A 115,343-nucleotide genomic window follows, 5' to 3' on the forward strand; every position below is an offset into this window, starting at 1 on the left:
CGCCGGCGTCGATCAGCGACAGGATGCGCGCCTTCGCCGCCTTCGACACCACCGGCCCGACGTCCGTGCCGGCTTCGGCGCCCGCGTTGACCTTCAGCGCCTTCGCCTTTTCGACCAGAGCGGGCAGCCAGTCACGCGCGCGGCCGACCAGCACGACGACCGAGGTCGCCATGCAGCGCTGGCCCGCCGCGCCGAACCCCGCGCCGACCAGTGCGTTGATCGCCTGCTCGCGATGCGCATCGGGCAGCACGACTGCATGGTTCTTCGCGCCCATCATCGACTGCACGCGCTTGCCGTGCTGGCTGCCGAGGTTGTACACGTGCGTGCCGACGCGCGTCGAGCCGACGAACGAAATCGCCTTGATGTCCGGATGCGTGCAGAGACGGTCGACCACGGTCTTGCCGCCGTGCACGACGTTCAGCACGCCCTGCGGCACGCCGGCCTCGATCGCGAGCTCGACGAGCTGCATCGTCGACAGCGGGTCCTGTTCGGACGGCTTCAGCACGAACGTGTTGCCGCACACGATCGCCATCGGGAACATCCACAGCGGGATCATCGCGGGGAAGTTGAATGGCGTGATGCCCGCGCACACGCCGATCGGCTGGCGCAGCGTGTAGGTGTCGACGCCGCCCGCGACGTTCTCCGCGAACTCGCCTTGCTGCAGCGTGCCGATCGAGCACGCGTGCTCGACCACTTCGAGGCCGCGGAAGATGTCGCCCTGCGCGTCGGGCAGCGTCTTGCCTTGCTCGGCCGTCAGCGTGTGCGCGATCCGTTCGAGATTGCGGCGCACCAGGTCCTGGAATTTCAGCATGATGCGCAGCCGCGCGCCGATCGGCGTCGTCTTCCAGGTCTGGAACGCGCGCTGCGCGGACGCGATCGCGGCATCGACCTCGTCGAGCGTCGCGTACGGCACGCGGCCGATCACTTCCTGCGTCGCGGGGTTGACGACGTCGCCCCATTCGGCGCTTTGCGAATCGACGAACGCGCCGTCGATCAGCAGCTTGGCGGTGGGCAGGGCGAGGGTGGTCTGGGGAACTGCGGCGTTCATGGAATTCTCCGGGAAACGATGATGCGAGGAAAAACGGTGGCCCGCGTCCGTCGCGCGTGCAGCCGCGGCCGACGACAGGTCAGACAGGAATCGGGTCGATGCGGGCGGTGCTTCGGTGCGCTCACGCGCGCGCCGGACGCATCAGCGCGGTACACGCGAGGGCGAACACGCCGAAGCCGACGAGGTATGCGATCACGTAGTGCGGCTGGCCGCCGCCGGCCTTGAGCAGCGACGTCGCGATCATCGGCGCGAAGCCGCCGCCGATCACGCCGGCGAGCTGCACCGACAGCGAGATGCCGCTGTAGCGGAGTTCCGCCGGGAACTGCTGCGCGAACAGCAGCGCCTCCGGCGCATAAAGAATCGGGAACACGACGCCGAGGCCGAGCACGATCGCCCACCATGCGGTCGACGTCTGCTGCGTGCCGAGCATCATGAAGAACGGCGCGGCGAACGCGCACATCAGCACGAGGCCGATCGCGAACATCCGGCGCTGGCCGATGCGGTCGCTCAGATGCCCGCACAGCGGCATCGTGACGAGCGACAGCGCCGCGCCGGCCGTGATCGCGTGCAGCATCTCGGCCTTCGGCAGATGCAGCTGCTGCGTCGCATACGCGAGGGCGAACGTGACGACCATGTAGAACCAGGTGTTCTCGGCGGCGCGCGCGCCGACGATCGTCAGCACTTCGCGCGGATGGCGGCGCAGCGCGGCCGTCACCGGCGACTTCTCGGCCTTGCCCTGGCGCTGGATCTTCTCGAAGTCCGGCGACTCCGGCACCTTCGCGCGGATGAACCAGCCGAGGCCGACCAGCGCGATGCTCGCGAGGAACGGCACGCGCCAGCCCCACGACAGCATGTCGGCGTCCGGCAGCGCGGCCACTGCGGCCATCGCGACCGACGACAGGATCAGCCCGAGCCCGACGCCCGTCTGCGGCAGGCTGCCGAACAGCCCCTTGCGGCCCTTCGGCGCATGCTCGACGGCCATCAGCACCGCGCCGCCCCATTCGCCGCCAACGGCCATGCCCTGCAGGAAGCGCATCGCGATCAGCAGCGCGGCGGCCCAGTAGCCGATGCTGTCGTACGACGGGATCAGCCCGATGATCATGCTCGGCACGCCCATCAGCAGCAGCGTGATCATCAGCATCGACTTGCGCCCGATGCGGTCGCCGAAGTGGCCGAACACGATGCCGCCCATCGGCCGGCCGATGAAGCCGACCGCGAACGTGCCGAACGCGGCGAGCGTGCCGACGACCGGGTCCAGCGACGGAAAGAAGATGCGGTTGAATACGAGCGCGGCGGCGGTGCCGTAGAGGAAGAAGTCGTACCACTCGATCGTCGTGCCGGCCATGCTGGCCCAGCCGGCCAGCAGGTAGTGCCGCGCGGTGCGCTCGGGCGCCGGCGTCGCGACGGTTGCATGCTCATCGAGGGTGGATCGGGTCTGCATGGTGTCTCCGTATTGGATGCCCGCGGCTCATGGTCCGCAGGTCACGGTCGAGTATAGTTATGCGCTGATCCATGATGTACCGACAAGAAAACCGGTTGGATGTGCATTTCTGCATATCGACGGCCGGCCTGGAGACACCCGCCGATGCGACATACCCCCGAGCCGGTTTCCGGCAACCTGAACTGGGACGACCTGCGCTTCTTCCTCGAAGTCGCGCGCACGCAACGTGCGAGCGGCGCGGCGAAGCGGCTCGGTGTGGACTACACGACCGTCGCGCGGCGCATTCGCGCGCTCGAGGCCGCGATGGGCACGCTGCTGTTCGACAAGTCGCGCTCCGGAGGCTTCACGCTGACGGCCGAGGGGCAGCGGCTCGTCGCGTATGCGGACGCGATGGAGACGACCGTGCAATCCGCGTGCGATGTGGTCGCGAACACCGGCGGCGCGCTGTCGGGCCACGTGCGGATCGGCTCGACCGAAGGGTTCGGCTGCTTCTTTCTTGCGCCGCAGCTCGCGCGGTTTCGCGTCGCGCATCCGCATGTGACGGTCGACCTGCTGCCGGTCCCGCATTTCGTCAACCTGCCGAAGCGCGAAGCCGATCTGGCGATCACGCTCGAGCGGCCCGAACGCGGGCCTTACGTGGTCACGAAGCTGTGCGACTACCAGTTGCGGCTCTATGCGACGCGCGACTATCTGGCGAGCCATGCGCCGATCACCTGCACCGACGATCTCGCACGGCATGCGTTCGTCAGCTACGTCGACGATCTCGCGTTCAGCAGCGAGCTGTTGTACCTGGAGCGTGCGGTGCCCGGCGCGACGGCCGGGTTGCGCACGACGAGCGTGATTGCACAGGTGTTCGCCGCGCTGCAGGGCGGCGCGCTCGCGATCCTGCCGTGCTTCATGGCGGCCACGCAGCCGGCGCTGGTGCCGGTGCTGCCGGACGACGTGGTGGTCACGCGGTGCTTCTGGCTGACCTGTCGCGAGGATCTGCGCAAGCTGCGGCGGGTGACGGCGCTATGGGATTACCTGCGCGCGGCGGCGGACGCGAACCGGGCGCTGCTGATGGGGGAGTCGGGGGCGTTGCGCTTTGTCGGGGAACGCGCGGACGGCACGCCGTGAGCGAAGCGGCACGGCACGGGCGGTCCGTCCCGTGTCGATCGATGGATTTCGCGCCGCGCACCGGTTTGACATAGTGGCTTCGCGGGGCGGGCGCACACGTGGCGCCCCGCGTCCCGCATGTCCTGTCATCCGGAGGTGTGCAATGAAGAAGAAAACAGCAATCCTGATCGTCGCGGCGAACGCCGATCCGACGGGGCTCGCGGTCGGGCAGATCATCACCGGCAGCGGCAGCATGGGGCGCGTCAGCATGAAGATCACGAGCGTCAGGCAACAGACCGCCTTTGCCGACCAGCCGTTCGTGCTCGAAGTCGCGACACGCGAGCCGACATGGTTCGACGACGCCAATCCGATCACGACGATCAGCTACAACAACGAACGCAACCGGGCCGAAGTGACGACCTGCACGTTCACGTCGTGACCGGCATCCGGGCGCGCGTGGGCGTCAACCCGGACAACCCAGCCGGTCCGCGAGTTCGTTCAGGTCCCTGACGTCGAAGTCCCACGCGTCATCCGCTTGCAGGTCCGTCGTCTGGCCGGGCCCGTGTTCGGTCGGCCGCAGCACGAACGCGGTCGCCAGCCCGAGTTGCCGCGCGGCGGCGAGGTCGCCGTTGTGCGCGGCGACCAGGCACAGCTCGGCCGGCGCGACGCCGAGAATCTCGACCGCATCGGTATAGACCTTCGGCGACGGCTTGTACGCGTGCGCGACTTCCGCGCCGAGAATCGCGTCCCACGGCAGGCCGCCGTGCTTCGCGACGTCGACCATCAGCCGGATGTTGCCGTTCGACAGCGGCGCGATCACGTAGCGCTGCTTCAGCCGCTGCAGCCCCGCGACCGAATCGGGCCACGGATCGAGCCGGTGCCACGCGAGGTTGAGCGCGTCGATCTCGTCATCGGATGTGCCGTCGATGCCGTAGCGGTCGAGGGTGCGCACGAGGTTCTCGCGATGCAGCACGTCGAGCCGCACGTAGCGGCGGCGCCCGCTGCGGATTTCCTCCATCGACGGCGAATATTCGCGGCGCCACGCGTCGGCGAATTCGAACGGGTCGAGATCCGGCGCATGGCGCGCCAGGAACGCGGCGGCTTCGCGCGCGACGCCGTTTCTCCAGTCGACGATCGTTCCGAACACGTCGAAAACGAGCGCCTTGATGTCGGCAGGGTTCGTCATGGTGATCCCGTGAAGGTCGATCGATGAGGGTACGCATCGCCGTGCCGCCGGAGTGCGCGGCGCCGGTTCGATCGACATTGAATCACGGATACGGAAAGGCGGTTTGGCAGGTCGTCATGCGGAACCACCGGGCAGCGTGGCGCGCGACTTGCTTCCCGACGTCAATGCCGCTTCCTGATCCGCACCTGCACCTTCCCGTCGCGAATCGGCATCACGTCCGGGCTGTCGTCGCCGACTTCGCTTGCAATCAGGTCGTTCAGGCGGCCGTTCATCGCGATCAGCAGCTCGCCGTGCTGCTTCCTGTCCATCGCGAGATTGCGCATCTCGCCCGGGTCGCTCGCGATGTCGAACAGCTCGACGTCGTTGCGCGCGAACAGATCCTCCATCGTGGTCGGCCGGTTGAATTCGAGCGGCGAGAAATAGCGCGTGAACCGGTAGCGGCCGTCGAAGACGCTGCGGATCGTGCCGCGCAACCGGAAATCCGGCTGCTGCGCGAGCGCGCGGCGCAGCAGCTCATCCTCCGGCACGCCTTTTTGCCGCAGCGTGGCGAGTTCCTTCAGCATCCATTCGCTGTCGTAGTACAGCAGCATCGCGTAGTTGAACAGCGTCGCGTCGCGCGCCGCGTCGCATCGCGCGCCGCGCCGTTTCGCGTCGGCCGGCTTCGCGAGCCAGCGCGTGAGGTCGTGCCCCTTCAGCGCGCTGCCGCGAATCGCCGCGAGCCGCGCGTCGTCGAGGCCGGTGAGCCCGAGCAGCGTCGGCGCGATGTCGATGTGCGAGGACAGCGCATCGCACTGCATGCCGCCCGGATACGCGGGATGGCGGATCACGAGCGGCACGTGGTTCTGCGGCTGGTACGCGGCCGCGCCCTTGCCGACGAGCTGGTGCGCGCCGACGTGGTCGCCGTGGTCGGCCGTCATCACGACGATCGTGCGTTGGTCGAGGCCGAGCGCCTGCAGCGATTGCAGCAGGCGCACGACGTGCGTGTCGCAATCGCGAATGCAGTTGAAGTAGTTGTCCTGATAGATGCGTACGCGTTCGTCGGTGAACGGGTAGCGCCCGACGAGGTTCGCATGCGCGGCGTTGAACATCCCGTGCGCGGGCGGTCGCCCCGGCTCGTCGTACGGCTGCCGCCGCGACGCCGCGAGCGGCACGTCGCGCCATGACGTGCGGTACAGCGCGTCGTTCGGCGGCGGCGCGTTGCCGAGCATCGGGTGGTTCGCATCCTGCACGGTCGAGCCGTTCGTATCGGTGTTCACGAACATCGCGTCGTGCGGGTTCACGAGATTCACCGCGAGGAACCACGGCTTGCCTTCCTTCGCGAGGCGCGGCGCATGGTTGCGCATCCAGCTCACCGCGGCCTCGGCCGTGATCCCGTCGTACTGGTAGCCGCCGCGCACCATGCCGATCAGGTCGCCCACGCCGAAATAGTCGTCGAAGCCGTACGCGCGGATCGTGCGGTTGTAGTCGGCCACGGGCGCCGTGTACGGGCTTGCGGTTTCGTGCATCGACGCGCTCAGGTGCCACTTGCCGAGATACGCGGCGTAGTAGCCGGCCTCGCGCAGCATGTGGCCGACGGTGCGTATGTCGGGCGACATGTCCTTTTGCCAGGGCACGCCCGCGTTGTCGAGCACGCCGGTGTGCTGGATGTGCTGGCCCGTATAGATCGTCGAGCGCGACGGCGAGCACACGCATGCGGCGATCTGGTGGTGCATGAACGTGACGCCGTCGCGGCGCAGCGCTTCGCGGCCGGGCACCGGAAACGGCCAGCGGTCGAAGTGGCGCTCCTGGTCGGTCAGGATGAACAGGATGTTGTAGCCGGCGGGCGGTGTCGCGGGTGCGGTTGCGGCGCCGTGGAAGGCCGGCGCCGGATCGACGGCCGCCACGTTCGCCGGGCCGGCCGCCGGCGCGGGCGGCGGGTTCGCGGCTCCGGCCCGCGCATCGGCGCCGAGGCCGGCCGACGCGACGGCCGCACTGGCCAGCTTGAGGAACCGGCGTCGCGCGGTGGGTTCGGTGGCGGGGGTGTGCTGATCGTCTTTCACGTCGGCGGTCTCCTGGTCATGCCGGCTCGTGCCGGGGGTTTTCATGCAGACGACTATGCGGCAGGATCGCGTATCGATCGATGAAAGATCGGGGTCGATCAATAACCTGCCGAACATGAATGACGGAGACGCCGATGACGCTCGATTCCCGCGGCCCGGCCGGCCGCGCGCGGCCGGACCCGCTTGCACCGCCCGGTGCGCCGGCCCACGAGCAGCGCATTGCACAGGCGCTGCGCCGGCTGCGCGTGCGCGACATGGAAACTCTCGACACGCTCGGCCGCACGCGCAGCTTCGCGCGCACGGCCGAGGCTGCGTCGATCACGCAGCCTGCGCTGTCGAAATGGCTGCGCGAGCTCGAGGCGTCGCTCGGCCTGCCGTTGTTCGAGCGCACGTCGCGGCGCGTCGCGCCGACGGCATACGGCGATGCGCTGCTCGAATGCATCGGCCGCGTGCTGACCGACGTGCGCGGCGTCGCGCCCGCGTTCGACGCGTTGCGAACCGGCGCCGGCCGCCCGGTGTCGATCGGCCTGTTGCCGAACATGGCGCCGCAACTGATTCCGGGCGCGCTCGCGTGGCTCAGGGAAGCCGGCCGCCCCGTGCAGCTCAACGTGCGGGAGGACACGCTCGACCGGATGCTCGCGCAGGCGCGGCGCCACGAGCTCGACCTGCTCGTGTGCCGGCTCGATGCGTCGGCGCTCGGCGCGGGGCTCGCCGTCGCGCCGCTGTACCGCGACGACATGATCGTCGTGTGCGGGCCGCGCCATCCGTTGCTCGGGCGCGCGCGGATCGGGTGGCGCGACGCGGCCGCGTTTCCGTGGATCGCGCCGCCGTTCGGTTCTCCCGCGCGCACGGCGCTCGACGCCGAGTTCGCGAGGGCGGGCCTGGCGCCGCCGTCGGTGCTGATGGAGTCGGTGTCGTGGCAGACCAACCGCGCGGTCGCCGGGCAGTCGCCGTGCCTGTTCGTACAGTCGGCCCGCGGGTTCGACTCGGCCGCGCGGGCCGGCGAGCGCGTCGCCCGGCTGCCGCTGAAGCTGTCGACGATGCCCGACACGGTCGGCGCGCTGTATGCGGCGCCGGCGAGCGTATCGGTTGCCGCCGCGATCGACGCGCTGAAGGCCGCGACGCGCACGCATCCCAGCGCGGACGACCTCCCCGGAACGGAGCCGGGCGCGGACGCAGTCTGACGGTTCGTTGCCGGAGCAAGCGCGCGTGGCCTTCGTGCATTGCAGCAACGTTTCGGCGAATCGATCGCCAACCGAGCGTAACCCCTGATGAAAGGCGGTGCGCCGATCGTCACGGATTGGTGTTAAATATATTTTGGTGCGCGTTCCGGCGCGTGCCCATGGGGACGCCTCGGGTTCACGTAAACCCGGAGCGATAAACGGCACGCAGGACCGCTAACGAATCGGGCGCATCAGACCCGATCGAACTGACGGCAGGATTCAATTTGAATACCGAACCGCAAAGTTCTCGATACAGTCTCGGCCTCGCAGCGGAAGTCCTCGCGTCCGAGCAAAGCGTACTGAGGCTGATCACGCGCAACACACCGTTGCCGGAACTGCTCGTCGAGGTTTGCCGGCGCGCCGAGGCGCTGCTCGGCGAAGGCGCGTCGTGCACGATCCTGCTGCTCGACGCGGACGGCATGCATGTGCACGTCGGCGCCGCGCCGTCGCTGCCCGCGCAGTACAGCGCCGCGATCGAAGGCGCGTCGATCGGCCCCGCCGCGGGCTCGTGCGGCACCGCGATGTACGAGCGCCGGATGATCGCCGTCGAAGACATCGAAACCGATCCATTGTGGGCCGACTATCGTGCGTTCGCGCTGCCGCTCGGCCTGCGCGCGTGCTGGTCGGTGCCGTTCCTGGACGACACGGGCGCCGTGCTCGGCGCGTTCGCCGTCTATCACCGCGCGCCGCGGCGGCCCAGCGACGCGGAAACCGACCTGCTGCGCGATATCGGCAACAGCGTCGGCCTCGCGGTGCACCAGGATTCGATTGCGCGGCAACTCGTGCACAGCGAGGAGCATCACCGCCTGGTCGTCAACAGCCTGAACGAAGGGATTCTCGTCATATCGCCCGACGGCGTGGTGATCGCGAGCAATCCGAGCGCGAACCGGATGATGCGCGTGAAGGGCGAACTCGTCGGGCGCCGGCTGTCGAGCGTGATCCTGTACAAGCTGCGCGAGGACGGCACGCCGATCGCGCCCGACGAATGGCCGAGCCGGCTCGCATTCACCACGGCCACGCCGCTGCTCGACTACTCGGTCGGCTTCGGGCTCGCGGACGGCGACATCATCTGGGTGCGCGGCAACGCGGTGCCGATCGTGAAGCCGGGCGAGACGCGGCCCGAGTCGGTGCTCGTGTCGTTTCACGACATCGGCCCCGTGCGCGAAGCGCAGCAGCAATTGCGCTACCTGGCGACGCGCGACGCGCTTACGGGCCTCTACAACCGGCGCTGGCTTTCCGAGCGGATGCGCGAGCTGTTCGGCGCGCGCGATGCGGCGGCCGGGCCCGCGCGCGTCGCGATCCTGTTCATCGATCTCGTCGGGTTCAAGAAGGTCAACGACACGGCCGGCCACGACGCCGGCGACGCGCTGCTGCGCAGCGTCGCGGCGCGCCTCGCGGCCTGCGCGGGCGGGCGCCACGCGCTCACGCGCGTCGGCGGCGACGAGTTCGTGATCCTCGTCGACCAATGCGACGATCCCGACGAACTGTCCGCGCTCGCGCGCGAGGTGATCGACACGATCGCGAAGCCGTTCGCGATCGCGAACAACGAGTACTGGCTCGGCGTGTCGATCGGGATCAGCGTCGCGCCGCGCGACGGCGACGATGCGGTCACGCTGATGCGCAACGCCGACTCCGCGATGTACGACGCGAAGCAGCGCGGCCGCAATCACTTCACGTTCTTCACCGCGCAACTGAATCTGCGCCTGCAGCGCCGCTTCGCGATCGAGCAGTCGCTGCGCCGCGCGATTGCGTCGGGCGCGCTACGGCTCGCCTACCAGCCCGTCGTCGACGCGCGCAGCGGCCGCACCGTCGGCGCCGAAGCGCTGCTGCGCTGGACGAGCCCCGAGCTGGGGCCGATGTCGCCGACGGAATTCATCCCGGTCGCGGAAGATACGGGGCTGATCGTGGCGATCGGCCAGTGGGTGCTGGAGACGGCCTGCCGGCAGGCCGCCGAATGGCGGCGCACGATCGCGCCCGACCTGATGCTCGCGGTCAACCTGTCGCCGCGGCAGTTCCACGAGGGCCTCGTCGAGTCGGTCGGCCGCTGCCTCGCGCAGACGCAGCTCGACCCGGGCGCGCTGGAGCTGGAGATTACCGAAGGATTGCTGATGAACGACACGGACACCGTGCTGCCGATGCTCGAGGCGCTCACGGACATGAACGTGCGGATCTCGGTCGACGATTTCGGCACCGGCTATTCGTCGCTTGCGTACCTGAAGCGGTTTCCGCTGCATAACCTGAAGGTCGACCGTTCGTTCGTGTCGGGCGTGCCCGATCATCGCGACTCGGTCGCGATCACGCAGGCCGTCGTCGCGATGGCGCATTCGCTCGGGATGAAGGTCACCGCGGAAGGCGTCGAAACCCAGGCGCAGTCGCGGTTCCTGCAGCAGATCGGCTGCGACATGCAGCAGGGCTACCTGTTCGGCCGGCCGCTCGATCCGACCGACTACGCGCGCCGGCTCGTCACCGTGTAGGCGTTCAAGCGAAACCGCCGCCGGGCGGACGCGCAGGCGGCGCATCGATCTCGACGCGATTCTTGCCGTCGTGCTTCGCGCGATACAGCGCGCGATCGGCCGCCTCGATCAACGACGTCGTCGGCACGCCGGGAGCCGGCACGATGCTCGCGCCGCCGATGCTGATCGTCACGTAGCGGCCCGTCGACGAGTGCGCGTGTTCGAGCCGCAGCGCCTCGATCGCGAGGCGGATCTTCTCGCCGAGCAGCCGCGCGGCGCCCGGCGACGTCGCCGGCATCACGACCGCGAACTCCTCGCCGCCGAAACGCGCGGCGAGATCGCCGGACTGCCCGAGACAGCGCTCGATGGTCGACGCGACCTGCTTGAGCACGCTGTCGCCCGATACGTGGCCGTACGTGTCGTTGTACAGCTTGAAGTTGTCGACGTCGATCATCAGCAGCGACAGCTCGCTGCGCTCGCGCGTGCCGCGCCGCCATTCGGCGGCCAGGTATTCGTCGAGATAGCGCCGGTTCGACAGCCCGGTCAGGCCGTCCGAATGCGTGAGGCGCCGCAGTTCGAGATTGGCCTCCAGCAGTTGCTGCTGCGATTGCCGCAGCGCGCGATAGGCCTCGTCGCGCTGCAGCAGGCTCATGTATGAGCGCGAGTGATAGCGGATCCGCGCGACCAGCTCGATGCGGTCGGGCAGTTTCACGAGGTAGTCGTTCGCGCCGGCCGCGAACGCGGCGCTCTTGACCACCGGCTCTTCCTGCGTCGACAGCACGATGATCGGCACGTCGCGCATCGCCGGATTCGCGCGGTATGCCTTCACGAGGCTCAGCCCGTCGGTGCCGGGCATCACGAGATCCTGCAGGATCACCGTCGGCCGCGTCTCGATCGCGGTCGCCAGCGCGTCGTCCGAGCGCGGGCAGTAGTGGAAGTCGATGCCGTCCTCGTCGACGAGCGCGCGCCTCACGGCTTCCGCGACGATCGTTTGATCGTCCACCAGCAGGACCATCGCGGGCGCGTCGGCGTGCGGCGCGGGTCCGGCGTCGAACGCCGCATGCAGGCCGCCGGGCGGGCGGGAGAGGTCGCTAGTCATGATGGATGCCGGGTTGCGCCATGGCCGCGACGGGTGTGACGGGATTTCATCGGGCTCAGATCCGCGCGAGTGCCGCCAGTTCGCCGGCGATGCGCTCGAGCGGCAGGATCGCGCGTGCCGCGCCGAGCGTCGCGGCCGCTTTCGGCATTCCGTAGACGGCGCTGGTCGCCTCGTCCTGCGCGATCGTGTGGTAGCCCTTCATGCGCAGTGCCTTCAGGCCGATCGCGCCGTCGCGTCCCATGCCGGTCAGCAGCACGCCGATCACGCGGCCCGGCCAGTGCTCGGTCAGACTGTTGAAGAACACGTCGACCGACGGCCGGTACGGCGTGGCGGCCGGTTCGCGCGTGTACTCCAGCGTGCCGGCGCGCGTGATGCGCAGGTGATCGTCGGTCGCCGCGAGCAGCGCGACACCCGGCTGCGGGCGGTCGCCCTCGCGCGCGACGCGCACGGTCAGCGGCGTCTGGCCGTCGAGCCATTGCGCCATCCCTTCGGCGAACGCGCGATCGACGTGCTGAACGATCACGATCGGCGCGCCGAAGTCGGCCGGCAGGCTGCCGAGGATCGACGCGAGCGCGCCGGGGCCGCCGGCGGACGCGCCGATCGCGATCAGCGGGCCGCCGCTCGCGCGTGTGGTCGTGCCGGCCGTGCGGACGCCGCCGGGCGCGTCGAGCAGCCGGCCGATCTGGTCGATTTTCGCGAGCAGGAGGCGGGCCGTGTCGCCGGCCGCGCCTTCGCCGAGGCGGGGCGTGTCGACCGCGTCGAGCGCGCCGGCGCCCATCGCTTCGAACACGCGCCATGCGTTCGCACCGATGCAGCCCGTCACGATCAGGATCGCGCACGGGCGGCCGGAGCGCATGATCCGCCGCGTCGCCTCGATCCCGTCGCACTTCGGCATGATCAGGTCCATCAGCACGACGTCGGGCGGTTGCGCGGCGCACAGTTCGACGGCCCGCGCGCCGTCGGTCGCAACCCACAGCACCCGATGCTCGGGCCGGCGCGCGATCGCACGGCGCATCGCCTCGACGGCAAGCGGGAGGTCGTTGACGATGCCGATGTTCACAAGCGGGATACTCCGGTCGGTTCGTAGTGTTGGAGGTGGGCCGGGTTCATGGAAGGCCGTGCCGGGTCGGCGCCGCCAAACGGCATCGGCGGGCGGACGGCACGGAATGCTCTTCAATTGGCAACGCCCCGCATGCTGTCATGCGGCGCGAGCGGCGGCAATCGAAAAAATTGCGCATTGCGTCGTTCTGACCCTTTCCTCTAGGGAGGGGCTGCAATTTTTGCCGTCCGCGCGGCGGAAAGACGACGGGCGCGAGGGCCCGGGGAGACCGAATCGACAGCTCGGGAGCGGGCACGCGTTGTTCTACCGCAAGTGTGCGGCCGATGCCGACGCGGAGCGCGGGCGGCGCGACGCCGCAGCACGCGGAAGACGCGCCCTCGTCGTCAATGGGTGCGCGCGTACCCCTCGATCAGCGCGCGCATCATCCCTTCGACGGTCGCGTCGAGCAGGTCGGCTTCCCGCTCGGATTCCTCGACGAGCGCGGCGTACGCGGTCGCGAGCGTCACGCGGTCGACTTCATGGCGTTGTTCCATCAGCGTCACCATCCCGTCCTTCGCCAGATGAGCGGAGAACGCGCGGCTGCCGATGGTCTGGAATACGTCAATCATGGCGGCTCTCCTGAACGTTGCCGATGCCTTCCAGTGTAGTCGGCGTACCGGCGCTCCGCCATGCGCGACGGGAGCGGGGCGCGCGGCGCGGGCCGTTCCGGGTCGGCACCGCCGCGACACCGCCGCAACACCGCCACAAGACCGCGGACCCACGGCCGTCCCATCGTCGTACCGGTTTCAACGTTTACCCGAAGCGTCAAATTGTCGACTTTTTATCGATAAAGTCTCGTGCTAGATTTTGCGACCTGAATCCGGTCGAAACCGGGCGGGGCGGCGCGTCTGCACGGCGTCGCGCATCCATCACAAGGAGGAGCAATGCTGGTGCTGATTGGGGTGCCGATCGTCGTGATCGGTTTCGCGCTGCGCTTCAACGCGCTGCTGGTGGTCACGATCGCGGGCCTCGCGACGGGGCTGGCGGGCGGGATGAATCTTGTCGACATCGTCAGCGCATTCGGCAAGGCGTTCACCGACAACCGCTACATGGGGCTGATCTGGCTGACGCTGCCGGTGATCGCGCTGCTCGAGCGCAACGGCCTGAAGGAGCAGGCGAAGCGGATGATCTCGCGCGTGCAGGCGGCCACCACCGGCCGCGTGCTGATGCTGTATTTCGTGCTGCGCCAGGCGACCGCCGCGCTCGGCCTCACGTCGCTCGGCGGGCACGCGCAGATGGTGCGGCCGCTGATCGCGCCGATGGCCGAGGCCGCCGCCGTCAGCCAGCACGGGGAGCTGCCGGAATCGGTGCGCCAGCAGATCCGCGCGCACGCATCGGCCGCCGACAACGTCGCCGTGTTCTTCGGCGAGGACATCTTTATCGCGATCCAGTCGATCCTGCTGATCAAGGGCTTTCTCGAACAGAACGGGATCGCGATCGAGCCGCTGCACCTGTCGGTCTGGGCGATCCCGACCGCGATCGCCGCGCTGCTGATCCACTGCACGCGGCTCGCGCTGCTCGACCGCCGGCTGTCGCGCGGCTTCGGCGCCTTGGGGCGGGAGGGCGCGCGATGATCGGCCTCGAACCGCTGTATACACTCGCCGGGCTGATGTTCGCGGCGTTCGCGTGCTTCAACCTGACGGATCGCACGAACCCGCGTCGCGTCGTCAATTTCGCGTTCTGGGCGATCTACGCGCTCACGTTCCTGTTCGGCGCGCTGCTGCCGCACTTCGTGATGGGCTGCCTCGCGATCGCGCTCGCGCTGATCGCGGGCTCGGGCAAGCTCGGACGCGGCAAGTCGGACGAAGCCGGCGACGCGGCGGCCGCGCGGCGCGACGCGAAGGCGCTGCGCTTCGGCAACAGGCTGTTCCTGCCGGCGCTGCTGATTCCCGTCGTCACGCTGATCGGCACGTTCGCGCTGAAGCGCGTGCCGTTCGTCGATCCGAAGAGCGTCACGCTGATCTCGCTCGTGCTCGGCACGCTCGTCACGTTCGCCGTCGCGCTCGCGATGCTGCGCGATTCACCGGTGCACGCGGTGAAGGAGGCGCGCCACACGATGGACGCGGTCGGCTGGGCCGCGATTCTGCCGCAGATGCTCGCGGCGCTCGGCGCGCTGTTCGCGGTCGGGGGCGTCGGCGGCGTGGTGTCCGGGCTCGTCAAGGACTGGGTGCCGATCGACTCGCCGTTCGCCGTCGTCGCCGCCTACACGGTCGGCATGGCGCTGTTCACGATGATCATGGGCAACGGGTTCGCCGCGTTCCCCGTGATGACGGCCGGCATCGGCCTGCCGCTGATCGTCCATCAATTTCACGGCAACCCGGCGATCCTCGGCGCGATCGGGATGCTGAGCGGCTTCTGCGGTACGCTGATGACGCCGATGGCCGCGAACTTCAACATCGTGCCCGCGGCGCTGCTCGAACTGAAGGACAAGAACGGCGTGATCAAGGCGCAGTGGCCGACCGCCGTGCTGCTGCTGGCCGTGAACACGCTGCTGATGTACGCGTTCGTATTCCGCTTCTGACGAGATGCCCATGACCGACCGACTGACTCCCGAACTCGCATCGAAATTCGCGTCGCTCGCGCTCGCGCACCTGACTCGCGAATATCCGAACAAGCTCACGCATTCGCTCGAAGGCCCGCACGACGTGCAGGGGCCGCGCGCGCTGCACCCGATCTTCTACGGCAGCTACGACTGGCATTCGTGCGTGCACGGCTACTGGCTCGTGCTGCGCGTGCTCGAACGCTATCCGGCGCTGCCGGAAGCCGAGCGGATCATCGCCGTCGTCGACGCGCATTTCACCGACGCGAACGTCGCTGGCGAACGCGCTTACCTCGCGCTGCCGCACAACAGCGGCTTCGAGCGGCCTTACGGATGGGCGTGGCTGCTCGCGCTCGCCGCGCAACTGGAGCGGCTCGCGTTGAAGGGCGTGGTGCCGCAGGCTGCACGCTGGGCGAAGACGATGGCGCCGCTCACGGACCTGTTCGTCGCGCGCTTCGAAACCTTCCTGCCGAAGGCGACCTATCCGCTGCGCGTCGGCACGCACTTCAACACCGCGTTCGCGCTCGCGCTCACGCTCGACTTCGCGCGCGCGACGCAGCGCGACGGGCTCGCGGCGCTGATCGTCGATACGGCGAAACGCTGGCACCTCAACGATGTCGCGTGCCAGGCGTGGGAGCCGTCGGGCGACGAATTCCTGTCGCCCGCGCTGATGGAGGCGGAACTGATGCGGCGCACGCTGCCGGCCGCCGAATTCGACGGCTGGTTCGCGCGTTTCCTGCCCGAGCTCGCGCGCGGCGAGCCGGCGACGCTGTTCGTGCCGGCAACGGTCAGCGACCGCAGCGACGGCAAGATCGCGCATCTGGACGGGTTGAACCTGAGTCGTGCATGGTGCCAGCGCTCGCTTGCCGGCGCGCTGCCGGAAGGGGATGCGCGGCGCGCGAAGCTGCTCGACGCGGCCGACCGGCATCTCGCGAGCGCGCTCGCGCACGTGGCCGGCGACTACATGGGCGAGCACTGGCTCGCGACGTTCGCGCTGCTGGCGCTCGACGCGTAGTCGCTTCGACGGGAATCGTCGCGACGGCTTTGCATCCGGCGCAACACCACTTTCCATCGGCCGGGCGGCGCGACCCGGCGGCAAATCGATACACTGCCGTACCGGTGGCACGGGCCCCGGCAATCAGGCCCGACGAAGGAGACGGCACAAGATGGACACCCAACGCGCAGCGGTCGTCACGTACCGCGGCAATGCGATCGAGAACACGCACGTCGCCGATGTGGCGGTGGTGGATGCGGGCGGCAAGCTGCTGTTCAGGCTCGGCGATCCGTTCCGGCCGACGCTCGCGCGCTCGGCGGCGAAGCCGGCCCAGGCGCTGGCCGTGATCGAGACGGGCGCGCCGGAGCGGTTCGGTTTCGACGATGCGGACATCGCGTTGATGTGCGCGTCGCACAGCAGCGAGGAGCGGCACATCGCGCGCACGCGGGCGATGCTGGCGAAGGTCGACGCGCACGAGTCGGATTTGCGCTGCGGCGGCCATGCGCCGCTGTCGGACGCGGTGTACCGTTCGTGGATCAAGCGCGACTACACGCCGACCGGCGTCTGCAGCAACTGCTCGGGCAAGCACGTCGGGATGCTGGGCGGCGCGCGGGCGATCGGCGCCGCGATCGCCGACTACCATCTGCCGGAGCATCCGATGCAGGTGCGCGTGAAGCAGGTAGTCGCCGAAGCGTGCGGCCTGCGCGACGACGAGGTCGACTGGGCGATCGACGGCTGCAACCTGCCGACGCCGGCGTTCCCGCTCGACCGCCTCGCGCGTCTTTACGCGTCCCTGGCCGACGGCGCGGATACGCTGGACGCCCGCGGCGCGGCGACCACCGATCGCGTGCGCGCGCTGGCGCGCATTCATCATGCGATGACGGCCCATCCGGAGCTGGTCGCCGGCGAAGGGCGCTACTGCACGGTGCTGATGGATGCGTTCGAAGGGCAGGTCGTCGGCAAGCTCGGCGCGGATGCGTGCTACGGGATCGGCGTACGCGCGTCGGCGCGCACGCGGGAACTCGGCGCCAACGGCGCGCTCGGCATCTCGGTGAAGATCGCGGACGGCAATATCGACGTGCTGTACATGATGGTCAGCGAACTGCTCGAACGGTTGCGGATCGGCACGGACGCGCAGCGCGCGCGGCTCGCCGCATTCCACCGGCCGCGGATGCTGAACACGCAGGGCGTCGAGATCGGGCACGCGACGTTCCCGTTCGAATTGCAGCCTGCGTGAAGGCAGGCAACGCATCGACACGTCGATGCCGGATGCGGGCGTTGCGTACGATGCCGGCGGCCTCGGTGCCTGCCTACTGACCGGGCGCGACCGCGGCCGCTCGCGCGGCTGCCCGCGCAGCCGCTACGCGCCCGCGTCGCGAATCTTCATCAGTTCGACCTCCGACAGCTCGCCGATATGCGCGAGATGGTCCGCGAGAAACTCCTTCAGCACGCGCAGCTTCGCCGAGCTGCGCCGGTTCGCCAGATACGCGATGTAGATGTGCTCGCCCGTCAGCTTGTTGTGCAGCCGATAGCGCGGCAGCACGGCTTCGAGCCGGCCGCTCGCGAGCAGATCGCGCACCAGCCAGATCTCGAACTCGGCGATGCCGAGCCCCGCGCAGGTCGCCTCCAGCAGCAGCTCCGAATGATCGGTGACGAGGTTGCCGGCCGGCAGCACGCTGTGCCGCGCGTCGCCGCGCACGAGTTCCCAGCGCGGATCTCCTTCCGGATGCACATAGCGCAGGCAGTTGTGATGCAGCAGGTCGTCCGGCGTCGCGGGCCGCCCGCAGCGGTCGAGATAGCCGGGCGTCGCGCACAGGATGCTGTCGTTGCGCGACAGACGGTGGACGACCAGGTTGTCCAGATAGTTCTCGCCTTCGTGGATGTCGAGATCGTAACCGCCGGCGACGAGGTCGTTGTGGTTGTCGGTGAGCCGCACGTCGAGCTGGATCGTCGGGTAACGCGCGAGAAACGGCGCGACCAGCGGCGCGAGGTGGCGGCGGCCGAACGCGACCGGCGCGGTGAGCTTCAGCGGGCCGCTCGGCTGCGCATTGAGCTCGGCGACGACGCGCAGCGTGTCGTCGAGATCGGCGATCAGCGTGGCCGCGCGTTCCAGGTAGATGTGGCCAGCTTCCGTCAGTGTCACGCTATGCGTCGAGCGATGCAGCAGCGCGACGCCCAACGCCTCTTCGATCGCCGTGATCTTGCGCGCGACGGTGGACGTCGACACGTGCATCTCCTTCGCGACCGCGGAAAAGCTCCCCATTTCGACTACCCGCACGAACGCGCGCATCGCGCCCAGGTGATCGAGGCCGGTGTCTCTCGCCATGCTTTTCATTCGTCTCTCATTGTTGCGTCCCACGCAAAACCGCTTTCGATAATACATAAGCGAGCTTCTTTATGCAAAGGCATAGAATGCGATCCCGTCGTCCCGGGAAGCGGCGAGCGCAGCCGGTTTCCGATGGCGGCACGGGACAATTCTGGAGGGGACACCATGACGGCAAACGGCTTTCGCGTCGAAGCGGATCTTTTAGGGAAACGAAGTATTCCGAATGAGGTGTACTACGGCGTCCACACGCTGCGCGCCAAGGAGAACTTCGACATTTCGGGGCGCACGATCGCGTCGCTGCCGTACTTCGTCATGGCGCTCGCGGCCGTGAAGGAAGCCGCCGCCGACGCGAACTGCGAGCTCGGGCTCCTGCCGGCCGCGTATCGCGACGCGATCGCCGCGGCGTGCGTGGAGATCCGCGAAGGCCGGCTGCACGACCAGTTCGTGGTCGACATCATCCAGGGCGGGGCCGGCACGTCGACCAACATGAACGCGAACGAGGTGATCTGCAATCGCGCGCTCGAAATCATGGGGCATGCCCGCGGCCAGTACGAATACCTGCATCCGAACGAACACGTCAATCTCGCGCAGAGCACCAACGACGTCTATCCGACCGCCATCCGGATCGCGACCTGCTTCGCGGTCGAGCATCTGCTCGAGGCGATGGCGCGCTTGCGCGATGCGTTCGCCGAGAAGGCCGACGCGTTCTCGGACCTGCTGAAGCTCGGCCGCACGCAGTTGCAGGACGCCGTGCCGATGACGCTCGGCCAGGAATTCTCGACCTACGCGGTGATGGTGACGGAAGACATCGCGCGCCTGCAGGAAGCCGGCTGGCTGATGCGCGAGATCAATCTCGGCGCGACCGCGATCGGCACCGGCATCACCGCGCATCCGCAATACGCGGCGAAGGCGCTGGCCGCGCTGCGGCACATCACCGGCCTGGACCTGAGCACCGCGCCGAACCTGATCGAAGCGACGCAGGACTGCGGCGCGTTCGTGCAGATTTCCGGCGTGCTCAAGCGCATCGCGGTCAAGCTGTCGAAAATCTGCAACGACCTGCGGTTGCTGTCGAGCGGCCCGCGCGCCGGGTTCGGCGAGATCAACCTGCCGCCGGTGCAGGCCGGCTCGTCGATCATGCCGGGCAAGGTGAACCCGGTGATTCCGGAGGTCGTGAACCAGGTCGCATTCGAAGTGTTCGGCAATGACCTGACGGTGACGTTCGCCGCCGAGGCCGGACAGCTTCAGCTCAACGCGTTCGAGCCGGTGATCGCGAGCGCGCTGTTCCGCAGCTTCAGCCACCTGACGGCCGCCTGCACGACGCTCGCGACCCGCTGCGTGAGCGGGATCACCGCGAACCCCGAGCGGCTGCGCGACACGATGGAGCGGTCGGTCGCGCTCGCGACCGCGCTGAACCCGTACATCGGCTACAAGCGCGCGACGGCCGTGGCCGCCGAGGCGCACGCGAGCGGCAAGTCAATTCGCGAAGTCGTGCTCGATCGCGCGCTGATGACCGCCGCGCAACTGGACGAAGCGCTGCAGCCCGAAGCGCTGATCCGTCCGCGCGCGTACTGATTCCGGCCGCGCGGCGCCGGCGCATGCCGCCGGCGGCCCGCGCGCGCCCGTTACCGCAGCGCCCCGTCGACGGGCGCAATACATCAAGAAACGGAGACACACCATGAAGCACGTCAGCGAGCGCCCGGCCGACACGGCCGGCGGCGCGGATCCCCGTCATGCCGATCGCGACGCGATGTTCGCGTCGCACGAAGCCGGCTATGCGAAACAGTTGAAGCCGCGCCACGTGCAGATGATCGCGATGGGCGGTGCGATCGGCACCGGCCTCTTTCTCGGCGCGGGCGGCCGCCTGCAGAGCGCGGGGCCCGCGCTGGCGGTCGTGTATCTCGTGTGCGGCGTATTCGCATTCCTGATCATGCGCGCGCTCGGCGAGCTCGTGATGCACCGGCCGACCAGCGGCGCGTTCGTGTCGTACGCACGGGAATTCATGGGCGAGCGCGCATCGTTCGTCGCGGGCTGGATGTACTACCTGAACTGGGCGACCACCGGCATCGTCGACATCACCGCGGTCGCGATCTACATGAAGTACTGGGCCGCGTTCTCGGACGTGCCGCAGTGGGTGTTCGCGCTCGGCGCGCTCGGCATCGTGTCGGTGATGAACATGATCGGCGTGAAGGTGTTCGGCGAGATGGAGTTCTGGTTCTCGATCGTGAAGGTCGGCACGCTCGCGCTGTTCCTCGGGGTGGGCGCCGTGTTTCTCGCGAGCGGCCATCCGGTCGCCGGCCAGATGCCGGGGCTGCACCTGATCGCGGATCACGGCGGGATCTTTCCGCACGGCATCCTGCCCGCGGTGCTGATCGTGCAGGGCGTCGTGTTCGCGTATGCGAGCATCGAGCTCGTCGGCGTCGCGGCGGGCGAGACCGCCGATGCGCGCAAGGTGCTGCCGAAGGCGATCAACAGCGTGATGTGGCGCATCGCGCTGTTCTACGTGGGCTCGGTCGTGCTGCTGACGATGCTGCTGCCGTGGACCGCGTACAGCGCGCACGAAAGCCCGTTCGTGACGTTCTTCGGCAAGCTCGGCGTGCCGTACGTCGGCACGGTGATGAACGTCGTGGTGCTGACCGCCGCGCTGTCGAGCCTGAACTCCGGCCTCTATTCGACCGGGCGCGTGCTGCGTTCGCTCGCGATGGGCGGCTCGGCGCCGCGCTTCGTGTCGCGGATGAACGCGCGCGGCGTGCCGTACGGCGGGATCCTCGTCACGGTCGCGGTCAACGCGATCGGCGTGCCGCTGAACTACATCGTGCCGGCGCAGGCGTTCGAGATCGTGCTGAACATGGCGTCGCTCGGGATCATCACGACCTGGGGCTTCATCGTGATGTGCCAGATCCTGTTCCGCCGCGCGGTCAATCGCGGCGAGCTGAGCCCGGTGTCGTTCCGGATGCCCGGCGCGCCGTTCACGTCGTGGCTCACGCTCGGGTTTCTCGTCAGCGTGCTGGTGCTGATGGCGTTCGATTACCCGGGCGGCACGTGGACCGTCGGGATGATTCCGCTGGTCGTGCTCGCGCTGGTGATCGGCTGGAAGCTGGCGAAGCGCGGCGCCGCGCGAGAGCGGGCAAGCGCCGCACCGGCCATCGCCGATCCGGCGAGCAACGTCTGACGATGTCCGACGATGCGCACGGGCGGGTCGACCGCCCGCCGCGCTCAGTTCAATCCGACGCGCGCGCCGACCCAGCGGCCGAAGTCGCCGGCCATCGGCGCCGTGAGTTCGTGGCCGGCGTCGTAGAGCCGCGTGTCGTGCGCGACGCCGAGCGCCGTCAGCTTCGCGTCGGCCGTATTGGCCCACGCGAGCGGCAGCTTGTCGTCGAAGCGGCCGTGCATCACCAGCGCGTGCAGCCGGCTCAATGCGTCGCGCGACGCGATCAGCGGATCGATCTCGGGCAGGATGCGCCCGCACAGCACCGCGAATGCGGCGACGTCGGCCGGCGACGTGAGCGCGACGCTCGCGCTCATGATGCCGCCCTGGCTGAAACCGGCGATCACGGCGGGCAAGCCGGGCGCGCCGGCGTCGGCGTCCGGCGCACGCAACGCACGCAGCAGCGCGATCAGTTGCACGCGGCTCGCCTCCGCGCGGGCCGCGTCGATTTCCGGGCCGTTCGGGCCGAAACGCACCGGAAACCACGCGTACTGGTTGGGGCCGAACGTCAGCGGGCCGCGCACGAAGGCGATTTCGATGCGCGGATCGATCGTGTCGACCAGGTTCAGCAGATTGGTTTCGTTGCCGCCGACGCCGTGCAGCAGCAACAGGCGGCCCGCGGGGCGGCCGGCGGCCGGGCGCAGCCGGTACTGGAGGCCGGATTCGGAGTCGGTGGTCAGCGGCAGGACGTCGGTCATTGCGTGGGTCCGGTAGGGGAATGATCCGACAGTCTAGATCGCGCGGACGGCGCGGTGAATCGCCGGATGGCGATTGATTGTTTCCTGTATGGAATGAATGCCGCGCCCGCAGTGTGGGATATCGGGGTCGGTTACTTGTGTCATGTACGAGGAAATTTGCCGGTAGGCGACGGGTTATGGTCAATATGCCGGCCGGGTGACTCGTCATCGCAACCCATAGTTGATAAAATAGATACGTTTTGTAGATACATGGGGTTGGGAGATGGAGACTGCCAAGATTTTCAAGCATGGTGGATCGCAGGCCGTCCGCTTGCCGAAGGATTTCCGATTCGATACAACGGAGGTCCGGATTCGTCGGCACGGCGCGTCGGTCATTCTCGAACCGGTGCCGCAAGACTGGGCATGGTTGACACCGTTGATCGGCCCGGTTGACGCCGATTTCGAGGCCGCCGCGGCAACCGAGCCTGCCGCTCAAGAGCGTCCAGGGCTGGACGTGTTTGAATGAAGTTTCTGCTGGATACCAACGCGGTAATCGCGATTCTGAAAGGCGAACAGGCCATGCTGGCCCGACTGCGTAGCCATCAACCTGCGGATTTCGGAATTCCCGCGATCGTCGCGCATGAACTCTATTACGGGGCGTACAAGAGTCAGAGAGCGGCAGCGAATCTGGCACGCGTCGAGGGGCTTCAGTTCGAGGTCGTGTCGTTCGATGCGGAAGATGCGCAGCATGCCGGCGAAATCCGTGCGCAACTGGCCGCGGTAGGAACACCGATCGGGCCATACGATGCATTGATCGCAGGACAGGCGCGAGCGCGACGCCTGGTGCTTGTCACGCACAACACGCGTGAGTTTGAGCGGGTCCCGGAGCTACAGGTCGAGGATTGGCTCGCGGCGGCGTGCGAAAACTGACCGCAGTGCAAGTCGTGTGGCAATCGGCGCGGATGGCAATCGCGAGCGGCCGGGCTCGCAGGGGCGGTATCGCGCTCGATCCGTGAGCGGCGACGACCGGGCCGGTGAGACGCCGCGCGTCATTGAATTCGCTATCGTGCGTAAAAGGTTGCATGAGGGGCTGCATGACCGCTCCGCTTCGCAAGATAATGCGCAAACGTTTTACCGGTATTCGACCGGATTGAATTACCGGATCGTGAATAGAAGAATAAATATCCGGATTCGTTTGTTGTACGCTGCCGGGCAGCCCAGGCGGGCCATACAGGCTGGAGATTAACGGCCGATCCAGGAAAAACTTTAGGATTTTCTCCCCGCAATTGACCATTGCGATTTCCTCAATGACCGATTGATTTTCAGTCATCGGACAGTCATACACCATCCCCGATAATTCGCCGCTCACATTCTTTCAATAGACCAAAGGGCGATCGAAGCCGGATCGCCGCCGGGGAGCTGTACTCATGACCATCCGTCATCGCATTACGCTGCTAGTCGTCCTGACGTTTTTCGCGCTGTCCGCGATCGGCGTGTACGCCGTGTACCAGACGCGCAAGAGCGCATCCGAGGTGCGTCAGGTTACCCAGGGAATCGTGCCGAGCGCGCTCGCGTCGGCGGATCTCGTCGCCGACGTGAAGAACATCCAGATCGCGACGATGACGCTGGTGTACGCACCCGACGCGAACACCGCCGCGCAGGCGCGCGACGAGCTGAAGGCGAAACAGGCCGCACTGCGCGCGGCGCTCGACGCGCAGGCGAAGTCGGCGGTCGGGCAGGCGCAGCAAGGCCTCGTCGCGCAGGCGAAAGACAGCGCCGCGAACTACTTCGCGGCGATCGACGACACCGTGAAGATGAAGGCCGACGGCAAGCCGGAGATGGCGCAGGCGTACCTGTTCGCGAACGTCGCGCAGTATCGCGACGAACTCGAAAGCATCGTCGACACGCTGCGCGTCGAGAAGAACCGCCAGAAGGACGACGCGATCCGCGCGCTGAACGGCATGCTGTCGACCACGGCGACCGCGATCGCGGCTGTCGCGGGCACGGTGGTCGTGCTGCTGACCGCGCTCGGCTTCGTGCTGTACCGCCAGATCGCGCGCCCGCTGATCGGGATGCAGACGGCGATGAGCGAGATCGCGACGAGCCAGGACTTCACGCGCCGCGTGCCGGTGGGTCGGATGGACGAGATCGGTCATTCGATCGTCGCGTTCAACGGGATGATCGAGAAGATCCAGGAGAACGCCGCGCAACTGAAGCAGAAGACGGCCGACATCCAGGCGATGCTGCAGAACATGCAGCAAGGGATCCTGACCGTCGTCGAAGGCGGCGTCGTGCATGCGGAGTATTCGGCTTACCTCGAGACCATCTTCGAGACGAGCGACATCGCCGGACGCGACCTGATGGCGCTCGTGTTCGACGCTTCGAGCATCGGCGCCGACGCGCGCTCTCAGGTCGAGGCGGCCGTGCATGCGTGCCTCGGCGAGGACAGCATGAACTTCGCGTTCAACGAGCACCTGCTCGTCAACGAAGTCGCGAAGCGGATGCCGGACGGCCGCGAGAAGTGGCTCGACCTGAGCTGGTCGGCGATCACCGACGAGACCGACACGGTCGTGCGGCTGATGCTGTGCGTGCGCGACGTGACCGAGATCCGCGAGCTGACCGCGCAGGCCGGCGAGCAGCAGCGCCGCCTCGAGATGATCGGCGAGATTTTGTCGATCAGCCAGGACAAGTTCCATGACTTCGTGCACAGCGCGAAGGGCTTCCTCAGCGAGAACGAGCGGATGATCCGCCAGCACGAACGCGCGGATCACTCGATCGTCGCGGCGCTGTTCCGCAACATGCACACGATCAAGGGCAATGCGCGCACCTACAGCCTTCAGCACCTGACCAACATCGTGCATGAAGCGGAGCAGGCGTACGAATCGCTGCGCCGCGCGGACAGCGGCCCCGAGTGGAACCGCGATGCGCTGATGGACGACCTGGCCCGCGTGCGCGAGGCGGTCGATCACTACGCGACGATCAACGCGGTCACGCTCGGCCGCCACGGCGAGCCGGCGGGGCCGGGCGGCGGCGACTACCTGATGGTCGAGCGCGCGCATATCAGCGAGAGCCTGCGCATGCTCGACGGCGCCGATCCGGCGAACGCGGGCGACTGGCTCGCGGCGCGCGACTCGGTGCGCCGCCTGCTGAGCCAGTTCGGCACCCAGGGCATCGGCGACGCGCTGGGCGGCGTGATCGAATCGCTGCCGTCGCTCGCGGCCGAACTCGGCAAGCCGGCGCCCGTCGTGCATATCGACAGCAACGGCCATCGCGTGCGCAGCGAGATCGGCGCGACGCTGAAGAACGTGTTCATGCACCTGCTGCGCAACGCGATCGACCACGGGATCGAAACGTCCGACGAGCGTCGCGCGGCCGGCAAGCCGCCGGCCGGCAAGATCGACATCGCGGTCGACGTCGACGACGGCGCGCTGCGTTTCGTGCTTGGCGAAGACGGTCGCGGCCTCGCGCTCGACCGGATTCGCGGGATCGCGCGCGAGCGTGGGTGGATCGACGCCGGCAACGAAGCCGCGCTGACCGACGAAGCGGTGGCCGAACTGATCTTCCGTCCGGGCTTCTCGACCGCGCGTGCCGTGACCGAAGTGTCCGGGCGCGGCGTCGGGATGGACGCGGTGCGCAACTTCCTGAAGCGCGACGGCGGCGACATTGCGTTGCGCTTCACCGACGATCGCGTCGGCTCGCCGTATCGCGCGTTCGAGACGATCGTGTCGCTGCCGGCGCGCTTCGCGGCGGACGGCGCCGCGCACCACGCCGAGCCGCACGCGCGCGCCGGCATCGCGAACGTCGACGTGACGGAGTGATCGTGCAAGCGTGGATGATTCCGATCGGCGCCGCGCTGGCGGGCGGCCTGGTGGTCGCGGCAATCGCCGCGATCGTGTGTCGCGTCATGCGAGCGCGGCTCGTTGCCGCGTTCACGCGCGAAGCGGATGCGTTGCGCGACGCGCTCGGCGCGGCCGATGCGCGTGCCGACGAAGCCGCCGCCGCGCAGGCCGACGCGGCGCAGGCAGGGGCGCGCCGCGAGACGGAGCTCGAGGAAACGCTCGCCCGCGAGTCGGCCGGCGCCGGCGAGCAGCGCGACGCGCTGCAGGCGCTCGCGGCCGAGCGCGCGGCACTGTCGCAGCAGGCGACGAAGCTCGCCGACGAAGCGGCGCGGCTGCGCGGGCTGGCCGGCACGTTCGAGCGCTGGCACGAGCAGATGATCTCGCTGACCACGCAGAACCAGGACATGCGCGCGAAGAACCAGGAGTTGTCGGCGATCGTCGCGCACGTGTCGATCGTGTCGCTGAACGCGTCGATCGAGGCTGCGCGCGCGGGCGCGGCCGGCCGTGGCTTCTCGATCGTCGCGAGCGAGGTGCGCGGGCTCGCCGCGCGCTCGCAGCAACTGTCGAACAGCTATCGCGACAGCCTGAACCGCAACGATCTCGTGACGGCCGCGACGTTCCAGGACATCCAGGCCGGCGGCAAGATGATCACGGCCGCGCTGGCGACGCTCGAAACACTCGCCGGGCAACTGCATGCGCGGCTCGAAGGAGCGGCGGCGTGATCAGCACGCAGGCCCGGGCCGGTTTCGAGCGGATCTTCTTCGACGCGGCGCGCACGCGGCTCACGTCCGGCGGCGCCTGCGAGATCCGGCCGGCAGCGGGCGATGCGAGCGGCGCGTTGCACGATCCGTCGCGCATGAAGTCGCGCACGACGCCGACAGTGTCCGAGCACGTCGCAGTGCTGACGATCTCGGCCCTGCATTTCCGGCTGCTGCTCGCGCTGCGCTTTCGCGACGATGCGCCGACGCGCCGTCATTTCGCCGCGGCCGCATCTGGCGCGAGCGCGCAGCGGCCGTTACCCGAGGCGTTCATGGAAGTCGCGAACCTGTGTTGCGGCGCGATCAACCAGGCGCTGACCGCGCCGTTCCCCGATCTCGGGATGTCGACGCCTTACCTGCTGAGCGGCGCGAGCATCGACTATCTGCCGGCGCTGAATCCCGATCACGTGGCCGCGTACGACGTGACGCTCGACGGCGACGTGCGGATCGGCGCGACGCTGTGCGTGTGCGCGAACGCGCCGGTCGATTTCCACGTGCCGGAAGGGGCGAGCGTGGACACGGGCGGCGAGCTCGAACTGTTTTGACCGATTCCGAGGACTTCACGAGATGACCGTAGACCAACCCGTCAGCAAGGTGCTCGTGCTCGACGACAGCCCGGCGCATGCGGCGACGATCAAGCGCTTCTGCGACGAGCACAACCTGGTCGGCCTGACCGTGCGGCGCAACCGGCTGCTGAAGGTGCTGCGCTCGAACATCGATCTCGGCGCGATCCTGCTTGCCGAGGACTACGGCGGCTCGCCGGCCGAGAGCGCGATCGTCGCGACGCAGATCGACGCGTTGCGGCCCGAGCTGCCGATCATCCTGCGCCGTGCGTCGGACGCGTCGCGCGACGGGCTGCCCGAAGCGCTCGCGCGCGTCGCGTGCGCGGCCTACGTCGCGGACGACATGACGCCGCTCGAGCGCGCGATCGGTGAATACCTGTTTGGCCGCGACTATCCGAACGCGCTCGTGCGCGGCATCTCGGAGATCACCGAGGCGCGGCTCGACAGTCTGTTCCCGGGCATGACGATCGAGCGCGACACGCCGTGCATCGTGCGCGACCAGATCATCTTCGGCGAAGTGTTCAGCCTGATCGCGCTCGAAAGCGCGTGGTGCCGCGGCTACATGCTGCTGCAGACGAGCGAGCAGCCGCTGCTCGACATGATCGGCGGCACGCGCGACGACGGCCGCGCGCCCGATTTCCGCGACGTGAACAGCCTGCTCGGCGAGCTGACCAACCTCGTGTGGGGCGCGTTCAAGAACCGCTATCTCGGCGACGCGGAGGCGCTCGCGCGCCATCCGGTGCAGGTGCCGCTCGTCGTCAATCACAAGCAGAAGTTCATTTCGTTCGGCGGCGACTGTCCGCAGCTCTGTTTCAAGTACCGGATGGCTGACCCCGTATCGGGGCGGTCGGTGCAGCTCGATCAGCGTTTCGTGTTCAGCCTGAGCTGGTCGCCGGAGGATTTCCGCGAATCGGTGCAGGACGTGGGGCCGATGGTCGAATCGGGCGAACTCGAACTGTTTTGAATGTTGAAGTCAGTCACAACGAAAGAGGAACACGGCATGGCAAAGATTCTGGTGGTCGACGATTCGGGCACGGTGCGCGATGAAGTCGCGGGCTTCCTGCGCAATCACGGGCTCGACGTCGCGACGGCGGTGGACGGCAAGGACGGGCTCGCGAAGCTCAAGGCGACGCCCGGCGTGCGCCTCGTGATCAGCGACGTGAACATGCCGAACATGGACGGCCTGACGATGGTCGAGAAGATCCGCGGCGAACTGGCGAACGCTTCGGTCAACATCGTGATGCTGACGACCGAAAGCAGCCCGGCGATGAAGGAGCGCGGCAAGGCGGCCGGCGTGAAGGGCTGGATCGTGAAGCCGTTCAAGGGCGATGCGGTGCTGGATGCGCTGAAGAAGCTCGCGGGCTGACGGTGGGTCGGAGAGCGCGGCGACGGGAGCATCCTGTCCTATGGGGTTGTATCGAGAGAATCGTCAGGGCCGGTGTACATTCGATGAATTGTATTTACATCGAGTCTTTCGCGCGTGCCGGCCAAGATGAGTCGGACGTTGTTGGGCGACGAGGCATAGGCACGAATCGAGTTCGTATTACCGGGCAAGGAAGGCAGTCGGGGGCGAACGGCGGCGAACAGTCGTTGGTTTGTCGAAGCCGTTTCCTGGATCGATCGAACGGGCTGCCTGTGACACGATTTTCCGAAGGACGTCGGCCGATGGCAAATGGTGTACTTGCGCTTCTTGTGGTGGCGTCGTCAAGGTGTGTGGGAACGCATGCCGTGTGCAGTATCTGACGAGCCGGAGATCAAATGTATTAGCTCGGACAGCACCTGACGGGTGGTCGGGCCGGTACGCCAGTGTTTGTGCCTTGCAGTACGGGAACTAGCGTTCACGCGGCGCGGGCTTTCGACCGAGGCGCACGCGGGCCACGTAGTGTCCCGATGGATCGAGCGTCCACAGCAAGGCGCGAAGGCGTCGTAGCCACGACAACACCGTCGCTCGCGTGACGTGCATTTCGGCGGCGACCGAGTCGAGCGGCTGTCGATGCGCTAGATAAGGTAGGAATTCAAACAACTTCTCCTTGTTTTTCAGATTTTGAATTGACGTGCCGTGAAGACGCGTGAAGGGCCGGTTGCAAGCGTCACAGCAAAATGTGGGAATGGGGTGGCTGCTGCTGCTGCGATAAACGAGCCACGTGTTGTCGCTAGCGCACCTCGGACAAGATGGCGGGGCGGGATCATCGGACAGGATCTGCCTAATGGCGCGCGTGAGAAACGCTGTCAACTCGGGATCGTTCGTGCCGCGAAGCGACGCATCAGTCGCTTCCGTTCCGAAGCGGTGCCGAAAATGCCGGGCCACCTGATCCAGGCTGATTGACCACTGCGCCATGAGCTCAGTGATCTGATTGAGCGGACCACCCAATTCCTGTTCGCGAGTGAGCCGAATTTCCGCGTCGAGGCGATCGAGTTCGCTCTGCAGTTCTGCTACTGTCTTCGTCATCTCATTTTTCCAACTGGGCGCTGAATATCGGGCCTTCCCTCGCTGTCCAGCATGTCTGCACCTGTGTATCCACGCGTGCCAGGTAGCAAGATGTCCGTTGCTATCCACCACTCTCGGTTTCTTCCCACTGCGCCAGAAGCTCGGCTGGAATTGCCGTGACGACCTCGGCGTAAGGCTTGCCGACGAACCGCTCCGCACGTTTGAGCAACACAGGAATCGGGCTGCTGGGTTCGTGTGTCTCGAACCACGTTCGCGCCGTGCGAATCAGAGCGAGCGCGGCCTGACGGTCCGCCGGTGCGGATCTCGGTTGGGCCGTTATGCACGCGGTGGCGCTAACCGGTCCGTCATTCGGCGGTTCGAGCGGCGCTGACGCATCACTTCCTGATGATTCGCTGGAGGCCGATGAGGGATCATCGGATTCTTCCAACTGCTCGACCGCGTTCGCCGACGCGGGCGCATTCAACCTGCCGAGGAGCCGCGTGAGCGACGACAGCTCCGGCAGTTGCCCGTCGAGATGCACGGCGCACCATGCATCGATTGCAGCGAGGTGCGTCATCGCATCGTCGAAACCTGCCATCACTTCGGGCTGTTGCGCGCGCACATCGTGCAACTGCTGCGTAACGGACTCGGGCGCGAGAGCATCGGCGGGGCGGGGATGTGCAAACGCACGCTCGACATCGCGCACCTGCAGTCGCGCGAGCGTCGACTTCGAAAGCACGATCTCGCGCACGTCGGCAAGCAGTCCGTCCGGATCGGCGAGCGCCTGTATCGCATTCATCCGCATTTCACGTGCCGCGTCGCGCCCACCGTCGACATCGGGCTGTGGATGCACCTGGTCGGGAAACGCATCGAGCCAGGCGGCCAGCAATCCTGTGCCATCTGCAAGACCTGCGGCACCGGCGAGCCGCGTGCGGCTTCGCGTGTACAACACAGCGACTCGAATATCCTTCGTGCGCAGCATGAGCCGCTGGCAGTCGCGTTCGATCTCGCTCCAGTTGACGGGATCGGGTGCACCGACGAACGCGCCGTACTGCACGTCCTGTCTGGGTGCGGCACCCGCGAACAGCACGACGAAATCGTGGTCGTATTCGAGGTCCGGGCCGCAGGCCATGGAATCGCTGACGGGTGCGAGCCAGTCGTGATGCGGTGTGTCCTTCGCGGTACCTTTACCGGATATGGGCTGTCGGGGTGACTGCTTTTTGCTCATGGTCGATTGTCGGATTCAGTCGTGTGCTGTTCGAAATGTCGCACGTAACGCTCGGGCTCGAACCGCATGCCGGTAATTGGCCGGTCGGGTCTCGGGCGCCCCAGCCATCCGGACCATCCCATGCGTTGCCGGCCGCCCATCACGGCCGACGGCGCGCTTTCGGGTTTGATGCGCAGTTCGAGCTCCCATTCCAGTTCGTAGCCGACAAACGCACGCACCCATTCGACGAGACGCGGCAGATCCTCGCCCTGCGGCGTGAAACGCAAATACGCGTCGAGATCGATGGGGCCGATTACGATGCGGAACCGGTGCTGGCGGTCCGGCGCCACGCGGCCGAGCATCGCGGCTTGTCCCATCGTCGCGGCGCGGCCTGGCCGGCCCATGCGTCCCTGATCGGCTGGGTCGATTGCGATCCAGTGGAATACATTCTCCTCGATCGCGACCGGCACGCCGAAGTAGTGTTCGAGTGTGGCGCGCAGTCCGTCCGCGTTGCGCGACTCGCGGACGAGATGCGCGGACGCCGCCAGTCGCGCGTGCGAGGGCAACGGGCGCCGCCCGATTTCGGCGGTGTCGTGGCCCGTGAGGTTGGCGATGTAGAACGAAAACCGCTCGTCGTTTTTCCGGTCGAGGCCGGCTGTCGACTGTGCCGATGCCCACGCGCGATAGAACAGCGTCAGGAACCGGTGATGGAAAATGTCGAAGAAGTCGACCGTCGTCGAGTCGCGGCGGCCCTCCTCACGTTCGCGTGCCCATTCGGTCACATGGATCGGCAGTGGCCCATTCGGCCCGAGCATGCCGAGACCGAAGAGCCGCACCTTGAGTCGTCCTGCCGCTTCCTGGACGCTGGCGATTTCGCGCGGCGCGAAAGCGAGACTTGGTTGTTGTCCGAGCCGGAACGGCTCCGCCTGCGGTCGGCGGGCGGTGCCGATCGGGTCGACCGCGGGGTTCGCGCCGATACGCCGCAACAGCGACAGGAACCCGAAGCGCCACGGCTCCATTTGGAGACTTTCTAGCAGGTCGGGCGAAAGCGTGCTGTCGCGCACGAGCGCCGGCAGGGTCGCGCGTTTCATCACAGCACTCCGCGTGTCCCGGTGCGCACGGGCCAGCGTGCGATACGGCCGCGCTGCATCGAATGCAATTCGGTCTGCGTGAAGCTGTTGATCGACACGTGGCGTGCCAGCCAGTGCTCGAGAATCGTACCGAATAGATAGGGGCTCACGCCGGAGAAACCGGCCTCGTCGACCGTTACCGCACACTCGATGCCACGCCCGAACGTCATCGGGCCCGTGTTCGGCAGCTTGCGTGTTACCGGACGCGTGTTGACGCCGACGAGGCTTTCGACTTGCCGCAGATGTTCGTTGTTGTCGGTCGAAAGGGTGAGGCGCAGCAGGTCGCGTAGTCCCTGACCACCGTCACGATGATCGAGGCCTTCGAGCGGCAGGTAGTTGAAGTTGAGCTGGCGGATCAGGCGCCATGCCATCTCTCGCTCCGCATAAGGGGCTTTGGGCGGACTCGGCGGCCGAATGAGACCGATGCTTTCGACGGGTGCGGACTCCTCCGTGGCCAAGTCACGCACGCCGTCGCGCGGCACGAGCGTGGCGAGATCCCGGTTCGTCAGCAGTGCATCGACTGACAGGAAACGGATGTCTTCACCGTAAGGGGCCTCGTTCTGGTCGACCAGCGAGAGAAACACTTCGGTGCCGACATAGGGGGTACGCGTGCCGTAACGGCGCGCCGAATCGGACACGAGCCGCCGTTCCCGCCGTGTCGAGAAATATCGCCCGTGATTGCCTTCGTCGTTGTTCAGTGTCTGATAGAGCGGACGGAATTCCAGTTCGTCCGAGGTTGCTGCGACCTGTCCATGCACGGTCTCCACCGAGAACACTTCGTAGTCGAGCGGTGCGAGCCGGGCGGGCACCAGATGAGACTCAGTCTCGCGGGGAGAAATCTCGATGCGGTCGGTATGCCGTTTGAAGAGGTTGATGACGGGCGTGCAGAACAGCGCGAAGCGCGACGCGTCGACAAGGTTCGCGAGTTGGGCCGGCGCCCGGTCGAGCAGCACGACGATTTCGACCTCACGACCGTTTACGCGAGACAACCCTTCCGCAAGACCGTTGAGTGCGAAGAACCAGAACCGTGCCGGGCACGCGAAGTATTCGTGTAGCAGGTTGTGCCCGTGAAACTTCGTCCAGGTGAGTGGCAGCAAGTTCTGATCGGTGCGCAAGCCCTCGTGTTCGACCGCACCGTGAGTCACGACGGCGGGAGAGCGGCCCGGCACGCCGAATTCGCCCGGCGCGGCAATCACGGACGCGACGCAGGCAACGTGCAGCAACTCGAACAAGTGCGAAGCGACCTGTTCGTCGCCGGCCAGATACACGGGCAGCCGATCGAGCCCCTTCAGATCGGCGATGCGCACGTCGCCTGTCGTCGCCAGCCGCAGCCGCAATGCACCGCGCACCTGTCGGTCAGGCGGAACATGGCGGTCGAGCGCAGGAATGTCGGGCGGAATGCCCGTCAGGCGCGCATCGGTGATCGTGAGCGGCCAAAGCGTGACGTCCTGACCGCTCGTAAACTGGCAAGCGGTTTTTTCACCATCGGGAACCCGCGCCTTGAACGACGTGCCGCGCGCGATACGGTAGCCTGCGGCCAGATTGCCTTCGGCCTGACCGGGGTACAGGCGCGCGACCGCGATCGACGGCGTGGGGGCGACATAATTTGGGTAGATCACTTCCAGCAGCCGCCCCGTGAAGCGCGGAAACTCCGCATCGAGCTTGAGCTGCATGCGCGCGGCCATGAAGCAGAACGACTCGATCAGGCGTTCAACGTAGGGGTCCGCCACTTCACCGGCCTGCATGCCGAGCCGACGCGCGATTTTCGGGTGTGCTTGTGCGAACTCGGTGGCGAGCTCGCGCATGTAGATGAGTTCCTGGTTGTAATAGTCGAGTAGTCGCGGGTCCATCGGAAAGGTCTCGTTCTGTCGTTATGCCGTACCTACCCGGAGCGCATGCCGGTGATCTGGATCTCGCTCGTCTCGAGATCGAGCGAGCTCTGCACCATGAATTCGAGCGGATACGGGTCCATGTGAACCAGGCCGCGCACCTCGAACGCGAGCACGTTGTGATGGCCGCTGGCGTCGTCGCCCTGACGGGGCGAGACCGCTAGCGAATCGGGGATCAGCCGCGGTTCGAAATCGGTGATGGCCTGCCGGATCATCCGCTCGATGTCGTTCCACTGGCGTGACGCGAGAAAGGTGCCCGCGAGCGGCGGCACGCCGAAATTGACAGTCGACGCGGCCGCCTGTGGGTGGCGTTCGCGCTCGATCCGATCTTCAATGCTTGTCGTGTTCAGCAGATAGGCGAGATCGCGCTGGACGATGTCGCGCATCTGCTTGCGCGTGACGGCATATTCCTCGGGTGCTTCCATGAGCCGATGCGGCGCGTCGTCCCGCAGCCGGTCGAGCAGGGTCGGCATCAGATGCGCGTTTGCCCGCCGTGGAGGGCGCGCGACGAGCGAGTTGCTCCGCGTGAGAGGTCGCTTGCGCTCAGTCATTGACCGGCGCTCCGGTGGTGGCGCCGTCGGCAACACGCGAGCCGAACTGCGCGTGGGCCAGTTCGAATAGACCAAAATCGCCCTGATCGGTTGTCCAGGTTTTTTGTCCGTGCGCGATGACGGCGGTACGTCCTGCCTCATGCCAGGCCGTTTCGCGCCCCAGACGCAGTGCATCGGTCGCGGCTTCCGAGCCGGGGTAGCGGGCAGGCATGAAGCCGCGCACGGTACTGCTGTCGCTCAGTGTCAGCACACACGGCGCCCAGACGAGATCGATGAGGTTCGCAGGCGGCGCTACGCGCCACGCGGCGAGATCGGCGAACGGTACCCAGCGGTAGTGCCCGGCCGTCATGACTTCGCACACCGGGCCGAATCGCGAATCGCTGTCGGCGATCCAGCTCGCGACACCCCCGGGCGTGTGCGCTGCGATGAGCGGTGCCGCGTCGAGGGCTTTTTCTCGCGCTTCGTCGGCGTGTTCGCGTTGCTCCTGGCCAGCAAGTCGCAGTGCGAATGCGAGCTCCATGACCCACGGAGCCGGTTCGAGTACGAACCCTGGGCGTTCGAGTCCCGCGACAACCTTCTCTCGCCAGCGTTCGGCCCGGAGCAGGTCACGATAAACCTGGGCGGCTTGCGTCTGTTGCGGCTCAAGCTTGGCCCACGTTTGCAGTTGAATCATCGCGCGTGCCCAGTCGCCTGTTACGCACAGCCACTGGAACAGCGCCCACCGATGGGCGGCGAAGGTCGGCTGCGCACGAATATGCGATTCGATCCGCTCGATTTGCGCGGCGATCGGCACATCGTCCAGAACGTGGCCAGACGGCTCTTCGGCAGCGAATGGCATCTTCATGCGTCGTCCTTGCATACTGGCGCGGCGGCGAGCGGGCTATCGACCGACAGCGTGTGATGCTCGCGCCGGGTGAGCGTAGGCGGCAGGGCTGGTGTGCGGTGGGCTTCGGCCGCATGGAATTCGGGGGGCGCAAAGAGGCGCAGGACTTCCGGCACGGGTTCGATCTCCGGATCAGGCATGAAACTCCGCTCCAGCCGTCCGAATGCGTGCTCGAGGTTGCGCTCGCCCGACAGCAACAGTTCGATGGAACCAGGGCTACCAAGGTTTGCCTGTGTCGGCCGGACGTCGTGCGAATCGGGCGTAACTGAGGCAACAGGTGTCGCAGGCAAATCCAGCTGTTCGCCCCATGAGCCGGGAAGAGTGGTGTGCGGGTCCGTCAACGCACGCCAGTATTGCGCGTGAAGCGTTTCGACGAGGTCGTCGGTGTGCTCAGGAAACGGCATCGTCTGCAACCCGGTGCCGCGCTTCCCACGAGCGGCATTCACAGTCCCGCCGTGGCGGCCGATCAGATCGAGGATCGACTGATTGCTGCACACGCGATCTGATGATTCGAACAGGAGAGGGGCCGCGCCGTCCTCCTGCTTCTCGGGACCGCACGGCGCGTGACGCAGTTCGGGCTCGGTAAGCGAGGTGTCGGGTTGACGGTGCCACGGCAAGCGGAATGCGCGCATGGAAGAGGCAGGGATGACGGAATGCGCATTTTACCCATGGGAATGTGTAATTTGTCCATTTGAAATGGGGTATCGTTATTTGAAAATATTATCGAGATTAAATCTCGAAATAATCAATTAATTGGTGCGACTATAGGGGTTTATGAATATCAAGATACTGGCTTGTCAATGGGGAATTGTTAAAGGCAGGTTCACATTTATGATGGAATTGATGAATCGCAACAAAGGCTTGCGTATCGAGCTTGTGCGCCGTAATGTTTGTGTAATTCGTGCATGTGCGAAACGCAGTTGGTCATTGCGGGGCTCTTGGTTCGAGTAAGATGACAAGGCGTTATTCAGTGCGGATTTTCTCATCCGCATGGGTTGACGGCGTCGACAATTGCTTGGAATAATGCGCAGCCCGATAGGTTTTCACTTTCTTTATGTACGAAATGCCGCAGTAGACCAATGCCGGCTGAATAGGATTCCTGATCGCTACGGCCAGAGCCAGGAACATATCGAACAAACAACAAGAAGGTTCGCATGACGATTTCACGCCAGGCGCTGTTCGGCAAGCTCGGGGTTCAGCTCTACCGCAGCATCGAATCGGCGACACAGTTCTGCAAGCTGCGCGGCAATCCGTACGTGGAGCTCGTCCACTGGTTGCATCAGCTCCTGCAGCAACCCGATAGTGACCTGCATCGCATCGCGCGGCACGCTGGCATCGATCGCGACGCACTGGATCGGGATTTCGCAAGAGCGTTGGCCGCGCTGCCGGCCGTGGCCAGTTCGATCAGCGATTTCTCGTGGCACATCGAGACGGCGATCGAACGCGCGTGGGTGCTCGCGACGCTGAGTCATGGCGATCGCCGCGTGCGCGGCGCGTGGCTCGTCGCTGCGCTTGTCTCGACGCCCGAGTTGCGGCGCGTTCTGCTGTCAATCTCCCCCGCGTTCGGCAAGATCCCTATCGACGGGCTGGGCGATGAGCTGCCTGCATGGATCAACGGCTCGCCCGAAGCCGCCGATGCGCCGTACGACCATAGCGACTTTTCGGTGGCAACGCCGGGCGAGGCGTCCGGTGCGATTCCCGTCGCATCGAAGGGTGGTTCGCTCGACCAGTACTGCACGGACCTGACAGCGCGCGCTCGCGCGGGCGAGATCGATACGGTCGTCGGCCGTGAGCTCGAGATTCGTACGATGATCGACGTGTTGCTGCGCCGTCGGCAGAACAATCCGCTGGTAACGGGGGAGGCGGGCGTCGGCAAGACGGCCGTCGTGGAAGGACTGGCGCGCGCGATTGCATCGGGCAATGTGCCGCCGAAGCTTGCCGACGTGCGGCTGTTGTCGCTCGACGTCGGTGCATTGCTCGCCGGCGCGAGCATGAAAGGGGAGTTCGAGGCGCGTCTGAAAGGGTTGCTCGAAGCCGCTGCAAAATCGCCGGCGCCGGTGATCCTCTTCATTGACGAGATTCACACGTTGATTGGTGCCGGCGGACAGGCGGGTACGGGCGATGCCGCCAATCTGCTGAAACCCGCGCTTGCGCGTGGCGCGATCCGTACGATCGGCGCGACGACCTGGGCCGAGTACAAGCGCCACATCGAGAAGGATCCGGCGCTCACGCGACGCTTCCAGGTGCTGCAGATCGCGGAGCCGTCCGAGGCCGCTGCGATCGATATGGTGCGCGGGCTTGTGCAAACGTTTTCCCGGCATCATGGCGTCGTGGTGCTTAACGAAGCGATCCGTGCGGCGGTAACGCTCTCGCATCGTTACATCCCGTCGCGTCAGTTGCCGGACAAGGCCATCAGCCTGCTTGACACCGCCTGCGCGCGCGTGGCGCTGTCGCAGCATGCCGCGCCGCGTGAACTGGACGACGTGCGTCAGCGTTTCGCGGCCGCGCGTGCCGAGGAAGCATTGCTCGTGCAGGAAGCCCGTATCGGTCTGGATACCAACAGGGCGTTGACGGGCGTGCGAACGCGCATCGATACATTGGCGACCGAAGAGGCTGCGGTCGAGCATCGCTGGCGCACTCAGGCGGCTGCCGCGCAGGCATTGCTGGCCGCGCGCGAGGCCATTGGATCCGACGACGGCGAAACCTCACGGGACGAGGCGGCAGCGCTTTCGAAGTTGCGCGAACTCGAACACGCGCTCGCTGCGCTGCAAGGCGATGCGCCGCTCGTATTCCCCGAGGTCGACGAGGCGATCGTTGCGGAAATCGTATCCGATTGGACCGGCATCCCTGTCGGCCGGATGGTGACCGATGAGGTCGCCGCGGTGCGCAGGTTGCCCGACACGCTCGAGGCACGCGTGATTGGTCAGACCGACGCGCTGCGTCAAATTGGCGAACGTGTGCAGACCGCACGCGCGGGCCTCACGGACCCGAGGAAACCGCTCGGCGTGTTCCTACTCGCCGGTCCCTCGGGCGTCGGCAAGACTGAAACCGCGCTGGCGCTGGCCGAAGCGCTGTACGGCGGTGAACAGAACCTGATCACGATCAACATGAGTGAGTATCAGGAGGCACACACCGTCTCGGGCCTCAAGGGCGCGCCTCCGGGTTATGTCGGCTACGGCGAGGGCGGTGTCCTGACCGAGGCGGTGCGCCGTCGTCCGTATTCGGTCGTACTGCTCGACGAGATCGAGAAGGCCCACCGCGACGTGCACGAGACGTTTTTCCAGGTATTCGACAAGGGCTACATGGAGGACGGCGACGGTCGCTACATCGATTTCCGCAATACGACGATCCTGCTCACGAGCAACGTCGGTTCCGAACTGAGCACGAGTCTCTGCGCCGATCCGTCGCTCGCGCCGAATCAGGATGGCCTGCGGGAAGCACTGACGCCCGAACTCCTCAAGGCTTTCCCGGCGGCATTCCTCGGGCGCGTGACTGTCGTGCCCTATCGGCCACTTGTCGACAGTGCGCTCGCCAGCATCGTCCGCCTGCATCTGCGACGTGTCGTCAAGCGTATGGCCGACGGCCACGGCATCGCGCTGACGTATGACGACGCTGTCGTCGACTACATCGTAGGCCGCTGTCTCGTGCAGGAGACCGGTGCGCGCGTGCTGATCGGATTTATCGAGCAGCACATATTGCCGCGACTGTCCGCACTATGGCTCGACGCCTTCGCTTCGAAACGGACACTGTCGCGTATTGCGATCGGCGTGGTCGACCGGTCCGACGCACCGGCGCAAGCCCTCGCGTTCGAGGCGACCGCCCTTCATTCAGACGAGCCGGTTCGCTGAGCTCGCCGTCCAACCACCACCGTTCAGGAGCTTCATTCATGGCCGCTTCCAGCAGTTCGCAGAAATTCATTGCGCGCAACCGTGCGCCGCGTGTGCAGATCGAGTACGACGTCGAAGTCTACGGGTCGGAGAAGAAAGTTGAGTTGCCGTTCGTAATGGGCGTGCTCGCCGATCTGTCGGGGAAGCATCCGGTCGAGCCGCTGCCGGCGGTGTCGGACCGGCGCTTCCTCGAGATCGACATCGACAATTTCGATGAGCGCATGAAGGCGATCCGGCCGCGCGTCGCGTTCGCCGTATCGAATACGCTGACGGGCGATGGCCAGATGATGGTCGACATGACCTTCGAGAGCATGGAGGATTTTTCGCCGGCTGCGATCGCGCGCAAGGTCGAGCCGCTGCGCCAACTGCTGGAAGCGCGCACGCAACTCGCCAATCTGCAGACCTACATGGATGGCAAGTCGGGTGCCGAGGCGCTCGTTACGCAGTTGCTGCAGGACCCGGCGCTGCTCAAGTCGCTGGCCGCCGCGCCGAAGCCCGAGCGGCAAGCGGACGAAACTGCCGATCAAGACGGCGCGAACTGACCGACGAACCGATAAAGGATGACCATCATGGCGAAACAGGAAGCACGGGCCGCAGTTGCGCAGACGGCTACCCAGTCCGATTTCACTCAGTTGCTCGAACGCGAGTTCCGTCCCAAGACCGACGACGCGCGCGAAGCCGTTGAACTGGCCGTTCAGACGCTCGCCGAGCAGGCGCTGGCACAAACGGCGACCATCAGTGACGATGCGTACAAGAGCATCGCGGCGATTATCGCGCAGATCGATCACAAGCTCTCCGAGCAGATCAACCTGATCATGCACCATGAGGACTACCAGGCGCTCGAATCCGCTTGGCGTGGCTTGAATCACCTCGTGTCGAACACCGAAACCGACGAACATCTGAAGATCCGCTTCATGGATGTCTCGAAGGCCGAACTGCATCGTACGATGCGTCGCTACAAGGGCCTTGCCTGGGATCAGAGCCCGCTCTTCAAGCAGATCTACGAACAGGAGTACGGCCAGCTCGGCGGCGAACCGTACGGGTGTCTCGTTGCAGACTACTACTTCGACCATACGCCGCCGGATGTCGATCTGCTCGGCTCGATCGCGAAGGTATCGGCTGCCGCGCACACGCCGTTCATCACCGGCGCCGCACCGTCAGTTCTGCAGATGGAGTCGTGGCAGGAGCTCGCGAACCCGCGTGACCTGACGAAGATTTTCACGCAGAACCTCGAATACACCGCGTGGAACTCGATGCGCAACACCGAGGACGCGCGCTATGTGGGGCTCGCGATGCCGCGATTCCTCGCGCGCCTGCCGTATGGCGCGAAAACCAACCCGGTCGACGAATTCGATTTCGAGGAAGACACGAACGGCTCGGATCACGGTCGCTACGGCTGGGCGAACGCGGCGTACGCGATGGGCGTGAACATCAACCGCTCGTTCAAGCAGTACGGCTGGTGCTCGCTGATTCGCGGCGTCGAATCGGGCGGCACGGTCGAGAACCTGCCGACCCACACGTTCCCGACCGACGACGGCGGCGTCGACATGAAGTGCCCGACCGAAATCGCGATCTCGGACCGTCGCGAGGCCGAACTGTCGAAGAACGGCTTCATTCCGCTCGTGCACCGCAAGAACACCGATCACGCGACCTTCATCGGGGCCCAATCGCTGCAGAAACCTGCCGAGTATCACGATGCGGACGCGACGGCCAACGCGAACCTGTCCGCGCGCCTGCCATACCTGTTCGCGTGCTCGCGCTTTGCGCACTACCTGAAGTGCATCGTGCGCGACAAGATCGGCGCGTTCAAGGAACGCGAAGACATGCAGCGGTGGCTGAACGAATGGATCATGCATTACGTCGATGCCGATCCGACCAACTCGTCGCAGGAGACGAAGGCACGCCGGCCGCTTGCGGCGGCTGAAGTGGTCGTCGAGGAGGTCGAAGGCAACCCCGGCTACTACAACTCGAAATTCTTCCTGCGCCCGCACTTCCAGCTCGAAGGGCTGACCGTCTCGCTGCGGCTCGTGACGAAGCTGCCGTCGATCAAGGAAGCGGCGTAACCGGAAATAGATCCTCTTAGGCCGCGCGTTGGACCATCTTCTCTCGTGGTGCGCGGTCTCGTTAGATTCCAACAAGGAGCATTGGCATGGCACAAGACATTTTCCTGAAGATCGACGGCATCAACGGTGAATCGCTCGACGACAAGCACAAGGACGAAATCGAAGTTCTGACCTGGGAGTGGGACATCCAGCAGGAATCGACGATGCACGCCGGAAGCGGCGGCGGTGCCGGCAAGGCCACCGTCAAGGACCTGACGTTCGAGCACAACATCGACCGCGCCAGCCCGAACCTGATGAAGTACGCGCTCACCGGCAAGCACATTGACCAGGCAACGCTGGTGATGCGCAAGGCCGGCGGCAACCCGCTCGAATACCTGAAGCTCACGATGAGCGACGTGATCGTCACGCGCGTGAAGCCGTCGGGCAGCAAGAACGACGCGGAAAAGAGCCGTGAATCGGTGTCGCTGTCGTTCGCGAAGGTCAAGCAGGAATACGTCGTGCAGAACGCGCAGGGCGGCAGTGGTGGCGCCGTGACCGCGAGCTTTGACATCAAGGGCAACAAGGAAGCGTAATCGCGTGGATTCCTCGCGACTGGCGCAGGCGCATCGCCTCCGCCGGTCGCGGGGCGTCCCGCACAGTGAATAAGGTTCATAGCCGCATGCTTTCGATACCGACCGTCGCCACGCTCGCCTGCGCGCTCGCGCTTTCCGCCTGCGCGAGCAGTGGCGAACCGAAGCCGAAGGAGCCGATCCGGCTCGACATGCGCGTGAACGCGCGGCCCGACGTTAATCCGGACGACCGGGGAAGGGCTGCGCCGATCGTCGTGCGCATTTACGAACTGAAGAACGACGGCGCCTTCGACGCGGCCGACTTCTTCACGCTGCAGACCCAGGACAAAACGGTGCTGGCCGATGACGTCGTGAAGCGCGACGAGCTGCAGTTGCGCCCCGGCGAGCACCAGACGCTCGTTCGCTGGCCCGACCCGGCCACGACCACCATCGGCGTGATCGCGGCGTATCGTGATTTGCCGAAAGCGGTTTGGCGCGTGGTCTACACGATGCCGGTCGCACCGAACAAGGCGTGGTACCGCTTGTTCACGCCGAAGCTGAAACTGACCATCGATCTCGAGGCCAAGGCCGTCAAGATCACGGAAGCCAAGAAATGAAACACGTCGCGCAACAAAACGGACGGCACGCATGAGCTGGTATGCCAAGGTCGCCTGGCAGGAAGGGCTATTCTTTCGTCCGCAGCTGTTCCAGCAGCAGGACCGCTATTTCGAGAAATACGCGCATCAGCGTGCGGTGCCGCTGTCGCCGTTCTTTTTCGGCTTCACACACTACGCGCTCGACCACGAGGCGCTGGCGCTCGGCAAGGTGGTCGTCAAGTCGGCCGCCGGCGTGTTCGCCGACGGCACGCCGTTCGATGCACCAGGCAACACGCCGTTGCCGCCGCCGTTGACGATTCGGCAGGAGCATCTCGACCAGGTCATCTATCTGGCCGTGCCCGTCCGGTTGCCGAATTGCGAGGAGACCACCTTCGATAACACACCCGATTCGCTGGCACGCTATCAGGTGTTCGACACTGAACTGCGCGACACGAACTCGATCGGGCTTGCGCCCGAGTCGGTGCAGTTGTCGAACCTGCGCGTGCGTCTGCTGCCTGAAAAGGAGCTCGGCGATGCCTGGATCGGTCTCGCACTCACGTGCGTGAAGACGATCCGCGCGGACGGCAGCATCGCGCTCGACGATACGCTCGTGCCGCCGGTATCCGGTTATGGCGCGAGCGACCTGCTCATGAGTTGGGTCACGAAGATTCATGATCTCGCGCGCCTGCGCGCGAATGCGCTTGCGCAGCGGCTCGCCGGTACCGACGACACGACCGCAAGCGCGGCGACAGTTACCGATTACCTGCTGCTGCAGATTCTGAACCGCTACGAGCCGCTTCTGCAGCATCTGCTGCGGGTGCCGGCTACGTCGCCGGCTGACGTGTATGCGCTGCTGATCGGCATGGCGGGTGAGTTGTCGACGCATTTGCGCACCAACACGCGCCGGCCACTCGAGACGCACCCGCCGTATCAGCATACGACGCCGCACGTGTGCCTGAAGCCGGTCGTCGACGACGCGCATCGGCTGCTCAATGCCGTGCTGGTGCGCAGCGCGCAGAGCATCGCGCTCGAGGATCGCGGTCACGGCATGCGCAACGCGGTGGTCGATCCGGTCGATATGCAAGGGTTCACCGCACTGGTGCTGGCCGTGCATGCGGCGATGCCGCAGGACGTGCTTCTGCAGCAGTTTCTTGCGCAGGCGAAGGCGGGGCCATCGGACAAGCTGCCTAGCCTGGTGCGCAGTCACTTGCCGGGCATTGGCCTGCAGGCGCTCCCGGTGCCGCCGCGGCAGATTCCATTCAATGCGGGCTACATCTATTACGAATTGACGCAGGGCGGGCCGCTTTGGGAGGAGGTCGTGCGGCACGGTGGCGTTGCGCTGCACGTCGCGGGGGAATTTCCGTTGTTGAAGTTGGAATTGTGGGGTGTGCGCGCGTAGTCGTCGCTCGTCCTTTTTGGGATAGGTCTGTTCAATGACAAATATTCATTTCTTGCAAAGAAGTATTTCAACGGTGATTTTGTCGATTCTCGCAGGCGGGGTGTTGGCAGCCTCGGATACGACGATCCAGCTCTGCCAAGACGCCGATTGTCGAGTGCCGTTGGCAAGCGAGCCGTATAAATGGATGACGATCGATGGCCGAACTCTGGCTGGTGGGATTACTGATGAAAACGGTAACGCTCACGTCGTTTCAGAATCCGATGTGACGGAGTATGTACTTGAAACTGTCAATCGTCGTCTGGACTATTACGTTGAGCCGCGATGCTGGAAGGGTGGTTTCGAACGTTGCATCAAGATGACTGATTCAAGGCATATTGACGGTTTCGATGATCCTGAGTCGCGCAAGAAGCGTGAGCCGGAAATGGCGAGCGAAGATGTCGAAAAAAAACAAATAGTACAGGCACAGCTGCGTATTTATAGAAAAATGGCGGCCGAGAATGACGATCAACTGGCTTGGCTTGGACCGTTGCCGAAAGAATGGCCGCAAGACGATGTGCGCGCGCGCTGGAACAGACTAACGGATCAAATCTCGGCGGACGTCGCTGCATTCAACGAATCGGGAGATTCATTTAGGAATTTTCGTTGCAAACGGCCAGTGGAATTCGGCCCAGTTCCGGATGAAGGCGCCGTTCAGAAGTTTATGACTGAGTTTGGCTCAGGCGAGACGAGTGACGCTACATGGGACGGTGTCATATTGGCGGCCAAAAAAGGCAACTGGCAGGCCCGATGGTTCGTGTACGCCTACTACAGGGATGTTCTTCCTCGCGTGAACAATCTTGCATTGTTTTACCGAGTGCTGCAATTGAAGGAATGGCTTGTGTCTCATCAGATAGGACCGATCTATTTGGAATTATCGAATGATCTGGCTGCGACCGGTCTGGGGGGCGGGCTGTCTGGGTCTATGTCGCCAGAAATTCTTCTGGCTGCTCATCGCGGTAGCTATACGGCAATGTCGAAGGTGGGACATTCGCTCGAGCACGACGAGTCGCCAGATCTTAAAAGGGTGGGAAAGGCCATGGTCGCCTGCGCGAAGTCCATCGTGCCGAAAGTGATGCGATGAAAGACCGTAATGGAAGCAATCCAAGAGTGAACTAGGTAGTTGAGGCCGGCGCAGTGATGGTGCGGGAGTTGGCGCTAGTGGCAACAAAGGGATCGCATAACTATAGCTCGTCGATGAACCGATTGATTCAATGGAGATACCGGAATGGCTTTATTTGATGTGCCTCGGACATTGTCGGTTTCCGGCGCTGCGCTACCGATGTACGGCGGACAGTCGATCCTCACTCCGGTGAAGCTGAGCGGTGACGAAACCATTGGTGAACTGTTCGAGTACACGCTCGAACTGAAAACGCCGGATGCGCTCGGGTTTTCGCAGAGCATCGCGGCGAATGTCAAACTCGACAAGCTAATCGGCACGGAAGTCACCGTCACGATTCAGCTCGAGGGCAAGGGACGCTTCATTCCCGGCTTGGCAGGCAATGCCGGCATGGCCAATCTCGGTGCCGGCGCACGCGAGATCACCGGGATCGTCAGCCATGCGACGATTGTGCGTGAAGATGGCCGATCGATCGTGTATGCGCTTACGCTGCGCCCGTGGCTATGGCATGCAACCAAGAATCGCGACTGCCGAATCTTTCAGGACATGTCCGTGGTTGAGATCACCGATGCGGTGCTCTCGTCCTATCCGTTTCCGGTCGAAAAACGTCTCACCACGCCGCGGCCGAACAATACATGGCCCAAGCGTGACATTCAACGCCAGCACCTGGAAAGCGATTGGACGTTCCTGCAGCGCCTATGGGAAGAGTGGGGAATCTACTACTTCTTCGAGCATAGCGAAGGCAAGCATCGGCTCGTGCTATGCGACTCGATGGGCGCGCTCAAACCGCATGGTGATGCTTATGCCGCGCTTCGCTATGAGCCGCCGACCGGTCGACGGCTTGACGAGGAACACATTCAGGACTTCTCGGTCTCCCATGCGCTGACCACGGGCGCGGTGACGAGCGTCGACTACGACTATACGTTGCCGCGTGCGGACCTGAAGGTGATGCGCGAAGATCCTCGCGATACGGGGCTCGCACATCAGGAGCATTACACATGGGGCGATTACGCGCAGCCGCAAGCTGGCGCGGCTGGGCTCTCGGGCGATCACAACGAGCCGCGCACGGAAGCGGAGTACCTGACGCTCGTGCAGATGGAGGCTTGGCGTTGTCAGGGGTTGAGGGCCTACGGCAAAGGCAACCTGCGCGGCGTGGTGACCGGCCAGACGTTCGTGCTGTCGCATTATCCGCAGGATGCGGCGAATCGCGAGTATGCGGTGATCGCCTGCAAGCTGACGATCGAGGAGATTGGCGAAGCGTCGGGATCCGGCCAGCGATACCGTTGCGAAGCGGATTTTACGGTGCAGCCGACCAATGAGCCGTTCCGGCTGCTGCGTACGATTGCAAAGCCACGTATGAACGGCGTCGAATATGCCGTCGTGACGTGTCCGGAGAATCAGGAAATCTGGACCGATGCATACGGTCGGGTAAAGCTCCAGTTTCTGTGGGATCGGCTGGGCAAGAACGATGAGCGATCGAGTTGCTGGGTACGTGTGGCCGGTGCTTGGCATGGCGATCAGTTCGGTGGAATCTTTCTGCCGCGTCGAGGGCATGAGGTCGAGGTCGCTTTCGTCAACGGCGATCCGGATTTGCCGATCATCGTGGGCAGCGCGACCAATGCGTTCAACATGCCACCGTTCGACTTGCCGAAGAACCAGGCGCTCGCCGGCTATCGCAGCCGCGAGATCGGCGGTCGGCGCGCGAATACGCTCGCCTTCGACGATACGAACGGGAAAATCCAGGCGCACCTGTCGAGCGACGAAGGCGCCTCGCAGTTGAATCTGGGGTATATCACGCGCATTGCCGGGAATGCGGGGCGGCAGGATGAGCGCGGTCGGGGCGTCGAATTGCGCACCGATGGGGACGGTGTCTTTCGCGCGGCGACGGGCATGTTGCTCACGACGGAAGGCCGTCCGAATGCGCAGGGCCATGCCAAAGCCATGTCGGAAGCGATTCGGCGACTCGAAGTTGCACAGAGTCTGCATGTCGCGATGAGCCAGGCCGCCCAGGAAGCTCAAGCCCAGGAGACCGACGGACACCAGTCGGACCTCGCGAAGACGATTGAAGCGCAGAACGATCAAATCCGCGGTGTCGCAAGCGACGGAAATCCGTTCCCGGAATTCTCTGAGCCTCATCTGCTGATCGATGGTAAGGCGGGTGTTGAAATCACGACGCCTGCAACGGTTCACGTGGCTGCGCAACAAGTCGCAGTCACGAGTGAAGGGCATGTTGGCGTCGCCAGCGGTCGCAGCCTCTTTGCAAGCGTGCGTGACACGATCAGCCTGTTCGCGCAGCGTGCGGCAATCCGGATCTCGGCCGCGCTCGGCGACATCGTTCTTCACGCGTTGACCAGTTCGATCAAGCTGGAGTCTGCGAAGTCTATCCAGTTACTGACTAAAGTTATCCAGATCACCGGTGTTGAAAAATTGGAACTGCAAGGCGGCAAGACCCGCATGGTGCTTGACGACAGTGGTGCGCAGATATTTACGCCGGGCAAGTTCGTTGCGTTCGCATCCACTCACTCGCTACCAGGACCGAAAGACTCGCCGATCAGCCTTGCACCGAAAAGCATCTGCATCGAATGTCTGCTCAAAGCCGCCAGAGGTGGTTCGGCGCTGGTGCCACGGCAATAACTTCAACCTTCGGATCGATAGCATGGTCAATAGCGCTTGTTGCTCACAGTTGGGAGTTTTCCTGAAGAGGATGCTGCCGGTACTTTGCCCGTCATTGGCTGCTTGCGCGGGCGGACAACCAACTGGCACGACAGTACAACTTGAGGTATCCAAAATGATCCGGCTACTGGCTGGGGACTCCAAGGCATTGAACTACACGCGTTGGTACATCCATTCCTTTGCGCTTTTCGGATCATCTGGTAGCGGTATCGGGGGAGAGGGATCGAATGTGGTGCCGTTGAAGGCAGATTGCAGGTCGCACAGGGCATGACCGATGACGAATGGAACCGATGTTATCCGCCGGCTCATGATTGAGAAAGGGGATGCAGTGACGATTCGATGGCGTGTTGTGGGGATCAGCTTGCTGTCGGCGCTATACCTGTCGCTGACTGCGTGCGCCGGCGGACAGCCGCGTACATGGGAGGTGGTAGACGTGCCTCGTCCAGTAAAGGTTGGGGGCGGCATGGATGTTCTCGCGTTGAACTATTCGCCTTGGTACATCCACACGTTTTCGATTGCCGGGCCGTCAGGAAGCGGTATCCGTGGTGGTGGGCCGAATGTTATGCCAATTCAGAAAAACGGTCGACCCTCAGGTGGAGGGGCAGGAGTCTGTTGCATGAGCTACCCCCTCGAATGGCAGCCGGAGTTGAAGCTGACGGTGCGCTGGCTGGTGGACAAAAAACAGGATGGGAAAACACCGGGCTACTGGTACAAGGCGGAGAACGTTCGGATTGCACAGTACAACGGTGCCAATGCTGGGGGGATATGGAGCATTTTCCTGCCCGGCGACCGGGTCCGCATCATGATTACCGATGGCAATCGCGACGGCGGCAACAATCCGAACAACCGTCCTGCTGACAACGATCCGTACATCGTGCAGGGCGTGATTGATCAGGAATGGAACAGGCTTTACCGCAAGGGGGGGATGCAGTGATGATTCGATGGCGTGTTGTGGGGATCAGCTTGCTGTCGGCGCTATACCTGTCGCTGACTGCGTGCGCCGGCGGACAGCCGCGTACATGGGAGGCGGTAGACGTGCCTCGTCCAGTAAAGGTTGGGGGCGGCATGGATGTTCTCGCGTTGAACTATTCGCCTTGGTACATCCACACGTTTTCGATTGCCGGGCCGTCAGGAAGCGGTATCCGTGGTGGTGGGCCGAATGTTATGCCAATTCAGAAAAACGGTCGACCCTCAGGTGGAGGGGCAGGAGTCTGTTGCATGAGCTACCCCCTCGAATGGCAGCCGGAGTTGAAGCTGACGGTGCGCTGGCTGGTGGAAAAGAAGCGGCCGGACGGAAAAAAGTGGGGTTACTGGTACAAGGCGGAGAACGTGCAGATTGCCCAGTACGACGGTGCCAATGCTAACGAGGCGTGGGGCATCTTCCTTCCCGGCGACCGGGTTCGGGTGATGATTACCGATGGTAATCGCGATGGCGGAAACAACCCGAACAACCGTCCGGCCGACAACGATCCGTATATCGCGCAGGGTGTGATCGACGAAGAATGGAACCGGCGTTATCCGCCGGCTCACGATTGAGGAGGATGCAGTGACGATTCGATGGCGTGGTGTGGGAATCAGCTTGTTGTCGGCACTTTGCCTGTCGCTGATTGCGTGTGCTGGTGGGCAGCCGACAACGTCGGTAACAACAATGGAGATGCCCCGAAAAGTCCGACTGCTCGGAGGGGACACCAAGGCGTTGAATTACACGCCTTGGTACATCCATTCTTTTGCGCTATTCGGGCCGCCCGGGAGTGGTATCGGTGGAGGCGGGCCGAATGTCATGCCGCTCCAGCCGAACGGGAAACCATCAGGTGGAGGTAAAGCCGTCTGTTGCACGAGCCTGCCTGCTGAATGGCAGCCGGACCTGAAGCTGACGGTGCGCTGGCTGGTGGACAAAAAACAGGATGGGAAAACACCGGGCTACTGGTACAAGGCGGAGAACGTGCAGATTGCGCCATACACCAGTGGCAATACCGGTGATGCGTGGGGGATTTTTTTGCCGGGTGATCGGGTGCGCGTCATGTTGACCGATGGCAATCACGATGGCGGGAACAACCCGAACAACCGTCCGGCCGACAACGATCCGTACATCGCACAGGGCGTGATTGATGAGGAATGGAACAGGCTTTACCGCAAGGGGGGGATGCAGTGACGATTCGATGGCCTGAACCGATATCGCCCGGCGGCCGGTTGCCGTTGTCACAAAGCGACGACGCGTACAAGGAGGGTGCGCTGCGGATGTATGACGAAACCCGGTCGTGCCAGCAGACGCTGCAGATCAGTCTTTTCTTTGATGGCACGAATAACAACGATGCGCCGGATAATCCCCTGCGCGATTCACTCAATCGCACCCACACCAACGTCGCGCGACTTTTCAACGTTGCGCACGACAAGGTGGACGACGGCATCTTCAAGTTTTACATCCCGGGTGTCGGTACGCCGCTGCCTGAGATCGGCGAAATTACCTACCTGAAGATGGGCAAGGCGATGGCCGAGGGATTCAACGCGCGCTGTGTGCTTGGTTATGTCCGCGTGCTGAATGCTGTCTATCGCGTGATTGCGCCAGACAAGACCCTGGCGCTGATCTCGCCGGCAAAAGCAAAAACGTTATGCGATGCCGCTGCAAACGGTGACGTCAGTGGGTTCGAAGAACCGATCCAGACGCTGGGTGTGACCCACAAGCTTGCGGTCGATGCCGGCCATCCCCCCGGGACGATCCGAAAAATCTGGATCAATGTGATCGGCTTTTCCCGTGGGGCCGCCGGCGCGCGCGCATTCGTCCACAAGCTGATCAACAGTTGGGCGCCCGGCGGCAATCTCGTCAAGTTCGCCGGCAAGTACGCGCTGCCGTATCAGGTGAACTTCCTGGGGTTGTTCGATACGGTGGCGTCCGTGGGCCCCCCCGATTTTACCCGTGCAACTGTCGACATCGGGTCGTTCGACGGACACTTCGCCTTTGCCAACAATGGTGCCATGCGCATCCCCGAGTCGGTTCGCTACTGTGTTCACGCGTTCTCAATCCACGAGCAGCGCATGAGTTTTCCGGTCGATTCGATCCGCGAGATTGGGGGAGCCTATCCATCCGGCATCCGCCACGAAATCGCCTATCCCGGTGTGCATTCGGACGTCGGCGGTGGCTATGCGCCGAACGAACAGGGCAAGGGCCGTGATCCCGACAAGGGCGACGGCGGCAAGCTCAGCCAGATCCCGCTGCACGACATGTACATCCACGCGCTCGAGTATGGCGTGCCGATGATGAAGGGCGATGAGATTCTCGACAGTCCGGTAAGAAGGGCGGATTTCGCGTTGTTCCCCGAGACGATCGAAGCCTTCAACAACTGGCTAAAAACCGCCGGGCCGATCGGGCGCATGGAGGATGCGATCAAGCACGGCATGGCCGAGATGCTGGCATGGCGGACGCTACGTGCGCAGCCGCAGACGCCCGAATACGTGGCCAATCAAGCATTCTTCCTCAAGGCGAGGGAAGACAGGATGACGCCCTACAAAGTCGAAGAGGCACTGGAGAAAGCGAAGAAGACTGATCCGCAGCTCCGTGCGCTCAAGGCGAAGCTGGCTCGACTGCAGGTGCAGAAGTCCCAAGAAACGGGCAATCACCGGTATCCGGCCAACATGCCCAGGATCACGGAGTTGGACGCGCAGATAAAGGAGACGAATCTTGAGATCGATCGCCGCACGGAAGCGCTGTGCGGCCAGGTGGCTCATCCGGATGCCGAGGCTGCCTCGCCAGCGCGGCCCGGCGAAGGTGTCTGTGACGTTACGACCAACGAGCAGACCGATCTGCGCCAGGGCGCGGAGGAGATGCGCGTGCTGCTGGGCTACTTGCATCCTGAGGATCGCGAATCGAAGTGGAAGGTAACCGTGACCGTACGCATGGACCAGGCCCCCCGACAATACCCAGACACGGATACGACGACAACGACACTCTCGGTGAAGCACGAGCAGCCAGGCAGTGACGCCCCCGAGGTCAGACTTGCGGAGAGCGGGATTCTGCTTGCATCGACATGGAGCACGATTTTCAGCATATTCAGCCCGTCGAATGACATCGTGGCGGCGCCCGCGCGCGGCGTCGTCAGCTTCCTGAAAGATCATGCGTCGATGGACGCCGCCAACCGGCTTCAAAAAGAGGCCATCACATTGCTCGATGACTATGTCCACGACAGCCGCATCTGGTTCCGCGTGCCCTGGTTTCACGAATACGCGCCGGGTGGTTACGGCTGGCCTCGCGTGATCTTCGAGGGCGGCAAAAAGCGGATAGCGTATCTGGGGCTGACTTCCGAATCTGAACTGCTGGTTGCCGGGAACACCAGTAAGGCTGCGTGGGCGTAGAGGCAGAGGAGGGAGTCAACCATATGCAACAACGCGCACAATCTTTCGGTCTGGTCGACGGTGCAGCCAACCCAGCGAGGATCTTGCCTTTGCTCGAGCAGTCCGGCGCGCAGTTCGTTTCGCTCTTTGAGGGGCTACCTGAAGAGCAACTCGGACCAGCTTCTCTATTTCTTACCCGTATGGATGATCCTGCCGCAACGTGGGTGAGCGAACTGGATCAAATCGATCTTCACTCGCCATGTCTCACGCTTGTCTGGAGCCGTGTCGATCTGTTGGAACTCGCCACGCATCTGCGCGCATTCCTGTTTGCGGGGATCGGAGACGGTATGACCGCGATGGTCCGCTTCTTCGATCCTCGCAATACTGGCGCCGTGCTTGATATGTGGGGCAAACAGATCCGCGATGTGTTCCTGGCACCAATCGAACGAATCAAATATCGCGGACGTCACGCACAGTGGCAGACGGTCGAGAATGATTCGCTGAATGTGGGGCGAATTTCCCGGTCCGTGATGATCGAGCTTGACCAGGAGGATGTTGACAAGCTGATGGCGCATACCGAGCCAGATGAACTGATCGCATCGCTGATCGACCTGGGGCACATCGATGAAAGCCTGCCTTACAGGAGCCGCTTCACCGAATTCGAGCCCCGGTACCGAAGGGCACTGGAATGGGGATTCACCGAACCCGGAGACCGGCTCGCCTATTGCAACTATTCGTACCGCTACGGAGCAGGCTTTGATCGGCACCGGTACATTCGCGACGCACTGACGGCTCGTCGTCGAACTGGCGAGGGTTTCGACGCAATGGTGGATCAGATACCCGGATGGGTATGGGGAGAACTGAAGCGCGGGAGCGAAGCCGGATTGCACGCGAAATCTTGACAAGTCACTGACTCGAAAAATAAACATGGCGCTGAAAATAATCGTGGTCGGGGATACGACCTCGCACGGGGGCCGAGTCATCAGCGGCTCGGAAACTCACACTATCGGCGGCCGGGAGATCGCCCGGCTGGATGACTTGGTTGATTGCCCCGAAAAGTATCCGGACGGTCGTCCGCATGGCATCAACCGGATCGTCGAGGCGCATCCGACGTTCACCATCGGCAACCGACGCGTGGCGATGCACGGTCATCGAACGGAATGCGGTTGCACGCTGATTGGCAGTGTCTCAGCAGACGCTGGAGGCTAACGTATGGCGACAATGAATTTTCCAGCTGATGAGGCAAAGGAACAGTCCGCCGTTGAAAATAAAGGTGGCTCTTCAACCGCCAGCGTCCAGAGCGCATTCGGCGACGGAGATACGTTCTCGAAGGCGGTTCCAGAAGATCTCCCGTCGGAGCCGTTTGACCAGCGGTTGGCTGCGGTTCGCGTGGCGCGAAATCCGTTGCTGGAAGCGTCCCGTGTTTTGCTCCGTGCTCAGGCGGACATGCCCGATCAATTGACGTCGAACCAAGCGATTACCTGGTTAAAGTCGTTGCTTGAACAGGAGGTACGCGTATTCGAGAGGTTGTGCGAGCAGGGAAACATCCGTCGCGATCACATGATCGGTGCGAGTTACTGCCTGTGTACGGCACTGGACGAAGCCGCAACGCAAACCGCGTGGGGCAAGAAGGGCTCGTCGGCAATCGAATGGATCCAGGGAGGGCTTGCGATCACTTTCCACGGAGACCTCAAGGGCGGTGACAAGGTCTACCTGCTGATAGGCCGATTGCTGGAAGATCCTCACGAGCATCGTGACCTCCTGGAAGTAATTTACCGGATTCTCAGCCTCGGTTTCGAAGGTCGCTACCGAGGCGTGACCGACGGCAAGCGCAAGCACGACGCGATTCGTCAGCGGCTCTACAACGTGATCACGTCGCAGCGCGAACCGGTGCCGCTGGCGCTATCGCCTCACTGGCAATCGACCGCGAAAGGCAAGCGCTTGTCGTTCACCGATTTTCCGGTATGGATCACCGTCACCATCCTGTCGGTAATCTTGCTCGGATTGTTCGGCTGGTTCAAGTACGAACTGGTCAGCCGTAGCGCGGACGTTCAGAAACAGATTGCCGACATCGCCCGCATGACACCGCCGCCTGCGCCGCCGCCGCAACTGCACCTCAAGCAATTGCTCCAGGATGAAATCGCCGCCGGCACCGTCAGTGTCGACGAAGACGCTCGCCACAGCGCCGTCACGTTCCGCGGAGACGCGATGTTCAAGCCCGGCGGCGCGTCGGTTCAGGCATCGATGAATCCGCTGATTTCAAAGATCGCCGCAGAGATCGCCAAGGTGCCCGGCAAGGTAACGATCATCGGCTACACGGACAACGTGCCGATTCGCAGCCGTCATTTCGCGTCGAATCAGATGCTGTCGGAAGAACGCGCCACCCAGGTCATGCAGATGCTGCAAACCGCCGGCGTGCCGGCGAACCGGCTCGAAGCCGTCGGCAAGGGCGATGCCGATCCAGTCGGCGACAACCGCACCGCGCAGGGGCGTGCGCAAAACCGGCGCGTCGAGATCGACGTCGCACGCTAAGCCAGATCCGTTTCCGGAATAAAACATGAAGAAGTTCCAGTTCCTGTCGTTTCTGGCCTCGCGCCAGTTCCTCGCGTTCCTCGCACTGATCGTCGTTTCACTCGTGATCTGGTTCGTCGGCCCGTTTTTCGCGTTCGGCGGGCTCAAGCCGCTCGCCGGCGCCGGCATGCGCGTGCTGCTGATCGCGCTGTTGCTCGCCGGCGTGCTGCTCTGGCTCGTGGGCGTGTCGACGAGCGTTGTGTTCGTCGCGTTGCTGTGCCTGCTGATCTGGTATACGGCGCCGCTGCTGTCGCTCGGCCATACGGCGCCGTTCGAGCCCGTGTCGGCCCGACTCACCGCGATCGCACTGATCGGGGCCGCTTTTGTCCTCTTCTGGATCGTCCGCCTGTGGCAAAAAATGCGCGAAGACGACGCGTTCATGAAGAAGATGCTGCGCATGGATCGCCGCAAGGATGAATCGCCTGCTGCCCCACGCTTGCGGAAAATCGAAGGGATCGTGACGAGTGCGCTCACGCGCCTCAAATCGATGCGTACCGGTGCGCGCGGTCTGGGCAAGCTGTTCCAGGGCAAGCGCTATTTATACGAGCTGCCTTGGTACATCACGCTCGGTTCGCAAGGGTCCGGCAAAACCAGCGTACTGATGAACGGCGGGTTGGCGTTTCCCGTTGCCGAGCAGATGCAGCGCGCGGTCGGGACGCCTGCCGGTGACGCTGCCTCGGTGGACTGGTGGCTGACCAATGACGCGGTGTTGATCGACACGGCTGGTTACTACACACGTCATGGCATGTCGACGGCCGAGGACGTCAAGGCGCCCGCCGCGGAAACGGGAAAGCCGGCCGCCGGCGTTCCGGGCAAGGACGGCGCCGATGTCCAGCCGGCTGCGAAAAGCGCTGAAGACGATACGAAGCAGAACGAGGCGTCGCAATCGAAAGCCGCCGCCCCGTCAACGGCCAGCGGTCATGTCGTTCCGCCCGGTCAGGGTACGGGTGAGCGTCGACAGAAGGTCGATCGTGCGGAATGGCTCGGATTTCTGGGCATGCTGCGCCGGCATCGGCCTCGCGCGCCGATCAACGGCGCGTTGCTGACGATCGATCTTGCCACGTTGGCCGGTGCCGACGCACACGCGCGTGTGGCTGAGGCCGCCACGTTGCGCGCGCGGCTGGCCGAACTGAGGCAGGAGCTGGGTATTCGTTTCCCTGTCTATGTAATGGTCACGAAGATGGACCGTCTGACGGGTTTCGCCGAGTATTTCGGGGCACTGACGGCCGAGGGGAGGGCGCAGACATGGGGCTTTACGCTTCCGTATGGCAAGGAAACGGTTGCGAAGGAGGGGCTGCGCGCCCGCTGCCAGGCGGAACTTGCCGAACTGTCGCAACGGCTTAGCGGTTCGATCGATACGCATCTGCAGGATGAGTACGATCCGCGCAAGCGCCGGTCGCTTGCGGCGCTGCCGGAGGAGTTTGCTGCGCTGCTCGGACCGCTGCTCGACCTGATCGACCGGGTGTTTCTCGATTCGCGCTACGACGATACCCAGCTCCATTCGACGTTGCGCGGCGTGTATTTCACGAGTGCACGACAACGGGACAGCGAGATCGTCGTGGAGCGCGGTACAGTCGTTCAACGTCTTCTGTCGACTCAGGACCACGCCGCCGTTTCACCGGCGCGAGCCGAGGGCAACCAAGGGTTCTTCCTACACGATCTGCTGACCCGTGTCGTGTTCCCGGAATCGCATCTGGTGAGCCCCAACCTGCGCTGGGAATACCGCTACCGGCTCTTGCGCCTGATCGGCCACACATTGGCGCTGCTGTTGTTCGTATGGCTGGCGATCGGCTTGCATGTGAGCTTCGGCCACAACGGCGACTATCTCGACACGATTGGCCGAAAGGTGCAGGCGCTTACGGCCCGCGTCACGGAGTTGTACAAGACGCCGAAACTGCAAGCCGTGCCCGATACGCTGACAGACGCACGTTATTTGCCGACCTTCCCGGGACTCGACCTGTCCGATCCGGACAGCGCGTGGCGCTACGGCCTCTACACGCCGGCGGACATAGCAACCGAAAGTCGCCGCACCTACGACGCACTCGAAGACAACCTGCTGTTGCCGCAGATCGTGCAGCGTCTGGAGAACGTCATGTCCGGCGCGATAGCGAGCAAGGATTCGAAGGCCGCCTACGATGCGCTGCGCGTGTACCTGATGCTGTACGACAAGGCGAAGTTCAATGCCGCCGACGTCAAGGCCTGGGTGCTCGATGACTGGGCGAAGACCGATAGCGCGGCTGCTTTCGGTGGAAGGGCGTCGATGATCGACCACGTGCAACAGCTTTTCTCCGGAGAGCGCGTGGTGCAGTCTCCGCTGATCCGCAACGATGCGCTGGTGCAGCAGGCGCGCGCGTTTCTCGACGGTAGCAATGCCACCGATCGCCTTTACCAGCGCGCAAAGGCGGCCATGCTGAAGGAAGCGCCCGACGAGTTTACGTTGCTGCGCGCGGTAGGCCCGCAAGCCGGCACGGTATTCACGCGAGCGAGCGATGCACCGTTGTCGCGCGGCGTGTCGGGGCTCTTCACGTTCGATGGCTATCGGAATCTGTTCGACAAACGGCTGCCCGAGTTCGTGCAGATCGCGCGCGACGACGACGCATGGGTGATGGGGCGCTCATACTTGGGCGAGGCTCAAAAAAAAACGGCTGAGATTGTGAGCAACGCAACCGGCGCCGATGATGCATTGACCGACGCGGTTCGCCGCGAATATCTGATGGAATATGCCCAGCAGTGGGACGCGTTTCTCAACGACATCCGGACAGTGAGCGGCACGAGCCTTGCGTTCAACCTGAAGGTGCTGCGCAGCTTCGCGGCACCTGATTCGCCGCTCGTGCGGCTCACCCGCGCAGCCGTGCACGAGACGACGCTCGCGCAGCCGATCGCCGTGTCGGACGGTTCGCTGCTGCAGCGGGCCGCCGACCAACTCAATCAGAAGGCGGACAAGGCGCTGGGTATTCGGGCGTCGGAGCGCGTTGAACGGGAACTCGTCGACAATCACTTTGCGGCGCTGCGCGAGGTGGTGACAGGGAGCGTGGATGCGCAATCCGATACGCAACCTGCTGCCACACAGGCGGACAAGACGGGGCTGGATGGCGTTACCAACTTGCTGAACGACTATTACACGGCGCTCACCGTTGCCGACAATGCATTGTCGAACAACAGCATGCCACCGGCGAGCGACGTAGCTGCGAAACTGAAAATGACAGCCGACACGATGCCGGCGCCGTTTCGCGCCGTATTGCTGCAGCTTGCCGCCGATGGTTCGCGAGAAGTCAATCAGGGGATCGGCCAACTGCTGTCGCGCCAGATGCAGGCGGTGGTCGGCGACGCTTGCCGGCTGACGATCGAAGGAAATTACCCGTTTTCGCCCGACAGCAAGCGCGACGTCGGTATTGACGATTTCACGCGCGTGTTTGCGCAGGGCGGCGTGATCGATGATTTCTTCGTGAAGACGCTGGCACCGTTCGTCGATACGTCCGCGAAGCCGTGGCGCTATCGGACGCTGCCGGGCGCGACCGAGCCCGTACAGGGGCCGGACCTGGAGCCGTTCGAGCATGCGAAGGCAATCCGCGACATCTTTTTCAACGATCCCGGCCACAAGCAACTGACCTGGAAGGCCGACATCCGAATTCCCGAACTCGACCCGACGATCATGAGTCTGTCGCTCGACATCGATGGACAGACTACGCTCTATCAACATGGCCCGGTCGCGCCTTTCAAGGTCACGTGGCCGGGACCGCGTGGCGGCGTCCACACGGAAATCACGGCCAGCCCGCGCATCCGGCCGGACACGTCGACGATTTCAACCGACGGCCCTTGGGCGTTGATGCGCCTGCTCGAGAAAGGTCGCGTGATGGAGACGGCGACGCCGGGCCGCACGCGCGTCGCGTTCAGTTTCGACGGTCGTCACGCGGCGCTCGACGTCGCGAGCGCCGGGAGTGTCGCGAATCCGCTGACGAGCGACGTGCTGAAGACGTTTCGGTGCCCCAGCACGATGTCGGCGTTCAACGTGCCGGATAGCGGCCCGCCGCCGGGGTTGCCGCGAGGCATGTTGCCGGCGAGCGCGGGAAGCGCTTCCCGCTGAGCCGGGAGGGATCGATCAAGATGACTCGTTCGACAACCGATCCGCTGGGCCACGCAGGCGCCGTGCCCTCGCCACCTGTTGCCGCGCGGCTCAAGGCCGCGGAGCAGGCGATCAACCCGCTGCTCGAAGCGTCGCGCGTCCTGTTGCAGGCATTGGCCGATACGCCCGAAATGCTCGATGCCGACGCTATTGCACGGTGGCGTCGATGGCTGGGGCAGGAAGTTCGTCTCTTCACCCGGATCTCCGGTGAACTCCAGCTCCGTCCCGAGCATGTCCGGCGCGCAAGCTATTGTCTGTGCTCCGCGCTCGACGAGGCGGCGATGCAGACGTCTTGGGGAAAGGGCGAAACAACCGGCGTCGAGTGGCAGGACAACAGCCTGGCGAGTGCATTGGGACATGATCGTCAGGGCGGCGACCGTGTTTTCCAGCTGATCGACGAGGCAATGCGCGATCCGCGCGAGAACCTCGATCTGATTGAGTTGTACCAAAACGTACTCGATCTCGGGTTTCGTGGGCGATACCGATTTGAAGCAGGCGGTCACAAGCGCTTGCAGGTCATTCGCGAACACGTGCACGACGCGGTTATGACGGGTGGGCTGAGCGTGAATCGCGTCAGCGAGCCGCCGAAACGTACGCGACAGACGGCCGATCCGTGGGTACGTCCGGTGGCGGTGCGTCGATCGCGAGCGAGGTTCGTAGGCGGTCTCGCTGTTGCGTTATTGCTGGGGGCCGGGGGCTACGCCGCGGCGGACCGTTGGGTGCGCACGAAAGCGCTCCGCCGGGCTTTGCCGCTTGATGCGCTCGCTCGAAACCTGGAACAGCGGCTTCGCGATGAGGTTGCCGCGGGCAATGTCGAACTGTTCCGCGCGCCCGGCTGCGATACATTGATGCTGCGGTTTGGCGGCCTGTTTGCGCCTGGCGATGCGGCGGTGGCGCCGTGGGGGGCTTCTGTCGTGGCTTCGGCGGGACGGGAAATCGCGGTGCTGACCAACAGCGCAACCGTGCATGTGGCGGGTTACGCGGACAGCACGTCGGCCCGTTCGACACGCCAAGCATCTAACCAGGCGCTTTCCGAAGCGCGGGCCCGGCACGTGGCCCAGATTCTCGTTTCGGCTGGCGTATCGGCGCCGCATATCAGTGTCGAGGGAAATGGCGATGCCGATTCGCTGGCGGACAACGGAACCCCGGCGGGAAGGGCGAGAAATCGCCGCGTCGAAGTGACCATCACGGATTGACGTTCGATAGCGGGCCGATCGGTTATGCGGGCGACGGCGCGTCGTTCGAGGTCCTGCACCTGTTCCGCATCGACGGCAAGACGCTGCGCGTCGTGTTCGCGCAGCCGGTGATGTTCTATCGGAATATCACCGGCGACTGCTTCGGCATGAGTGCGCGGCAGACGGGGGCTGACGCTGTTACCGTTCGCGCTGCGTTTGTCGCTTGGCAATCTGTTGTCGGGGAAATGGCATGGCCGCGTCCACCCGGTCCGGCTGACGGCAAACGGCCTCAGGATGGCGGCGCTGGCCATTCCGACGCTCGCGGTCGCGCTCACGCTGCGCGTGCCGTGGCCGGTGGTCTGGGCGGCGATGCCCGCCTTCGGCACCGGGACCGCATTGTCCGTGGCGCCGCTGATCGCGACCGTGCTCGAACAGGTGCCTGCGGCTGCGGCGAGTGTGGCGTCGGGATTCCTCAATGCGGCGAGACAGGGCGGGAGCCCGCTCGGCGTGGCCATCGCAGGCGCCGCGACGAGACTGTTGCCGAACCTGACCGACGCGCTGTGGGCGATCGCGGCGGTCGGCTGTGTCACCTATGCGACCGCCGCCGTTGCCGCGCGGACGGCGGGCACGGCGAAAGGCACGTGACTGGACGCCGTGCCGAATGTGGAGGACCATTTCATCGATACGTCCCGAACGCGCGTGCACGATCGCTGCGCTTTTCGTGCCGCACCGAATCCTGCCGAACCCTGTCGAGCGGAACATCATGGAACCCGATCAAGAGACTGCCGAGCCGATTCTGCTGCACGACGCGCACGACGGCGTCGTCACGCTGCGGCTGAACCGGCCGCAGCAGTTCAACGCGTTGTCGGAGGCGATGCTCGCGAGCCTGCACGACGCGTTCGAATCGCTGGCCGCCGATCCGCACGTACGCTGCGTCGTGCTCGCCGCGCACGGCAAGGCGTTCTGCGCGGGCCACGACCTGCGCCAGATGCGCGGCAAGCCCGAACTCGATTACTACCGCACGCTGTTCGCGCAATGCAGCCGCGTGATGCTCGCGATGCGCGCATTGCCGGTGCCGGTGATCGCGCGCGTGCAGGGGATCGCGACGGCGGCCGGCTGCCAGCTTGTCGCCGCGTGCGACCTTGCGATTGCGGCCGATACCGCGCGCTTCGCGGTGTCGGGCATCAACGTCGGATTGTTCTGTTCGACGCCGGCCGTCGCATTGAGCCGCAACGTCACCGCGAAGCGCGCGTTCGACATGCTCGTCACCGGGCGTTTCGTCGACGCGGCGACGGCCGCCGCGTGGGGGCTCGTCAACGAGGCCGTGCCCGAGGATGCGCTCGATGCAGCCGTCGCGCGCAAGGTCGCGGAGATCGTCGCGAAGAGCCCGGCGGCGGTGCGCTACGGCAAGCAGATGTTCTACCGGCAGCGCGAATTGCCGCTCGACGAAGCCTATGCGTATGCGGGCGACGTGATGGCGCGCAACATGATGGAAGAGGACGCCGGCGAAGGGATCGATGCGTTCCTGGAGAAGCGCAAGCCGACGTGGCGCGCGTAGCGCGGCGTGGTGCTGCTAGCGCGTGCTCGTTCGCCTGCGTTTCGAGCCTGCCGCAAAAGCAAACGGGCCGCTTGCGACGCGGCCCGCAAATGGATCCGGATGCACCACGACACGAGAGCGTGCCGCCGCATCCGTGACGGCCGTCATCGCCCGTGGCTGCCCGTGCGCAGCAGCGGCTGCACCGTCGACGCGCCCGGCGGCACGATCACGACCGGCACGCGGCGCGCGAGCGCGCACATCAACTCGTAGCCGATCGTGCCGCTGGCTTCGGCGACGTCGTCGACTTTCACCTGATCGCCCCACAGCTCGACGCTCGAACCGATGCCCGCGTTCGGGCACGGCGTCAGGTCGACGGTCAGCATGTCCATCGACACGCGGCCGACGACGCGCGTCATCACGCCGTCCACCGCGATCGGCGTGCCGGTCGGTGCGTGGCGCGGATAGCCGTCCGCGTAGCCGCACGCGACGACGCCGATTCGCATCGGCCGGTCCGCGGTGAAGCGGCGACCGTAACCGACCGTCTCTTCCGGCGCGAGCGTCTGCACGCCGATGATCTTGCTGGTCAGCGTCATCGCGGCCGTCAGCGGCGTGTCGGCGATGTGCCGCGCCGCGCCGGTCGGCGACGCGCCGTACAGGATCGTGCCGGGCCGCACCCAGTCGCGGTGCGCGCGCGGATGCCACAGCACGGCCGCCGAATTCGATGCCGAGCGCTCGCCCGGAATCCCGGCCGTGGCCGCATCGAACTGCTCGAGCTGCCAGTCGACTTCGCCTTCGTCGGCGTTTGCGAAATGCATCATCAGCGTGATCTTGCCGATCGACGGCGCGGCCGCCGCGCGTTCCCACGCGGCACGAAATGCGTGCGGCCGGTAGCCGAGCCGGTTCATCCCCGAGTTCATCTTCAGCTGGATGTCGAGCGGCTGCCGCGGCTTCGCGGCGATCAGCAGGTCGAGCTGTTCGTCGCAGTGCACGGCCGCCGCCAGCCGATGGCGATCGGCCAGTTCGACGTCCGCCGGCTCGAAGATCCCTTCGAGCAGCAGCACCGGCTTGTCCCAGCCGAGCTCGCGCACGCGCACGGCTTCGTCGAGATCGAGCAGCGCGATGCCGTCTGCGGCCGCGAGGCCCGGGTAGATCCGCTCGATCCCGTGACCGTATGCATTGGCCTTGATCACGGCCCATACGCGCGATTGCGCGGCGGCGCGGCGGATGAAGTCGAGGTTGTGACGGACGGCGTCCGGACGGACATGGGCGACGATGGGACGGGGCATGGTCAGGCTCGGGTCGAAAAGTCGTTCGGCGCGCGCGGCGGTGCGGCGCCGGTCGGCAAGACTGGCGCGGCAATGCGTCGAGCCAGTGTTGAGCGCTATCTTATTGGTGTACGACCAGTTTTAATTAACGTATTTGTCGGTGATTTGGTGGAATTTTTGGCGCCAGACCCGCGCCGTCACGGCCGTCATCCGCTCGCATCGCCGAGTCTCCCGTCTAGAAAACCGGTGCGCGAACAGCGCGGGCCAATGCTAAGCTCTGCGCGACCCTGTCATTGACCAATGTAATCATAAAGGAGGAGACCTGGATGACCACGTCCCAGCTGTGCCTGTTCATCGTCGCGCTGTTGCCGTTCCCGCTGACGCTCCTGGCCAAGGCGCGCAAGGGTTACGACAACCACACGCCGCGCGAATACCTGGCGAAGCTCGAAGGGTGGCGCGCGCGGGCGCAGGCCGCGCACCAGAATGCGTGGGAAGCGCTCGCGCTGTTCACCGCCGCGCTGGTGGTCGCCTGGCACAACGGCGCGAATGCGCACCACGTCGACCAGATCGCGATGGGATTCGTCGCGATTCGCGTGGCCTATACGCTGATGTACCTGCTGAACTGGGCGTCGCTGCGCTCGCTGGTGTGGTTCGGCGGAATGGTGTGCGTCGTCGCGCTGTTCTTCGCGGCGCCGTGACGGCGACGTGATGTGAAGGGGGAGGCTGGCGGGCCTCGCATGCCGGCTCGCTCCGTGCCTCCTTTTCCTCCGATTTATCCCGCCCGTCCCGCGCGGGCTTGTTTCGATGCATCGACTCGTCGAGCATGTTTTCGTTGTCATAGTCTCCGCGTTGACAACACGTGTTGCGGTGATGTCTAATTCAACATCGCATGTTGCGGTGTGGCGTGCGGTCGTCGTTCCGGCCCGCCGGCCGGTTACATCGCTCGAGCATGCGCAGAAACAGGAATTCCTGAACCACGTGTCCTGAACGAAACCGAACCACGCGACATGCCGCTTTCCCTTTCGCCCGTCATCGCGGGCACGCCGTTCGACATCGGCGTGCGCGGCGGTAAGCTTGCCCGCCCCGGGTCCGATACGTACATGCAGCAGAGCAGCGCAGGGCAGGCCGTGCACCGTTGGCACGCCCATCCGTTCGTCGCCGCGCTGCTGCGCGTGCTCGGCGATCGCGCACCGGAAGGGCTGCAGATCTATCGCGACGATCCGGCCGACCCCGACGACGAGAACACGCTGGCGACCGCGGTGTTCGCCATTCGCGACGCAGCGATCGACTTCACCATCCATCAGCACGGCACGCAGCGCTTCGCGACGCGCATCGTGCCGTCCGCGCACGCGCGCAGCGCGTCCTGACCCATGAGGCAACGCATGACGACCGTTTTTCATCGCGCTCCACGCGCCACCTTGCCCGTCGCCGTCGCAGGCGACGGCATCGAGATCATCGATTCGACCGGCAAACGCTACATCGACGCGTGCGGCGGCGCGGCCGTTTCGTGTCTCGGCCACAGCAACCAGCGCGTGATCGACGCGATCAAACGGCAGGTGCAGCAACTGCCGTACGCGCATACGTCGTTTTTCACGACCGACGTGGCCGAGGAGCTGGCCGACCGGCTCGTCGACGCAGCGCCCGCTGGCCTCGAACACGTGTATTTCGTGTCGGGCGGGTCCGAGGCGATCGAAGCCGCGTTGAAGCTCGCGCGCCAGTATTTCGTCGAAAAGGGCGAGCCGCGGCGCCGTCACTTCATCGCACGCCGCCAGAGCTATCACGGCAACACGCTCGGCGCGCTCGCGATCGGCGGCAACGCATGGCGGCGCGAGCCGTTCCTGCCGCTGCTGATCGAAGCGCACCACGTGAGCCCGTGCTATGCGTATCGCGACCAGCATGCGGGAGAAACCGACGAAGCGTATGCGCAGCGCCTGGCCGACGAGCTCGAGCAGAAGATCGTCGAGCTCGGCGCGGAAAACGTCGCGGCGTTCGTCGCGGAAACGGTGGTGGGCGCGACGGCCGGCGCGGTGCCGCCGGTGCGACCCTACCTGAAAAAGATTCGTGCGGTGTGCGACAAGTACGGTGTGCTGCTGATCCTCGATGAAATCATGTCGGGGATGGGGCGCACGGGTTACCTGTTCGCATGCGACGAGGACGGAGTCGCGCCCGATCTGCTGACGATCGCGAAAGGGCTCGGCGCGGGTTACCAGCCGATCGGCGCGACGCTGGTGAGCGACCGTATCTACCGCACGATCGTCGACGGCTCGGGCTTCTTCCAGCACGGCCACACGTATATCGGCCACGCGACCGCCTGCGCGGCCGCGCTCGAGGTGCAGCGCGTGATCGCTGAAGAGAAGCTGCTCGACAACGTGAAGGCGCGCGGCGAGCAACTGCGTGCGTCGCTGCGCGCGCACTACGGTGCGCATCCGCATGTCGGCGACGTGCGCGGCCGCGGGCTGTTCGTCGGCGTCGAGCTCGTCCGCGATCGCGACAGCAAGGCGGCGTTCGATCCCGCGTTGAAGCTGCACGCGGCGGTCAAGCGCGAGGCGATGCAGCGCGGCCTGATGGTGTATCCGATGGGCGGCACGATCGACGGCGTGAACGGCGATCACATCCTGATCGCTGCGCCGTTCGTCTGCACCGCGCAGCAGATCGACACGATCGTCGAACGGCTGTCCGGCGCGATCGATGCGGCGCTCGCATCGGCCGGCGCGTGAACCACTACCTCACCGAGTCCCGACCATGACAGACAGACTGCCTCCCTTCGATCCCGCATCGGCCACCGACGAACAGAAGGCCGTGCTCGCCGACATCCTCAGCGGCCCGCGCGGCAACCTGAACGGGCCGTTCCTCGGCTGGATCGCGAGCCCCGAGCTCGCCCAGCACGCGCAGCGGCTCGGCGCGTTCTGCCGCTATCGCACGGGCCTGCCACTGCGCCTGTCGGAGCTCGCGATTCTCGTGACCGCCGCGCGCTGGCGCTCGCAGGCCGAGTGGCACATCCACCATCCGATCGCGCTCGATGCCGGCGTGCCGGCCGCGACGGCCGACGCGATCCGGCGCGGCGTCACGCCGGCGTTCGAATCGGACGACGATGCGCTGATCCATGCATTCGCGACCGAGCTGTACGACACCCAGCGCGTGAGCGATGCGACGTTCGCGCGTGCGCAGGCGCGTTTCGGCCACGAGACCGTGGTGAACCTCGTCGCGCTGCTCGGCTATTACGCGCTCGTCGCGATGACGCTCAACACGTTCGGTATGCGAGCAGACGGACAAACTGATTTGCCGTTTCCGGAATAATCGCCGCATGCGCGTGCGTCGGCAGATGCCGCGCGCGCGTTCCGATTGCGTCGAAAAGCCCGTCCGCACGGGCTTTTCGGCGTTTTGGCGTGACGCGATCGAGATCCCCGCCGTGTGTGGCCGACGCATGGCGCAGCGCCTGCGCGTCAGCGCACGAAATTTTTCCCGTACCTAGAATTCCTGCAAAGAGCTTACGGGGAGATGTATCGATGCGGTGGGTATTGTTGATCGTGTTCATTGCGTGTGTCGTTCATACGCACCGGCGCGGCAAGGTTCGGCACAGGTTGTTCAGGCAACTATCCGATCACTCGACCTTCACCGCGCCGCTGAACTGCTTTTCATACGCGTTCTCTTCGGTGCCGACCACACCGTTTCTCGACCCGCGGCACTTTCCGGAACTCGCGGTGCTGCAGCGCGAATGGCGGACCTTGCGCGAGGAAGCCCTCGAGTTGCGCGATGCCAGCCGGATCAAGGCGTCGGGCGAGTACAACGACATCGGCTTCAATTCGTTCTTTCGCAACGGCTGGAAGCGCTTCTACCTGAAGTGGTACGACGCGCCGCATCCGTCCGCACAGGCGTTGTGTCCGCGGACGGTCGAGATCCTGTCGCGGATTCCGTCGATCAAGGCCGCGATGTTCGCGCAGCTGCCACCGGGCGGCAAGCTCGGGCTGCATTGCGATCCGTATGCGGGCTCGCTGCGCTATCACCTCGGGCTCGACACGCCGAATGACGACGCGTGCCGGATCGTCGTCGACGGCGAGTCGTACGCATGGCGCGACGGCGAGGCCGTGATGTTCGACGAAACCTATCTGCACTGGGCCGAGAATCGCACCGCGCACGATCGCGTGATCCTCTTCTGCGACATCGACCGGCCGATGAAATATCGCTGGGCGCAGCGCGTCAACGATGCATTCGGACAACTGCTGATGCGCGCGGCCGCGTCGCCGAACGAAACGGGCGACCGCACCGGCGGCCTCAATCATGCATTCAAGTACCTGTATGCGATTCGCCGCGCCGGCAAGCGGCTCAAGGCGTGGAATCGCACCGTGTACTACGTCGTCAAGTGGGCGCTGTTCGCCGGGATTGCGGTCGCGATCTTCTGCCTCTGATGGGGCGCGAGCGGGCGGGTCGAACCGTCTGACGATAGGGCGGCGCGGCGTCGTTCGGGCCCCGCCCGCGCTGCGCCGGCGTCAATGCAACCAAATGTATTCATGCGGGATCTGGCGCGAACCGGCGCGTATGATGGCTCGTTCACGTCGGTAAGATCGGTGAGCAAGCATGAGAAGGACCCGAAAGACTTTGATGATCGTCGGCGGATTGCTGGTTGCCGCGGCTGGCAGCGGCTACGTGATGCTCCTGCGCGAGGACCACCGCGCGATCGCGGAGGCCGGCATCGGCGATGCCGCGGCGCCTGCCGCCGCCGTGACCGCGGCGAACGACGACCATACCGCGCAAGGCACGATCGCGCCGCCGGCGGCGGTCGCCGTCCCGTCCCCGCACGTCGACGACGCCGTGCCGCAACGAGCGGCCGTGCCGCCGCCGGCCGCGGCGCGCATGAACCCGCCGCCATCCGCCCCCGTCGCGCCGGTCGTCGCCGCGCAGGCGCCCACCGCGAAACCGAGTGCGCCGCCGCCGACCGTTCATGTCGTGACGGTCGAGCCGGAGGCTTCGACCCCAGCGAAGGCCAAGCCCGCGCCCGTGATTCCGGCGCCGGTACAAGCCGCGCAGCCGCCACAAGCGGCACGGCCGGCGCAACCCGCACAATCCGCACCGCCGGTCCAGGCGGCGCAGGCGAGCCGCCCGAGCCAACTCGCACAGCCGACGCAACGCGCGGAGCGCAAGCGCGACGGGCTCGAGCGACACGCGGCAGCACCGTCCGTCACGAAATCCGAAACGCCTGAAACCGCTGCGCTCGTGCATGAATCGGCGAAGCTCGATCCGTCGTTGCCGCCGCCGCAATACGTGGCGACGCCGAGCGCCGAGCGAGCGCGTCCGTCGGCCGGTGGGAATGCGGTGGCCGCCGCGATGACCGAGCAGCTGGTCCGGCAGTCGAGCAGCTTCAAGGCGCCCGCATCGGCGAGTGCCGGGTCCGCCGCCGCCCAGTGAGAACAGTGCCGGCGCGCTCGCACAGCGCCGCACGACGCCGGATGAAAAAAGACCCCGCACGCCGACCAGGGCATGCGGGGCCAAGAGAGACGAATCCGGGCGGTGCGTCGCGCGTTACGCGGCGATCGCTTCTTCGGCCTGCGGCGCGTCGGCCGCAGCTGGCGTCGCGTCCTGCCGGATCAGGTGATCGAACGCGCCGAGCGAGGCCTTCGCGCCTTCGCCGACCGCGATCACGATCTGCTTGAACGGCACCGTCGTCACGTCGCCGGCCGCGAACACGCCGGGCACCGACGTCGCGCCGCGTGCATCGACGATGATCTCGCCGTGCTTCGACAATTCGATCGTGCCCTTCAGCCATTCGGTGTTCGGCACGAGGCCGATCTGCACGAACACGCCTTCGAGATCGACGCGCTTCGCTTCACCCGAACCCAAATCCTTGTAGACGAGCCCGTTCAGCTTGCTGCCGTCGCCGGTCAGCTCGGTCGTCTGCGCCTGCGTGACGATCGTCACGTTCGGCAGGCTGCGAAGCTTGCGCTGCAGCACCTCGTCCGCGCGCAGTTGCGCGCCGTATTCGAGCAGCGTGACTTCCCTCACGATGCCGGCGAGGTCGATCGCGGCCTCGACGCCCGAGTTGCCGCCGCCGACCACCGCGACGCGCTTGCCCTTGAACAGCGGGCCGTCGCAGTGCGGGCAGTATGCGACACCGCGGTTGCGGTATTCGCGCTCGCCCGGCACGTTGATTTCGCGCCAGCGCGCGCCGGTTGCCAGGATGATCGTCTTCGCCTTCAGCACCGCGCCGTTCGCGAGGCGGATCTGATGCACGTCGCCGGGAATCAGCGCGTCGGCGCGCTGCACGTCCATGATGTCGACGTCGTACTGCTTCACGTGCTGCTCGAGCGCGGTGGCGAACTTCGGCCCTTCGGTTTCCTGCACCGACACGAAGTTCTCGATCGCCATCGTGTCGAGCACCTGGCCGCCGAAACGCTCGGCCACCACGCCCGTCGCGATGCCCTTGCGCGCCGAGTAGATCGCGGCGGCCGCACCGGCCGGGCCGCCGCCGACGATCAGCGTGTCGAACACCGGCTTGTTCTCGAGCGACTTCGCGGCGCGGGCGCCGGCGCCCGTGTCGAGCTTCGCGAGGATCTCCTTCACGCTGCTGCGGCCCTGGCCGAACGATTCGCCGTTCAGGAACATCGTCGGCACGGCCATGATCTGGCGCGCTTCGACTTCGTTCTGGAACAGCGCGCCGTCGATCGCGACGTGGCGGATGCGCGGGTTGATCAGCGACATCACGTTCAGCGCCTGCACGACTTCCGGGCAGTTCTGGCAGGACAGCGAGAAATACGTTTCGAACGCGTAGTCGCCGTCGAGCGCACGGATCTGTTCGATCACGTCGTCGTCGAGCTTGATCGGATGGCCGCCAGTCTGCAGCAACGCCAGCACGAGCGACGTGAATTCATGGCCCATCGGGATGCCGGCGAAGCGGATGCCCGCCGGCTTGCCGGGTTCGCCGATCGAGAACGACGGCTTGCGCTCGGCGTCGTCGCGGCGTTCGGTCACGGTCACGCGCGACGTCAGCGACCCAATCTCGTTGAGCAGCGCAAGCAGTTCCTGCGACTTCGCGCTGTCGTCGAGCGACGCGACGAGTTCGATCGGGCGCGTGATCTTTTCGAGGTACGCTTTCAGTTGATTCTTGAGATTGGCGTCGAGCATGGCGTTTCGGATTCCGTATTGATATTTCTGGTCGGGCACGTCGTGCCGGAGGAGGGCGCGGGCCGCACGAGGCGGCCCGCGGCGCGTCGCTCGCGCGCCTCGTGCGAGGCGTACGCAGCGAGCGTCAGATCTTGCCGATCAGGTCGAGCGAGGGGGTCAGCGTTTCCGCACCCGGCGTCCACTTGGCCGGGCACACTTCACCCGGGTGCGCCGCGATGTATTGCGCAGCCTGCACCTTGCGCAGCAGTTCGCCTGCGTCGCGGCCGATGCCGTTGTCGTGGATTTCGCACAGCTTGATCTCGCCTTCCGGGTTGATCACGAACGTGCCGCGCAGCGCCATCCCTTCTTCCTCGATCAGCACGTCGAAGTTGCGCGACAGCGTGAGCGTCGGGTCGCCGATCATCGGGTACTTGATCTTGCCGATCGTGTCCGACGTGTCGTGCCATGCCTTGTGCGTGAAGTGCGTATCGGTCGACACGCCGTAGATTTCGACACCCAGCTTCTGGAATTCCGCGTAGCGGTCGGCGAGGTCGCCCAGCTCGGTCGGGCAGACGAACGTGAAGTCGGCCGGGTAGAACACGACGACGGACCACTTGCCCTTGAAGTTCTCTTCGGACACGGGCACGAATTCGCCGTTGTGGTATGCGGTTGCCTTGAACGGCTTGATTTGGGTGTTGATGATCGGCATCTTGCGAGTTCCTTTGGGTTGGTGTTGATGAAGTGTTCCCAGTATCCGGGTTGACCCCGAGTTTGTGAAATTGCTTGTTTCAATCCTCGGCATCGGGAATTCCTATCTGCTTCCGGCCCCCGTTGCGGCGGGCCGTCCGGACGGCCCGTGACATCCGGGCCGGGCCTTCCGGCGGATTTCGGCCGGCCGGCGCTTCTGACACATTGGGCGTGCGGGAGCGAGCGGCGCCGAACCACGGCCACGCGCTTCGCGCCAGGCCCGGCATCCGTTCGGCACGAACGGCTGCGCGGTCGTTCGACACGCTCCGTCAACCTGCGCCATGAACCTCTTTTCCGGACGCGCCGCGCGCGCGCTGCTTGCGTGGTGCCGCGACATCTTCCTCGTGCGCCGATGCGTGCTTCGGCACTTGCGCGGCGCGGCCTGCGCATTCATCGCAGTGTCGTGCGGTGCACCGGCCGTGGCCGTCGACGCGTACGCACCGACCGCGCCCGCCACCACGGCCACCACCGCCACCGGCCTCGTGCCGATGCCCGACGGCCGGCTGCTTGCGCCCGAGTTCGCGCGCATCGTCACGCGCGGCACGCTCGTCGTCGCGGTGCTCGGCGTCGATCAGCCGCCGTTCTTCTGGTCGCGCAACGGCGCGTTGGCGGGCGTCGACATCGACCTCGCCGACGAGCTGGCAAAAAAGCTCGGCGTGGCCGTGCAGTTCGACCGCGACGCGCGCACCTTCGACGACGTCGTTCACCTGCTCGCGACCGGGCAGGCCGACGTCGCGATCAGCAAGCTGTCGCGCACGTTGCCGCGGGCGCAGGTGGTCAGCTTCAGCACGCCGTACATCAGCCTGCGGCGCGCGCTGCTGATCAACCGCGTCAGCTTTGCGGAACTCGCGAAAGGGCGGCCGCTGCCGGAAGTCGTGCGCGACTACCGCGGCACGATCGGCGTCGCCGAGGGCTCGGCCTACGCCGATTATGTGCGCAACGATTTCCCGGCCGCGCGGGTACGCATCTATCCGGACTGGCCGGCGGCGCTCGATGCGCTGAACGCCGGCGCGGTATCGGCCGTGTATCGCGACGAACTCGCGATCAAGCTGATGATGCAGGACAGCCCGACCGCGCCGATCCGGCTGCGCGTCGCGACATTCGACGACCTGACCGATGCGATCGCCGTCGGCGTGCCGGTGTCCGCGCCGACGCTGCTCGCGTTCGTCAACCAGTTCCTGGCCGAGCGCAACAAGCGGCTCGACGTGAAATCCCTGCTCGATGCGATGGGCCACTGATATGAACATGAACGACACCCGCAGGATCAAGCCACGCATCGAGCGGCTGCATGCGCTGGCGATCCATCCGTTGACGGTATTCGGCAGCCTCGCGCTCGGGATCGTCGCGGGCATGCTGTGGCCGGTCGCCGCGCCGCAGTTCGACTACGTGGGCGAGGTGTACGTCGGCCTGCTCAAGATGACGGCGCTGCCATTCATGACGGCCGCCGTGATCTTCAGCCTGCAGCGGCTGCTGCGCGAGGGCAGCGCATCGGATCTCGTGATGCGCGTGATCGCGATCTTCGGCTGCGTGTCGGTGTTCGTCGTGGTGGTCGGCGCGGTCGTGCTGGTCGCGATGCGCCCGGGCGAGCACCTGTCGAACGCGACGCTGAAGGCGTTCGGCGCGCTGCTCGGCAGCGACGGCGCGGCGAGCGACACCGTGATGACGCTGTACGGCACGGATCCCGCGGAGAAGTCGTCGGGTCTCGCCGACATGCTGATCGCGCTGGTGCCCGGCAACTTCTTCGCGGCGCTCGCGAGCGGCGACACGCTGAAGGCGCTGGTGTTCTCGCTGTTCTTCGGCTTCGCGTCGGGGTGCGTGCCGGCGAGTATCTCGGCGGCGCTGAGCCAGACGCTGGAAACCGTGTATTTCACGTGCCAGAAGATCATGCACTGGCTCGCGTATCCGACGCCGATCGTGCTGTTCTGCGGCGGCGCCGCGCAGATCGGCACATCCGGGTTCGGGCCGCTCGAGGCGATGGTCCGCTTCGTCGTGGCGTTCGTCGTCGTCGCGCTCGTGCTGATCGCGGCGGCGATCGTCGTGATCTGGAAGCGCTCGGGCGCGACGCTGCCCGAGACGCTCGCCGGGTTGCGCACGCCGTTCGCGATGGCGCTCGCCACGCGCAGCAGCGTGGCCTGCATGCCGAGCATGATCGAGTGCCTGGCCGACGGATTCGGCTTTGCGCGGGCGCGCGTCGAACTGGTCGTGCCGCTCGCCGTGTCGCTGCTGCGCGTCGGGCCGATGGTCTATTACGCGAGCGCGACGCTGTTCGTCGCGCAACTCTACGAGCGCCCGCTCGGCCCCGGCGAGCTGTGTGTCCTGCTGGTGGCGTCGGTGCTGGCCGGGTTTGCATCGACCGGTACGTCGGGGGTCGTGACCGTGTCGCTCGCGGGGATGGCGTGCGCGGCGCTGCACCTGCCGTTCGAGGCCGCGTTCGTGCTGTTCGTGGCAGTCGATCCGTTCTGCGAGATCTTGCGGACGTTGTTGCTGGTGATCGGCAACTCGGCCGTCGTATCCGCGATCTGTGCGCGGCCGTCGCGCGCGTGAAGGAGGCATCATGGCACTCATCGGTGTATTGGGCGGAATGGGACCGCTGGCCACGGTCGACTTCATGCATCGCGTGATCCGGTTGACGCGCGCGCGCTGCGATCAGGATCATCTGCCGATGATCGTCGCGAACCTGACGCAGACGCCCGATCGCGTGCGCGCGATCGTCGACGGCGGGACCGATCCGCTGCCGGCGCTGCTCGACGGCGTTGCGCTGTTGAACCGCTGCGGCGTCGACGTGATCGCGATCCCGTGCAATACCGCGCATCACTGGTATGCGCCGCTGCGCGAGCGCAGCGCGGTGCCGATCCTGCATATCGTCGATGCGTCGGTGGCCGCGTTGCCGGCCGGCCTGCGGCGCGTCGCGGTGCTTGCGACAGGCGGCACGCTGGTGTCGGGCCTCTACCAGGCGGCGCTGCGTGCGCGCGGTTTCGAGCCGGTGATGCCGGGCGTGGCCGCGCAGCGCGATATCGTCGCGTGCATCGCGGCCGTCAAGGCGGGGAAGATCGATGCGTCGGCGCGGTGCCTGACGCGCGCGCTCGCGACGCTCGCGCGGCGGGACGTGGGTGTGGCGGTGATGGGCTGCACGGAAATTCCGATCGCCGCGCGTGCGTTGCGCGATGCGCCGTTCGCGTTGATCGACAGCACGCAGGAGCTGGCGCGGGCGACGGTCGCGTATGCGGCCGAGCGCGGCTGGGGGCGGGCAGTGTGACGCGCGGCTCTCCAGCATGCATGACGGACGCCGCTCGCGCGGGCCACGCGTGTGGAGACGCCCGGCCGTCAGGCGGCGGGCCAGCCGCTCAGGCGGCGATCTTCCTCAGCCAGTCGGCAAGCCGTCTCGCGCCGTCCGGCATGTCCGCATCCTCGCGCGTGCACAGGTAGTAGTCGCGCCCGTCGTCGAGCGCGTGGTCGAACAGCTGCACGAGTTCGCCGCTCGCCAGTTCGCGCTCGACCAGCGGCGCGCGCAGCAGCGCCGCGCCGAGGTCCGCGCGCGCCGCGCTCAGCGTCAGTTGCCCATCCTCGAACATCGGCCCCACCGCATGCGACACGTGCCGCACGCCGGCGCCCTGCAGCCAGTTGACCCAGGTGCTGCGATCCTCGTCGTGCACGAGCGGCGCCCGCGCGAGATCGGCCGGCGTGCGGAACGGCCCGTGGCGCTTCAGGAACGACGGGCTGCACATCGGCACCATCGCGCCCGGCAGCAGCCGCTCGCAGCGGTAGCCGGGCCAGTCGCCGGTGCCGAAGCGGATCGATAGATCCGACGCGTCGCTTCGATAGTTGCGGTGATGGGCGTACAGCACGGTGACGTCGACGTCGGTGTTGTCGGCGAGGAACGCGTGCAGCCGCGGAATGAACCAGCCGATGCCGAGCAGCGGAATCAGGCTGATCGTGATCTGCCGCAGCGACGAGCGGTCGCGCACGAAGCGCGTCGCGCTGCGCAGCACCGAAAACGCGGCGCTGATCGAGCGGTAATAGTCGCGCCCCTCGTCGGTGAGCGCGAGCAGCCTGCCTTCGCGCACGGTCAGCGGCGTCTGGATGAACGCTTCGAGCAGTTGCAGCTGATGGCTGACCGCGGACGGCGTGATGTCGAGTTCGTGCGCGGCCGCGGTGACCGAGCCGAGACGCGCGAACGCCTCGAACGCGCGGACGGCGCGCAGCGGCGGATCGTGCGGCAATTGTTCGATATTTTTCATGTGTCGAATTTTATCGAAAAATCAGGGTAAGCGACAATCTGAAAATGCGCTGTATTTACAGGCGTTTACGCTATTGTGTCGGGAATGGCATAAGCATCCAACAATTGAGTATTTGGGGTGCGGGTGCCGAATCTTTAATATTTTTCATGTTTTGATCCGAATCACTGATCCCCGCACATGAAAATCGCCTTTCTTCCCGCCCGTCTCGCCTTTTCCGCGGCCGCCCTCATCGCGGCCGTTCCCGCCTTCGCGCAATCCGCGCCGCAGACGATCCTGATCGGCCTCGCCGCGCCGCTCACCGGCCCGTCCGCGCGCATCGGCAAGGACTTGCAGAACGGCGCCCAACTCGCGATCGACGACGCGAACGCGAAGCATCCGAGCATCGGCGGCAAGCCGGTCGTCTACAAGCTCGTCGCGGCCGACGACCAATCCGACCCGCGCACGGCCGTCGCGGTCGCGCAGCAGCTGGTCGACCAGCACGTGATCGGCGTCGTCGGTCACTGGAACACGGGCTGCAGCGTGCCGGCGTCGCGCGTCTATCGCGATGCGGGCATTGCGCAGATCGCGCCGGCCTCCACCGGCCACCAGTACACGCAGCAGGGCTACGCGACGGCGTTCCGCATCATGGGTCACGACGATGCGGGCGGCAACTTCACCGGCGCGTATGCGGTGAAGACCCTGAAGGCGAAGCGCATCGCGGTGATCGACGATCGCACGTCGTTCGGCGCGGGGCTGGCCGACCAGTTCATCAAGGGCGTGCAGGCGAACGGCGGCACGATCGTCGACCGCCAGTACGTGAACGACAAGACGACCGACTTCAGCGGCGTGCTGACCGCGATCAAGGGCAAGCGCGCGGATCTCGTGTTCTTCGGCGGGCTCGACGCGCAGGCCGCGCCGATCGCGCGCCGGATGCGCCAGCTCGGCGTGAACGCGCCGTTGCTCGGCGCCGGCGGTTTCGTGAGCCAGACGTTCCTGTCGCTCGCGGGCAAGGACGGCGAAGGCGTGACGGCGCTCGAACCGGGCCTGCCGCTCGACCGGATGCCGGGCGGCAACGCGTTCGACGCGCAATATCGCGCGCGCTGGCACGCGCCGATCGAGCTGCACGCGCCGTTCGCGTACGACGCGGCCGCCACGCTGATCGCGGCCGTTCAGAAGGCCGGCACGACGCAGCCCGCGAAGGTGGTCGCGGCCGTGCGCGCGATCGACCGGTCCGGCGTGACCGGCCGGGTCGCGTTCGATCAGGAAGGCAATCTGAAGGATCCGGCGTTCACGATCTACCAGGTACGCGGCGGCAAGTGGACCGTCGTCGACGTGCTCGGCGGCGCGCGCCCCGCAACGAAATAACGACGGAGACGTTTCCCATGACCGACACGACCCAGGCAGCCGCGGCGGCACACGAGGACACGCGCCTCGGCATCCTCGCGCGGCGCCGCATCGAAGCGGAAATCATCAAGCCGATCTACGAGATCATGAAGCGCGAATTCGGCGCCGAGCGCGCGCAGGCCGTGATCGCGGAAGCCGTGCGTGGCGCGGCTGTCGACGCGGGCCGCACGTTCGCCGCGCAGGAGCCCGACGGCACGAGCGTGCAGTCATTCATCTCGCTGCAGGTGCTGTGGGAGAAGGACGACGCGCTCGACGTCGAGGTGCGCCGCGCGGATGACGCGCACTACGACTACGACGTGCATCGCTGCAGCTATGCGGAGATGTATCACGCGATGGGGCTCGGCGAGATCGGCCATCTGCTGAGCTGCGCGCGCGACAGCTACTTCATCGAGGGTTACGACCCGCGCATCGCGCTCACGCGCACGAGCACGATCATGCAGGGCGGCAAGCGCTGCGATTTCCGCTATGCGCTGCAGGCCGCGCCGCGCGACGACGCAGCGGAGGCCGGCAATGCGTGACGACCTCGCACGCGCACCGCGTGTCGACGGCACGCGGCTGTGGGCATCGCTCGAACGGATGGCGCAGATCGGCGCGACGCCGAAGGGCGGTGTGTGCCGTCTCGCGCTGACCGATCTCGACCGCGAGTCGCGCGACCTGTTCGTGCAGTGGGCGCGCGACGCCGGCTGCACGGTGCGGGTGGATCGGATGGGCAACGTGTTCGCGCGCCGCGCGGGCCGCAATCCCGACGCCGCGCCGGTGATGACGGGCTCGCACGCCGATTCGCAGCCGACCGGCGGCCGCTACGACGGCATCTACGGCGTGCTCGGCGGCCTCGAGGTCGTGCGCGCGCTGAACGATGCGGGCATCGAGACCGAGCGCCCGATCGACGTCGTGATCTGGACCAACGAGGAAGGCTCGCGCTTCGCGCCGGCGATGATCTCTGCCGGCGTGTTCTCGGGCGTCTATCCGCTCGAATACGGGCTGTCGCGCACCGACGGCGCCGGCAAGACGATCGGCGAGGAACTCGCGCGGATCGGCTATGCGGGTGCCGAGCCCGTCGGCGGCTATCCGGTGCATGCCGCCTACGAACTGCATATCGAACAGGGCGCGATTCTCGAGCGCGCGGGCAAGACGATCGGCGTCGTGACGGCCGGGCAGGGCCAGCGCTGGTACGAGGTGACGCTGACGGGCGTCGACGCGCACGCGGGCACGACGCCGATGGAATTCCGGCGCGACACGCTGGTGGGCGCCGCGCGGATGATCGAATTCGTCGATGCGCTCGGCCGTCGCCATGCGCCACATGCGCGCGCAACGGTCGGGATGATCGAGGCGCGCCCGAATTCGCGCAACACGGTGCCGGGCAACTGCTTCTTCACGGTCGAGTTTCGCCATCCCGACGATGCGGTGCTCGACGCACTCGATGCGGCGCTGCGTGCGGAACTGGCGCGCGTGGCGGCCGACGCCGGGCTCGGCGCGCGGATCGAGCAGATCTTCACGTATGCGCCGGTGCCGTTCGCGCCGCGCTGCATCGACGCGGTGCGCGACGCGGCGCAGGCGCTCGGGCTCTCGCACATGGACATCGTGTCCGGTGCGGGCCACGACGCATGCTATGTCGCGCGCGTCGCGCCCACCGGCATGATCTTCGTGCCGTGCGTCGACGGGCTGAGCCACAACGAGGCCGAGGCGATCACCCCGGAATGGTCGACGGCGGGGGCGGACGTGCTGCTGCGCGCGGTGCTGCAAAGCGCGCAGGAAACGGGCGCCTGATCGGCGCGGCTTACTTGCCGGCCTTGCGCCGCGCCATGTACGCGAGGTAGGCGACGATCTGGTCGAGTTCCCGGTCGCTCAGTTGCTCGGGCGGGAACGCCGGCATCACGCGGCCCGGCCAGTCGCGCACCGATGCCGGATTGCGGATGTAGCGGCGCAGCGCGGCGGGCTGGAAGTAGTCGACGGGATTCATCGGCGCGTTCAGGTCGGGGCCGGCCTGGCTGCTGCCCGCGCCGTCGAGGCGGTGGCACGCGAGGCATTGCGTGACGAACAGCCGCTGGCCCACGCGGGCCGGATCGTTCGCCGGCAGCGCGGGAGCGACGGCCAGCGACGGCCAGCGCGCGAGCGGCGACGATTCGACCGTGATGCGCACGATCTGATACGGCCACTGCTCGCCGCGCACCGACGACGCGTCCGCCCCGAGCCACACGAGATAGAACGGCCCCGCGCTGACCTGCTTGCCCGGCAGCTTCGGCCACGGGTGCGCAGGATCCTCGATCGCGAGCCACGCGATGGCGCCGGCCGGCGCACGGCGGCGCGCGAGATCCAGCGGTAATTGCGCGGCGAAACCGTCGGCCGCGCGCGTTTCGAGCACGCCGTCGGCGGCTGGCGGCATGTCGCCGAGCAGCGCGGCGAACGGCACCGCGCGGAACGTCATTGGCCGGCCGTACGCAATGTCGCGCGGCACGTGGATGTCCGTCGCGTCGGCGCGCGCGAGCAGCGCCTCGCGCGTCAGGACGCGCGGCGTGCCGTCGGTGTCGAGTTCGAGCGAGCCCTGGGCGGATGCGCGCGTGGCGATCAGGCACGCCATCATCAGCAACAGCGAAAACCACCGGCGCTTCAGCATTCGTACTCCGTGGAAGGGGCGTTGCGGCGGCGGCAAAAGGGCGAGTGCCGCGGCCGATGGAAGGAATCGGGCGACAGTCTATCCGGTACGCGCGGCGCTGGCGACTGCGGCGCGGGAGCAGGGGAGCACGGGGGCCGGGATCGAACCGGCGACGTCGGCGTGTCCGGCTATGCAGCCGCCGGATGCGTGCGCAGGCATCGCGCCACGCGGTTCCGACAGCGGCGCAAAGGCATCTGTGAAGCGCGTCGATCCGGATCGACGCGCGGCGTCGTCAATGCGTCGGACACTGCGCGTCGGCCTTCGGCAACGGCGTGTTCCGCGCCGTGTCGAAATCGGCTTCGCGCGTGCCGGACGGTGTCAGCGACACGAAATGCATCGCCCCGCCGCGTGCCGGGAATCCGGCGATGCCGGTCGAGCTCCACGGAATCGGCGAACGCTGTACGCCGCTCACCGACATGCCCGTGGGCGAAAGCGCGAGCGTCAGCAGCCGCCCGTCGCGGGTCGGCACGTACGCATGCGTGCCGTCGACGCCGATCCCGGACTCCCGCACCGACGCGGGCAGGCAGTCGAGCGTCGCGACGCGACGGCCGTCCGGCTCGATCAGCATCGCGACGCCGCGATTGTCGGCGGTCGTCGTGACGACGACGAAGCGGTCGACCGCCGGCACGTAGGCCGCCGAATACACGTAGTACTGGATCGTGTCGTTCAGCACCCCGAGCTTGTCGAGCTTGGCCGTGACCGGATCGAACGTTGCGTATTCGAGCGTCGCGTCCGTGCTGCCTTCGATGTATTTCTGCCAGACCAGCAGCGCGCGGCGCGGCGAGCCCGCGACCATGGGCCACCACTCGCGGCGGCGCGGCGCGACCGGCACATGGTTCAGCACGTGTCCTTCGGCGTCGTAGGTTTTCACGTAGACGCCGTTGCCGGTGCCGAGATTGTCGACGCCGCCGCCGTCGATCCAGTCGGCGGAATAGAACACGACGAAGCGTTCGCCCACCGCGGCGACGTGCCCCGAGTGGCCGCCCGCTTCGACGTCGTTCGGGTAGGGCTTGACGGGCTTCAGGTCGCGCCGGTAGATGCCGTATCGCTGGCTGACCGTCTCCGGCGTGTCCCAGCCGTCCTCGAACGTAACGAAGATGTCGCCGCGCGGGTTCTGCGCGATCGACACGGGTTCCTGCGCCTCCGGGCGGCTGATGAACGTACGGACGCGCAGCAGGCCCGGCTTGCCCGGCAGCCATTCGCCGACATACACGTCATGCGGCCAGTTGCCGTTGTGCAGCGCGCCGCGCGGCGCGATGCCCGAGCTGCTGAAGAACACCCAGCGCCGGCCGTCGCCCGCATCGGCCACGCCGATCCCGTGCATGAAGCGCCGCGCGTCGCCGCGTTCCTGCGGCGCCGCGGGTTCCTGCACGGTGACCGTGTGCACGACCGGCGCGCCCGCGCACGCGTACGACGGCGCCACGGCGGCGCCGCACGCGCCGCACAGAACAGCCGCGACGCGCCACGCGGCGGCACGCCGGGCCGCGCGTGCGCGTAGGGTGACCGCGTGCGCCACGTCCGGCCGTCCCGTCATTCGACGGTGACCGATTTCGCGAGGTTGCGCGGCTTGTCGACGTCGGCGCCGCGCGCGCAGCCGACGTGATACGCGAGCAGCTGCAACGGAATCACGTTGACGATCGGCGACAGCGCATCGCCCGATTCGCGCACGCGGATCAGGTGCGTGTCGCGGTCGGCCTCGATCTCGAGCTGATGCCCCGCGAGCACGTACAGCCGTCCGCCGCGGGCGCGCACTTCGGCCATGTTGGACTTCAGCTTCTGGAACAGGCGGTCGTCCGGCGCGATCGTGACGACCGGCATCGCGCTGGTGACGAGCGCGAGCGGGCCGTGCTTCAGCTCGCCGGCCGGATAGCCTTCCGCATGGATGTACGACACTTCCTTGAGCTTCAGCGCGCCTTCCAGCGCGATCGGATAGTGAATGCCGCGCCCGAGGAACAGCGCGTTCTCGGTGCGCGCGAACTTCGCGGCCCAGCCCATGATCTGCGTTTCCAGCGCGAGTGCGTGGGCGATGCGCTCCGGCAGTTCGTGCAGTTTCTTCAGGTGCATCGCGACCTGCGCGGCGTCGAGCCGGCCGCGCTGCTGCGCGAGCGTCAGCGTCAGCAGGAACAGTGCGACGAGCTGCGTCGTGAACGCCTTGGTCGACGCGACGCCGAGCTCGATGCCGGCACGCGTCAGGAAGCAGAGCGGCGCGCTGCGCGCGATCGAACTGGTCGCCACGTTGCAGATCGCCATCGACATGTCCTGGCCCATCCCGCGCGCGCGCTCGATCGCGCCGATCGTGTCGGCGGTCTCGCCGGACTGCGAGATGCCGACGACCAGCGTGCGCGGCTCGGGCACGCTATCGCGATAGCGGTATTCGCTCGCGATCTCGACCTGTGCTGGGATGCCCGCGATGCTCTCGAGCCAGTATTTCGCCGTCAGGCCCGCGTAGTAGCTGGTGCCGCAGCCGAGCAGCAGTACGTTTCTGGTCTTCGACAACAACGCGCGCGCGCTTTCCTCGCCGCCGAACAGCGCGGGCGAGATCGTGTCGATGCCGTCGATCGTGGCGGCAATCGCCTTCGGCTGCTCGAAGATCTCCTTCTGCATGAAGTGCTGATAGGGCCCAAGCGCGGCGTCGTCGTCGCGCGCCTTGACCTCGCACAGCGGACGCCTGGCTTCGCACCCGACCGAATCGACGACGTCGATGCGCTCCGGCGTGATCAGCGCGACGTCGCCGTCTTCGAGGTAGACGAAGCGATCGGTCAGGTCGCCGAGCGCCGCGCAGTCGGACGCCAGATAGTTCTGGTCCGCGCCGATGCCGATCACGAGCGGCGAGCCGGCGCGCGCGGCGACGAGCCGCTGCGGTTCGAGCGCGCTCAGCACGGCGATCGCATACGCGCCGTGCAGCCGCTTGACCGCGCGGACGACGGCATCGAACAGGTCGTCGCGATAGACGCTATGGATCAGGTGCGCGATCACCTCGGTGTCGGTTTCTCCGCGAAACGTATAGCCGCGCTGCCGCAGTTCGGCGCGCAGTGCGTCATGGTTTTCGATGATCCCGTTGTGCACGACCGCGATCGTGTCGCCTGACATGATCGGATGCGCGTTGACTTCCGACGGCGCGCCGTGTGTCGCCCAGCGTGTGTGCGCGATGCAGGTCTGCGCTTCGAGACCGAGCGTCAGCACGCGATCCTGCAGGTCCGCCACGCGCCGCAGCGTGCGTTCGCTGCGCAGGTGGCCGTCGCGTAGCACGGCGATGCCGCACGAATCGTAGCCGCGATACTCGAGCCGGCTCAGCGCATTGACCAGTTGCGGCACCTGATTGTTCAGGCCGCTTGCTCCGACGATTCCGCACATGATTTACCTCTCTCCAGGGAAGTTGCCGGCTGGCGCGCGCGACGCGCGGCAGCACGATATCAGGAGCGGTGTCGCGCCGCGCGGCATGGGTCGCGCGCGGCGCGGCACGTCTGCTCGGATCTATTCGCGGGGTTGTGGCCCTGCATGCGCGACCCACTCGATGCCCGAGATCGAGCCGTTCGCGTCGTGCGACGCGACGAGAATGCGCGTCGTGCGTCGTGCGCCGCGCCGGCGGGCGCCCGCGAGCGCGGTCGGCGCGACCGAGCGCACCTTCACGCTGGCCGAGCGCCGCAGCATCTTCGACACGCGCCACCGGTACGCGAGCGGATGCACGACGCGCCCCGCGATCAGCCACATGACGATCGTGCCGGCGATCAGCGCGATGCTCGTCACGTAGAACACGATCTGTTCGATCGGCATCTCGGCCTCGTTGAACGGCAACAGGTAGCGGTAGGTATAGATGCAGATCGATGCCCAGACGCCGCCCACCAACGCGGGCCGCATCAGGCGGAACCACGCGACGAGCACGGGTCCGACGATCCCGCCGCGCTCGGCGATCAGTTCGCGCGGCGCGCGCAGGGAAAGGTCAATAATCGGCGCGTTCTTCATGTTGAATGCCTCGGTCGGGACTGACCCAAACGGCGCGCTTGCCGCGGCCCCGCAGTACGACGGCGGGCAGGGCGACGACGGTGGTGACCATGCTGATCAACCAGAACGCGACGGGGTACCAGATGGTGTCAAGGAAGTACATCAGGAGTTTTTCGTCGTAACGACGATCGATCATGCTGCCGATGATCAGCTGCAGGATGCAGGTCGCCACCAGCAGCATCCCGTGCCAGTGCGGCACCACGGACACATGCCAGTTCGGCGGAAGCGGATAGACGACGCCGATCAGCGCGAGCAGCAGGATGAACGACATCGAGTACGCCCACGCGATGCCGATCAGGTACTCGATGAACAGCGGCCACATCATCATCTGCGTGGGCCGCGCGAGCGTACCCGCGTACTTCATCAGCACCTGGATGCCGCCCTTCGACCAGCGCAGCCGCTGCCGGTAGAGCCCCCTGACCGTCTCGGGCATCAGGATCCAGCTGAGCGCGTGCGGCTCGTACACGACGCGCCAGTCGCGGCACTGCAGCTTCCAGCTGATGTCGATGTCCTCGGTCAGCATGTCCGAGCTCCAGTAGCCGACATCGGCGAGCGCGGTCTTGCGGAACATCGTGATCACGCCCGATACCGTGAAGATGCGGCCGTACACCTGCTGCGTGCGCTTGATGAGTCCGACGATCGACGAGAATTCGCCGACCTGCATGCGCCCGAGCAGCGACGTGCGCGTGCGGATACGCGGATTGCCGGTGACCGCGCCGACGCCCGGATCGGTCAGGAAATGCTCGAGCATCCAGCCGATCGCGTCGTGCGCGAGCAGCGCGTCGCCGTCGATGCAGAGCAGGTATTCGGCGTTCGATACCGCGGCCGCGGTCGTGAGCCCGACCGCCTTGCCCTCGTTGCGCGCGTGATGGATCACGAGCAGCCGCGGGATCTCGACGGCCAGCTCGTTGAGGATCTCGCCGGTGCGGTCCTGGCTGCCGTCGTTGACCGCGATGATGTCGTAGTTCGGGTAGTCCATCGCGTTCAGGTGCCGGATCACGCTGCGCGCGTTCGCCGCTTCGTTGAAGCACGGCACGACGATCGAAATCTTAGGGATGCCGCTCGACGCGATCGTGCGCATCGACAGCTCGCGGCCCTCCTCGAGCAGGAAGTAGTGAACGACGCCGCCGATCATCCACAGATATGACATGAAGAACGGATAGTAGAAGACGAAGTCCTGCAGGCGCTGGATGATGCTATGGGTGTTCATGGCGTCTTGGTTCCCTGCGGATGCTGCATCTGCATCAGTGCATTGATCGAGTTCGCGTCGAGGCGGGACTTCAGCGACATCACGTCGCGCATCGCTTCGAGTTGTGGCTGGCCGTTCAGGAAGTTGTCGGGGTAGTAGCCGAAATTCACCGCGCCCTTGCTGCGCAGTCGCCGCATCTGCCCGAGCAGCGTGCTGGCCGGCACGTCCTTGTGAGCGCGCCAGTCGTACGATTGCAGTTCGAACACCGTGCGCTCCAGCCCGCGCTGCTTCGCATGAACGGCCTGCACGAGCTGGTCGAGCCACTCTTCGGGGTCCTTGGCCTGTTCCATGTACGGCATCGCCATCAGCGCGACGTAGTCGTAGGTCGCGAGGAAATCGTCGTAGTTCTGCGCGTACCACGCTTCCGATTCCGGCTTGAGCACCGGCATCGCGAAGATGTTGCGTGCGGTCAGCACGTCGCCCGCATTCTGGTGGGCCAGCACGATCTGCGAGAGCTGGCGGGTCAGGTCGATCAGATAGCGCGACTTCTGGCGCGTCCAGCGCTTCATCAGGTCGGGGTTCTCTCGGATCTTGCCGATATCGGCCGGCAGCCCCCACTGCGAATAGGTGCGCAGCGCATGCTTGCCCGCATCCTCGTAGTCGTCGAGCACGGCATCGTCGCTGAACAGGATGCCGCTGAACGACGCGTGCTTCGTGAGATCCTCGTAGATCTGCTGGATCATCAGCCGCGCATCCGGATCGAACGGGCTCAGCCGGAACACGCGCGTGCCGTTCTCGCGGGCCGGCGCGCCGCCGTAGGCGCTCACGGCCTCGATCCCGCGCTGCTTGTTCGCCGGCGGCCGGAATGCGAGCACCGGCATCCACGCGTACACCTGCACGTTGGCGCGCGTGTTGAGCTGCCATGCGGCGCGCGAGAACAGGTCGGAGCGCATCGGCAGGTGCCGGTTCGGGAAATACACCGCTTCGGCCACGCCCGTGCCTTTCGGGTCCGCATACGCCTGCAGGTACACCGATTTCGGCTGCATCCGGTGGATGCGTTCGATCAGCTTGCCGAGATTCGCTTCCTGCCGCGCGGGGTCCGGATCGTAGACCTGGTCGAGATCGATCTGCACGGTGCGCTCGGGCACGTCGACGTCGCCGCGGTTGGACGCCGGTTCGCGCATCGAGCGCTCGAATCCGCCGATGTCGACGTCGTACATCATCAGGATCCGTCTCAAGCGGTCCAGCGGCACGTCCGGCGTATTCGGGCCGGCGTCGAGGCTGAACTGGATGTCCATGCCGAGCGACGTCGATATCTTGCGCACGGGCTGGTTTTCCGCGCCGTATGGCCACACCATCGAGCGTGCGACGATGCCGGTGTGTTCGCGGATCTGCCGCATGCATGTCTGGAGGTCGTTGTGCACGCGCGCTTCGAATTCGGCGTCGGTTTCATAGCGCTTCTGGTCCTGCAGGTAGAGGTGCGAGGTGGTCGCCGGCAACTCGTTGCCTTGCGGATTCGCGATCGCGCCGTGATGGAGGTTGTGGGTGTGGCAGCCGAGCTCGACGAGGTGCGACTGGCCGAGCTTCTTCACCTCGTCCCACGACAGGAAGTAGTCGCGCGGCACCTGCACCTTGTCGCTGATACGGATCGGCGTATCCGGCGGCGTATCGATCCACGCGGTGACGATGCCCATCACGGCCGGATATTTGAAGCGCTCGAGCAGCGGCAGCACCTTCGTGTAGTGGCTGCGAAAGCCGTCGTCGAACGTGAGCAGCACCGAGCGCGGCGGCAGCGGCTTGCCGCCGTGCCGCGACTCCTCGATCTGCTTGACCGTGATGGTGTGGTAGTTGTTGGTCTGCAGCCACGAGAAGATCGCGGTCAGCGTGCCGGTATCGACCGCGAACGGATCGACGATCGCAGACGGGGAGTTGAACGACGCCATCAGGTTGTCACGCACGTCATGCAGGCAGATCACGCGAAACGTCTTGCCGTCGGCCGGATCGGACGGCGGCAGCAGGTCGATCATCTTGGCATTGCTCACGCCCGGGAACAGCGAACAGGCGGCAAATGCGCCCATGCATCCGCACATGAAGGTCCGTCTGGATTGCATCGTACGATCTCCTTGCTAGAACGGCAGGTTGAGCGACAGGAAGCCGGTTTCGGAGCGCTCGCGCGAGCCGTCGTACGCGTGGCTGCTGACCTCGACGCCGTAGCTCAGCGTGATGTCGTGCTTGAACGTCCACGCGTGCTCGAGCCGCGCGCTCCACAGCGCACTGGTGCCGAATCCGCGCTCGTTGTAGGCGCCGCCCGACACCGAGATGCGCTGCTGCAGCCCCATGTCGCCTTTCTTCCACAACGTCAACTGGTGCATCACGGTCGCCGCGGCCGCATAGTCGCGGCCCGGGCTGAAGTAGGGGGCGTCCCGGCGCGTGTTGCTGCTGGTGCCGAGATCCAGCGATACGTTGACGAGCTGGTTGGCGGCCGTGTACACGCGCTGCGTGGCGCTCGCCGTGATCTCCTGGTGCAGGTTCGAATCGCTGTAGCGGCTCACGCCGTAGCCCAGCTTGACCTCGCGACGGTCGTTCTGGCGATACACGACCGACGCGTTCGCGGAGCGGCCCCAGATGTGCGCGGCATACGCCTTCCACGGCAGCGAGTTGTCGTTGCTGTCGAGCCCGCCGGAGACGGTCCAGTAGTCGTTCAGCGCGTAGGCGATCGTCCCGCGGCCGCCGGTTCGGCCGTCCCCGCCGAACGAGCGCGTGACTTCGCCGAGGACCGTGAGCGGCCCGTGCCGGTAGTCGCCGCCGATGCCGGTGCGGGTCCGGCTGATGCTGCCGCTGTCGGTTTGCGCGTGGCCGAAGAACGTGTGCGAGAAGACCCGCCAGTTGTCGCCGAACGGTTGCGAATAGACATAGCTGTCAGACGTGAAGCTGTTGTCGGCCAGCGCGCTGTTGCCGTGCTCGAAGCTCAGGTCGGTCGTGAATATGGGGCTGCGGTACGCCTTGTAATCGCGCTTGAAGCTGCGCACGGCGCCGCTGTCGGGGAACGTGTTGTCCAGGGTCTGGTCGACGGTCTTCGCGCTCGCGTAGTCGTCCGCCGTGAGCGACGCGCGGCCCAGGCCCGCAAGCATCTCGACGCTGTCCGGGTGGTCGGCCAGCGACGCGCGATACATCGCGATCGCCTGGCGCGGATGCGACTGGCCCGACACCGCATCGGCGTGTGCGGCGCGAACCTCCGCGTTGAACGGCACCTCGTTCTCGAGTTGTTCGAGCGCGGCGATCCCTTCGTCGGGGTGACCCGTGAAGATGAGGTATTGCGCGCGCAGCCGGTAGTAGCGCAGATAGTCGCTTTCCCCCGGGCCGTAGTTGCGCACCTCCGTGGCCGGCGGCAGCGACTTGCCCATGTCGTCGAGCACCTGCTTCGCGTCCGCCGCGCGGGCCCGGTCGACGTACGACCAGAACAGCCCTTCGCGCAGTTCGATCGCGCGCGTGCGCGCACCGTACTGGAAGCCGCGGGTTGCGCGGTCCGTCGGCGACGCGGTCGCCTGATTCAGCGCACGCTGGTACACGGCATTCGCCTTGCCCGGTTCGCTCAGATACAGGTAGGCGTCGCCGACGGCCGCCAGCGCGTCGATCGAGATCTCCGCGTCGGGCGGGATGGTCTCGAACGTCGCGACGGCCTTCGTCATGTCGCCGCGTGCCGCAAGGGCGACCGTGCGGTCGCCCGCGAGCGCCGTCCTGACCGGCGTGTATTCGGGTGTGGCCGGCATCCGCTTGTCGAGATCGTCGGCCGCGCGCAGCGCGTTGTCGAGTCCGTCGAAGCGGTCCGAACTCGTCATCGAGCGCGACTTGTCGCGTCCGCCGCGCACCTGCTGGCGAATCGACAGTTCTTCCAGTTGCGCGATGTCGACGGCGGAGAACGCATCGGGCCGCGCTTTCGCTTCGTCGAGCGCCGCGACCGCGCCGCCGCTCGCCGCGAGGCCGAACACGTCTTTGCGCACGGTTTCGACGTCGGCGGTACGGAGGTCGGGCGCCTTGGCGTTCGGCGTTTCGACGTCAGGCCCTTGCGATCGTTGTATGGATTCGCCGGGTAGCTGGGCGCCGGGCGTCTGTGAACCCGGCCCCTGGGACGACGGCAACTGCGCGCCCGGCATCTGCGTCACGGGCGCGGGCGAGTTCGGCATCGGCGTGCCGGATGCCTGAGCGGTTTGCGTCGGTGCATTCGGTGGCGTGGTGGTGGCGGCTTGTGCGGGCTGCGGCGCGGTGTCGGAGGGTTGCGCGCTCGGGGCCGGCGCCGACGCGGCGGATGCGGAGGGTTCGGATGTCGTCGCGGCGGTAGGCGCCGGTGTATCGGGCGGTTGGGTGCTGGTGGCCTGGGCAGGCGGCATTGGTGCGTCCTGCGTCTGTGCGATCGGTGCGGGGGTATTCGGCGGTGTGGTGTCGGATGCCTGCGTCAGTCGTACCGGCGCGTCCTGCGTCTGCGCGACCGGTGCAGGCGTATTCGGCGGTGCAGTGTCGGATGCCTGCGTCAGCTGCATCGGCGCGTCTGGCGTCTGCGCGACCGGTGCAGGCGTATTCGGTGGCGTGGTGTCGGACGTCTGCGCCAGTTGCATCGGCGCGTCCTGCGTCTGCGCGATCGATACAGGCGTACTCGGCAGCGCGCTGTCGGACGCCTGCGCCAGTTGCTTCGGCCCGTCGGGCGTCGGCGCGACAGGTGTCGGCGGATCGGGGGGCTGCGCGCCAGGCGCCGGCTCGCCCGATTGCGGCGCTTCCGGTTCCACCACGACCGTGATCGGCATAGCCGATGCCTGAGCGATCTGCAGCGACGCGTCGGACGCCAGCGCGATCGGCGTCGGCGCATGAGGCGGCAGCGTGCCCGAACCCTGGGCGGCCTGCATCGGCGCCCCCGTCGGCTGCAAGTCGGGGGGCAGCGCATCCCGCGCGCCGTAGGTCCTGGCGATTTCGCGCGCGCTACCCGGTTCCGCGTCGCCTTCGGCGGCAAAGCAGGGGCCGGACGCGACGAGCAGCAACAGCAATGGCGCATGCAGGAGGATCCGCCGGTTGGACGGAGCGACGGTGGTGCATTGTTCTTTACGATTGTTAGCCACGGTATGTCCTCACTTCTTGTCGATCACATCGGTTGCATGCCCGACGACGCTCGTCGTCCGCCATCACGCTGCCGGGTGGCGAGGCCCGGCGGCATCCGGCCGGCTCACAGGCGGTTACGGATCGCTTGTCCAAGCAGCGCGCGCGATTCGCTGTTCTTCGGGTCGATCGCGAGTGCCCGGCTCGCGTTTTGCTCCACGCAGTTCCATTGATCCATTTGTGCGCACGAGCGCGCTTTGGCCAGCGCGCGGGCGCCTTCCACCTCCGCGCGCGTCACGCTGGCGGCCTGCATGTGCGCCGAGTCCGCTGTATACGAGTGCGGCTGCACGCTCGGCTCGGGGTCGGCGGATTTTTTCGTGCGCGCCAGCGCCTGCGAACGTGACGTCCGGTGCGCTTCGGATGAGCGCGTGGTGCGCGCGCCGGCGGATGCGGCAGACGCGTTGGCCGCGAGCGTCGGGGATGACCCATGCGCACGGCGCGCGTGTTTCGCGTGGGACCGTGCCGCCATTGGCGGCGGCACGGTGGGTTCGGCCGCCGCCGACATCACGGGCGCGGCCGATGCAGGCGAACCAGCCGGCGTGGCCTGTGCGACGGTCGATGCGACGCGGGCCGGTGCGGACGGGCCGGATGCGTTGTCCGTCACGGCCACGATGGCGTTGCGATATTTCTGGACGGCGGTGCCGACCATGCCGGCGATGTCGTGCTTCACGGTCGTGTGGGCTGCGTTGCCCATCCCCACGTCGCGCTCGACATACGCGAACGCACCGAAGATCGCGGCAAACGCGACGATGCTGAGGGCCGCATTCTTGCCCGGGCCCCAGGAGGGTTTCGGCTGACGGACCGGCGCGTCGTCCGGTCGCTCTGCGCGAGTCATTCCATGCTCCTCGTTTCGGTGGATAGCGGTGGATCGCGGTGAATGGCGCGATCGTGCGGTGTCGGCACGCGGATTCGGCCGGGGCTCACCATTTCAACTGCGTGGTGAGCGCGCCCGTTTCGACGATCGCGAACTGCGTCGCCCCCTGATAAGTCCCTTCGACCCGGTAACTCGCCTCGGGCACGCTAAACAGACAGCGCGGGCCCGTGGCCTTGAATTCCAGCAGCACGCGCCCGTGTCGCCGCAGCCGTACCTGCACGTTGGACAGCGGTTGCCCGGTGCTGCCCGCCACGAACGACACACCGAGGTTGTACGGACGGCCGTCGGGGGGCAGCGGCGCCGTACCGTCGATTCGTGCATCGCCGCAGATGTACGAAATCACGTATCGCTCCGTGCCCTCGCCGGACGCAGGCATCTCGGTTTGGGTCTGGCCCTCGGCCACGGCATGGATGCAGAGCGCGAATACGACGATGAGCAACGGGCGAGCATGCTGTTTAAACGACGAGGAAGACATTGCAACCTCCATCCGGAATCGATGACGACGCATTATTCCGAGTCGAAATTATCTGCGTGCTTTTGCGACATGCTATTGATACACGATGGGTTTGGAAAAACAATTGTGTGTAGCCCGAACAACACACCGTTTAAAATGTCTTATTTAAACAGGATTGGGATTTATTCGACGAATGTCTATCAGCAGAATAAAGGTGGTATTGCCGGACATGAAATTTGCTCAGCGGTAACAATGACCCGTCGGGAAACTTACGACGTAAGAGGTGCCGGAATTCGTGCCGAAAAATAACGACTGATAAAAGGAAGTTTTGCCTCTGTATTCGAGGCGTTCCGATGACATCGGCGTACACGTTGTGGAAATCGAAAAATAGGGCGCGACGGCTTTGCTGCAAATCGTCGTCCCATGCAAATCGAAACTTTTATCTCGTTCTGTAACAGGTTATTTCTGCTGTTGAAATCGGCAAGTTATTCAGGATCAGATATTTCTGATAGAAAGAAATACGGCCCGGACTCGCAAACGTTTGGCGCGTTTTACGCGCTTGATCCAGCGCGCGATATTCGCATCAATACTGCGGGCAGGACCGGAAAATGCGCGGCGCGCGCCGCTTGAATGACGGCGCGACGCGCGGTTATCCGCGCATCGTGCGCCGGCGGAGTCAGGCGATGAGGACGGGGAAGGGGGCTATCGGCTGCCGCCGACGCTGCGGCGCGCGATGCGCACGGCCGGCTCGGCCGCGATCGGGCCGTCGGCGGCGGCGCGCGGCCGGTTCATGATGTAGGTCCACAGCTGTTCGGCCGCGAGCCCGCGCTTGCGCGCGGACCGGTACAGGCGGATCTCGAGCTCGGTAATCCAGTCCGCCGAGCCTGCCCGCACGAGCGAACCTTCCGCGAGTTCCTTCGCCACGCAGCTTTCTGGCAGCCAGCCGATCCCGTGCCCGGCCACGACCATGCCCTTGAGCGCCTCGGACATGTGCGTCTCGAAGCACCGGTGCAGCGCATACGATTCGGACGCATTCAGCAGCAGCATCTCGACGACGTTACCGAGGAACGCGCCCGACGAATACGCGAGCAGCGGCAGCGGCGCGTCCGGCGCGCCCGGCAGTTCGAATACCGGCCTGCCGCGCGCGTCGGGCGTCGACACCGGCAGGATCCGTTCGACGCCGAGCGTGACGAACGGGAAGTGGTTCGGATCGAGCACGATCGGCAGTTGCGGATGGTGATAGCCGAGCAGCAGGTCGCATTCACCTTCGACCAGTTGCTGTACGCCTTCCGGCACATTCACCGCATTGACGCGCGCGGTCACGTGGCCGACTTCTCCGTTCAACTGCTTGAGCCATTCGGGGAACAGCGTGAACACGAGCGTATGCGCGACCGCGAAGCGCACGACCTGGTCGCTTGCCGCGAACTGGTCGTAGCCGTTCACGAGGTTGCGTGCCGCATACATGCTGCGCAGGATGTCCGCGGCCAGCCCGCGGAACATCTGGCCCGCCGGCGTCAGCGTGATGGGGTTGATGCTGCGGTCGACCAGCTTCGCGTCCATCCACGTTTCGAGCGCGGCGATTCGTCTGCTGAACGCCGACTGCGTGAGGTGCCGATGACGCGCGGCCCGGGAAAAGCTCTTGGTATCCGCAAGGCTCAGGAAATCTTCCAGCCACTTCGCTTCCATTTCGATCTTCGCTTGTTATGTCGGGCGCCCACAGGGGCGGCGGCGCCGTTTCGCTGCACGAACCTTCTAGCCTACCGCGCCTCGCGCGCCGGCAACCGATGTTTTTTTTCGATCGGTGTCAGTCGAAATATGCATGAGCATTGTCGGCGGTATTACGGCTGCATAAGTTTGAGGCGCCGGACCCGGCTAACCGGTTAGTTCACCGCGTCGAACGCCGGTGCGGCCGCAGACGGTACTTCCCCAGGGCCGACCGCGCAGGTTGCGTGGCCGGCCCGCTTTCCCGCGAGCGGGCCGCGACGACCCGGCGCGCCGTGCCATCCCGGGCCGGTAAACCGGGGATCGAGGCCAGGACGAGGGGTGCGGGGCACCATTCGTCACGAGGGGCACGATGGCCGCGGGCGCGCATTTGGTGCAGTGCAGATTGCGCATTCGCGACACGCGGGGGAACTATGGTCGACGGCCGCGGCATCGGCCGCGCGCGATCGCGGCGCGTCGATGCGGCGGAGAGAGCCGTCGCTGCACCGTCATGGTGCGTCATGGCGCACGAGCGTGCGCGGCGCGGCGCCAAAAGGGGGGAATCGAGCGGATAGCGCAAGGCACGTTCCTTGCAAAGAAGTGAGTACGCCGGTCCGGCATGCGCAATGCCGGGGAGAACGATGGAGAACAATTCGATGAAACCGTTCGATGAAATGCTGCAATCCGGCGACATGGTGAGAGCGCCTTACGCGCGCCTCAAGCAGTGGCTCGACACGCAGAACCCAGCAAGCCTCGCCCAGAAGGCCCACGACGCCGAAGGCGTGTTCCGCAGGACGGGCATCACGTTCGCCGTATACGGCGACGCGGAGGCCGCCGAGCGGCTGATTCCGTTCGATATCGTGCCGCGCATCATCTCGGGCGCGGAATGGAGCCGGCTGTCGCTCGGCATCGAGCAGCGGGTGATGGCGCTCAACGCGTTCCTCGACGACATCTACCACCGCCAGGAAATCGTCCGCGCGGGCATCGTGCCGAAGCACCTGATCGCGCACAACGAGGCATTCATCCCGGAGATGATCGATTTCCGGCCGCCCGGGAACGTTTACACGCACATCATCGGCGTCGACATCGTGCGCACCAGCGAAAACGCGTTCTACGTGCTGGAGGACAACGCGCGCACGCCGTCGGGCGTGTCGTACATGCTGGAAAACCGCGAGACGATGATGCAGCTCTTCCCGGAGCTGTTCCAGCAGGTCAAGGTGCGCCCGGTCGAGACCTACCCGCAGATGCTGCGCCAGTCGCTCGCGGCCGTGTGCCCGCCGGGCGGCAACGCCGACAACCCGACCATCGCCGTGCTCACGCCCGGCATCCACAATTCCGCGTACTACGAACATTCGTTCCTCGCGGACCAGATGGGCGTGCACCTCGTCGAAGGCAGCGACCTGCAGGTGGTCGACGGTCGCGTCGCGATGCGCACGACCGAAGGCTTCCGGCAGATCGACGTGCTGTACCGCCGCGTCGACGACGCGTTCCTCGATCCGCTCACGTTCCGCCCCGACTCGGTGCTCGGCGTGGCCGGCATCATGGATGTCTACCGCGCCGGCAACATCACGATCGCGAACGCGCCGGGCACCGGCATCGCCGACGACAAGGCGATCTACTCGTACATGCCGGAGATCGTCGAGTTCTACACGGGCCGCAAGGCGTTGCTGGAGAACGTGCCGACCTGGCGCTGCGGCGAGGCCGACAGCCTGAAATACGTGCTCGATCATCTCGACGAACTGGTCGTGAAGGAAGTGCACGGCTCGGGCGGCTACGGGATGCTGGTGGGGCCATGCGCGTCGAAGGCCGAGCTCGAGGCATTTTCCGCGAAGCTGCGCGCGCGGCCCGCGAACTACATCGCGCAACCGACGCTGGCGTTGTCCACGACGCCGATCCTGACCGAAGCCGGTCTCGCGCCGCGCCACGTCGACCTGCGGCCGTTCGTGCTGGTGTCGGACCGGATCCGCATCACACCGGGCGGGCTCACGCGCGTCGCGCTGCAGGAAGGATCGCTTGTCGTCAACTCGAGCCAGGGCGGCGGCACCAAGGACACCTGGGTGCTGGCCGACTGAGCCGGGCACGACCGCGCGCGCCGCAGCCGGCGCGCGAACCGAACGAAGACGGAGTGGATACGAGATGCTTCTGGGACGAACTGCGAGCGGTCTCTACTGGATGTACCGCTATATCGAGCGCGCGGAAAACATCGCGCGCATCGTCGATGCCGGGCTGCGGATGGCGCTTACGCGCACGTCCGACGCGCCGGCCGAATGGTCGTCGGTGCTGGTCAGCTCGGGCGCGGACGACGGCTATCGTCAGAAGTACGACGCATATGCCGCCGATACCGTGACCGACTACCTGCTGCGCGATCGCGACAACCCGTCGAGCGTGCTGTCGTGCATCGAGGCCGCACGCTCGAACGCGCGGATGGTGCGCACGGCACTCACGCGCGAGGCGTGGGAGAGCGTGAACGGCGCGTGGCTGGCGCTGCGCCGCGCGCTCGCGGAGCCGGTGCCGGAGAGCGGGCTGCCGGCCGTGCTCGACGAAGTGAAGCGCGAAACCGCGCTGATCCTCGGCAGCTTCTACAGCACGATGCTGCGCAACGAGATCTTCGATTTCGCGCAGATCGGTGCGTTCGTCGAGCGCGCGGACAACACCGCGCGGATCATCGACGTGAAATATCACCTGCTGCTGCCGTCGGTGTCGCACGTCGGCACGATCCTCGACAACTACCAGTGGGAGACGATCCTGCGCTGCGTGGCCGCGCACCGGTCGTATCGCTGGGTGTACGACGTGCAGTACAAGCCGATGAACATCGCCGACTACCTGATCCTGAACGGCCGCATGCCGCGTTCGCTGCGCTATTGCTACGGGCGCGTCGTGTCGAGCCTGAACCTGCTCGCGAAGGATTACGGCGTGACACACCCGTGTCACGACACGGCCACGAAGATCCTGCAGATGCTGTCCGACACGTCGGTCGAGCGGATCTTCAAGAGCGGCCTGCACGAGTTCCTGACCGACTTCATCGGCCGCAACAACAGCCTCGGGGCCGATATCGCCCAGGCCTACAACTTCGACTGAGACTTGCCATGCGACTCGCCATCCGACACATCTCGCGTTATAAGTTCGACGATCAAGCCACCCATGCGCTGCAACGGCTGCGGCTGCGCCCGCAATCGGGGCCTGGACAGACGGTGCGCGCGTGGCAGGTCACGATCGACGGCGTCGAGCCGACGCTGTCCTATGCGGACGGCTTCGGCAATCGGATCGACCTCGTGCGCCACGACCCCGGCGCGAAGAACGAGATCGTCGTGGTCGCGGCCGGCGTCGTCGAGACGCAGGACCGTGCGGGCATTCTCGGCAACTCCGAGGGCTATGCGCCGCCGTGGATCTTCGAGCGCGAGACCGCGCTCACGAAGGCCGGCGACACCGTGCGCGAGCTTGCGCAGGCACTGCCGATCGAGCCGCACAGCCTCGATGCGCTGCACTGGCTGATGACGGAAGTGCACGGTCGCATCGCATACGCGCCGACCCTGGCCGACGCGCCGGTCGACGCCGAAACCGCGCTGCAAAACGGCGAGGGCACGAGCCGCGACCATGCGCATGCGTTCATCGCGGCCGCGCGCGTGCTGAAGATTCCCGCGCGCTATATCTCGGGCTACGTGCTCGCCGACAGCGCGATGCAGCGCATCGCCGACGCGAAGCAGAGCGTCGCTGACGAAGACGAGGAGGAATCGCTTGCGCTGCAGAGCAGCGAGGGCATGGAGCAAGCGCTCGGCGCGTCGCATGCCGCGCAGTCGCAATCACAGTCACAGTCGCAGGGGCAGTCACAGTCGCAGTCACTGGGGCTGCAGCAGCCGGCGCTCGGCGCGCAGCCGCAAACCGCCGCGCTGATGCAGCAGCCGGCCGGGCACGCGTGGGCCGAGGCGTACGTAGCAGGGCTCGGCTGGGTCGGCTTCGATCCATTCATGAACCGCTGCCCGGACGAGCGCTACGTGCGCATCGCGGTCGGCCTCGACCATCGCGACGCGCAGCCGGTGACAGGACTCGGCGCGCGCGCCGTCGGCGTCGAGATCAGCGTCGTGCAGTCGCCGGAACTGGTCTGACGCGCCCCTTCGCCGAATCCGCCGCACCGTGCCGCCGCAGCGACGGCGACGCGGCGCGCGCGGCCCCAACCCGAACCGAGCGGCTCCCCCATGCCCATCCACGTCGCGCTGCATCACACCACCCGCTACCGTTACGACCGGCCCGTCAATCTCGGGCCGCAGATCGTGCGGCTGCGGCCCGCGCCGCACTGCCGGACGCCGATCGTCGCGTATTCGATGACGGTCGAGCCCGCCGAGCACTTCATCAACTGGCAGCAGGACCCGTTTTCGAACTATCTCGCGCGGCTCGTGTTTCCGGAGCGCACCGAACACTTCGAGATCACCATCGATCTCGTCGCCGAAATGTCGGTGTACAACCCGTTCGACTTCTTTCTCGAAGCGAGCGCGGAGCAATACCCGTTCAGCTATGACGATGCGCTGAAGACCGAACTCGCGCCATACCTCGCGTGCGATCCGGCCACGAGCGAGGCGCCGCGGTTCCGCGCGTATCTCGACGGCGTCGACCGCACGCCGGCCGGCACCACGAACTTCCTCGTCGCGCTGAACCAGCAGCTGCAGCGCGACATCGGCTATCTCGTGCGCATGGAGCCGGGCGTGCAGACGCCCGAGCAGACGCTCGAGCTCGCGTCCGGGTCGTGCCGCGACAGCGCATGGCTGCTCGTGCAGCTGTGCCGGCATCTCGGTATCGCCGCGCGCTTCGCGTCCGGCTACCTGATCCAGCTCACGCCCGACGTGAAGGCGCTCGACGGCCCGAGCGGCACGTCGGTCGACTTCACCGACCTGCACGCATGGTGCGAGGTCTATCTGCCGGGCGCCGGCTGGATCGGCTTCGATCCGACCTCGGGCCTGCTCGCCGGCGAAGGGCATATTCCGCTCGCATGCACGCCGCAGCCGACCAGCGCCGCACCGGTCGAAGGGCTGATCGACGAATGCGAAGTCTCGTTCGAGCACGAGATGGCGGTGACGCGCGTGTACGAATCGCCGCGCGTGACGAAGCCGTATACCGAGTCGCAATGGGCGGCCGTGCGCACGCTCGGCACGCAGGTCGACGGTGCGCTGACGGCCGGCGACGTGCGGCTGACGCAAGGCGGCGAGCCGACCTTCGTGTCGATCGACGATCGCGACGGCGCCGAGTGGAACACCGATGCGCTCGGCCCGACCAAGCGCGGCTACGCGACCGAACTCGTGCAGCGGCTGCGCGCCGAATACGGCGAAGGCGGCTTCCTGCATTTCGGGCAGGGCAAGTGGTATCCGGGCGAGCAGTTGCCGCGCTGGGCGCTGTCGATCTTCTGGCGGGCCGACGGTCAGCCCGTGTGGCAGGACCCGTCGCTGTTCGCCGACGAGCGCGAGCCGTCCGCGCTGACGACCGACGACGCGAAGCGCTTCATCGACGCGCTGGCCGCGCGCCTCGGCCTGACCCACGAATTCGTGCAGCCCGGCTACGAGGATGTCTGGTACTACCTGTGGCGCGAGCGCCGGCTGCCCGTCAACGTCGATCCGTTCGATTCGCGCCTCGACGACGAGCTCGAACGCGCGCGGCTGCGCAAGGTGTTCGAGCAGAAGCTCGACAGCGTGGTCGGCTACGTGCTGCCGCTCAAGCGCGCGGATGACGAGTCCGGCCGCGATCGGCCGGGCCTCGACGGTCCGCGCTGGCAGACGGGCCCGTGGTTCTTCCGCGACGAGCGGATGTATCTCGTGCCCGGCGATTCGCCGATGGGCTATCGGCTGCCGCTCGATTCGCTGCCGTGGGTCACCGGCGCCGATTATCCGTACCTGGTCGAACGCGATCCGTTCGCGCCGCGCGCCGCGCTGCCGGACGCGACCGCGTTCCGTGCACGTCATGTGGGCGCGGCCGACGCGCCGCGCTATCTCGCCGGCGCGCATCGCGAAGCCCCCACGCAAACGGTCATGCAGTGGCGCGGCGACGGCGCCGACGCAGCCGGACGGCATGCGCCCGGCCTGCAGGACCCGCAGCGCCGCCCCGAGCGCTTCGAATCCGCCGGGTGGATCACGCGCAGCGCGCTGTGCGCCGAAGTGCGCAAAGGCATCCTGTACGTGTTCATGCCGCCGCTCGCCGCGCTCGAGGATTATCTCGACCTGCTCGCGGCGATCGAGCTGACCGCGCACGCGATCGGCGTGAAGCTCGTGCTCGAAGGCTATCCGCCGCCGCGCGATGCGCGGCTCAAGCTGCTGCAGGTCACGCCCGACCCCGGCGTGATCGAGGTGAACATCCATCCGGCCAGGAGCTTCGACGAACTCGTCGAGCAGACCGAATTCCTGTACGACGCCGCGTGGCAGTCGCGCCTGTCGAGCGAGAAGTTCATGGTCGACGGCCGGCACGTCGGCACGGGCGGCGGCAACCACTTCGTGCTCGGCGGCGCGACGCCGGCCGACAGCCCGTTCCTGCGCCGCCCGGACCTGCTCGCGAGCCTGATCGCTTACTGGCACAACCATCCGTCGCTGTCGTACCTGTTCTCCGGGCTGTTCATCGGCCCGACGAGCCAGGCGCCGCGCGTCGACGAGGCGCGCAACGACCAGCTCTACGAGCTCGACATCGCGTTCGCGGAAATCCAGCGCAACAAGCTGCTGTACGGGCAGCACATGCCGCCGTGGCTCGTCGACCGCGTGCTGCGCAACCTGCTGATCGACGTGACCGGCAACACGCACCGCAGCGAGTTCTGCATCGACAAGCTGTATTCGCCCGATTCGTCGACCGGCCGGCTCGGCCTGCTCGAACTGCGCGCGTTCGAGATGCCGCCGCATGCGCGGATGAGCATCGTGCAGCAACTGCTGCTGCGCGCGCTGGTCGCGCGTTTCTGGGCTGCGCCTTACACGACGCCGCTCACGCGCTGGGGTACCGCGCTGCACGATCGCTTCATGCTGCCCGCGTTCCTGAAAATGGATTTCGACGACGTGCTGGCCGAGTTGCGCGACGCCGGCTTCGGGTTCGATCCGGCGTGGTTCGCGCCGCACTTCGAGTTCCGCTTCCCGCTGTTCGGCCAGATCGCGGTGAACGGGATGCAGCTGTCGCTGCGCGGTGCGCTGGAGCCGTGGCACGTGATGGGCGAGGAGGGCGCGCCCGGCGGCACGGTGCGCTACGTCGATTCGTCGGTCGAACGGCTCGAGGTGCGCGTGACGGGGCTGAACGACAACCGGCACGTCGTGACCGTCAACGGCCGCGCGCTGCCGCTGCAGCCCACCGGCACCGTCGGCGAATATGTCGCGGGCGTGCGCTACAAGGCGTGGGCGCCGCCGTCGGCGCTGCATCCGACGATCGGCGTGCACGCGCCGCTCACGTTCGACATCGTCGACACGTGGCTGCAGCGCTCGCTCGGCGGCTGCCGGTATCACGTCACGCATCCGGGCGGGCGCAACTATGCGACGTTCCCGGTCAATGCGTACGAGGCCGAAAGCCGCCGGCTCACGCGTTTCGTCGAGATGGGACACACGCCGGGACGGATGACGGCATCGGCCGCCGCGCCGAGCCGCGAATTCCCGTTTACGCTCGACCTGCGGCGGCCCTGAGCGCCGGATGAACGGACGGACGACGATGCGCGGTTCGCGACCTCCCTGCGCGCCGGCCGGAGTGCTAGGATGCGGGCAGGCCGCGGCTGCCCGCCGCGTCCGCCGTGCCCGGCCGCCGCTGCGGCGGCGCGCGGGCACGGCCGCACCCTGACGACGGAACGATACCGACCGTGCCGCTCATTCACCCCGACACTCTCGCCGACGCCGACGCGATGCCCACGCTTTTCGATACCGGCGCGCAGCCGGACGCCGCGGAACTGGCCGCCGCGCTCGCGGCGCCGGCCGCTGCCGGCCGCTACGACGAACTGCGCGGCAGCGCCGCCGGCCTCACCGCGCCGCTGCTTGCCCCCGCATGGCGCAGCTTCTTCACGTCGATCGGCCCCGACGGCGTGGCCGACCTCGACCGCCGCGCCGACGCGCTGCAACGACGCATGCGCGAGAACGGCCTGTTCTACCAGCTCCACGAGCAACGCGCGGGCGACGGCGCGGCCGGCCCGTGGTCGCTCGACCTGCTGCCGCTGATCGTCACGCCCGAGGACTGGGTCGGGATCGAACGCGGCGTGCTGCAGCGCGTGCGGCTGCTGAACGCGACCATGGCCGATCTGTACGGCCCGCAGACGATCCTCGAGCGCGGACTGCTGCCCCCCGCGCTCGTCACCGGCCACCCCGGCTATCTGCGCGCGATGCGCGGCGCGCGCGTGCCGGGCGACACGTGGCTGCACCTGGTTGCGTTCGACCTTGCGCGCGGCCCCGACGGGCAATGGCGGATCGTCGCGCAGCACACGCAGGGCCCGTCCGGGCTCGGTTATCTGCTCGAAAACCGGCTGATCGTGTCACGGCTCTTTCCGCGCGGCTTTCGCGGGCTGCGCGTGCAGCGGCTCGCGTCCGCGTACCGGTCGCTGCTGCAGAGCATGCAGGCGCTCAGCCCTACCGCCAGGAATTCGCGGATCGTGCTGCTGACGCCGGGGCCGCACAGCGCGACCTACTTCGAGCATGCGTATCTCGCGCGCTATCTCGGTCTTACGCTCGTCGAGGGCGGCGACCTGACCGCGCGCGACAACCACGTATTCCTGAAGACGCTGCGCGGGCTCGAGCCCGTGCACGGGATCCTGCGGCGCGTCGACGACGCGTGGCTCGATCCGCTCGAACTGCGGCCCGACTCGCTGCTCGGCGTGCCGGGGCTGCTGCAGGCCGTGCGCGCGGGCAACGTGCTGCTCGCGAATGCGCCGGGTTCGGGCTTCCTCGAATCGCCGGGCATGCTCGGCTTCATGCCGCGCCTCGCGGAAGGGCTGCTCGGCGAAACGCTGACGCTGCCCGCCGTGCATTCGTGGTGGTGCGGCGAGGCGGCCGCGTGCGACGACGCGCTGCCGCAGCTCGCGCGCAGCATCGTGAAACCGTCGTATCCACCCGACGCCCAGGCCGGCGGCGGGTTCGATCCGGTGATCGGCGCGCGGCTCACGCCGGCGCAACTGGCCGAGTGGCGTGCGCGGATCCTCGCGCGGCCCGAGCATTACACGGTGCAGGCCGACCTGCCGCTGTCGCAGGCGCCGACCTGGCCGGGGCGCGACGCGCCCGACGGTAACGGCGGCGCGCGCATCGTGCCGAAACCGTTGCTGCTGCGCGTGTTCGCGCTCGCCGACGGCGCGCAACGCTGGCGGCTCCTGCCGGGCGGCCTGTCGCGGGTCGGCACGCGCGATACGCTGTTCAACGCGCCGATGCCGCGCGGCGGGAGCACCGTCGATACGTGGGTGATGACCGAAGGCATCGTAGATTCGACGACGCTGCTGCAGACCCGTCTCGGCCCCGACGATCTCGTCGAGCACCCGCGCGCGATTGCGAGCCGCGCGGCCGAGAACCTGTTCTGGCTCGGCCGCTACACCGAGCGCGCGACCAGCCTGATGCGTCTCGCGCGCGCCGCGCTGGAGCGGCTGCGCGGCGAGGACGACGTCGACAGTCCCGCGCATCTGGAGCTGATCGACACGCTGTGCCGTGACACCGGGCTGGTCGCGTCCGACGCGCCGAACGCCGTCGATGCGCCGCGTGCGTTCCAGCACGCGCTCGCGACGTCGCTCACGCGCGGCGCGGACCGCACGTCCGGCATCGCGTCCTGCCTGTTCGGGATGCGCGGCGCCGCCGCCGCGATCCGGGAGCGGCTGTCGAGCGACCAGTGGCGGTTGATCGACGACGCGACGCAGTTGTTCGCCGACAGCGCCGACCATCCGGAAGCCGAAGAACAGATCGGCAACGAGGCGCTGCAACTGCTGGAGCGGCTGGGCCTGCTGCTCGGTGCGATCACCGGCGCGCAGACCGACAACATGACGCGCGACGACGGCTGGCGGCTGCTGTCGATCGGCCGGCAGATCGAGCGGCTGGACTTTCTGTGCAGCGTGCTGAAGTTCGCGTTCGACGAGGGCGCCGTGCACCGGCAGGACGGCTTCGAGCTCGTGTTGGAGCTGTTCGACAGCACGATCACGTTCCGCTCGCGGTTCCAGCGCGGCTTCGACGTCGCGCCGCTGCTGTCGCTCGTCGTGCTCGACACCGACAACCCGCGCTCGCTCGGCTGGGTCGTGCAGGCGCTGCGTGGCCGGCTGACGAAAGTCGAGCGCAGCGAAGGCTATGCGCTGTCCGAACTCGCCGAGACGGTTCCGGACGTGCCCGCGTGGTCGCTGCACGAATTGTGCGAAACCGGCGACGACGGCCGGCACGACAAGCTGCTCGACGCGCTCGACACGACCGTGAAGGCGGTGTGGGAATTGTCGAACCGGATCGGCGAGCGCTATTTCAGTCATGTGCGCGACGCGGGCAGGACGCTATGGTGACGACGAAACACGCGGCGAAGACGTCGCCCGCGCCGGGTTCCGGCAGCGCGAAGGGCGCACCGGCGGCTACCCCTGCAACACCCGCCACGCCGACCACCGTCGCGCCCGGTCGCGTGCTGCGCGTGACGCACGACACCGAATACCGCTACGCGGCGCGCGTCGAATCCGCGCAGCACCAGGCGCGGTTGCAGCCACTCGCGACGCCGCGCCAGCAGGTGCTGTCGTTTGCGCTCGACATCGAGCCCGCGCCGGAGTCGGTCTGCACCGAGATCGATGCGTTCGGCAACGCGCGCGCGTCGTTCGCGCTGAACCAGCCTCACGATGCACTGCTCGTGCGTAGCCGCAGCACGGTGCGCGTGAGCCCGCCCGTATGGTCGCTAGGGGCACGCGGCGCACCGCCCCCCGCGATCGCGAACCCCGACGCCGAGCATGCGATGGCGTGGGAGGCCGTGCGCGAGCGCTTGCGGTTTCGCGCGGGGCAGCCGTACGACGCGGCGAGCGAGTTCGTGTTCGCGTCGCCGCATGTGACGTGCGATCCCGAACTGGCCGCGTATGCGGCCGCGAGCTTCACGCCGGGGCGGCCGCTCGTGCAGGCCGCGTGGGACCTGATGCGGCGCGTGCATGCCGATTTCGCGTACACGCCGAACAGCACCGACATCACGACGACCGCGCTCGATGCGTTGCGATTGCGCAAGGGCGTGTGCCAGGATTTCGCGCACGTGATGATCGGCGCGCTGCGCTCGCTCGGGCTCGCCGCGCGCTATGTGAGCGGGTATCTGCTGACCCAGCCGCCGCCCGGGCAGCCGCGGCTGATCGGCGCGGATGCGTCGCATGCATGGATCGACGTGTACGACCCGGCATGGCCAGAAGATGGCGGCTGGCTGCAACTCGACCCCACCAACGACCGGGCGCCGGGTGACGATTACGTGATGCTGTCGATCGGCCGCGACTATGCGGACGTGACGCCGTTGCGCGGCGTGATTCGCGGCGGCGGCGCGGATCAGGAGCTGAAGGTCGGCGTGACGGTCGAGCCGCTCGACGAAGCGCCGTGATGCGCGGTGATCTGCCCGATACACCGCTCGCCGACCGTTTAAGTCGTCGTTAATACTACCCGCCTAGCATGGTGGTGCCGGCGAACGGATCGGATCGGTCCGGCGCCGGCGGCACGCGCGGGTGCGTCGACGTCACGGCGCCGCGCCGTCGCGCAGCCATTCCGTTGCAACGGCGGCAGAGATGATCAAGAACTTCGACTACCCGCTCGGCAACGAGACGATTGCGCTCTGCGCGAGCTTCGGCGCGGGCCCAGCGTTCCGCCGCGTGCTCGTGAGCCGCGCGGATTCGATGGAGACGCTGGTGGTGCTCGACGCACGCGGGCTGTCCGGCCTGCTGAAGGTGGCGACCGAGGAGCCGGAAGGGTTGCTCGACGACGCGATCCGCAAGGTCGGGGACGAACAGCTCGTCGAGCGCGCGATCAGCGGCCGGGCGATCGTCGAAGCCGCGCTGTGAGCGGGGCGGCACGGCGCGTGCGGGCCGGTCTTGCCGGCCGCAGCGCGCTGTGCGGTGTCTCTCAGTGCTGATTACGCTTACGCGGCGAACCGGTCTGTCGCGGCGAGCAGTGCCTTCAGGATGCCCGGTTCGTTGTACGCGTGCCCGGCGTCCGGCACGATTTCAAACGTCGCGTCCGGCCACGCTTTCGCGAGATCCCATGCGGTGCGTGCGGGTGTCGCGATGTCGTAGCGGCCCTGGACGATCACGCCCGGAATGCCGGCGAGCCGATGCGCGTCGCGCAGCAACTGGCCTTCGTCGACGAACCCGCGATTCACGAAGTAGTGGTTTTCGATCCGCGCGAACGCTAGCGCGTAGCGGCCGTCCGCGAAGTGCTCGGCCAGCGCCGGATCGGGCAGCAGCGTGATCGTGCGGCCTTCCCACAGGCTCCACGCACGCGCGGCTTCGAGCTTCGCGGCTTCGTCGTCACCCGTCAGCCGGCGATGGTACGCGGCCATCAGATCACCGCGCTCGGCTTCCGGAATCGGTGCGAGGAATTCTTCCCACAGGTCCGGAAACAGCCGCGATGCGCCTTCCTGGTAATACCACAGCAATTCCGCGCGACGCATCGTGAAGATGCCGCGCACGACGAGCGCGCTTACGCGTTGCGGGTGTGTTTGCGCATAGGCGAGGGCGAGCGCGCTGCCCCACGAACCGCCGAACACGAGCCATTGTTCCGCGCCCGTCATCTCACGCAGCCGCTCGATGTCGGCCACCAGGTCCCAGGTCGTGTTGTTGTCGAGGCTGGCATGCGGCGTCGAGCGCCCGCAGCCGCGCTGGTCGAACAGCAGGATGTCGTAACGCTCGGGATCGAACAGACGGCGATGGTCGGGGCCGCAGCCCGCGCCCGGGCCCCCGTGCAGGAACACCGCCGGCTTGCCGGACGGGTTGCCGCAGCGCTCCCAGTAGATGTGGTGGCCGTCGCCGGTGTCGAGGTGGCCGTGGGCGTAGGGTTCGATCGGTGGGTACACAGGCAGGCTCCGGGTGAGGGGCGACAGGACGGCGGACGAGGCGCGAGCCGGGATGCGGGCGGTAACGGCAGCGCCGGTGTCGCGGGGATTACGGCGCCGCAACGGTTCGTTGCGTCTGCATCGGGCCGGCGCCGCCGCCGGACAATGCTGGTCATTATGCCCATTCAATCCGGCCGCTGCGCGGCGGCCCGCGCCCCGGAATTTTTGAAATAATTTCATTCCGATATTTTTCAGACAAAATCGCGACGGCATGTCGGCGCTGGGCTCGGAATCGAGAATTGCGCGCCGGCCTGCCATCCCTCCACCGTGCCAACGGAAACCAGTCGATGAACCATCGCGTCAAGCAGCTGACAGGGTTGCGCGCCGTCGCGGTCACGATGGTCGTCGTCGGCCACGCGGAGCACGTGTTGCCCGGCGGCTACACCGGCTGGTTCGCGCCGCTGCGGCTGATCGCCGACGGCCGGCTTGGCGTGCTGATCTTCTTCGTCCTGAGCGGGTTCCTGATCACCAACGTGCTGCGCGCGGAGTTCGCGCGCACCGGCGGGATTGCGCTGACGTCGTTCTACGTGCGCCGCGCGCTGCGGATCTGGCCGGCCTGCTACGTGTATCTCGCGATCGTCGGCATCCTCGCCGTGGTCGGCTGGCTCGACGTTGATCGCCGCCAGTGGCTGTATGCGGCGCTGCATCTGTGGAACTACTCGGCGTGGTTCGGGCTGACCGGCGACAACGCGCTGCATCCGGACGGCGCGTGGTATCTCGGCCATTTCTGGTCGCTCGCGCTCGAGGAACAGTTCTACTGGTTCTGGCCGCTGCTGTTCGTGTACGGCATCCGCCGCCGTGGCACGCGCTGGCTGGCTGTGCTGATCCTCGCCGTGCCGCTCGTGCGCACGCTCACGTATTTCGTCGCGCCGGCGCTGCGCGGGCAGCTCGCGATGATGCTGCATACGGGTGTCGATCCGATCCTGATCGGCTGCTACGCGGCGCTCAACCGCGAACGGCTCGAAGCGTGGATTCGCTCGTGGCGCGGCGAGACGCGCATCGTGACGGCGATCGTCTTCATCGTGCTGTTCGGGATGCCGCTTGCCGAACACCGGCTCGGCGGCTTCTGGAATGCAACCTACGGCGTGACGCTCGAGGCTGCGCTGATCGCGATCGTGATCGTCGTGCTGAATTTCCGCAGCGAGTTCTGGTGCGCGCGGTGGCTGCGGGCTGCGCCCGTCGTGTTCGTCGGCACGATTTCGTTCAGCCTGTATCTGTGGCAGCAACCGTTCGCGAACCCGGGGCTGCCGGTCGCGCATGCGTTTCCGCTAGGCATCGTATGGGCGCTGCTGGCGGCGACGGCGAGCTACTTCCTCGTTGAAAAACCGTTCCTGCGGCTGAAGGATCGCTACACCGCGCGCGAGGCGCGACGCGTGCGCGACGACGCGCTGCGGATGCCGGCGCCGACCGATACGATCGGGCCGAAGGTGGTGGAGTAGGCGGGCGGGGCGGCGGTCCGCCGCCGTGTTACTTGAAGCGCTTGTGCGCGGCGGGCGAATACCAGAAGTCTCGGAACTATATCGAGTCGCCCCTGAACAATTCGTTTTGCTCTGGTCAAACGTCGATATATGAGACGGATTGCGAGGCGACCAGGCGAGGCGGTGTCGGGCACTGACACATGCACAGATCGTCGCTCAACGCTGCTTCTCGTCCGTCCGGCCCTGTGGTGGAGATCCGCGGGCCGGTGCACTCGATTTTACCCAACGTCTTGCAGACAGGGCACCACACCGGATCGTGCTCGTAGGCCTGTTCGCGGCCGCCGATCAGATCGGTGCCATCGCCGCCTTGGACGATACCGCCGGCGGTCGTCGTGTCACCCTTCACGATGTCGTAACGTCGCATGGCGGCCCCGCTTAGACCGCGCCCGGCCGAAGGTGCAGGCTGTTCAGCAACGTCTCCCACGTTTGCAGTGCGCCGGCCTCGTCCACGGGTGACGTCGCTTCGTCAGGCTTCAAATCGGGGCTGCTCGCACCGACCAGCAACTGAATTGCGGTATGCGGTTTCGCCAGCGTGCTCGGATCGCCCGGCGCAAGCAGGTAGAAGCGGTAGGACGTGATCTCGCCTTCCTTCAGCGCGAACAGGACTTCCTCGGCATCCATCCCGGCCACCGTGCGTTTGCCTTGCCGCAGAATCCGATAGCTCCCGCTCGACACACGATCCATCTGCGCACGCAGTGCGGGCAGTGTCTTGGTCAGGGATTCTTTCTGGTCCGCGTTCACTGAATCGCGCATCTTAATGACGAGCAGTGCTGGCCGTCCTGGCATCAGCGCGATCGACTGGCTGACCTCCTCGGTGAAAGTCGAGGAGCCGGTGGCAATACCGCCATCGAAGCAGAAACCCGATTCGGTTGGTACCGACCAGTTATCGCGCGCCTTGATGCGACGATAGAGATCGGTGTAAACAGACTCAAACTTGTCCAAACCACTTGAGCCAACTGAACCAGTGGTATGGAATATGGTGTTGTTTTCGTAAATATAACCCTCTGTCTTGAATGGCAATCTCACTGCCTTTGCCACCCCTTCTTGATAAGCAAAGACCATTGAAGTCTTTGTTGGAGAAAATTTTTTCTCGAGCCAAACATGCCCCGATTTATCTTCTGGATTTGCAGGATTAAAGCGTCGCTTTGTGCGCAGGTCCCTCTCTAATCCATCAATCTTGGTTTGATAGATGGCAGGAGTTCCGTTGTACTGAGTCTCCAACGTATCCCCCCAAAACTCGTAGCGCTGATTCGTAATTTTGCTTGCCACTGGCCGATCAAATACGAAGCGCCCGATGCACCACGGACGCGGCTTGGACAGCAAGGGATTCGTCATTGCTGGTTCACCTGAAAACGTTATCGAACAGGCGCACACGCCCGCCACTAAAAATAGGAGTCGGCCAATACGCGTCAGCATGATGGCGCGTCCTGCGCGATTTGCACGATGCTGTAGAGCAGCGCCCAGCGTGCCCATGGATGGTTATAGCTCTCCTGATGCACATAGCCTCCTTGGTCAAACACCATTTGTACGCCTGGAGCTGCTCCACCGTCCGCGCCGCGCGCGGGGGACTCAGCTGACCAGACCGGCACGGTCCCGTCGCCCGGCACGATGCCATTTTTATCGGGATCGGGCGCATTGCTGCCCGGCGGCAGCTTTGCTACCTTCTGCACCTCGAATTCGATGGTGACGTTGCGTGAATCCAGGTGCACACGCAGCGTCCCAGTGTGTGAATCGTCGTGTTTCTCACCCAAGAACCGCGCGGCGCGCAGTTCTTCATCCGTAACGCCGGCCGGTATATTCCCTTTCCAGATCACCGTACCCCATGCCAACAGATCGTCGAGCTTCTCGCCTTTTTCGATCTTAGGTTTGCCATGGTCGTCGCCCGAAGCAGTTGAATCCTTGGGCGTAAGCGCCCCATCTCCGTATGATACGTATGTTTTCTCGTGGTATTTATTTTTTATTGCGTATTGATTGCGTATCACGGATAGCATCGTTTCTGCAAAATTCTCAACCACAGTCTTTTTGGCTGGGCTTTTATCAAGGCGATCCTTCACAATTCCAGCAGGATCGAGCAACGAAGACGATTGCTTCGGAACCAAGCCGTACCACTCTTGATTAATATAAAGCTCGTTGTACACGTCGCCCTGTTTTGGCAGCTTCATAACCGGATCGCCATTGAGCCGCGCAAAGATCCACCACGCCTCCCCGTTGTGATAATCCGGCATCGGCAACAATTCCAGCGCCCCCGGTGCGTTTGCTCCCACTGCCACGAACTCGTCCGCGTTGCTTCCGAGCAGAGCGCCATTGATGAAGCCGTTCACCCCGCCTTCGCTGCCGCCGCCGGTGCGGAACCGCTTCGCGGCGATCGGCGCGCCGGTCGCCGGCAGCACGTTGTGGAACACGCCGTGCATCAGATCTGCCGCGCCGTGCATCGCAATTGCCATGCGCGCGACCAGGCCGCCCATCGAGTGCGTGAGGATGATCGCCTTGCCGCTGTGGTTCTCCGCGATGATTTCCTTGATGCCCATCAGTCGAGCCTTCTTGCCAGTCTTCTTGTCCTCGAAATCCATGCCATCGATGACCTGCTGCGCCGACTTCTCATTCGACTGCAGCCAGTTGTAACCGATTGCATACACCCGGTACCGGTATTTCGCGAAATGCTCGAACGCGACCGACTCTTCAGTGATGGCCTGTCCCCGGCCTTGCGCGCCGGCATCAGTCGCTCCATAGTCGGCCGGCTCGGTGCCGAGCACGGGCTTGAGCGTCCACTTCTTGCCGTCGGGGTCGGTTTCGATCCACGCTCCCTTGTGCTTACCCATATACTTCGGCTCGTTCAGTTGCTCCTCGAGCCATGCCAGCATCGGTTGATAGCTCGAACGGTACACCGAGCCCCAGCCGCGTCGACGCGCCTCTGCTTCATCGACATACTGGTCTTCCTCGTCCTCCTTCTGGAGCTTGCCGGCACGGATCGGCCCGAATGGGGTCGGAGACGCCACGGTCGCGTCGAACTGTGTTTCTCGCGTCGACGCGCCCTTGAACCACATGCCGATCAATGCCGGCAACGCACCCGCTTTCCCGAGCATACCGTCCGTATTCGGCGGAAAAAACATCTCATCGCCGGTTTCCTTGTTGACCAACGGCGAGCCCATAATGCCCGGCAGGAAGATCACAGGGATGATCGGCCGCACGTCGCACAACAGTTCCTTGCTCCGCGTGTCGCTGGCGGGCGTCAGCGTGAAGTGCCCGACCGACGCGCCGTCCTTGTCCGTGCGGCCAACTTGCCGCACGACTTCTTGCTCGGCGTCGTCGCTGAACGGCGAACCGCCACCGGATTGATTTGTGTTATCGCTCATCGTCGTTATTCAAATTCGCGCATCGATTATCGGGTTCATGCCGCAGGGCCATTCGGCTTCGGCCGCAACGCGCGCACCGCCAGTTTCTCAATATCCTCGCTCCTCTGCTCGGTGATCTGTCCCAGCTCGTTTGTCATCCCTGACAACGTTGTTCCGTCACCACGGATGAGCTCGTACGGGTGGTTTTTCAGCACCTCGCCGGAGATGCGATCGCGCAGCACGTACGGATCGTTGAACTTGGCCGTCGGCAGGTTGTTCATGTGCTCCGCTACCGAGCTCGGCCCCTGTCGGCTGAACGAGGCCGACTTGATCGTGCGGCCGCCGCGCGTGCCGTCTTCGATACCATCCTTCGTGATTCGTATATACGAGCCGCCGCACTTGAAAATCAGTTCCTCGGTCGCCTCGATCACGATCCGCTTCTTGCTGAACAGCGACGTGTCCTTGGCTGAGTTCAGTTTGATTTCGTCGGTGTGGGCTGACACCTCGATCGGCCCCTTCGCGGCGAACAGCTTCATGCCGGCCTTCTGCACGAACAGGCTGATCTTCTCCGCCGCGGCCGCAATCAGCGACTTGCCGCTGGCCAAGTGGGTGTTTTCGCCGCTGACCACGTTGACTTCCGCTTCCGCCACCACGTGGGCGGAGCGGTCCGCGAGGGCCGCAAAGTCCGCTGGCGTCGCGATCACGATCACGGGCTTCGCGAAGCTGTTCGCGTTGCCGGCGCCGCCGCCGGCCGTGACGCCGCCCGACGTCTGTCCCGACACAGGATGTTGCACGGACGTCGTCAGGTCCTTGAGTGCATCTTGACCGGCCTGCAGTGATTCGGCCTGCGCGGTCGTGCTGGCGCTCGACAGCGATTCCACCAGCATCCCGGCCTGCTGCAGCCGAGTGCGGGCCTCGTCGACGCTGAGCTGCTCGTCGTCGTAGGCTTTCGCGTGAGTGCTGATCGACATGCCCTTGCTCGCACGCACCGCACCGTATTCGTCGGCATGCAGCACGAAGCCTTGGCCGAGATAACGACCGCGCGTGTTGCCGTCCTGCTGGATGAGATAGCCCTGCGTGAGCGCCGCGTAGCTCTTGCCTGTGTAGCTGATGAGCCGCGTGCCGCCCTGATTCGTCGCGTCGTCGTGCACGAACACGTTGTACGCGCCGGTGTTGCCGAAGCCCTGCGATTGAAACCCTGACAGCAGCACATTCGTGTGCCAGGGCGATGGCGTCGTGCCGCCGTTGACGCGTCCAAAAATAAAGGGCTTGTCACAGTCATTGCTCCAGTAACCGACGAGCACCCATTCGCCCGCGCGCGGCACGTGCACCGCGCCATACCCTTTGCCCGTATCGGATTGCATCGACGACAGCAGCGGCGACGCATTGAACGCGCCGTCCGGATTTTTCCGGTCCCATGCGAAATGCACGCGAACCTGATTCCGCTCGTTCGACCAGGCCTCGATTCCTTGCTGCGTGACGACGAGCGCATGCTCGATCGACATCGTCGGCTTCGGATGGTCGAATGGGCTTCGAAACTCGACCCGTGCCTCCTGCGCCTCGACCTCGAGTACGAAGAAGCCGGCCATACCGTCCTCAATGTGGCCCGACGTCGTGAAGCGCGCGCCGTATGCCGCCTGCTGTTCGGCCAGCGTCGCACGCAGGCTGAGCGGGAATTCGGTCGGCGGCTGGCCGATCGGCACGTTATTCTCGATGAACCAGCGCGCCTCGACGGCCAGGAACGTCCGGTCGGCGTCGTCGCGTTCCGGATGGCGCGGGTGGTCGTTCAGCACGAAGCGCGATCCCGCATCAAGCCAGCGCAGACCGCCGACCGCAAAGTAGCGCCGGGCGCGCGCATCCCAGCCCTGCACGCGCCGGCGTGCGCGGGCGCCGCCGCTGTCGGAATCGGGATAGCCATACGCAGTTGGTTCATAGACCGTCATCGGCGCATTCGGAATCCGGTTCTGCTGCGCTTGGTGTCGGCCGTCGTCCGTGACGTAGGTGACTGACGCCAGCGTACTCGCCGCTTTAAAGCGGGACGCGGGGCGTTTGTAATCGAATGCGCTGGACTCGTACCGCAGGCTCTGCATTGTCTGCATCGCCGCCCAGTGCGTGAACCCGTTCACGGCCTCGTTGTCGCCAGCGCCGTGCACGAAGTCGGCCGGCTTCGTGTCGGGCAGCGCCGCGACCTGGTCGACAATCACCAGCGTGGTCTTGGGTGTCTCGCCGTCCCGGACCGGCTCGTGCGCCCAGTAGCAATACCAGCCTTCGTCTTCGAGCAGGCGGTGAAAGAAATGCAGATCGGTTTCACTCTGCCGGCACCAAGAGCGCACCGACGGCTCGCGATTCAGGCTGAAGCGGAATCGGCCCTGCAACTGCGGGTACCGATTGAGGAGGTCGGACACGATGTCCTGTGCCGTCTGCTCGAGCCACCCCTCGTCGTTACGCGTGCCGCCCAGGAACACCAGCGCCGACGAAAATTCGAGCTGGTAGGTTGAGAGCCCACCGTCCCCGCCCAGGTAGCCGACCCGGTGCACGAAACCGTGGATTGGACGATAGACGGATTCGGCAAACGGGGCGGTGGGCTGCTGGATCCACAACGTGACCGGCTGGTGCATCAACGACAGCAGCGCGGTGTCGTCACGCAGTGACGCGACGTCCAGTGTCCAGTTATAGTCGCGGCCGATCCGGGCCGTGCCACGCGCGCGCAGCGGAATCAGCGCGTGTTGGCCCAGCGGCGTGTCCAGCTTCAGCAGGCGGTTGCGCTGAAGCAAGCCCCGATGAATCGCGTCGTACAGCTCGCGAAATTTGAGTTCCCCGAGCGCAGGTGGTTTGAGTGCCATTTTTCTCTCAATATTGTTTGAGTTTTCCGCGCAGGGCGGACGCGAAAGGGAACGGCCATGGCCATCGCTGTTCCCCCTCTGGGCATCGCGAACTTTATGGCTTGCCCCTAAAGCGAGCCGCAGGAACAAACCGGACGTCGATGCTTGACTCGATCGTAGCAGCCGGTATTGGACCTCTCCTGCAATTTTGACAATCTTTCATAATTTATAATCGAAAGGACAATAACTCTTGGATGGCTCCAGTATGAGCGAACGACCGGAATGCGCATCATATGCCTCGATCGCAGTGTCAAAGCCATTTCAAGATGTCGGGGTGCCAGCCAGATAGAAATGTTGTTTTCCGGAGTTCGGGATTTGTATCTCATCGGCTTCCAGATCACGCAGTGTCGAAGATTTGGTTCTGATCGGGCAGGGCGCTTACGCTTACCGCGTTGGCCTTCCCCCGGCGTCAGAATAGTTGCCGTCCTTGCGTTGCGTCTCGGCGACGTGTGCCGTGATAGAGAGGTCGGCGAAGCCGTGGCTCGATGTTTTCTCGACGGCGATGGTCATTTTCGCATCTTCGCTGCGGGCGTCGCCGGTGCCCGGACCGCAGGCGTCGCTTTCGACACTGACCCATCCATACGATTGGTGCCGAACACGGGACGAATACGATTGCCTTCGCAAACCCACAGCGTCAGTTCTTGGCTCGCATTCGCATCGGGACAGCTCGGCCCGCGCGCGCCGCTCAGGAACACGACACCGAATGCGCGCACATCGGGCGACAGCCGATACGGCGCGGTGTCGATGCGATAGCTGTTCTCGCCGGCCTCCGTCGCGGCACCTTCCTCGATCACCGACCGATCGGCCGCTACGACCTTGCCGCCTTCGACAAGCGCGATGACTGGAGCTTATTGTTGCCGCCCGGGTTCTCGCTCTTCGGCAGCGAATCGAACGCGACGGCTGCGATTGTCGTGCGCGGTGCGTCGGGCATCGCCTTGCACGCCGATGCGATGACGAGCCTGTCCGCGTCGCGCGTGGCGATGCGTGCACTCGCGATGCCGGCCCAGCGGGCGACGGCCGTGATGGCTGCGTCGTCGCACGGCTGGTTGTCGGTGGCGTGAGCAGCGGGAGCGAGCACGAGTGCCAACAGCGGGACGAAGCGGGGGATTCTCATGGCGACAATGGAAAAGGTGTTTCGCATCTTTCGATCAGAGATCTCCGCGCACTTCACCAGTTCCCAGCGCGCTCCGCTGCCGATTGACTTCCGCCCAAAGCTCATCGCTGTCGTCGTTGCGCAGCACGACCATGCAGTCCAGTTGATCGTCAGTCACGCCGAAGTAGTCCAGGATTTCCCGGCGAACCGCATCGACGAACTGCGCGTATTCCGGGGTTGCCTGGGCATGAGCGTGCAAGGCGTCGTATGCTGCATCGTCCGCGCCGCCGCCGTGCTCGTCGATATAGCGCGAGATCCACTGGTCTCGTTCGTGGTCGTAATCGGCCTCGGCGCGCATCGCTTGCACCGCCGTGTAGAAATCCAATTGGGCAAACGCGGTGATCGCCGCCGTTGTCGCCTCGTCGAAGGTAGTCGTCATTCCATTTCTCTTGTCTGTCATGGCATAACCTCGCTCGGGCTGTGCCCGGCTTGGTGCCGCGAATTCGGACGGCGTGATACGCCGCCTTGCACTGATGTTTTGTGCCCGAGCAAAGGCACCATGATTGGGATGCTCACGCCTTCGGGTGCGCCATTCATCGGGACCGTCCGGCAACGGGGCACTCATTTTGCCACTGCAAGCACAGCGATCGCGATGGAAACGACGGGCGCGGTAGATCGCGGAAGTTGTCGAGGGAATCATCGCAAGCGTCACTCTGGCACTTAAGCGTCAATGCGGGCGTTGGTCGTGAAGGGCTCATAATGGCCGAGCCGAACGCCGCCGGATATCTCCTGGGTGGGCCGTTACCGGCTCAAAACGACCCGTTGCGGTCTTTCATCGCTTGGCGTCATGTGTCTGCTTCCTGACACTGAACGGTCTTTCAGGGTGGGACACTTATCGCTCCGCAACGCGAGCGATCGACATTGGCGATGAGAGCGAGAGACAGCGGAACCATTTAAGGCAGAAGCCTAAACTGATTCGGTGAAGAATGGCGGAGCTAGTTACCTGCATCGTCGCTTTCTGCTGTCTTCGGGACGATCTTCTTCTCGCACTTCGGACAGAAGTTTATAATTTCCTGTTCGATTT

General features: G+C 65.7%; 95 protein-coding genes and 2 pseudogenes (2 of these 97 cut by a window edge). 58 read left to right on the forward strand and 39 right to left on the reverse strand.

Annotated elements, in window-relative coordinates; all coding sequences use genetic code 11:
* Both SB786_RS18120 and SB786_RS18125 read right to left on the reverse strand, forming a co-directional pair.
* Nucleotides 1-1,048: the 5' portion of a CoA-acylating methylmalonate-semialdehyde dehydrogenase gene (locus SB786_RS18120; protein WP_410728635.1), read on the reverse strand. The gene continues 479 nt to the left of window position 1, outside the view; 1,048 of the gene's 1,527 nt are visible here — the first part of the coding sequence; it begins with the start codon at nucleotides 1,046-1,048; the stop codon falls past the left edge of the window.
* 121 nt (nucleotides 1,049-1,169) lie between these two features.
* The gene (locus SB786_RS18125; RefSeq protein WP_410728636.1) at nucleotides 1,170-2,489 is read right to left on the reverse strand and encodes an MFS transporter; all 1,320 of its coding nucleotides are present in this window, start codon (nucleotides 2,487-2,489) and stop codon (nucleotides 1,170-1,172) included.
* A 144-nt stretch (nucleotides 2,490-2,633) separates the two neighbouring features.
* Here SB786_RS18125 and SB786_RS18130 point away from each other — a divergent pair, with 144 nt between their 5' ends.
* Together SB786_RS18130 and SB786_RS18135 are read left to right on the forward strand one after the other, a co-directional pair.
* On the forward strand, nucleotides 2,634-3,605 hold the full coding sequence (locus SB786_RS18130) for a LysR family transcriptional regulator (protein WP_410728637.1): 972 nt from the start codon (nucleotides 2,634-2,636) through the stop codon (nucleotides 3,603-3,605).
* 142 nt (nucleotides 3,606-3,747) lie between these two features.
* Nucleotides 3,748-4,023, forward strand: coding sequence for a hypothetical protein (locus tag SB786_RS18135; protein WP_410728638.1), 276 nt, complete (start codon nucleotides 3,748-3,750; stop codon nucleotides 4,021-4,023).
* A 24-nt stretch (nucleotides 4,024-4,047) separates the two neighbouring features.
* On the opposite strand, the gene SB786_RS18140 is transcribed toward SB786_RS18135, so the two are convergent.
* Nucleotides 4,048-4,770: a haloacid dehalogenase type II gene (locus SB786_RS18140; protein WP_410728639.1), complete on the reverse strand. Its 723-nt coding sequence runs from the start codon at nucleotides 4,768-4,770 to the stop codon at nucleotides 4,048-4,050.
* Between the two features lie 161 nt (nucleotides 4,771-4,931).
* The gene (locus SB786_RS18145; protein WP_410728640.1) at nucleotides 4,932-6,809 is read right to left on the reverse strand and encodes a sulfatase-like hydrolase/transferase; all 1,878 of its coding nucleotides are present in this window, start codon (nucleotides 6,807-6,809) and stop codon (nucleotides 4,932-4,934) included.
* Nucleotides 6,810-6,943: 134 nt separating this feature from the next.
* On the opposite strand from SB786_RS18145, the gene SB786_RS18150 reads away from it, so the two are divergent.
* Both SB786_RS18150 and SB786_RS18155 read left to right on the forward strand, forming a co-directional pair.
* Nucleotides 6,944-7,993 carry a LysR substrate-binding domain-containing protein gene (locus SB786_RS18150; protein ID WP_410728641.1) on the forward strand — a complete coding sequence of 350 codons (1,050 nt, stop codon included), beginning with the start codon at nucleotides 6,944-6,946 and terminating at the stop codon, nucleotides 7,991-7,993.
* 263 nt (nucleotides 7,994-8,256) lie between these two features.
* Entirely contained in the window at nucleotides 8,257-10,506 is a 2,250-nt protein-coding gene (locus SB786_RS18155; protein WP_410728642.1) for a putative bifunctional diguanylate cyclase/phosphodiesterase, read from the forward strand.
* A 4-nt stretch (nucleotides 10,507-10,510) separates the two neighbouring features.
* On the opposite strand, the gene SB786_RS18160 is transcribed toward SB786_RS18155, so the two are convergent.
* The 3 genes from SB786_RS18160 to SB786_RS18170 all read right to left on the reverse strand — a co-directional run bounded on the left by SB786_RS18160 (nucleotide 10,511) and on the right by SB786_RS18170 (nucleotide 13,252).
* Entirely contained in the window at nucleotides 10,511-11,584 is a 1,074-nt protein-coding gene (locus SB786_RS18160; RefSeq protein WP_410728643.1) for a diguanylate cyclase domain-containing protein, read from the reverse strand.
* A 55-nt stretch (nucleotides 11,585-11,639) separates the two neighbouring features.
* Complete coding sequence (locus SB786_RS18165; protein ID WP_410728644.1) at nucleotides 11,640-12,644, reverse strand: chemotaxis response regulator protein-glutamate methylesterase; 1,005 nt, start codon at nucleotides 12,642-12,644, stop codon at nucleotides 11,640-11,642.
* Nucleotides 12,645-13,027: 383 nt separating this feature from the next.
* A complete protein-coding gene (locus tag SB786_RS18170; RefSeq protein ID WP_410728645.1) occupies nucleotides 13,028-13,252 on the reverse strand; it encodes a hypothetical protein in 225 nt (74 codons plus the stop codon).
* A 315-nt stretch (nucleotides 13,253-13,567) separates the two neighbouring features.
* Between SB786_RS18170 and SB786_RS18175 the strand changes: the two genes are divergently transcribed.
* From SB786_RS18175 to SB786_RS18190, 4 genes are all read left to right on the forward strand, one after another.
* Nucleotides 13,568-14,257: a DUF969 domain-containing protein gene (locus SB786_RS18175; protein WP_410728646.1), complete on the forward strand. Its 690-nt coding sequence runs from the start codon at nucleotides 13,568-13,570 to the stop codon at nucleotides 14,255-14,257.
* Entirely contained in the window at nucleotides 14,254-15,204 is a 951-nt protein-coding gene (locus SB786_RS18180; RefSeq protein WP_410728647.1) for a DUF979 domain-containing protein, read from the forward strand. Before SB786_RS18175 ends, SB786_RS18180 begins: the two co-directional genes overlap by 4 nt.
* 10 nt (nucleotides 15,205-15,214) lie before the next feature.
* Nucleotides 15,215-16,237: a DUF2891 domain-containing protein gene (locus tag SB786_RS18185; protein ID WP_410728648.1), complete on the forward strand. Its 1,023-nt coding sequence runs from the start codon at nucleotides 15,215-15,217 to the stop codon at nucleotides 16,235-16,237.
* 151 nt (nucleotides 16,238-16,388) lie between these two features.
* The gene (locus SB786_RS18190) at nucleotides 16,389-17,453 is read left to right on the forward strand and encodes an asparaginase (protein ID WP_410728649.1); all 1,065 of its coding nucleotides are present in this window, start codon (nucleotides 16,389-16,391) and stop codon (nucleotides 17,451-17,453) included.
* Nucleotides 17,454-17,576: 123 nt separating this feature from the next.
* Here the strand turns inward: SB786_RS18190 and SB786_RS18195 are convergent, their stop codons facing one another.
* Nucleotides 17,577-18,551 carry a LysR family transcriptional regulator gene (locus SB786_RS18195; protein ID WP_410728650.1) on the reverse strand — a complete coding sequence of 325 codons (975 nt, stop codon included), beginning with the start codon at nucleotides 18,549-18,551 and terminating at the stop codon, nucleotides 17,577-17,579.
* A 156-nt stretch (nucleotides 18,552-18,707) separates the two neighbouring features.
* Here SB786_RS18195 and aspA point away from each other — a divergent pair, with 156 nt between their 5' ends.
* Both aspA and SB786_RS18205 read left to right on the forward strand, forming a co-directional pair.
* Entirely contained in the window at nucleotides 18,708-20,114 is a 1,407-nt protein-coding gene (gene aspA / locus SB786_RS18200; RefSeq protein WP_410728651.1) for an aspartate ammonia-lyase, read from the forward strand.
* A 103-nt stretch (nucleotides 20,115-20,217) separates the two neighbouring features.
* Entirely contained in the window at nucleotides 20,218-21,711 is a 1,494-nt protein-coding gene (locus SB786_RS18205; RefSeq protein ID WP_410728652.1) for an amino acid permease, read from the forward strand.
* 44 nt (nucleotides 21,712-21,755) lie between these two features.
* On the opposite strand, the gene SB786_RS18210 is transcribed toward SB786_RS18205, so the two are convergent.
* The gene (locus tag SB786_RS18210; protein WP_410728653.1) at nucleotides 21,756-22,445 is read right to left on the reverse strand and encodes an alpha/beta hydrolase; all 690 of its coding nucleotides are present in this window, start codon (nucleotides 22,443-22,445) and stop codon (nucleotides 21,756-21,758) included.
* 262 nt (nucleotides 22,446-22,707) lie between these two features.
* On the opposite strand from SB786_RS18210, the gene SB786_RS18215 reads away from it, so the two are divergent.
* The 7 genes from SB786_RS18215 to SB786_RS18245 all read left to right on the forward strand — a co-directional run bounded on the left by SB786_RS18215 (nucleotide 22,708) and on the right by SB786_RS18245 (nucleotide 28,950).
* Nucleotides 22,708-22,950, forward strand: coding sequence for an antitoxin (locus SB786_RS18215; protein ID WP_011658485.1), 243 nt, complete (start codon nucleotides 22,708-22,710; stop codon nucleotides 22,948-22,950).
* Nucleotides 22,947-23,354, forward strand: coding sequence for a type II toxin-antitoxin system VapC family toxin (locus SB786_RS18220; protein WP_410728654.1), 408 nt, complete (start codon nucleotides 22,947-22,949; stop codon nucleotides 23,352-23,354). Before SB786_RS18215 ends, SB786_RS18220 begins: the two co-directional genes overlap by 4 nt.
* A 497-nt stretch (nucleotides 23,355-23,851) precedes the next feature.
* Nucleotides 23,852-26,242 (forward strand): MCP four helix bundle domain-containing protein, encoded by a 2,391-nt coding sequence (locus tag SB786_RS18225; RefSeq protein ID WP_410728655.1) that lies wholly within the window; start codon nucleotides 23,852-23,854, stop codon nucleotides 26,240-26,242.
* Nucleotides 26,243-26,244: 2 nt separating this feature from the next.
* On the forward strand, nucleotides 26,245-26,985 hold the full coding sequence (locus SB786_RS18230; protein ID WP_410728656.1) for a methyl-accepting chemotaxis protein: 741 nt from the start codon (nucleotides 26,245-26,247) through the stop codon (nucleotides 26,983-26,985).
* Nucleotides 26,982-27,566 (forward strand): hypothetical protein, encoded by a 585-nt coding sequence (locus SB786_RS18235; protein ID WP_410728657.1) that lies wholly within the window; start codon nucleotides 26,982-26,984, stop codon nucleotides 27,564-27,566. Before SB786_RS18230 ends, SB786_RS18235 begins: the two co-directional genes overlap by 4 nt.
* 22 nt (nucleotides 27,567-27,588) lie before the next feature.
* Nucleotides 27,589-28,548, forward strand: coding sequence for a chemotaxis protein CheX (locus SB786_RS18240; RefSeq protein WP_410728658.1), 960 nt, complete (start codon nucleotides 27,589-27,591; stop codon nucleotides 28,546-28,548).
* A 36-nt stretch (nucleotides 28,549-28,584) separates the two neighbouring features.
* A complete protein-coding gene (locus SB786_RS18245) occupies nucleotides 28,585-28,950 on the forward strand; it encodes a response regulator (protein WP_006759394.1) in 366 nt (121 codons plus the stop codon).
* 465 nt (nucleotides 28,951-29,415) lie between these two features.
* Here the strand turns inward: SB786_RS18245 and SB786_RS18250 are convergent, their stop codons facing one another.
* The 7 genes from SB786_RS18250 to SB786_RS18280 all read right to left on the reverse strand — a co-directional run bounded on the left by SB786_RS18250 (nucleotide 29,416) and on the right by SB786_RS18280 (nucleotide 36,304).
* Nucleotides 29,416-30,033 carry a DUF746 domain-containing protein gene (locus tag SB786_RS18250; RefSeq protein WP_410728659.1) on the reverse strand — a complete coding sequence of 206 codons (618 nt, stop codon included), beginning with the start codon at nucleotides 30,031-30,033 and terminating at the stop codon, nucleotides 29,416-29,418.
* A 100-nt stretch (nucleotides 30,034-30,133) separates the two neighbouring features.
* A complete protein-coding gene (locus SB786_RS18255; protein ID WP_410728660.1) occupies nucleotides 30,134-31,240 on the reverse strand; it encodes an ImpA family type VI secretion system protein in 1,107 nt (368 codons plus the stop codon).
* Nucleotides 31,237-32,310 carry a type VI secretion system baseplate subunit TssG gene (gene tssG / locus SB786_RS18260; protein ID WP_410728661.1) on the reverse strand — a complete coding sequence of 358 codons (1,074 nt, stop codon included), beginning with the start codon at nucleotides 32,308-32,310 and terminating at the stop codon, nucleotides 31,237-31,239. The genes SB786_RS18255 and tssG overlap by 4 nt, the downstream gene beginning before the upstream one ends.
* Nucleotides 32,310-34,199: a type VI secretion system baseplate subunit TssF gene (gene tssF, locus SB786_RS18265; protein WP_410728662.1), complete on the reverse strand. Its 1,890-nt coding sequence runs from the start codon at nucleotides 34,197-34,199 to the stop codon at nucleotides 32,310-32,312. The genes tssG and tssF overlap by 1 nt, the downstream gene beginning before the upstream one ends.
* Before the next feature lie 32 nt (nucleotides 34,200-34,231).
* On the reverse strand, nucleotides 34,232-34,789 hold the full coding sequence (tssE, locus tag SB786_RS18270; protein WP_006759389.1) for a type VI secretion system baseplate subunit TssE: 558 nt from the start codon (nucleotides 34,787-34,789) through the stop codon (nucleotides 34,232-34,234).
* Nucleotides 34,782-35,633 (reverse strand): type VI secretion system accessory protein TagJ, encoded by an 852-nt coding sequence (locus SB786_RS18275; protein WP_410728663.1) that lies wholly within the window; start codon nucleotides 35,631-35,633, stop codon nucleotides 34,782-34,784. The genes tssE and SB786_RS18275 overlap by 8 nt, the downstream gene beginning before the upstream one ends.
* Complete coding sequence (locus SB786_RS18280; RefSeq protein ID WP_410728664.1) at nucleotides 35,630-36,304, reverse strand: TagK domain-containing protein; 675 nt, start codon at nucleotides 36,302-36,304, stop codon at nucleotides 35,630-35,632. Before SB786_RS18280 ends, SB786_RS18275 begins: the two co-directional genes overlap by 4 nt.
* 522 nt (nucleotides 36,305-36,826) lie before the next feature.
* On the opposite strand from SB786_RS18280, the gene tssH reads away from it, so the two are divergent.
* From tssH to SB786_RS18375, 19 genes are all read left to right on the forward strand, one after another.
* On the forward strand, nucleotides 36,827-39,520 hold the full coding sequence (tssH, locus tag SB786_RS18285; RefSeq protein WP_410728665.1) for a type VI secretion system ATPase TssH: 2,694 nt from the start codon (nucleotides 36,827-36,829) through the stop codon (nucleotides 39,518-39,520).
* 38 nt (nucleotides 39,521-39,558) lie between these two features.
* Complete coding sequence (gene tssB, locus SB786_RS18290) at nucleotides 39,559-40,101, forward strand: type VI secretion system contractile sheath small subunit (RefSeq protein ID WP_410728666.1); 543 nt, start codon at nucleotides 39,559-39,561, stop codon at nucleotides 40,099-40,101.
* Nucleotides 40,102-40,128: 27 nt separating this feature from the next.
* Complete coding sequence (gene tssC, locus SB786_RS18295; RefSeq protein WP_410728667.1) at nucleotides 40,129-41,622, forward strand: type VI secretion system contractile sheath large subunit; 1,494 nt, start codon at nucleotides 40,129-40,131, stop codon at nucleotides 41,620-41,622.
* 86 nt (nucleotides 41,623-41,708) lie between these two features.
* A complete protein-coding gene (locus SB786_RS18300) occupies nucleotides 41,709-42,194 on the forward strand; it encodes an Hcp family type VI secretion system effector (RefSeq protein WP_050012734.1) in 486 nt (161 codons plus the stop codon).
* 86 nt (nucleotides 42,195-42,280) lie between these two features.
* Nucleotides 42,281-42,787, forward strand: coding sequence for a type VI secretion system lipoprotein TssJ (tssJ, locus tag SB786_RS18305; RefSeq protein WP_410728668.1), 507 nt, complete (start codon nucleotides 42,281-42,283; stop codon nucleotides 42,785-42,787).
* A 31-nt stretch (nucleotides 42,788-42,818) separates the two neighbouring features.
* Nucleotides 42,819-44,165: a type VI secretion system baseplate subunit TssK gene (gene tssK / locus SB786_RS18310; RefSeq protein WP_410728669.1), complete on the forward strand. Its 1,347-nt coding sequence runs from the start codon at nucleotides 42,819-42,821 to the stop codon at nucleotides 44,163-44,165.
* Nucleotides 44,166-44,199: 34 nt separating this feature from the next.
* Nucleotides 44,200-45,285 (forward strand): hypothetical protein, encoded by a 1,086-nt coding sequence (locus tag SB786_RS18315; RefSeq protein WP_410728670.1) that lies wholly within the window; start codon nucleotides 44,200-44,202, stop codon nucleotides 45,283-45,285.
* A 144-nt stretch (nucleotides 45,286-45,429) separates the two neighbouring features.
* Entirely contained in the window at nucleotides 45,430-47,955 is a 2,526-nt protein-coding gene (locus tag SB786_RS18320; RefSeq protein ID WP_410728671.1) for a type VI secretion system Vgr family protein, read from the forward strand.
* Nucleotides 47,956-48,457: 502 nt separating this feature from the next.
* Nucleotides 48,458-48,928, forward strand: coding sequence for a DUF3304 domain-containing protein (locus SB786_RS18325; RefSeq protein ID WP_410728733.1), 471 nt, complete (start codon nucleotides 48,458-48,460; stop codon nucleotides 48,926-48,928).
* A 131-nt stretch (nucleotides 48,929-49,059) separates the two neighbouring features.
* A complete protein-coding gene (locus SB786_RS18330) occupies nucleotides 49,060-49,530 on the forward strand; it encodes a DUF3304 domain-containing protein (protein WP_410728672.1) in 471 nt (156 codons plus the stop codon).
* Nucleotides 49,531-49,540: 10 nt separating this feature from the next.
* Entirely contained in the window at nucleotides 49,541-50,146 is a 606-nt protein-coding gene (locus SB786_RS18335; protein WP_410728673.1) for a DUF3304 domain-containing protein, read from the forward strand.
* On the forward strand, nucleotides 50,110-52,341 hold the full coding sequence (locus tag SB786_RS18340) for a phospholipase effector Tle1 domain-containing protein (protein ID WP_410728674.1): 2,232 nt from the start codon (nucleotides 50,110-50,112) through the stop codon (nucleotides 52,339-52,341). Before SB786_RS18335 ends, SB786_RS18340 begins: the two co-directional genes overlap by 37 nt.
* A 23-nt stretch (nucleotides 52,342-52,364) precedes the next feature.
* Nucleotides 52,365-53,222, forward strand: a complete 858-nt coding sequence (locus SB786_RS18345) for a DUF4123 domain-containing protein (RefSeq protein WP_410728675.1) — start codon at nucleotides 52,365-52,367, stop codon at nucleotides 53,220-53,222.
* Between the two features lie 25 nt (nucleotides 53,223-53,247).
* The gene (locus SB786_RS18350; RefSeq protein WP_410728676.1) at nucleotides 53,248-53,529 is read left to right on the forward strand and encodes a PAAR domain-containing protein; all 282 of its coding nucleotides are present in this window, start codon (nucleotides 53,248-53,250) and stop codon (nucleotides 53,527-53,529) included.
* Nucleotides 53,530-53,541: 12 nt separating this feature from the next.
* Nucleotides 53,542-54,852, forward strand: coding sequence for a type VI secretion system protein TssL, long form (gene tssL / locus SB786_RS18355; RefSeq protein ID WP_410728734.1), 1,311 nt, complete (start codon nucleotides 53,542-53,544; stop codon nucleotides 54,850-54,852).
* 25 nt (nucleotides 54,853-54,877) lie between these two features.
* A complete protein-coding gene (gene tssM, locus SB786_RS18360) occupies nucleotides 54,878-58,975 on the forward strand; it encodes a type VI secretion system membrane subunit TssM (protein WP_410728677.1) in 4,098 nt (1,365 codons plus the stop codon).
* A 20-nt stretch (nucleotides 58,976-58,995) separates the two neighbouring features.
* Entirely contained in the window at nucleotides 58,996-60,210 is a 1,215-nt protein-coding gene (gene icmH, locus SB786_RS18365; RefSeq protein ID WP_410728678.1) for a type IVB secretion system protein IcmH/DotU, read from the forward strand.
* Nucleotides 60,211-60,483: 273 nt separating this feature from the next.
* Nucleotides 60,484-60,834, forward strand: coding sequence for a hypothetical protein (locus SB786_RS18370; RefSeq protein ID WP_410728679.1), 351 nt, complete (start codon nucleotides 60,484-60,486; stop codon nucleotides 60,832-60,834).
* Between the two features lie 118 nt (nucleotides 60,835-60,952).
* Nucleotides 60,953-61,747 (forward strand): enoyl-CoA hydratase, encoded by a 795-nt coding sequence (locus SB786_RS18375; RefSeq protein ID WP_410728680.1) that lies wholly within the window; start codon nucleotides 60,953-60,955, stop codon nucleotides 61,745-61,747.
* A 143-nt stretch (nucleotides 61,748-61,890) separates the two neighbouring features.
* On the opposite strand, the gene alr is transcribed toward SB786_RS18375, so the two are convergent.
* On the reverse strand, nucleotides 61,891-63,012 hold the full coding sequence (gene alr / locus SB786_RS18380) for an alanine racemase (protein ID WP_410728681.1): 1,122 nt from the start codon (nucleotides 63,010-63,012) through the stop codon (nucleotides 61,891-61,893).
* Nucleotides 63,013-63,317: 305 nt separating this feature from the next.
* On the opposite strand from alr, the gene SB786_RS18385 reads away from it, so the two are divergent.
* From SB786_RS18385 to SB786_RS18400, 4 genes and pseudogenes are all read left to right on the forward strand, one after another.
* Nucleotides 63,318-63,689, forward strand: coding sequence for an MAPEG family protein (locus SB786_RS18385; RefSeq protein ID WP_410728682.1), 372 nt, complete (start codon nucleotides 63,318-63,320; stop codon nucleotides 63,687-63,689).
* 459 nt (nucleotides 63,690-64,148) lie between these two features.
* A pseudogene (locus SB786_RS18390) lies at nucleotides 64,149-64,358 on the forward strand (peptidase C45); the annotation flags it as partial.
* A gap of 15 nt (nucleotides 64,359-64,373) precedes the next feature.
* On the forward strand, nucleotides 64,374-65,708 hold the full coding sequence (locus SB786_RS18395) for an aspartate aminotransferase family protein (RefSeq protein WP_410728683.1): 1,335 nt from the start codon (nucleotides 64,374-64,376) through the stop codon (nucleotides 65,706-65,708).
* 25 nt (nucleotides 65,709-65,733) lie between these two features.
* Nucleotides 65,734-66,288, forward strand: a complete 555-nt coding sequence (locus SB786_RS18400) for a carboxymuconolactone decarboxylase family protein (RefSeq protein ID WP_012365801.1) — start codon at nucleotides 65,734-65,736, stop codon at nucleotides 66,286-66,288.
* Here SB786_RS18400 and SB786_RS18405 read toward each other — a convergent pair.
* The gene (locus tag SB786_RS18405; RefSeq protein ID WP_410728684.1) at nucleotides 66,233-66,526 is read right to left on the reverse strand and encodes a hypothetical protein; all 294 of its coding nucleotides are present in this window, start codon (nucleotides 66,524-66,526) and stop codon (nucleotides 66,233-66,235) included. The genes SB786_RS18400 and SB786_RS18405 overlap by 56 nt on opposite strands.
* Here SB786_RS18405 and lpxO point away from each other — a divergent pair.
* Both lpxO and SB786_RS18415 read left to right on the forward strand, forming a co-directional pair.
* Nucleotides 66,498-67,397 carry a lipid A hydroxylase LpxO gene (lpxO, locus tag SB786_RS18410; RefSeq protein ID WP_410728685.1) on the forward strand — a complete coding sequence of 300 codons (900 nt, stop codon included), beginning with the start codon at nucleotides 66,498-66,500 and terminating at the stop codon, nucleotides 67,395-67,397. The two genes, SB786_RS18405 and lpxO, sit on opposite strands and share 29 nt — an antisense overlap.
* A gap of 169 nt (nucleotides 67,398-67,566) precedes the next feature.
* Nucleotides 67,567-68,394, forward strand: a complete 828-nt coding sequence (locus SB786_RS18415; protein WP_410728686.1) for an extensin — start codon at nucleotides 67,567-67,569, stop codon at nucleotides 68,392-68,394.
* A 114-nt stretch (nucleotides 68,395-68,508) separates the two neighbouring features.
* On the opposite strand, the gene ahpF is transcribed toward SB786_RS18415, so the two are convergent.
* Both ahpF and ahpC read right to left on the reverse strand, forming a co-directional pair.
* Complete coding sequence (gene ahpF, locus SB786_RS18420; protein ID WP_410728687.1) at nucleotides 68,509-70,107, reverse strand: alkyl hydroperoxide reductase subunit F; 1,599 nt, start codon at nucleotides 70,105-70,107, stop codon at nucleotides 68,509-68,511.
* Between the two features lie 124 nt (nucleotides 70,108-70,231).
* Nucleotides 70,232-70,795 (reverse strand): alkyl hydroperoxide reductase subunit C, encoded by a 564-nt coding sequence (gene ahpC, locus SB786_RS18425; protein WP_034179823.1) that lies wholly within the window; start codon nucleotides 70,793-70,795, stop codon nucleotides 70,232-70,234.
* Nucleotides 70,796-71,114: 319 nt separating this feature from the next.
* Here ahpC and SB786_RS18430 point away from each other — a divergent pair, with 319 nt between their 5' ends.
* The 3 genes from SB786_RS18430 to SB786_RS18440 are packed head-to-tail and all read left to right on the forward strand — an operon-like array spanning nucleotide 71,115 to nucleotide 74,089.
* The gene (locus tag SB786_RS18430) at nucleotides 71,115-72,071 is read left to right on the forward strand and encodes an ABC transporter substrate-binding protein (RefSeq protein WP_410728688.1); all 957 of its coding nucleotides are present in this window, start codon (nucleotides 71,115-71,117) and stop codon (nucleotides 72,069-72,071) included.
* Between the two features lies 1 nt (nucleotide 72,072).
* Nucleotides 72,073-73,377 carry a dicarboxylate/amino acid:cation symporter gene (locus tag SB786_RS18435; protein ID WP_410728689.1) on the forward strand — a complete coding sequence of 435 codons (1,305 nt, stop codon included), beginning with the start codon at nucleotides 72,073-72,075 and terminating at the stop codon, nucleotides 73,375-73,377.
* A gap of 10 nt (nucleotides 73,378-73,387) precedes the next feature.
* Nucleotides 73,388-74,089 carry an aspartate/glutamate racemase family protein gene (locus SB786_RS18440; protein ID WP_410728690.1) on the forward strand — a complete coding sequence of 234 codons (702 nt, stop codon included), beginning with the start codon at nucleotides 73,388-73,390 and terminating at the stop codon, nucleotides 74,087-74,089.
* A gap of 88 nt (nucleotides 74,090-74,177) precedes the next feature.
* Here the strand turns inward: SB786_RS18440 and SB786_RS18445 are convergent, their stop codons facing one another.
* Complete coding sequence (locus SB786_RS18445; protein WP_011658529.1) at nucleotides 74,178-75,071, reverse strand: LysR substrate-binding domain-containing protein; 894 nt, start codon at nucleotides 75,069-75,071, stop codon at nucleotides 74,178-74,180.
* Nucleotides 75,072-75,248: 177 nt separating this feature from the next.
* Here SB786_RS18445 and SB786_RS18450 point away from each other — a divergent pair, with 177 nt between their 5' ends.
* The 3 genes from SB786_RS18450 to SB786_RS18460 are packed head-to-tail and all read left to right on the forward strand — an operon-like array spanning nucleotide 75,249 to nucleotide 78,221.
* Complete coding sequence (locus SB786_RS18450; RefSeq protein ID WP_410728691.1) at nucleotides 75,249-76,415, forward strand: branched-chain amino acid ABC transporter substrate-binding protein; 1,167 nt, start codon at nucleotides 75,249-75,251, stop codon at nucleotides 76,413-76,415.
* 17 nt (nucleotides 76,416-76,432) lie between these two features.
* Nucleotides 76,433-76,972, forward strand: a complete 540-nt coding sequence (locus SB786_RS18455; protein ID WP_410728692.1) for an L-2-amino-thiazoline-4-carboxylic acid hydrolase — start codon at nucleotides 76,433-76,435, stop codon at nucleotides 76,970-76,972.
* Nucleotides 76,965-78,221 carry a Zn-dependent hydrolase gene (locus SB786_RS18460; RefSeq protein WP_410728693.1) on the forward strand — a complete coding sequence of 419 codons (1,257 nt, stop codon included), beginning with the start codon at nucleotides 76,965-76,967 and terminating at the stop codon, nucleotides 78,219-78,221. The genes SB786_RS18455 and SB786_RS18460 overlap by 8 nt, the downstream gene beginning before the upstream one ends.
* Before the next feature lie 10 nt (nucleotides 78,222-78,231).
* On the opposite strand, the gene SB786_RS18465 is transcribed toward SB786_RS18460, so the two are convergent.
* The 9 genes from SB786_RS18465 to SB786_RS18505 form a co-directional block, all read right to left on the reverse strand.
* The gene (locus SB786_RS18465; RefSeq protein ID WP_410728694.1) at nucleotides 78,232-79,068 is read right to left on the reverse strand and encodes a c-type cytochrome; all 837 of its coding nucleotides are present in this window, start codon (nucleotides 79,066-79,068) and stop codon (nucleotides 78,232-78,234) included.
* Nucleotides 79,069-79,339: 271 nt separating this feature from the next.
* The gene (locus tag SB786_RS18470) at nucleotides 79,340-80,641 is read right to left on the reverse strand and encodes a hypothetical protein (protein WP_410728695.1); all 1,302 of its coding nucleotides are present in this window, start codon (nucleotides 80,639-80,641) and stop codon (nucleotides 79,340-79,342) included.
* The gene (glmS, locus tag SB786_RS18475) at nucleotides 80,638-82,461 is read right to left on the reverse strand and encodes a glutamine--fructose-6-phosphate transaminase (isomerizing) (protein WP_410728696.1); all 1,824 of its coding nucleotides are present in this window, start codon (nucleotides 82,459-82,461) and stop codon (nucleotides 80,638-80,640) included. The genes SB786_RS18470 and glmS overlap by 4 nt, the downstream gene beginning before the upstream one ends.
* 120 nt (nucleotides 82,462-82,581) lie before the next feature.
* Entirely contained in the window at nucleotides 82,582-83,070 is a 489-nt protein-coding gene (locus SB786_RS18480) for a Biofilm PGA synthesis auxiliary protein PgaD (protein WP_410728697.1), read from the reverse strand.
* Nucleotides 83,048-84,319, reverse strand: a complete 1,272-nt coding sequence (pgaC, locus tag SB786_RS18485) for a poly-beta-1,6-N-acetyl-D-glucosamine synthase (protein WP_410728698.1) — start codon at nucleotides 84,317-84,319, stop codon at nucleotides 83,048-83,050. Before pgaC ends, SB786_RS18480 begins: the two co-directional genes overlap by 23 nt.
* The gene (gene pgaB / locus SB786_RS18490; protein WP_410728699.1) at nucleotides 84,316-86,409 is read right to left on the reverse strand and encodes a poly-beta-1,6-N-acetyl-D-glucosamine N-deacetylase PgaB; all 2,094 of its coding nucleotides are present in this window, start codon (nucleotides 86,407-86,409) and stop codon (nucleotides 84,316-84,318) included. The genes pgaC and pgaB overlap by 4 nt, the downstream gene beginning before the upstream one ends.
* A 15-nt stretch (nucleotides 86,410-86,424) precedes the next feature.
* Entirely contained in the window at nucleotides 86,425-89,406 is a 2,982-nt protein-coding gene (gene pgaA, locus SB786_RS18495; RefSeq protein ID WP_410728700.1) for a poly-beta-1,6 N-acetyl-D-glucosamine export porin PgaA, read from the reverse strand.
* Between the two features lie 104 nt (nucleotides 89,407-89,510).
* On the reverse strand, nucleotides 89,511-90,278 hold the full coding sequence (locus SB786_RS18500) for a hypothetical protein (RefSeq protein WP_410728701.1): 768 nt from the start codon (nucleotides 90,276-90,278) through the stop codon (nucleotides 89,511-89,513).
* A gap of 85 nt (nucleotides 90,279-90,363) precedes the next feature.
* The gene (locus tag SB786_RS18505) at nucleotides 90,364-90,792 is read right to left on the reverse strand and encodes a hypothetical protein (protein WP_410728735.1); all 429 of its coding nucleotides are present in this window, start codon (nucleotides 90,790-90,792) and stop codon (nucleotides 90,364-90,366) included.
* Here SB786_RS18505 and SB786_RS18510 point away from each other — a divergent pair.
* Together SB786_RS18510 and SB786_RS18515 are read left to right on the forward strand one after the other, a co-directional pair.
* Nucleotides 90,700-91,080 carry a hypothetical protein gene (locus SB786_RS18510; RefSeq protein ID WP_410728738.1) on the forward strand — a complete coding sequence of 127 codons (381 nt, stop codon included), beginning with the start codon at nucleotides 90,700-90,702 and terminating at the stop codon, nucleotides 91,078-91,080. The two genes, SB786_RS18505 and SB786_RS18510, sit on opposite strands and share 93 nt — an antisense overlap.
* Before the next feature lie 114 nt (nucleotides 91,081-91,194).
* On the forward strand, nucleotides 91,195-91,401 hold the full coding sequence (locus SB786_RS18515; RefSeq protein ID WP_410728702.1) for a hypothetical protein: 207 nt from the start codon (nucleotides 91,195-91,197) through the stop codon (nucleotides 91,399-91,401).
* A gap of 72 nt (nucleotides 91,402-91,473) precedes the next feature.
* Here the strand turns inward: SB786_RS18515 and SB786_RS18520 are convergent, their stop codons facing one another.
* Nucleotides 91,474-92,457, reverse strand: coding sequence for a LysR substrate-binding domain-containing protein (locus SB786_RS18520; protein ID WP_410728703.1), 984 nt, complete (start codon nucleotides 92,455-92,457; stop codon nucleotides 91,474-91,476).
* A gap of 671 nt (nucleotides 92,458-93,128) precedes the next feature.
* On the opposite strand from SB786_RS18520, the gene SB786_RS18525 reads away from it, so the two are divergent.
* From SB786_RS18525 to SB786_RS18555, 7 genes are all read left to right on the forward strand, one after another.
* Entirely contained in the window at nucleotides 93,129-94,544 is a 1,416-nt protein-coding gene (locus SB786_RS18525; RefSeq protein WP_410728704.1) for a circularly permuted type 2 ATP-grasp protein, read from the forward strand.
* A gap of 64 nt (nucleotides 94,545-94,608) precedes the next feature.
* The gene (locus tag SB786_RS18530) at nucleotides 94,609-95,550 is read left to right on the forward strand and encodes an alpha-E domain-containing protein (RefSeq protein ID WP_410728705.1); all 942 of its coding nucleotides are present in this window, start codon (nucleotides 94,609-94,611) and stop codon (nucleotides 95,548-95,550) included.
* A gap of 8 nt (nucleotides 95,551-95,558) precedes the next feature.
* Complete coding sequence (locus tag SB786_RS18535; protein WP_410728706.1) at nucleotides 95,559-96,575, forward strand: transglutaminase family protein; 1,017 nt, start codon at nucleotides 95,559-95,561, stop codon at nucleotides 96,573-96,575.
* 90 nt (nucleotides 96,576-96,665) lie between these two features.
* The gene (locus SB786_RS18540) at nucleotides 96,666-100,100 is read left to right on the forward strand and encodes a DUF2126 domain-containing protein (RefSeq protein WP_410728707.1); all 3,435 of its coding nucleotides are present in this window, start codon (nucleotides 96,666-96,668) and stop codon (nucleotides 100,098-100,100) included.
* A gap of 212 nt (nucleotides 100,101-100,312) precedes the next feature.
* Nucleotides 100,313-102,919 carry a circularly permuted type 2 ATP-grasp protein gene (locus SB786_RS18545; protein ID WP_410728736.1) on the forward strand — a complete coding sequence of 869 codons (2,607 nt, stop codon included), beginning with the start codon at nucleotides 100,313-100,315 and terminating at the stop codon, nucleotides 102,917-102,919.
* Nucleotides 102,913-103,971 carry a transglutaminase family protein gene (locus SB786_RS18550; protein WP_410728708.1) on the forward strand — a complete coding sequence of 353 codons (1,059 nt, stop codon included), beginning with the start codon at nucleotides 102,913-102,915 and terminating at the stop codon, nucleotides 103,969-103,971. Before SB786_RS18545 ends, SB786_RS18550 begins: the two co-directional genes overlap by 7 nt.
* A 181-nt stretch (nucleotides 103,972-104,152) precedes the next feature.
* Complete coding sequence (locus SB786_RS18555; protein ID WP_410728709.1) at nucleotides 104,153-104,425, forward strand: hypothetical protein; 273 nt, start codon at nucleotides 104,153-104,155, stop codon at nucleotides 104,423-104,425.
* A 77-nt stretch (nucleotides 104,426-104,502) separates the two neighbouring features.
* Here SB786_RS18555 and pip read toward each other — a convergent pair whose 3' ends face one another.
* A complete protein-coding gene (pip, locus tag SB786_RS18560) occupies nucleotides 104,503-105,435 on the reverse strand; it encodes a prolyl aminopeptidase (RefSeq protein WP_410728710.1) in 933 nt (310 codons plus the stop codon).
* Between the two features lie 326 nt (nucleotides 105,436-105,761).
* Between pip and SB786_RS18565 the strand changes: the two genes are divergently transcribed.
* Nucleotides 105,762-106,913, forward strand: coding sequence for an acyltransferase family protein (locus SB786_RS18565; protein ID WP_410728711.1), 1,152 nt, complete (start codon nucleotides 105,762-105,764; stop codon nucleotides 106,911-106,913).
* A gap of 115 nt (nucleotides 106,914-107,028) precedes the next feature.
* Here the strand turns inward: SB786_RS18565 and SB786_RS18570 are convergent, their stop codons facing one another.
* The 7 genes and pseudogenes from SB786_RS18570 to SB786_RS18600 form a co-directional block, all read right to left on the reverse strand.
* Entirely contained in the window at nucleotides 107,029-107,316 is a 288-nt protein-coding gene (locus tag SB786_RS18570) for a PAAR domain-containing protein (RefSeq protein WP_410728712.1), read from the reverse strand.
* A gap of 11 nt (nucleotides 107,317-107,327) precedes the next feature.
* Entirely contained in the window at nucleotides 107,328-108,368 is a 1,041-nt protein-coding gene (locus SB786_RS18575; RefSeq protein ID WP_410728713.1) for a T6SS immunity protein Tli4 family protein, read from the reverse strand.
* Nucleotides 108,362-110,305, reverse strand: coding sequence for an esterase/lipase family protein (locus SB786_RS18580; RefSeq protein WP_410728714.1), 1,944 nt, complete (start codon nucleotides 110,303-110,305; stop codon nucleotides 108,362-108,364). The genes SB786_RS18575 and SB786_RS18580 overlap by 7 nt, the downstream gene beginning before the upstream one ends.
* A 35-nt stretch (nucleotides 110,306-110,340) precedes the next feature.
* Nucleotides 110,341-113,127: a type VI secretion system Vgr family protein gene (locus SB786_RS18585; protein ID WP_410728737.1), complete on the reverse strand. Its 2,787-nt coding sequence runs from the start codon at nucleotides 113,125-113,127 to the stop codon at nucleotides 110,341-110,343.
* 426 nt (nucleotides 113,128-113,553) lie between these two features.
* A pseudogene (locus SB786_RS18590) lies at nucleotides 113,554-114,280 on the reverse strand (multidrug ABC transporter ATPase); the annotation flags it as partial.
* A gap of 34 nt (nucleotides 114,281-114,314) precedes the next feature.
* On the reverse strand, nucleotides 114,315-114,698 hold the full coding sequence (locus SB786_RS18595) for an ATP-dependent protease (protein WP_410728715.1): 384 nt from the start codon (nucleotides 114,696-114,698) through the stop codon (nucleotides 114,315-114,317).
* 556 nt (nucleotides 114,699-115,254) lie between these two features.
* Nucleotides 115,255-115,343 carry the 3' portion of a DUF6602 domain-containing protein gene (locus tag SB786_RS18600; protein WP_410728716.1) on the reverse strand. Its footprint extends 1,303 nt past the window's final position, so only the last 89 of its 1,392 coding nucleotides appear in the window; its start codon lies off the right edge, out of view — the gene reads right to left on this strand; the stop codon is at nucleotides 115,255-115,257.

Source organism: Burkholderia sp. SIMBA_062 (assembly GCF_046534765.1).
GTDB classification, from domain to species: Bacteria; Pseudomonadota; Gammaproteobacteria; order Burkholderiales; family Burkholderiaceae; genus Burkholderia; species Burkholderia ambifaria.

Bases quoted from the DNA above. Each gene is read 5' to 3' on its own strand.
- SB786_RS18530 (WP_410728705.1), top strand. From the start codon at position 94,609: ATGCTTCTGGGACGAACTGCGAGCGGTCTCTACTGGATGTACCGCTAT.
- SB786_RS18275 (WP_410728663.1), bottom strand. From the start codon at position 35,633: ATGAAGATGCCATTCGCTGCCGAAGAGCCGTCTGGCCACGTTCTGGAC.
- alr (WP_410728681.1), bottom strand. From the start codon at position 63,012: ATGCCCCGTCCCATCGTCGCCCATGTCCGTCCGGACGCCGTCCGTCAC.
- SB786_RS18375 (WP_410728680.1), top strand. From the start codon at position 60,953: ATGGAACCCGATCAAGAGACTGCCGAGCCGATTCTGCTGCACGACGCG.
- SB786_RS18210 (WP_410728653.1), bottom strand. From the start codon at position 22,445: ATGACCGACGTCCTGCCGCTGACCACCGACTCCGAATCCGGCCTCCAG.
- SB786_RS18525 (WP_410728704.1), top strand. From the start codon at position 93,129: ATGAAACCGTTCGATGAAATGCTGCAATCCGGCGACATGGTGAGAGCG.
- SB786_RS18405 (WP_410728684.1), bottom strand. From the start codon at position 66,526: ATGAACACGATCAACAATACCCACCGCATCGATACATCTCCCCGTAAG.
- SB786_RS18125 (WP_410728636.1), bottom strand. From the start codon at position 2,489: ATGCAGACCCGATCCACCCTCGATGAGCATGCAACCGTCGCGACGCCG.
- SB786_RS18170 (WP_410728645.1), bottom strand. From the start codon at position 13,252: ATGATTGACGTATTCCAGACCATCGGCAGCCGCGCGTTCTCCGCTCAT.
- tssB (WP_410728666.1), top strand. From the start codon at position 39,559: ATGGCCGCTTCCAGCAGTTCGCAGAAATTCATTGCGCGCAACCGTGCG.
- SB786_RS18385 (WP_410728682.1), top strand. From the start codon at position 63,318: ATGACCACGTCCCAGCTGTGCCTGTTCATCGTCGCGCTGTTGCCGTTC.
- SB786_RS18220 (WP_410728654.1), top strand. From the start codon at position 22,947: ATGAAGTTTCTGCTGGATACCAACGCGGTAATCGCGATTCTGAAAGGC.
- SB786_RS18255 (WP_410728660.1), bottom strand. From the start codon at position 31,240: ATGAGCAAAAAGCAGTCACCCCGACAGCCCATATCCGGTAAAGGTACC.
- tssM (WP_410728677.1), top strand. From the start codon at position 54,878: ATGAAGAAGTTCCAGTTCCTGTCGTTTCTGGCCTCGCGCCAGTTCCTC.
- tssL (WP_410728734.1), top strand. From the start codon at position 53,542: ATGAATTTTCCAGCTGATGAGGCAAAGGAACAGTCCGCCGTTGAAAAT.
- SB786_RS18500 (WP_410728701.1), bottom strand. From the start codon at position 90,278: ATGACTCGCGCAGAGCGACCGGACGACGCGCCGGTCCGTCAGCCGAAA.
- SB786_RS18445 (WP_011658529.1), bottom strand. From the start codon at position 75,071: ATGAAAAATATCGAACAATTGCCGCACGATCCGCCGCTGCGCGCCGTC.
- SB786_RS18435 (WP_410728689.1), top strand. From the start codon at position 72,073: ATGAACATGAACGACACCCGCAGGATCAAGCCACGCATCGAGCGGCTG.
- SB786_RS18140 (WP_410728639.1), bottom strand. From the start codon at position 4,770: ATGACGAACCCTGCCGACATCAAGGCGCTCGTTTTCGACGTGTTCGGA.
- pgaB (WP_410728699.1), bottom strand. From the start codon at position 86,409: ATGCAATCCAGACGGACCTTCATGTGCGGATGCATGGGCGCATTTGCC.
- SB786_RS18555 (WP_410728709.1), top strand. From the start codon at position 104,153: ATGATCAAGAACTTCGACTACCCGCTCGGCAACGAGACGATTGCGCTC.
- tssC (WP_410728667.1), top strand. From the start codon at position 40,129: ATGGCGAAACAGGAAGCACGGGCCGCAGTTGCGCAGACGGCTACCCAG.
- SB786_RS18430 (WP_410728688.1), top strand. From the start codon at position 71,115: ATGAACCTCTTTTCCGGACGCGCCGCGCGCGCGCTGCTTGCGTGGTGC.
- SB786_RS18340 (WP_410728674.1), top strand. From the start codon at position 50,110: ATGGAACAGGCTTTACCGCAAGGGGGGGATGCAGTGACGATTCGATGG.
- SB786_RS18450 (WP_410728691.1), top strand. From the start codon at position 75,249: ATGAAAATCGCCTTTCTTCCCGCCCGTCTCGCCTTTTCCGCGGCCGCC.
- SB786_RS18130 (WP_410728637.1), top strand. From the start codon at position 2,634: ATGCGACATACCCCCGAGCCGGTTTCCGGCAACCTGAACTGGGACGAC.
- SB786_RS18535 (WP_410728706.1), top strand. From the start codon at position 95,559: ATGCGACTCGCCATCCGACACATCTCGCGTTATAAGTTCGACGATCAA.
- SB786_RS18190 (WP_410728649.1), top strand. From the start codon at position 16,389: ATGGACACCCAACGCGCAGCGGTCGTCACGTACCGCGGCAATGCGATC.
- ahpC (WP_034179823.1), bottom strand. From the start codon at position 70,795: ATGCCGATCATCAACACCCAAATCAAGCCGTTCAAGGCAACCGCATAC.
- tssK (WP_410728669.1), top strand. From the start codon at position 42,819: ATGAGCTGGTATGCCAAGGTCGCCTGGCAGGAAGGGCTATTCTTTCGT.
- SB786_RS18320 (WP_410728671.1), top strand. From the start codon at position 45,430: ATGGCTTTATTTGATGTGCCTCGGACATTGTCGGTTTCCGGCGCTGCG.
- SB786_RS18315 (WP_410728670.1), top strand. From the start codon at position 44,200: ATGACAAATATTCATTTCTTGCAAAGAAGTATTTCAACGGTGATTTTG.
- SB786_RS18250 (WP_410728659.1), bottom strand. From the start codon at position 30,033: ATGACGAAGACAGTAGCAGAACTGCAGAGCGAACTCGATCGCCTCGAC.
- SB786_RS18345 (WP_410728675.1), top strand. From the start codon at position 52,365: ATGCAACAACGCGCACAATCTTTCGGTCTGGTCGACGGTGCAGCCAAC.
- SB786_RS18215 (WP_011658485.1), top strand. From the start codon at position 22,708: ATGGAGACTGCCAAGATTTTCAAGCATGGTGGATCGCAGGCCGTCCGC.
- SB786_RS18470 (WP_410728695.1), bottom strand. From the start codon at position 80,641: ATGACGGGACGGCCGGACGTGGCGCACGCGGTCACCCTACGCGCACGC.
- SB786_RS18520 (WP_410728703.1), bottom strand. From the start codon at position 92,457: ATGGAAGCGAAGTGGCTGGAAGATTTCCTGAGCCTTGCGGATACCAAG.
- aspA (WP_410728651.1), top strand. From the start codon at position 18,708: ATGACGGCAAACGGCTTTCGCGTCGAAGCGGATCTTTTAGGGAAACGA.
- SB786_RS18150 (WP_410728641.1), top strand. From the start codon at position 6,944: ATGACGCTCGATTCCCGCGGCCCGGCCGGCCGCGCGCGGCCGGACCCG.
- SB786_RS18515 (WP_410728702.1), top strand. From the start codon at position 91,195: ATGCAAATCGAAACTTTTATCTCGTTCTGTAACAGGTTATTTCTGCTG.
- SB786_RS18460 (WP_410728693.1), top strand. From the start codon at position 76,965: ATGCGTGACGACCTCGCACGCGCACCGCGTGTCGACGGCACGCGGCTG.
- icmH (WP_410728678.1), top strand. From the start codon at position 58,996: ATGACTCGTTCGACAACCGATCCGCTGGGCCACGCAGGCGCCGTGCCC.
- lpxO (WP_410728685.1), top strand. From the start codon at position 66,498: ATGCGGTGGGTATTGTTGATCGTGTTCATTGCGTGTGTCGTTCATACG.
- SB786_RS18300 (WP_050012734.1), top strand. From the start codon at position 41,709: ATGGCACAAGACATTTTCCTGAAGATCGACGGCATCAACGGTGAATCG.
- SB786_RS18480 (WP_410728697.1), bottom strand. From the start codon at position 83,070: ATGAAGAACGCGCCGATTATTGACCTTTCCCTGCGCGCGCCGCGCGAA.
- tssE (WP_006759389.1), bottom strand. From the start codon at position 34,789: ATGACTGAGCGCAAGCGACCTCTCACGCGGAGCAACTCGCTCGTCGCG.
- SB786_RS18245 (WP_006759394.1), top strand. From the start codon at position 28,585: ATGGCAAAGATTCTGGTGGTCGACGATTCGGGCACGGTGCGCGATGAA.
- SB786_RS18415 (WP_410728686.1), top strand. From the start codon at position 67,567: ATGAGAAGGACCCGAAAGACTTTGATGATCGTCGGCGGATTGCTGGTT.
- SB786_RS18175 (WP_410728646.1), top strand. From the start codon at position 13,568: ATGCTGGTGCTGATTGGGGTGCCGATCGTCGTGATCGGTTTCGCGCTG.
- SB786_RS18395 (WP_410728683.1), top strand. From the start codon at position 64,374: ATGACGACCGTTTTTCATCGCGCTCCACGCGCCACCTTGCCCGTCGCC.
- SB786_RS18325 (WP_410728733.1), top strand. From the start codon at position 48,458: ATGGATGTTCTCGCGTTGAACTATTCGCCTTGGTACATCCACACGTTT.
- SB786_RS18550 (WP_410728708.1), top strand. From the start codon at position 102,913: ATGGTGACGACGAAACACGCGGCGAAGACGTCGCCCGCGCCGGGTTCC.
- SB786_RS18160 (WP_410728643.1), bottom strand. From the start codon at position 11,584: ATGACTAGCGACCTCTCCCGCCCGCCCGGCGGCCTGCATGCGGCGTTC.
- SB786_RS18545 (WP_410728736.1), top strand. From the start codon at position 100,313: ATGCCCACGCTTTTCGATACCGGCGCGCAGCCGGACGCCGCGGAACTG.
- SB786_RS18570 (WP_410728712.1), bottom strand. From the start codon at position 107,316: ATGCGACGTTACGACATCGTGAAGGGTGACACGACGACCGCCGGCGGT.
- tssF (WP_410728662.1), bottom strand. From the start codon at position 34,199: ATGGACCCGCGACTACTCGACTATTACAACCAGGAACTCATCTACATG.
- SB786_RS18580 (WP_410728714.1), bottom strand. From the start codon at position 110,305: ATGAGCGATAACACAAATCAATCCGGTGGCGGTTCGCCGTTCAGCGAC.
- SB786_RS18565 (WP_410728711.1), top strand. From the start codon at position 105,762: ATGAACCATCGCGTCAAGCAGCTGACAGGGTTGCGCGCCGTCGCGGTC.
- SB786_RS18240 (WP_410728658.1), top strand. From the start codon at position 27,589: ATGACCGTAGACCAACCCGTCAGCAAGGTGCTCGTGCTCGACGACAGC.
- SB786_RS18455 (WP_410728692.1), top strand. From the start codon at position 76,433: ATGACCGACACGACCCAGGCAGCCGCGGCGGCACACGAGGACACGCGC.
- tssJ (WP_410728668.1), top strand. From the start codon at position 42,281: ATGCTTTCGATACCGACCGTCGCCACGCTCGCCTGCGCGCTCGCGCTT.
- SB786_RS18440 (WP_410728690.1), top strand. From the start codon at position 73,388: ATGGCACTCATCGGTGTATTGGGCGGAATGGGACCGCTGGCCACGGTC.
- SB786_RS18280 (WP_410728664.1), bottom strand. From the start codon at position 36,304: ATGCGCGCATTCCGCTTGCCGTGGCACCGTCAACCCGACACCTCGCTT.
- SB786_RS18370 (WP_410728679.1), top strand. From the start codon at position 60,484: ATGGCGGCGCTGGCCATTCCGACGCTCGCGGTCGCGCTCACGCTGCGC.
- SB786_RS18585 (WP_410728737.1), bottom strand. From the start codon at position 113,127: ATGGCACTCAAACCACCTGCGCTCGGGGAACTCAAATTTCGCGAGCTG.
- SB786_RS18205 (WP_410728652.1), top strand. From the start codon at position 20,218: ATGAAGCACGTCAGCGAGCGCCCGGCCGACACGGCCGGCGGCGCGGAT.
- SB786_RS18350 (WP_410728676.1), top strand. From the start codon at position 53,248: ATGGCGCTGAAAATAATCGTGGTCGGGGATACGACCTCGCACGGGGGC.
- ahpF (WP_410728687.1), bottom strand. From the start codon at position 70,107: ATGCTCGACGCCAATCTCAAGAATCAACTGAAAGCGTACCTCGAAAAG.
- SB786_RS18575 (WP_410728713.1), bottom strand. From the start codon at position 108,368: ATGCTGACGCGTATTGGCCGACTCCTATTTTTAGTGGCGGGCGTGTGC.
- pgaC (WP_410728698.1), bottom strand. From the start codon at position 84,319: ATGAACACCCATAGCATCATCCAGCGCCTGCAGGACTTCGTCTTCTAC.
- SB786_RS18330 (WP_410728672.1), top strand. From the start codon at position 49,060: ATGGATGTTCTCGCGTTGAACTATTCGCCTTGGTACATCCACACGTTT.
- SB786_RS18180 (WP_410728647.1), top strand. From the start codon at position 14,254: ATGATCGGCCTCGAACCGCTGTATACACTCGCCGGGCTGATGTTCGCG.
- SB786_RS18595 (WP_410728715.1), bottom strand. From the start codon at position 114,698: ATGACGACTACCTTCGACGAGGCGACAACGGCGGCGATCACCGCGTTT.
- glmS (WP_410728696.1), bottom strand. From the start codon at position 82,461: ATGTGCGGAATCGTCGGAGCAAGCGGCCTGAACAATCAGGTGCCGCAA.
- SB786_RS18465 (WP_410728694.1), bottom strand. From the start codon at position 79,068: ATGCTGAAGCGCCGGTGGTTTTCGCTGTTGCTGATGATGGCGTGCCTG.
- SB786_RS18185 (WP_410728648.1), top strand. From the start codon at position 15,215: ATGACCGACCGACTGACTCCCGAACTCGCATCGAAATTCGCGTCGCTC.
- SB786_RS18195 (WP_410728650.1), bottom strand. From the start codon at position 18,551: ATGAAAAGCATGGCGAGAGACACCGGCCTCGATCACCTGGGCGCGATG.
- SB786_RS18505 (WP_410728735.1), bottom strand. From the start codon at position 90,792: ATGTCTTCCTCGTCGTTTAAACAGCATGCTCGCCCGTTGCTCATCGTC.
- SB786_RS18225 (WP_410728655.1), top strand. From the start codon at position 23,852: ATGACCATCCGTCATCGCATTACGCTGCTAGTCGTCCTGACGTTTTTC.
- SB786_RS18135 (WP_410728638.1), top strand. From the start codon at position 3,748: ATGAAGAAGAAAACAGCAATCCTGATCGTCGCGGCGAACGCCGATCCG.
- tssG (WP_410728661.1), bottom strand. From the start codon at position 32,310: ATGAAACGCGCGACCCTGCCGGCGCTCGTGCGCGACAGCACGCTTTCG.
- SB786_RS18540 (WP_410728707.1), top strand. From the start codon at position 96,666: ATGCCCATCCACGTCGCGCTGCATCACACCACCCGCTACCGTTACGAC.
- tssH (WP_410728665.1), top strand. From the start codon at position 36,827: ATGACGATTTCACGCCAGGCGCTGTTCGGCAAGCTCGGGGTTCAGCTC.
- SB786_RS18400 (WP_012365801.1), top strand. From the start codon at position 65,734: ATGACAGACAGACTGCCTCCCTTCGATCCCGCATCGGCCACCGACGAA.